105 protein-coding genes, 1 tRNA gene, 2 CRISPR repeat arrays and 2 other annotated features (2 of these 110 running past the window's edge) are annotated in these 115,343 nt (G+C 43.1%); of the genes, 34 read left to right on the top strand and 72 right to left on the bottom strand.

Annotation, left to right across the window (positions count from 1 at the left end; genetic code table 11):
* From DBT49_RS01305 to DBT49_RS01270, 8 genes are all read right to left on the bottom strand, one after another.
* Nucleotides 1-307, bottom strand: partial view of a sensor histidine kinase gene (locus DBT49_RS01305; protein WP_111872428.1) — the 5' portion only. 143 nt of this gene lie to the left of the window's left edge; only the first 307 of its 450 coding nucleotides appear in the window; the start codon lies at nt 305-307; its stop codon lies beyond the left edge, outside the window.
* Nucleotides 308-1,702 (bottom strand): sensor histidine kinase, encoded by a 1,395-nt coding sequence (locus tag DBT49_RS01300; RefSeq protein ID WP_111872429.1) that lies wholly within the window; start codon nt 1,700-1,702, stop codon nt 308-310.
* On the bottom strand, nt 1,699-2,442 hold the full coding sequence (locus tag DBT49_RS01295) for a response regulator transcription factor (RefSeq protein ID WP_070559530.1): 744 nt from the start codon (nt 2,440-2,442) through the stop codon (nt 1,699-1,701). Before DBT49_RS01295 ends, DBT49_RS01300 begins: the two co-directional genes overlap by 4 nt.
* A gap of 84 nt (nt 2,443-2,526) precedes the next feature.
* A protein-coding gene (gene prfB / locus DBT49_RS01290; RefSeq protein ID WP_101560485.1) for a peptide chain release factor 2 occupies nt 2,527-3,637 on the bottom strand; the annotation gives its coding sequence in 2 pieces (ribosomal slippage) (nt 2,527-3,564 and nt 3,566-3,637; 1,110 coding nt in all).
* Nucleotides 3,638-3,935: 298 nt separating this feature from the next.
* The gene (gene secA / locus DBT49_RS01285; RefSeq protein WP_070559532.1) at nt 3,936-6,308 is read right to left on the bottom strand and encodes a preprotein translocase subunit SecA; all 2,373 of its coding nucleotides are present in this window, start codon (nt 6,306-6,308) and stop codon (nt 3,936-3,938) included.
* A gap of 277 nt (nt 6,309-6,585) precedes the next feature.
* Complete coding sequence (gene hpf / locus DBT49_RS01280) at nt 6,586-7,155, bottom strand: ribosome hibernation-promoting factor, HPF/YfiA family (RefSeq protein ID WP_013668810.1); 570 nt, start codon at nt 7,153-7,155, stop codon at nt 6,586-6,588.
* A 118-nt stretch (nt 7,156-7,273) separates the two neighbouring features.
* Nucleotides 7,274-7,951, bottom strand: coding sequence for a ComF family protein (locus DBT49_RS01275; protein WP_070559533.1), 678 nt, complete (start codon nt 7,949-7,951; stop codon nt 7,274-7,276).
* A complete protein-coding gene (locus DBT49_RS01270; protein WP_101560486.1) occupies nt 7,944-9,290 on the bottom strand; it encodes a DEAD/DEAH box helicase in 1,347 nt (448 codons plus the stop codon). Before DBT49_RS01270 ends, DBT49_RS01275 begins: the two co-directional genes overlap by 8 nt.
* A gap of 157 nt (nt 9,291-9,447) precedes the next feature.
* Here DBT49_RS01270 and DBT49_RS01265 point away from each other — a divergent pair, with 157 nt between their 5' ends.
* Nucleotides 9,448-10,095 carry a YigZ family protein gene (locus tag DBT49_RS01265; protein ID WP_070559535.1) on the top strand — a complete coding sequence of 216 codons (648 nt, stop codon included), beginning with the start codon at nt 9,448-9,450 and terminating at the stop codon, nt 10,093-10,095.
* A 280-nt stretch (nt 10,096-10,375) separates the two neighbouring features.
* Here the strand turns inward: DBT49_RS01265 and DBT49_RS01260 are convergent.
* Together DBT49_RS01260 and DBT49_RS01255 are read right to left on the bottom strand one after the other, a co-directional pair.
* A protein-coding gene (locus DBT49_RS01260; RefSeq protein ID WP_101560582.1) for an IS3 family transposase occupies nt 10,376-11,802 on the bottom strand; the annotation gives its coding sequence in 2 pieces (ribosomal slippage) (nt 10,376-11,292 and nt 11,292-11,802; 1,428 coding nt in all).
* 83 nt (nt 11,803-11,885) lie between these two features.
* Nucleotides 11,886-12,512, bottom strand: a complete 627-nt coding sequence (locus DBT49_RS01255; protein ID WP_070559536.1) for a bifunctional 4-hydroxy-2-oxoglutarate aldolase/2-dehydro-3-deoxy-phosphogluconate aldolase — start codon at nt 12,510-12,512, stop codon at nt 11,886-11,888.
* Nucleotides 12,513-12,972: 460 nt separating this feature from the next.
* On the opposite strand from DBT49_RS01255, the gene DBT49_RS01250 reads away from it, so the two are divergent.
* Both DBT49_RS01250 and pnuC read left to right on the top strand, forming a co-directional pair.
* Complete coding sequence (locus DBT49_RS01250; RefSeq protein WP_070559537.1) at nt 12,973-13,602, top strand: deoxynucleoside kinase; 630 nt, start codon at nt 12,973-12,975, stop codon at nt 13,600-13,602.
* Nucleotides 13,603-13,619: 17 nt separating this feature from the next.
* Nucleotides 13,620-14,372, top strand: a complete 753-nt coding sequence (pnuC, locus tag DBT49_RS01245; protein ID WP_070559538.1) for a nicotinamide riboside transporter PnuC — start codon at nt 13,620-13,622, stop codon at nt 14,370-14,372.
* Between the two features lie 147 nt (nt 14,373-14,519).
* On the opposite strand, the gene DBT49_RS01240 is transcribed toward pnuC, so the two are convergent.
* Complete coding sequence (locus tag DBT49_RS01240; RefSeq protein ID WP_070559539.1) at nt 14,520-16,802, bottom strand: glycogen/starch/alpha-glucan phosphorylase; 2,283 nt, start codon at nt 16,800-16,802, stop codon at nt 14,520-14,522.
* A gap of 498 nt (nt 16,803-17,300) precedes the next feature.
* Nucleotides 17,301-18,755, bottom strand: coding sequence for a proline--tRNA ligase (gene proS / locus DBT49_RS01235; RefSeq protein ID WP_070559540.1), 1,455 nt, complete (start codon nt 18,753-18,755; stop codon nt 17,301-17,303).
* 593 nt (nt 18,756-19,348) lie between these two features.
* Between proS and DBT49_RS01230 the strand changes: the two genes are divergently transcribed.
* A complete protein-coding gene (locus DBT49_RS01230; RefSeq protein WP_070559541.1) occupies nt 19,349-20,344 on the top strand; it encodes a substrate-binding domain-containing protein in 996 nt (331 codons plus the stop codon).
* Nucleotides 20,345-20,377: 33 nt separating this feature from the next.
* The gene (locus DBT49_RS01225; protein WP_070559542.1) at nt 20,378-20,902 is read left to right on the top strand and encodes an acyl-CoA thioesterase; all 525 of its coding nucleotides are present in this window, start codon (nt 20,378-20,380) and stop codon (nt 20,900-20,902) included.
* A 91-nt stretch (nt 20,903-20,993) separates the two neighbouring features.
* Here the strand turns inward: DBT49_RS01225 and DBT49_RS01220 are convergent, their stop codons facing one another.
* The 4 genes from DBT49_RS01220 to DBT49_RS01205 form a co-directional block, all read right to left on the bottom strand.
* Nucleotides 20,994-22,139 (bottom strand): mannitol-1-phosphate 5-dehydrogenase, encoded by a 1,146-nt coding sequence (locus DBT49_RS01220; protein WP_070559543.1) that lies wholly within the window; start codon nt 22,137-22,139, stop codon nt 20,994-20,996.
* The gene (locus DBT49_RS01215; protein WP_013669286.1) at nt 22,139-22,582 is read right to left on the bottom strand and encodes a PTS sugar transporter subunit IIA; all 444 of its coding nucleotides are present in this window, start codon (nt 22,580-22,582) and stop codon (nt 22,139-22,141) included. Before DBT49_RS01215 ends, DBT49_RS01220 begins: the two co-directional genes overlap by 1 nt.
* A 50-nt stretch (nt 22,583-22,632) precedes the next feature.
* Entirely contained in the window at nt 22,633-24,759 is a 2,127-nt protein-coding gene (locus tag DBT49_RS01210) for a BglG family transcription antiterminator (protein WP_070559544.1), read from the bottom strand.
* A gap of 113 nt (nt 24,760-24,872) precedes the next feature.
* Nucleotides 24,873-26,681 carry a PTS mannitol transporter subunit IICBA gene (locus DBT49_RS01205; protein ID WP_070559545.1) on the bottom strand — a complete coding sequence of 603 codons (1,809 nt, stop codon included), beginning with the start codon at nt 26,679-26,681 and terminating at the stop codon, nt 24,873-24,875.
* A 298-nt stretch (nt 26,682-26,979) separates the two neighbouring features.
* Here DBT49_RS01205 and nagB point away from each other — a divergent pair, with 298 nt between their 5' ends.
* Together nagB and DBT49_RS01195 are read left to right on the top strand one after the other, a co-directional pair.
* Nucleotides 26,980-27,699 carry a glucosamine-6-phosphate deaminase gene (nagB, locus tag DBT49_RS01200; RefSeq protein WP_070559546.1) on the top strand — a complete coding sequence of 240 codons (720 nt, stop codon included), beginning with the start codon at nt 26,980-26,982 and terminating at the stop codon, nt 27,697-27,699.
* Entirely contained in the window at nt 27,692-28,648 is a 957-nt protein-coding gene (locus tag DBT49_RS01195) for an NAD(P)-dependent oxidoreductase (protein ID WP_070559547.1), read from the top strand. Before nagB ends, DBT49_RS01195 begins: the two co-directional genes overlap by 8 nt.
* Nucleotides 28,649-28,734: 86 nt before the next feature.
* On the opposite strand, the gene DBT49_RS01190 is transcribed toward DBT49_RS01195, so the two are convergent.
* The 4 genes from DBT49_RS01190 to DBT49_RS01175 all read right to left on the bottom strand — a co-directional run bounded on the left by DBT49_RS01190 (nt 28,735) and on the right by DBT49_RS01175 (nt 34,997).
* Complete coding sequence (locus DBT49_RS01190) at nt 28,735-30,252, bottom strand: ABC transporter substrate-binding protein/permease (protein WP_070559548.1); 1,518 nt, start codon at nt 30,250-30,252, stop codon at nt 28,735-28,737.
* A complete protein-coding gene (argH, locus tag DBT49_RS01185) occupies nt 30,243-31,661 on the bottom strand; it encodes an argininosuccinate lyase (RefSeq protein ID WP_070559549.1) in 1,419 nt (472 codons plus the stop codon). Before argH ends, DBT49_RS01190 begins: the two co-directional genes overlap by 10 nt.
* Before the next feature lie 51 nt (nt 31,662-31,712).
* Nucleotides 31,713-33,200 carry an ABC transporter substrate-binding protein/permease gene (locus tag DBT49_RS01180; RefSeq protein ID WP_070559550.1) on the bottom strand — a complete coding sequence of 496 codons (1,488 nt, stop codon included), beginning with the start codon at nt 33,198-33,200 and terminating at the stop codon, nt 31,713-31,715.
* Nucleotides 33,201-33,278: 78 nt separating this feature from the next.
* Nucleotides 33,279-33,496: a binding site (T-box leader), on the bottom strand.
* Between the two features lie 94 nt (nt 33,497-33,590).
* A complete protein-coding gene (locus DBT49_RS01175) occupies nt 33,591-34,997 on the bottom strand; it encodes an aldehyde dehydrogenase family protein (protein ID WP_070559551.1) in 1,407 nt (468 codons plus the stop codon).
* A gap of 161 nt (nt 34,998-35,158) precedes the next feature.
* On the opposite strand from DBT49_RS01175, the gene yfcC reads away from it, so the two are divergent.
* Both yfcC and iadA read left to right on the top strand, forming a co-directional pair.
* Nucleotides 35,159-36,886 (top strand): putative basic amino acid antiporter YfcC, encoded by a 1,728-nt coding sequence (gene yfcC / locus DBT49_RS01170; RefSeq protein WP_070559552.1) that lies wholly within the window; start codon nt 35,159-35,161, stop codon nt 36,884-36,886.
* A 14-nt stretch (nt 36,887-36,900) separates the two neighbouring features.
* On the top strand, nt 36,901-38,082 hold the full coding sequence (gene iadA, locus DBT49_RS01165; RefSeq protein WP_070559553.1) for a beta-aspartyl-peptidase: 1,182 nt from the start codon (nt 36,901-36,903) through the stop codon (nt 38,080-38,082).
* 53 nt (nt 38,083-38,135) lie between these two features.
* On the opposite strand, the gene DBT49_RS01160 is transcribed toward iadA, so the two are convergent.
* The gene (locus tag DBT49_RS01160) at nt 38,136-39,038 is read right to left on the bottom strand and encodes an acetamidase/formamidase family protein (protein ID WP_070559554.1); all 903 of its coding nucleotides are present in this window, start codon (nt 39,036-39,038) and stop codon (nt 38,136-38,138) included.
* A gap of 136 nt (nt 39,039-39,174) precedes the next feature.
* A complete protein-coding gene (gene purB / locus DBT49_RS01155) occupies nt 39,175-40,470 on the bottom strand; it encodes an adenylosuccinate lyase (protein WP_070559555.1) in 1,296 nt (431 codons plus the stop codon).
* A gap of 610 nt (nt 40,471-41,080) precedes the next feature.
* Between purB and DBT49_RS01150 the strand changes: the two genes are divergently transcribed.
* Nucleotides 41,081-42,367 (top strand): adenylosuccinate synthase, encoded by a 1,287-nt coding sequence (locus DBT49_RS01150; protein ID WP_070559556.1) that lies wholly within the window; start codon nt 41,081-41,083, stop codon nt 42,365-42,367.
* 129 nt (nt 42,368-42,496) lie between these two features.
* Here DBT49_RS01150 and groL read toward each other — a convergent pair whose 3' ends face one another.
* The 3 genes from groL to DBT49_RS01135 all read right to left on the bottom strand — a co-directional run bounded on the left by groL (nt 42,497) and on the right by DBT49_RS01135 (nt 45,741).
* Nucleotides 42,497-44,125, bottom strand: a complete 1,629-nt coding sequence (groL, locus tag DBT49_RS01145) for a chaperonin GroEL (RefSeq protein WP_013668604.1) — start codon at nt 44,123-44,125, stop codon at nt 42,497-42,499.
* 81 nt (nt 44,126-44,206) lie between these two features.
* Complete coding sequence (locus DBT49_RS01140) at nt 44,207-44,476, bottom strand: co-chaperone GroES (protein ID WP_013668958.1); 270 nt, start codon at nt 44,474-44,476, stop codon at nt 44,207-44,209.
* Nucleotides 44,477-45,096: 620 nt separating this feature from the next.
* Nucleotides 45,097-45,741, bottom strand: coding sequence for a redox-sensing transcriptional repressor Rex (locus DBT49_RS01135; protein WP_064293403.1), 645 nt, complete (start codon nt 45,739-45,741; stop codon nt 45,097-45,099).
* A gap of 234 nt (nt 45,742-45,975) precedes the next feature.
* On the opposite strand from DBT49_RS01135, the gene DBT49_RS01130 reads away from it, so the two are divergent.
* The gene (locus DBT49_RS01130; protein WP_070559557.1) at nt 45,976-47,925 is read left to right on the top strand and encodes an ABC-F family ATP-binding cassette domain-containing protein; all 1,950 of its coding nucleotides are present in this window, start codon (nt 45,976-45,978) and stop codon (nt 47,923-47,925) included.
* 65 nt (nt 47,926-47,990) lie between these two features.
* Here DBT49_RS01130 and DBT49_RS01125 read toward each other — a convergent pair whose 3' ends face one another.
* From DBT49_RS01125 to tsaB, 5 genes are read right to left on the bottom strand one after another with little or no spacing between them, the layout of a single operon-like run.
* Nucleotides 47,991-48,272 (bottom strand): DUF503 domain-containing protein, encoded by a 282-nt coding sequence (locus DBT49_RS01125; RefSeq protein ID WP_070559558.1) that lies wholly within the window; start codon nt 48,270-48,272, stop codon nt 47,991-47,993.
* 52 nt (nt 48,273-48,324) lie between these two features.
* Nucleotides 48,325-49,341 (bottom strand): tRNA (adenosine(37)-N6)-threonylcarbamoyltransferase complex transferase subunit TsaD, encoded by a 1,017-nt coding sequence (gene tsaD, locus DBT49_RS01120; protein WP_224786523.1) that lies wholly within the window; start codon nt 49,339-49,341, stop codon nt 48,325-48,327.
* Complete coding sequence (rimI, locus tag DBT49_RS01115; protein WP_168163197.1) at nt 49,307-49,813, bottom strand: ribosomal protein S18-alanine N-acetyltransferase; 507 nt, start codon at nt 49,811-49,813, stop codon at nt 49,307-49,309. Before rimI (DBT49_RS01115) ends, tsaD begins: the two co-directional genes overlap by 35 nt.
* Entirely contained in the window at nt 49,758-50,420 is a 663-nt protein-coding gene (gene rimI, locus DBT49_RS01110; RefSeq protein WP_070559561.1) for a ribosomal protein S18-alanine N-acetyltransferase, read from the bottom strand. The genes rimI (DBT49_RS01115) and rimI (DBT49_RS01110) overlap by 56 nt, the downstream gene beginning before the upstream one ends.
* Nucleotides 50,401-51,132, bottom strand: a complete 732-nt coding sequence (tsaB, locus tag DBT49_RS01105) for a tRNA (adenosine(37)-N6)-threonylcarbamoyltransferase complex dimerization subunit type 1 TsaB (RefSeq protein ID WP_070559562.1) — start codon at nt 51,130-51,132, stop codon at nt 50,401-50,403. The genes rimI (DBT49_RS01110) and tsaB overlap by 20 nt, the downstream gene beginning before the upstream one ends.
* 180 nt (nt 51,133-51,312) lie before the next feature.
* On the opposite strand from tsaB, the gene DBT49_RS01100 reads away from it, so the two are divergent.
* On the top strand, nt 51,313-51,552 hold the full coding sequence (locus DBT49_RS01100) for a DUF896 domain-containing protein (protein WP_064293396.1): 240 nt from the start codon (nt 51,313-51,315) through the stop codon (nt 51,550-51,552).
* 109 nt (nt 51,553-51,661) lie between these two features.
* On the opposite strand, the gene DBT49_RS01095 is transcribed toward DBT49_RS01100, so the two are convergent.
* The 13 genes from DBT49_RS01095 to DBT49_RS01035 all read right to left on the bottom strand — a co-directional run bounded on the left by DBT49_RS01095 (nt 51,662) and on the right by DBT49_RS01035 (nt 66,877).
* Nucleotides 51,662-52,039, bottom strand: a complete 378-nt coding sequence (locus tag DBT49_RS01095) for a type II toxin-antitoxin system HicB family antitoxin (RefSeq protein ID WP_070559563.1) — start codon at nt 52,037-52,039, stop codon at nt 51,662-51,664.
* Between the two features lie 94 nt (nt 52,040-52,133).
* A complete protein-coding gene (locus DBT49_RS01090) occupies nt 52,134-52,577 on the bottom strand; it encodes a type II toxin-antitoxin system HicB family antitoxin (protein WP_070559564.1) in 444 nt (147 codons plus the stop codon).
* Nucleotides 52,578-52,748: 171 nt separating this feature from the next.
* A CRISPR array of direct repeats spans nt 52,749-53,753; the repeat unit is 29 nt; unit sequence AGGATCACCCCCGCATGTGCGGGAAAAAG.
* A 14-nt stretch (nt 53,754-53,767) separates the two neighbouring features.
* Nucleotides 53,768-54,688 (bottom strand): type I-E CRISPR-associated endoribonuclease Cas2e, encoded by a 921-nt coding sequence (gene cas2e, locus DBT49_RS01085; RefSeq protein WP_070559565.1) that lies wholly within the window; start codon nt 54,686-54,688, stop codon nt 53,768-53,770.
* Nucleotides 54,689-55,639: a type I-E CRISPR-associated endonuclease Cas1e gene (cas1e, locus tag DBT49_RS01080; RefSeq protein ID WP_070559566.1), complete on the bottom strand. Its 951-nt coding sequence runs from the start codon at nt 55,637-55,639 to the stop codon at nt 54,689-54,691.
* Nucleotides 55,640-55,643: 4 nt separating this feature from the next.
* On the bottom strand, nt 55,644-56,279 hold the full coding sequence (cas6e, locus tag DBT49_RS01075; protein WP_070559567.1) for a type I-E CRISPR-associated protein Cas6/Cse3/CasE: 636 nt from the start codon (nt 56,277-56,279) through the stop codon (nt 55,644-55,646).
* Between the two features lie 2 nt (nt 56,280-56,281).
* A complete protein-coding gene (gene cas5e, locus DBT49_RS01070; RefSeq protein WP_070559568.1) occupies nt 56,282-56,992 on the bottom strand; it encodes a type I-E CRISPR-associated protein Cas5/CasD in 711 nt (236 codons plus the stop codon).
* On the bottom strand, nt 56,992-58,116 hold the full coding sequence (gene cas7e, locus DBT49_RS01065; protein ID WP_101560488.1) for a type I-E CRISPR-associated protein Cas7/Cse4/CasC: 1,125 nt from the start codon (nt 58,114-58,116) through the stop codon (nt 56,992-56,994). The genes cas5e and cas7e overlap by 1 nt, the downstream gene beginning before the upstream one ends.
* The gene (gene casB / locus DBT49_RS01060; RefSeq protein ID WP_070559570.1) at nt 58,106-58,717 is read right to left on the bottom strand and encodes a type I-E CRISPR-associated protein Cse2/CasB; all 612 of its coding nucleotides are present in this window, start codon (nt 58,715-58,717) and stop codon (nt 58,106-58,108) included. The genes cas7e and casB overlap by 11 nt, the downstream gene beginning before the upstream one ends.
* On the bottom strand, nt 58,710-60,440 hold the full coding sequence (locus DBT49_RS01055; protein ID WP_070559571.1) for a type I-E CRISPR-associated protein Cse1/CasA: 1,731 nt from the start codon (nt 60,438-60,440) through the stop codon (nt 58,710-58,712). The genes casB and DBT49_RS01055 overlap by 8 nt, the downstream gene beginning before the upstream one ends.
* A 4-nt stretch (nt 60,441-60,444) precedes the next feature.
* Nucleotides 60,445-63,195 carry a CRISPR-associated helicase/endonuclease Cas3 gene (locus DBT49_RS01050; RefSeq protein ID WP_070559572.1) on the bottom strand — a complete coding sequence of 917 codons (2,751 nt, stop codon included), beginning with the start codon at nt 63,193-63,195 and terminating at the stop codon, nt 60,445-60,447.
* A 278-nt stretch (nt 63,196-63,473) separates the two neighbouring features.
* Complete coding sequence (locus tag DBT49_RS01045) at nt 63,474-64,319, bottom strand: exodeoxyribonuclease III (RefSeq protein WP_070559573.1); 846 nt, start codon at nt 64,317-64,319, stop codon at nt 63,474-63,476.
* 113 nt (nt 64,320-64,432) lie between these two features.
* Nucleotides 64,433-65,740 carry an SWIM zinc finger family protein gene (locus tag DBT49_RS01040; protein ID WP_070559574.1) on the bottom strand — a complete coding sequence of 436 codons (1,308 nt, stop codon included), beginning with the start codon at nt 65,738-65,740 and terminating at the stop codon, nt 64,433-64,435.
* A 141-nt stretch (nt 65,741-65,881) separates the two neighbouring features.
* Nucleotides 65,882-66,877, bottom strand: a complete 996-nt coding sequence (locus DBT49_RS01035; RefSeq protein ID WP_070559575.1) for a D-2-hydroxyacid dehydrogenase — start codon at nt 66,875-66,877, stop codon at nt 65,882-65,884.
* A 250-nt stretch (nt 66,878-67,127) separates the two neighbouring features.
* On the opposite strand from DBT49_RS01035, the gene brnQ (DBT49_RS01030) reads away from it, so the two are divergent.
* Entirely contained in the window at nt 67,128-68,477 is a 1,350-nt protein-coding gene (brnQ, locus tag DBT49_RS01030; protein ID WP_070559576.1) for a branched-chain amino acid transport system II carrier protein, read from the top strand.
* Between the two features lie 65 nt (nt 68,478-68,542).
* Here brnQ (DBT49_RS01030) and DBT49_RS01025 read toward each other — a convergent pair whose 3' ends face one another.
* The 10 genes from DBT49_RS01025 to DBT49_RS00980 form a co-directional block, all read right to left on the bottom strand.
* Nucleotides 68,543-69,400, bottom strand: a complete 858-nt coding sequence (locus DBT49_RS01025) for a glutathione S-transferase C-terminal domain-containing protein (protein ID WP_070559577.1) — start codon at nt 69,398-69,400, stop codon at nt 68,543-68,545.
* Between the two features lie 109 nt (nt 69,401-69,509).
* Nucleotides 69,510-69,854 carry a hypothetical protein gene (locus DBT49_RS01020; RefSeq protein WP_070559578.1) on the bottom strand — a complete coding sequence of 115 codons (345 nt, stop codon included), beginning with the start codon at nt 69,852-69,854 and terminating at the stop codon, nt 69,510-69,512.
* 141 nt (nt 69,855-69,995) lie between these two features.
* Nucleotides 69,996-71,072, bottom strand: a complete 1,077-nt coding sequence (locus DBT49_RS01015; protein WP_070559579.1) for a hypothetical protein — start codon at nt 71,070-71,072, stop codon at nt 69,996-69,998.
* An 18-nt stretch (nt 71,073-71,090) separates the two neighbouring features.
* Entirely contained in the window at nt 71,091-71,804 is a 714-nt protein-coding gene (locus tag DBT49_RS01010; RefSeq protein ID WP_070559580.1) for a hypothetical protein, read from the bottom strand.
* Nucleotides 71,805-72,047: 243 nt separating this feature from the next.
* Complete coding sequence (locus DBT49_RS01005) at nt 72,048-72,230, bottom strand: plasmid mobilization protein (protein ID WP_070559581.1); 183 nt, start codon at nt 72,228-72,230, stop codon at nt 72,048-72,050.
* 59 nt (nt 72,231-72,289) lie between these two features.
* A CRISPR array of direct repeats spans nt 72,290-72,622; the repeat unit is 28 nt; unit sequence GGATCACCCCCGCGTGTGCGGGAAAAAG.
* A 95-nt stretch (nt 72,623-72,717) separates the two neighbouring features.
* Nucleotides 72,718-73,020 carry a hypothetical protein gene (locus tag DBT49_RS01000; RefSeq protein WP_070559582.1) on the bottom strand — a complete coding sequence of 101 codons (303 nt, stop codon included), beginning with the start codon at nt 73,018-73,020 and terminating at the stop codon, nt 72,718-72,720.
* A gap of 41 nt (nt 73,021-73,061) precedes the next feature.
* Complete coding sequence (locus tag DBT49_RS00995) at nt 73,062-73,679, bottom strand: NUDIX hydrolase N-terminal domain-containing protein (RefSeq protein ID WP_070559583.1); 618 nt, start codon at nt 73,677-73,679, stop codon at nt 73,062-73,064.
* Between the two features lie 98 nt (nt 73,680-73,777).
* Nucleotides 73,778-75,103: an HdeD family acid-resistance protein gene (locus DBT49_RS00990; RefSeq protein WP_070559584.1), complete on the bottom strand. Its 1,326-nt coding sequence runs from the start codon at nt 75,101-75,103 to the stop codon at nt 73,778-73,780.
* Between the two features lie 50 nt (nt 75,104-75,153).
* On the bottom strand, nt 75,154-76,284 hold the full coding sequence (locus DBT49_RS00985; protein ID WP_111846164.1) for a glycosyltransferase family 4 protein: 1,131 nt from the start codon (nt 76,282-76,284) through the stop codon (nt 75,154-75,156).
* A 4-nt stretch (nt 76,285-76,288) separates the two neighbouring features.
* Nucleotides 76,289-77,437 carry an NAD-dependent epimerase/dehydratase family protein gene (locus tag DBT49_RS00980; RefSeq protein ID WP_070559585.1) on the bottom strand — a complete coding sequence of 383 codons (1,149 nt, stop codon included), beginning with the start codon at nt 77,435-77,437 and terminating at the stop codon, nt 76,289-76,291.
* Nucleotides 77,438-77,738: 301 nt separating this feature from the next.
* Between DBT49_RS00980 and DBT49_RS00975 the strand changes: the two genes are divergently transcribed.
* Entirely contained in the window at nt 77,739-78,041 is a 303-nt protein-coding gene (locus DBT49_RS00975) for a rhodanese-like domain-containing protein (RefSeq protein ID WP_060777622.1), read from the top strand.
* A gap of 285 nt (nt 78,042-78,326) precedes the next feature.
* Nucleotides 78,327-79,535, top strand: a complete 1,209-nt coding sequence (locus DBT49_RS00970; RefSeq protein ID WP_070559586.1) for a dicarboxylate/amino acid:cation symporter — start codon at nt 78,327-78,329, stop codon at nt 79,533-79,535.
* A 70-nt stretch (nt 79,536-79,605) separates the two neighbouring features.
* Here the strand turns inward: DBT49_RS00970 and DBT49_RS00965 are convergent, their stop codons facing one another.
* Complete coding sequence (locus DBT49_RS00965; protein ID WP_070559587.1) at nt 79,606-80,310, bottom strand: DUF554 domain-containing protein; 705 nt, start codon at nt 80,308-80,310, stop codon at nt 79,606-79,608.
* A 331-nt stretch (nt 80,311-80,641) separates the two neighbouring features.
* Between DBT49_RS00965 and brnQ (DBT49_RS00960) the strand changes: the two genes are divergently transcribed.
* Complete coding sequence (brnQ, locus tag DBT49_RS00960) at nt 80,642-81,955, top strand: branched-chain amino acid transport system II carrier protein (RefSeq protein WP_070559588.1); 1,314 nt, start codon at nt 80,642-80,644, stop codon at nt 81,953-81,955.
* A gap of 143 nt (nt 81,956-82,098) precedes the next feature.
* The gene (locus DBT49_RS00955) at nt 82,099-82,539 is read left to right on the top strand and encodes a PH domain-containing protein (RefSeq protein ID WP_070559589.1); all 441 of its coding nucleotides are present in this window, start codon (nt 82,099-82,101) and stop codon (nt 82,537-82,539) included.
* Nucleotides 82,540-82,609: 70 nt separating this feature from the next.
* Here the strand turns inward: DBT49_RS00955 and DBT49_RS00950 are convergent, their stop codons facing one another.
* On the bottom strand, nt 82,610-83,923 hold the full coding sequence (locus DBT49_RS00950; protein ID WP_070559590.1) for a dicarboxylate/amino acid:cation symporter: 1,314 nt from the start codon (nt 83,921-83,923) through the stop codon (nt 82,610-82,612).
* 223 nt (nt 83,924-84,146) lie between these two features.
* Here DBT49_RS00950 and DBT49_RS00945 point away from each other — a divergent pair, with 223 nt between their 5' ends.
* The gene (locus DBT49_RS00945; protein WP_070559591.1) at nt 84,147-84,767 is read left to right on the top strand and encodes a lipoprotein; all 621 of its coding nucleotides are present in this window, start codon (nt 84,147-84,149) and stop codon (nt 84,765-84,767) included.
* Nucleotides 84,768-84,845: 78 nt separating this feature from the next.
* On the opposite strand, the gene DBT49_RS00940 is transcribed toward DBT49_RS00945, so the two are convergent.
* Nucleotides 84,846-85,817 carry a 2-keto-3-deoxygluconate permease gene (locus tag DBT49_RS00940; protein WP_070559592.1) on the bottom strand — a complete coding sequence of 324 codons (972 nt, stop codon included), beginning with the start codon at nt 85,815-85,817 and terminating at the stop codon, nt 84,846-84,848.
* A 283-nt stretch (nt 85,818-86,100) separates the two neighbouring features.
* Here DBT49_RS00940 and DBT49_RS00935 point away from each other — a divergent pair, with 283 nt between their 5' ends.
* Nucleotides 86,101-88,680, top strand: coding sequence for an N-acetylmuramoyl-L-alanine amidase (locus DBT49_RS00935; protein WP_070559593.1), 2,580 nt, complete (start codon nt 86,101-86,103; stop codon nt 88,678-88,680).
* Nucleotides 88,681-88,860: 180 nt separating this feature from the next.
* Nucleotides 88,861-89,832, top strand: a complete 972-nt coding sequence (gene trhO, locus DBT49_RS00930; protein ID WP_070559594.1) for an oxygen-dependent tRNA uridine(34) hydroxylase TrhO — start codon at nt 88,861-88,863, stop codon at nt 89,830-89,832.
* 88 nt (nt 89,833-89,920) lie between these two features.
* On the opposite strand, the gene DBT49_RS00925 is transcribed toward trhO, so the two are convergent.
* From DBT49_RS00925 to DBT49_RS00915, 3 genes are all read right to left on the bottom strand, one after another.
* On the bottom strand, nt 89,921-90,283 hold the full coding sequence (locus tag DBT49_RS00925) for a hypothetical protein (protein ID WP_070559595.1): 363 nt from the start codon (nt 90,281-90,283) through the stop codon (nt 89,921-89,923).
* A gap of 236 nt (nt 90,284-90,519) precedes the next feature.
* A complete protein-coding gene (locus tag DBT49_RS00920; RefSeq protein WP_070559596.1) occupies nt 90,520-91,728 on the bottom strand; it encodes a cobalamin-independent methionine synthase II family protein in 1,209 nt (402 codons plus the stop codon).
* A gap of 264 nt (nt 91,729-91,992) precedes the next feature.
* Nucleotides 91,993-92,066: transfer RNA gene (locus DBT49_RS00915), tRNA-Pro, on the bottom strand.
* Nucleotides 92,067-92,181: 115 nt separating this feature from the next.
* Between DBT49_RS00915 and DBT49_RS00910 the strand changes: the two genes are divergently transcribed.
* Entirely contained in the window at nt 92,182-92,910 is a 729-nt protein-coding gene (locus tag DBT49_RS00910; RefSeq protein WP_070559597.1) for a hypothetical protein, read from the top strand.
* A 66-nt stretch (nt 92,911-92,976) separates the two neighbouring features.
* Here the strand turns inward: DBT49_RS00910 and DBT49_RS00905 are convergent, their stop codons facing one another.
* From DBT49_RS00905 to DBT49_RS00865, 9 genes are all read right to left on the bottom strand, one after another.
* Nucleotides 92,977-93,573 carry a nitroreductase family protein gene (locus DBT49_RS00905; RefSeq protein ID WP_070559598.1) on the bottom strand — a complete coding sequence of 199 codons (597 nt, stop codon included), beginning with the start codon at nt 93,571-93,573 and terminating at the stop codon, nt 92,977-92,979.
* Between the two features lie 143 nt (nt 93,574-93,716).
* Nucleotides 93,717-94,625: a class II fructose-bisphosphate aldolase gene (locus DBT49_RS00900; protein WP_070559599.1), complete on the bottom strand. Its 909-nt coding sequence runs from the start codon at nt 94,623-94,625 to the stop codon at nt 93,717-93,719.
* Between the two features lie 277 nt (nt 94,626-94,902).
* The gene (locus DBT49_RS00895) at nt 94,903-95,736 is read right to left on the bottom strand and encodes an alpha-hydroxy-acid oxidizing protein (RefSeq protein ID WP_308805484.1); all 834 of its coding nucleotides are present in this window, start codon (nt 95,734-95,736) and stop codon (nt 94,903-94,905) included.
* A gap of 29 nt (nt 95,737-95,765) precedes the next feature.
* Nucleotides 95,766-96,044, bottom strand: coding sequence for an alpha-hydroxy-acid oxidizing protein (locus DBT49_RS00890; protein ID WP_308805483.1), 279 nt, complete (start codon nt 96,042-96,044; stop codon nt 95,766-95,768).
* 229 nt (nt 96,045-96,273) lie between these two features.
* Entirely contained in the window at nt 96,274-97,008 is a 735-nt protein-coding gene (locus DBT49_RS00885) for a CPBP family intramembrane glutamic endopeptidase (protein ID WP_070559601.1), read from the bottom strand.
* A gap of 51 nt (nt 97,009-97,059) precedes the next feature.
* Nucleotides 97,060-99,045, bottom strand: a complete 1,986-nt coding sequence (locus DBT49_RS00880; protein WP_070559602.1) for an ABC transporter permease — start codon at nt 99,043-99,045, stop codon at nt 97,060-97,062.
* 1 nt (nt 99,046) lies between these two features.
* Nucleotides 99,047-99,796, bottom strand: coding sequence for an ABC transporter ATP-binding protein (locus DBT49_RS00875; RefSeq protein WP_070559603.1), 750 nt, complete (start codon nt 99,794-99,796; stop codon nt 99,047-99,049).
* A 102-nt stretch (nt 99,797-99,898) separates the two neighbouring features.
* Complete coding sequence (locus DBT49_RS00870) at nt 99,899-100,804, bottom strand: sensor histidine kinase (RefSeq protein ID WP_083300484.1); 906 nt, start codon at nt 100,802-100,804, stop codon at nt 99,899-99,901.
* Entirely contained in the window at nt 100,801-101,493 is a 693-nt protein-coding gene (locus DBT49_RS00865) for a response regulator transcription factor (RefSeq protein ID WP_070559604.1), read from the bottom strand. The genes DBT49_RS00870 and DBT49_RS00865 overlap by 4 nt, the downstream gene beginning before the upstream one ends.
* A 306-nt stretch (nt 101,494-101,799) precedes the next feature.
* Nucleotides 101,800-102,037 (top strand) — a binding site (T-box leader).
* Between the two features lie 363 nt (nt 102,038-102,400).
* Between DBT49_RS00865 and trpD the strand changes: the two genes are divergently transcribed.
* The 5 genes from trpD to trpA are packed head-to-tail and all read left to right on the top strand — an operon-like array spanning nt 102,401 to nt 106,751.
* Entirely contained in the window at nt 102,401-103,444 is a 1,044-nt protein-coding gene (gene trpD, locus DBT49_RS00860) for an anthranilate phosphoribosyltransferase (protein WP_070559605.1), read from the top strand.
* On the top strand, nt 103,416-104,216 hold the full coding sequence (trpC, locus tag DBT49_RS00855) for an indole-3-glycerol phosphate synthase TrpC (RefSeq protein ID WP_070559606.1): 801 nt from the start codon (nt 103,416-103,418) through the stop codon (nt 104,214-104,216). Before trpD ends, trpC begins: the two co-directional genes overlap by 29 nt.
* A complete protein-coding gene (locus DBT49_RS00850; protein ID WP_101560489.1) occupies nt 104,203-104,808 on the top strand; it encodes a phosphoribosylanthranilate isomerase in 606 nt (201 codons plus the stop codon). The genes trpC and DBT49_RS00850 overlap by 14 nt, the downstream gene beginning before the upstream one ends.
* Nucleotides 104,801-105,985 (top strand): tryptophan synthase subunit beta, encoded by a 1,185-nt coding sequence (gene trpB, locus DBT49_RS00845; RefSeq protein ID WP_101560490.1) that lies wholly within the window; start codon nt 104,801-104,803, stop codon nt 105,983-105,985. Before DBT49_RS00850 ends, trpB begins: the two co-directional genes overlap by 8 nt.
* Nucleotides 105,978-106,751, top strand: a complete 774-nt coding sequence (gene trpA / locus DBT49_RS00840) for a tryptophan synthase subunit alpha (RefSeq protein ID WP_070559609.1) — start codon at nt 105,978-105,980, stop codon at nt 106,749-106,751. Before trpB ends, trpA begins: the two co-directional genes overlap by 8 nt.
* Before the next feature lie 76 nt (nt 106,752-106,827).
* Here the strand turns inward: trpA and DBT49_RS00835 are convergent, their stop codons facing one another.
* On the bottom strand, nt 106,828-107,058 hold the full coding sequence (locus DBT49_RS00835; protein ID WP_070559610.1) for a hypothetical protein: 231 nt from the start codon (nt 107,056-107,058) through the stop codon (nt 106,828-106,830).
* Nucleotides 107,059-107,467: 409 nt separating this feature from the next.
* Between DBT49_RS00835 and DBT49_RS00830 the strand changes: the two genes are divergently transcribed.
* Together DBT49_RS00830 and DBT49_RS00825 are read left to right on the top strand one after the other, a co-directional pair.
* Nucleotides 107,468-108,466, top strand: coding sequence for an SPFH domain-containing protein (locus DBT49_RS00830; protein ID WP_198434526.1), 999 nt, complete (start codon nt 107,468-107,470; stop codon nt 108,464-108,466).
* Nucleotides 108,466-108,660 (top strand): PTS ascorbate transporter subunit IIC, encoded by a 195-nt coding sequence (locus DBT49_RS00825; protein WP_060777595.1) that lies wholly within the window; start codon nt 108,466-108,468, stop codon nt 108,658-108,660. The genes DBT49_RS00830 and DBT49_RS00825 overlap by 1 nt, the downstream gene beginning before the upstream one ends.
* 70 nt (nt 108,661-108,730) lie before the next feature.
* Here DBT49_RS00825 and DBT49_RS00820 read toward each other — a convergent pair whose 3' ends face one another.
* Nucleotides 108,731-109,468 carry an alpha/beta fold hydrolase gene (locus tag DBT49_RS00820; protein WP_070559612.1) on the bottom strand — a complete coding sequence of 246 codons (738 nt, stop codon included), beginning with the start codon at nt 109,466-109,468 and terminating at the stop codon, nt 108,731-108,733.
* Between the two features lie 197 nt (nt 109,469-109,665).
* A complete protein-coding gene (locus tag DBT49_RS00815; protein WP_070559613.1) occupies nt 109,666-109,956 on the bottom strand; it encodes a hypothetical protein in 291 nt (96 codons plus the stop codon).
* Nucleotides 109,957-110,153: 197 nt separating this feature from the next.
* Between DBT49_RS00815 and DBT49_RS00810 the strand changes: the two genes are divergently transcribed.
* The gene (locus tag DBT49_RS00810) at nt 110,154-110,690 is read left to right on the top strand and encodes a methylated-DNA--[protein]-cysteine S-methyltransferase (RefSeq protein ID WP_070559614.1); all 537 of its coding nucleotides are present in this window, start codon (nt 110,154-110,156) and stop codon (nt 110,688-110,690) included.
* The gene (locus tag DBT49_RS00805) at nt 110,690-111,235 is read left to right on the top strand and encodes a DNA-3-methyladenine glycosylase I (protein WP_111872407.1); all 546 of its coding nucleotides are present in this window, start codon (nt 110,690-110,692) and stop codon (nt 111,233-111,235) included. Before DBT49_RS00810 ends, DBT49_RS00805 begins: the two co-directional genes overlap by 1 nt.
* Before the next feature lie 38 nt (nt 111,236-111,273).
* Here the strand turns inward: DBT49_RS00805 and DBT49_RS00800 are convergent, their stop codons facing one another.
* Nucleotides 111,274-111,546 (bottom strand): hypothetical protein, encoded by a 273-nt coding sequence (locus DBT49_RS00800; protein ID WP_101560491.1) that lies wholly within the window; start codon nt 111,544-111,546, stop codon nt 111,274-111,276.
* Nucleotides 111,547-111,826: 280 nt separating this feature from the next.
* Here DBT49_RS00800 and DBT49_RS00795 point away from each other — a divergent pair, with 280 nt between their 5' ends.
* From DBT49_RS00795 to DBT49_RS00780, 4 genes are all read left to right on the top strand, one after another.
* Nucleotides 111,827-112,861 (top strand): ABC transporter substrate-binding protein, encoded by a 1,035-nt coding sequence (locus tag DBT49_RS00795; RefSeq protein WP_070559616.1) that lies wholly within the window; start codon nt 111,827-111,829, stop codon nt 112,859-112,861.
* Nucleotide 112,862: 1 nt separating this feature from the next.
* Entirely contained in the window at nt 112,863-113,852 is a 990-nt protein-coding gene (locus DBT49_RS00790) for a FecCD family ABC transporter permease (protein ID WP_083300486.1), read from the top strand.
* 63 nt (nt 113,853-113,915) lie between these two features.
* Nucleotides 113,916-114,632: an ABC transporter ATP-binding protein gene (locus tag DBT49_RS00785; RefSeq protein ID WP_168163198.1), complete on the top strand. Its 717-nt coding sequence runs from the start codon at nt 113,916-113,918 to the stop codon at nt 114,630-114,632.
* 22 nt (nt 114,633-114,654) lie between these two features.
* Nucleotides 114,655-115,343 carry the 5' portion of a PAS domain-containing protein gene (locus DBT49_RS00780; protein WP_070559618.1) on the top strand. 529 nt of this gene lie beyond the right edge of the window, so only the first 689 of its 1,218 coding nucleotides appear in the window; the start codon lies at nt 114,655-114,657; the stop codon falls past the right edge of the window.

The raw sequence follows: 115,343 nt of genomic DNA, 5'->3' as shown, positions 1-115,343 counted from the left end.
TTCGGACAATCGATAGGCCAAGACCAGTTCCTCCAGAAGCAGTGGACCGGGTCTTGTCTACCCGATAGAAACGTTCAAAAATCTGAGGGATATCTTCGTCAGGAATGCCAAGTCCATTATCTCTTATAGCAATAACAACATATTTATCATCCTCAGTCACTGCAGAACTAATCCAAACTTGGCCTCCCTCAGCCTTGTTGTATTTGATAGCATTGTTGATTAAATTGGTCAAAATCTGCTTTAAGCGCATTTCTTCAGTAGTAAAACGAATGCCTGCTTCAAGATCATTATCATAGTGGACTTCCACTTAGTTTTCGCTGGCAGGAATCTCTAAAGAATGAACGACTTCAGCAATCACACGGTTCAGTTGCACTGTTTCACTACGGTGACCGAGTTGGTCTTGCTCAATCTTAGCCAAATCTAAAATATCATTAATGAGAAAACCCAGTCGGTTAGCTTCCCGGTTCATAATCTCGACAAATTCTCGAGCGGTATCCTCATCTTCTAAGGCCCCATCGAGTAAGGTTTCTGTAAAGCCTTTTAAGGCGGTGACAGGCGTCTTTAATTCGTGGGAAGCATTGGCAATGAAATCAGAGCGCACTTTTTCTAAACGGCGAATTTCAGTAATATCATAGGCTAATACCACTACCTGCTCACTGATCCCAGAGACATTGGCCTTCTTAGGAACATAGAGAATATTAACATCCAAAATCAATTCCTTAGGATAATAGAGGTAAACTTCATCGTTAACATTCTCTTTGGTGGAATAGCAAGTTTCTATCATTTGTAAGAGCCGATAGCCTGTCAGCACTTCTTCATATTTATGATTAATCACATTATCATCTAAATCAAAAATACTATAGGCTGCCTTATTAGCCACTTTAATGCGGTGTTTTTTATCAATCATTAAAACCCCTACCACCAGATAATCCATCAGGAGTTGCAAGCGTTCCTCCTGCATAGAAATTTGGATATCTTGCCGGGACAAATTGCTGGCTAAGTCATTGATATCGTCTCCCAACTCGTCAATTTCAGCCACTCCCAGCTGGTTGTAACGAATCGAGTAGTCACTCTTAGACAGCCGACCGACCACATCCGAAATGGAATAAATGGGTTGGGCAATTTTTTTAAAGTAATAGGAAAGAATCGCTAAAAGGATTAAGACCATGACCACCGACCCACCGACAGACACGATCAATAAGCGGTTTTGCGCCTCTGTAATATCGTTAACATTCCGCAGAACTCGGATGGAAGCGATGGGCTGGTGGTTCTTATTCTTGATCAAGCCAGTGTAGTCATAGGTGGTCATATCTTCTTCATTTTCAAATTCGGTAAAGGATAAATTCTTATCTAAGGCCTGCTTCCCCGCTTCGGTAAAGGGAATATTGGCTAAGAGTTTATTACCAAAGGAGAGAACTTCCTTATGGTTAGCGTCATAAATAGACACCCGTTCCATAGGATTAAGGGTGTTCATAATTTCCTGTTGGGCATCGAACCAAGCGGAACTATTGTTCACCACATCTTCTGCGGTCAAGTTCTTAGTGATGCGTTCGACAGAATGAACTGTGTCCCGCATGGATTCTTGGGTTTCCTGCTGGACAGTGACTTGAACAACTTCGTTAGCATTATAAGCAAAAAGAAAACTATATAAAATAAACAACAGTGAAAACACTGTTGTTATGATTAAAGTTAAACGCTTCATGCTTTGGGCACCTCAAATTTATAGCCAAAGCCTCTAACCGTAATGATGTATTCAGGATTTTTAGGATCCTTTTCAATCTTTTCCCGTAAGTGACTGATATGCACATCCACTAAGCGGGAACCTACCGAGTAATCAAAATCCCAAATCTTGGATAAGAGAATTTCCCGAGAAACTATCCGGTCTACCCGTTCAGCTAAATAAGTCAAGAGTTCAAATTCTTTCTTTGTCATATCTACCGCTTGCCCATGGGCAGTAACGGAAAAATCGCTCTTATTAATGGTGATATCGCCTACTTGGATCACTGATTCCTCTTCCCCGGCTGGGTCTTGGTCAGCTTCCTTCTTGTCTTCTTGATCACTAGACAATTTGCCATAATCACGTGACCGACGTAAGATGGCCTTCATTCGTGCGACCACTTCTCGCGGACTAAAGGGTTTTGTCATATAATCGTCCGCTCCCAGTTCAAGGCCAATAATTTTTTCTAACTCATCATCCTTGGCAGTTAGCATCAAGATCGGTGTATTTACCTTATCTTGACGCAATTGCTTACATACATCCATTCCATCCATGGAAGGAAGCATCAAATCTAATATAATAAAATCAAAGTTTTTCTCGCCTGCAAGATCATAAGCTGCCTTACCATCAGCCGATGAAGTGACCTCATAGCCTTCTTTAGATAGGTTATATTCTAACAACTTCCGAATTGATTCTTCGTCATCCACGACTAGAACTTTCTTCATGAATAAGCCTCCCCCTTGTTATCAATCATCAGTTCTTATTGTAGCAAAAAAATATCTGAAAAAGAACTCTATAACATTTTCTTCTTAATCCTGATTGATAGTCTCTTTAAGATAGGCATCGATAAAGCCATCGATATCGCCATCCATCACCTTACTGGTATCGCCTTCTTCATAATTCGTCCGATGGTCTTTGACCATTTGATAGGGGTGGAAAACATAAGAACGAATTTGAGAACCCCAGGCGATCTCAGACTTTTCGCCCCGGATTTCATCAAGTTCTTGGGCGTTCTTTTCTTCTAATAAACGGGCGAGTTTGGCTTGCAGCGTTTTCATAGCGGTTTCCCGGTTCTGTAGTTGAGAACGTTGACTTTGTGAAGAAACCACAATTCCAGTTGGAATATGGGTAATGCGAACGGCTGATGACGTTTTATTAATATGCTGACCTCCAGCACCAGAAGCACGGAAAACATCGATCCGTAAGTCATCATCATTGATTTCTATTTCCGTATTCTGATCAATCTCAGGCATGACTTCTACGGAAGCAAAGGAAGTATGCCGACGCTTGTTGGAGTCAAAGGGAGAAATGCGGACCAAGCGATGGATCCCGTGCTCCGATTTCAATAAGCCATAAGCATTATTGCCTTTAATTTCAAAGGTAGCCGACTTGATCCCCGCTTCATCGCCCGCCTGATAGTTAAAGAGGGTAAAAGTGAAATCATGACTATCCGCCCAGCGTTGATACATCCTTAGCAGCATGCTGGCCCAATCTTGAGACTCAGTTCCTCCCGCTCCAGGATGAATATCCAAGATAGCTGCCGCCTTATCGTGAGGGCCATTGAGTAGCATATGACGCTCATAATCCTCCATCTCTTCCTGGAAGGCGAGCACTTGGTCTTCAAAATCTTGGTAAAGCTCTTGGTCAGCCTCTTCTTCTGTAAGTAAGTCATCATAAGCCTGTAAGTCCTCATAAGTTGACAGCAATTTATGGTAAGTATCATAAACCGCCTTGACTTGATTATTTTCATTGATTACTTCCTGGGCCTGATTCGGGTCATCCCAGAAATCAGGGGCTAGCATGCGGTCTTGGTATTCAGCTAGTTGGGCTTCTAACTCCTCTAAGTCAAAGAGACCTCCCGAAGCTGGTCAATTGTTCTTGGTTTTCTGCTAATAGATGACGTAATTCACTAATTTCCATCGAACTGCTCCTTTATAAAAAATCCTTATTTTTAAATTGAGTAATAAGAAAACAAGGACTGTAAGCCCCACGAGCCCAGTCCTTCTTTCCTAATCGTTAAACGTGTTCCAGTCACACTCTGTTAAACGTGTCCCAAGTGCGAGACGAGCTCCATTTCGCTAAAGGTCTTGCCTGCTAAGGCGCCTGTCGCACTTTCTTCAGTTGAGCTCGGAAGGGTGAGGGGATGTCCTTTCAGAAAAGTTGAACGATCAGCTTTTCTTCCAAGGAGTCCCCTCCCTGATCCTTCCTCACATCCTTTTTAAACTTGTTGTCTTTGTAGGTTTTGACGGATTTCAGAATTCATAAAGATGCGGCTGGCATCGTATTCAATGCCAGAAATCATATCATTGAAGCGTTCATAACCTTCAGTTTGGTATTCCACTAATGGGTTATTTTGCGCATAGGCTCTCAGTCCTACCCCTTGGCGTAATTGATCCATGGCATCAATATGGTCGGTCCAGCGGGTGTCAACCGCCCGCAGAATAACTACCTTTTCAAATTCCAAGATCAGGTCAGGGTTAGCAATATTATCTAACTTTTCTTGGAAGCGTTGGCGGGCTTTATCGGTAATGAATTGCTTAAGCTCGTCTTGAGACTTACCTTGTAAATCACTGAGTTGAATAGCATCTGAGCGTAGGATTTCGGTAGACACTTGGTCATAGAGGGCTTCTAAGTTCCACTCTTTTTCAGTTCCAGCAGTGTACTGCTCTACCATACGCTCAACGGTACGTTCAATCATCGCCCACATGATTTTATCAAGGGATTCTTTTTCATCAATAATTTGTTGGCGTTGGCTATAGATGATTTCCCGTTGTTCACGCATGACTTCGTCGTATTCTAAGACGCTCTTACGGGTATCGTAGTTATTACCTTCTACCCGTTTTTGAGCGGACTCTACTTGGCGAGTCAGCATGGGGTTTTCAATCGAAACATCGTCATCCTCTAATTGGAGGTTTTCCCAGATGGCTTTCACCCGGTCAGAACCAAAGCGGCGCATCAAGTCGTCTTCTAAGGATAAGTAGAAACGGGAGAAGCCTGGGTCTCCTTGCCGACCAGAACGACCCCGTAATTGGTCATCAATCCGACGTGATTCGTGGCGTTCCGTTCCAATAACTGCCAAGCCGCCCAGCTCTTTGACGCCAGGTCCTAATTTAATGTCGGTCCCACGTCCAGCCATGTTGGTAGCAATGGTTACGGCGCCTTCTTGCCCTGCTTGCGCAATGATCTCAGCTTCGCGGGCATGGTTTTTAGCGTTTAGGACATTGTGGGGGATGTTTCGTTCACTGAGCATCCGTGACAGTAATTCTGAAGTTTCCACCGCAACTGTCCCTACCAATACCGGTTGACCTTTTTTGTGGCGACTTTCAATTTCATCAGCTACAGCACGGAATTTGGTCATCAAGTTAGGATAAATCTTATCCAAGGCGTCTTCACGTTGGACTGGACGGTTGGTAGGAATCTGGATAACATCCATGTCATAGATTTCACGAAATTCTTGTTCTTCCGTTTTGGCTGTCCCGGTCATCCCGGCTAATTTGTCATACATCCGGAAGTAATTTTGGAAGGTAATGGTGGCCATGGTTTTGGATTCATTTTGAATCGGCACATTTTCCTTGGCTTCAATCCCTTGGTGGAGGCCATCTGAATAGCGCCGTCCTTCCATAATCCGACCAGTAAAGCCATCCACAATCTTCACTTCATCTTCTTGAACCACGTAGTCAATATCACGTATCATGATGTAGTTAGCCCGTAAGGCCGTATCGATGTGGTGGATGAGGGGACCATTTTCCACATCGTAAAGATTATCTAAGTGAAAAACTGCCTCAGCCTTGTCAACCCCTTGTTCAGTCAGACTAATGGTTTTCGACTCAATATCAATGACATAGTCTTCTTCCTCTTTCAAGGACTTAACGAAATAATCGGCCCGTTGGTAAAGGGCTGTGGATTGTTCAGCTTGACCAGAAATGATCAAAGGCGTCCGGGCTTCATCGATCAAGATGGAGTCTACCTCGTCGACAATGGCGTAATGCAAAGGACGTTGGACCATTTGTTCTTTATAGACCACCATATTGTCACGTAGGTAGTCAAAACCTAATTCATTGTTGGTGGAATAAGTCACATCACAGTGGTAGGCAGCCCGTTTTTCTTCGGCGGTTAGGTCATTGGTATTTAAACCGACTGTTAAACCCAGGAAGCGATAGACTTCTCCCATATCAACCGAGTCACGGCGGGCTAGGTAGTCGTTGACTGTTACCACATGAACCCCTTTACCTTCTAGGGCATTGAGGTAAACTGGCATGGTCTCCGTCAAAGTCTTACCTTCCCCGGTCTTCATCTCAGCAATATTCCCATAATGCAGGGCTAAGCCCCCCACGATTTGGACATGGTAGGGATATAAACCTAAAACCCGTTTAGCTGCTTCCCGAACAGTAGCAAAGGCTTCGACTAAGATATCTTCTAGGGTCTCCCCATAAGCGAGGCGCTCACGGAAAGAGGTGGTTTTTGCCCGTAATTGTTCATCGGAATACTCACTGTATTTATCAGCAAGTGCTTCCACTTTTTTTGCTTGTTTATTAAAACGTTTTAATTCTCTTTTATCGTTATCAAACATTTTTCTTAAAATGTTGGCCATGGAATTCTCCTTAATCTACTCGTATTCCTTGCATAAATAAGGTATCTTTATTATTCTAGCATTTTTTTATAGCTATGAAAACAAGAAAAACTTTCCCCATTGATTGTAACAGAAGCAAGTCCCCTCGGCTAAATGAAATCATTTTTTATATTCTAGCGGCCCCGTTCTTTTCAGCTTCCGCCAGCTAGTCAGAAGAGCTTTCCCTGGTAAACTTAAGTCTTTCCACTCAAAAAAGCTGGATCGAGGTGATCCAGCTTGTCTACGAAAATAATTTCCCTTATTCGTTAACGATGTCTTTTTCGATTTCGATTAAACCATACTTACCGTTATGGCGTTTATAAACTAAGGACACGCTTTCACTTTCAGCATCTTCATAAATAAAGAATGAGTGTCCTAACATTTCCATTTGTAAGACCGCTTCTTCTGCGCTCATTGGTTTTACCGCAATACTCTTGGTACGGACAATTTCAATATTGCTGTCATTGTCATCTTTACTGTCTTCTTGATTGTTTTCAGTAAACATCACGTCAGAAATGCCTTTTTCACGTGATTTGCGGTTAATCCGAGTTTTATATTTCTTCACTTGGCGTTCGAGTTTATCAACCACTAAGTCAATGCTACCGTAAAGGTCTTGGGAGGTTTCTTCAGCCCGTAAGGTTAAACGTGGTAGGGGAACGGTAACTTCTGCTTTAGCCTCTCCGTTTTGGTAGACTTTGGCATTCACATAGACGGTTGTATCCGGAGCGTCTTTAAAGTATTTCTCGATTTTTGAAATCTTATTCTCTGCATAATCACGGATAGCAGGAGTGATTTCAATATTTTCTCCGCGAACATTGTAAGTAAACATAATTACTCATCCTTCCTAAGCCAAACTTCGTCTGGCAGAAGCCCTTAATAAGCTTCTTTCTTACTACTTATATTATATGTTAGATAGCGCTTTAATTCAAGTCATAAGGCAGTTTTCCCTAACGTCCCAGCGTGAGTGAAGTAATTTCTTCTACTCCAAAAGATTCTAAAAAACGGGCCACTTGGTGGATCGTCGCACCGGTTGTATAGACATCGTCAAAGAGAAGAATTTTTTGAGGAAGTGGTCCTTCTGTCAAGCGTTCAATCTGACGTTGGTTAGCTAAGCGCTCTTGGCGGTTCAACTGGGCCTGTTTCTTTTTGGATCCAGCTAGGTGGATTAAGCGTTGGTAGGCAATACCCGCCTGGTCCAAAATGAGCTCACTTTGATGAAAACCGCGCTTTTTAAACTTTGCACTTGAACCAGGAATGGCTAACCAGGTGTATCCGGGATAGTCGCCTTTAATCTTCCTGAGTTCTTTAGTAAATAAGCCGGCCACCCTGACATCGCCCTTACTTTTCAGGGTATGTAGCCAGTCTTTAAAGATAGCATTATAGGCGCAGAGCGAGTAATTACGAAAGTACCAGCCATCCTCCCTTTGCCAGGTCAAACAGTCAGGGCAGTAGTCCCCTTCTTCCCATTCCCGGCTACATTGCTGACAACGCGGCCCCTTTAAATAATGAAAGGCCTCTTGGCAAGTCGGACAGATAATAATAGGCTCCCAGCTCTTCCAGGTAAAGAGTTCTTTTAAGCTAAGCTTTTCTTGAAAGCTTTCTTGACACAATAAGCACTCACTCATCAATCAAGCCCCGCTTCCTAGCTTCTTGATTCAGCCACTGAATCTGCTTGACCGCTTGCAGGCTGTCCTTGGTTTTCCCCTCATGAAGGAAATACACCTGCCCGCTGGCTTGGTCAGGTTTTCGCCCTACCCGTCCAGCAATCTGAACTAAGGAAGAGGTGTTAAAGACCCGGTCCTCACTCCCTAAGACAATGACGTGAATTCCGGGAAAGGTCACGCCCCGCTCTAAAATAGTAGTGGTCAGTAAAAACTGATAATTCTTTTCACGCATGGCGGCTACCTTTTCAATCCGATCGGGGTCTTTAGAGGAAACACTGGTAAAGCTTAACCCCTTAAAATGCTTATGGAGAAGTTTTTCGAGTTCTTCCATCAAGGCGATATGGGGAAGGAAAAGTAAAAAAGATTCGCCCTTCTTCAAAAAAGACTTGATGGTTGCCCCTAATACGCCCGGCAAGCGCCCCTTAGCAATGGCTTGGCGCCAGTCGCCCACCCAGCGGTGCTTGGGAACTGGAAGAGGATGGCGGTGGTAGCGGGCTGGTAGGATAGAAGCGGCTACTTTTTCCTGCTTGATAGCCGCTTGCTGGTCTCTTGAAGGGGTGGCCGTGAGTTCCACCCGCACGCCGGTATCTTTGACGGCTCGCCGACTAGCTGCTTCTAATAAGGGGTCACCATGGTAGGGGAAGGCATCGACTTCATCAACAATTAAAAGATCAAAGGCCTGGTAAAAGCGCAGTAACTGGTGGGTCGAAGCAATAGTCAAGGGGCTGAGGCGGTAGGGATGGTCTACCTTGCCGTGGAGAAGGAGAATATCAATATCCGGAAAGGCAGCTTGAAAGCGGGGGAATAACTCATTACAGACATCGACCCGAGGCGTAGCCAAGGCGATGCGCTGACCCTGGCGGAGGGCATAGTCCACTAAGGGAAAAATCATCTCTGTTTTTCCTGCTCCAGTGACCGCCCAAACCAAATGATCCCGTCCCGCTTGATAGGAAGTCAGTAATTGTTTAGCACACTGCTCTTGCTGGAGCGATAGGGTCCCGGGCCATTCTAGGTAAGTTTGCTCCCGACATAAGTCTTTAAAGTAAAAGTGAGGGTCTAAGTCATAATAAAGCCGGTCACAGGTTCTTAATTTGGCAAAGGCCAGGCAATTTAAACAATAAAAGCACGGGCCGTCACAAATGCAAGGATTAGGCTGAAAGGCCAAATGGTTAAAACAACGTTGGCAAATTAATTGCTTTCCCTCAGCTTTAATTGCTGGAAGACTAGGAATACTGCTTAAATCAAGGTCATCTGGCAGTTCATTCGCTGCCAGCAGCCGTCCTAAAAGTAAGTCTTGCACGCTTATTCATCCTCTCTTCATCACCTGACTAAACTATTCATCCGTAATTAACGACCAAATTCACCCTCTCAATTGACGAATAAAAGGAGACTTTTGAAGTTTAGACCTGCTTTAGTTACAATAAGGAGAAAATAAACAGAAACGAGCTGAGCCATCAATGATTGAATACCGTACCATTAAATGTGCTGGTGAACATGAAATAGAAATCAAAAAATCACGCTTTATTTGTCGGATTCAGCGTGCCTACACGAAGGAAGAAGCCGACGCTTTTGTTGAAGAGGTGAGAAAAGAGCATTATAAGGCCACCCACAACTGTGTCGCCTACCAAATCGGTGAGCGTAATGAAATTCAAAGGGCCCTCGATGATGGTGAACCCAGCGGAACAGCTGGAGTGCCTATGCTGGAAGTCCTAAAAAATATGGATTTAAAAAACGTTGCCTGTGTGGTTACCCGGTATTTTGGGGGCACCAAATTGGGAGCTGGCGGTTTAGTCCGTGCCTATAGCGGTGCCGTTTCCGAAGCCGTCCACCAGATTGGTGTGGTTGAACGCCGCTTGCAAACCCAAGTCGATGTGACTATCGATTATTCCCTCAATGGTAGCATGGCTTACTGGGTGGAAAACTCCCCCTATTCTCTCTTAGATACCTCCTACTTAGAAAAAGTGACCTATCACTTAGGCGTCCCGAGTCAAGAAGTGGACAAGGTCCAAGAAGAACTCACCAACCTCACTGCTGCCCAAGCCAGTTTTCAGATTGGTGAAGAAGTCTATGTCGATGTGCCTGTCCCGGTCGATACTGATCAATAAAGAAATAAGCCTGATCTTACCCCAAGGGGTGAAATCAGGCTTATTTGTTGTCAGTTTTTAGCTAGCTAATAAAAATCTTCGTTCAAAAAACACCCAGCCGCTAAAATATGGTGACCCCAATAAGTTGGACTTTATATATAGTGAGTTGGCCTTTGGCCAGCTCTTTTTTGTTGCTTACAGTTCTTGCTTATTTCTTGCCGACACATTTACTCAGAAATTTAAACTTGTCAAGAGGAAGAGCGTAGCGGCTCTTGATAAGTTTAAAGTTTATGTGTAATCATTAAGCGGCGAAAGAAGCGTGATGAAGACGAAATTCTATAGGACTCCTAAAATCTAATTTTTCTTTGATTCTTTCACCATTGTAATAGATTATAAAATCTTCAATCGCTTGTGCTAATTCTTCAAAGGAATGATAAGTCCGACCATAGTAGACTTCTTGTTTTAGTAGACTAAAGAAATTCTCCATTGGCGAATTATCTAAGCAATTTCCTTTACGAGACATACTTTGAAAAATTCGGTGATCCTTCAAGAGCCGGGTGTAACTTTTCATTTGATAGGCCCAGCCCTGATCAGAATGAAAGGTTCTTCTGTATGGACATAATTTACTTGCTTCAATGGCAGCTTGTAGCCCCTCCAACATGCTTTGTCCATTAGGCTGATGTGTTATCTTAAAAGAAATAATTTCTCGATTAAATAGATCCATGTAAGGATCTAAATAGAGTTTTCCAGTTTGATAATTCCCAGAATCATCGGCATAGTAGTATTTAAATTCTGTTGTGTCTGTTGTTATTTTTTGATAAGGAATGGTCGAATCAAACCGCCGGTTGATACGATTTGGCGCTATCTCTCCAATCGTTCCTTTGTAGGAATTATATTTTCTTGTCTTTCTAGTATAGCTAGTGACCTGTATCCCCATAATTTTCATTAGGCGTTGAACTTTGTTTTTACTGACCTTATAACCACGGGAAAGCAGTTCAGCTCGCATTCTTCGATAACCATAATCCTTATGGGTTTCTCTGATGTCTTTCATTTCCTCTTTTAAATCGGCATCCTTATCAATTTCCTCATCTTTATTTTTCCAATAAAAGTAGGTCGATTTAGGAAACTTTAAAACGCTAAGAATATCTTTTAAAGCATATTTTTCATCATGGAGACGTGTGATTTCGGTCACTATTTCTTCTTTTCTCGCTTGACTCTTTGAGCCACACGTCTCCTCAATCCTTTTAAAAATTTGTTCTCAATTTCTAAATCCGTAATCCGTTGTTCAAGTTCCTTTATTTTTGCTTCACTTAACTGATTGGTTTCGCTGCTATCCTTTATTTGATTGATTTGTGATTTCTTTTTAGACACTTTAGGTGGCCTTCCTTTCCTCGCGGAAAGGCCATCAAGTCCTCTTTCATGATAAGCTCTTCGCCAATTAGCGATTAGACTTGGATTATTCATGTTTAATGAATTGGCCAATTCGCGATAACTCATTTCCGTACTTTCATACAATTCTATCGCATTTAATTTGAATTCAACAGTATAAACCTGTTGAGTCCGCCTTTTCTTTAAACCATCTACACCAAATTCATAATAGTTATTAACCCACCTTCGTAAAATAGAAGGATCTATTCCTGCTTTATTAGCTAAGGTTCGATAACTTCCTTTTTTCGCAATATAGTCTCCTACTAAATTCAGTTTAAATTCTAATGAATATTTAGACATAAAAATAACCCCCAAAAGTTGAATTCTTAGTCCAACTTTTGGGGGTCACTACAAAAAGCTGGGTGTTTATCTTCCAATAAGTTTTAGTGGAGCTGCTTGGTTAAGGCAGCTAATTTTTCTGAGGCTGTCTTTCCTTCATCTTTTAAGACCTCTTTTTCAGACAAGATAAAGGAGCCCCCCACTGCCAATACGGCGTCATTGGCTAAATAGTCGGTGAAGTTGTCACTATTGACCCCGCCAGTGGGTATGAATTGGATATCAAAGAAAGGTCCTGCTAAAGACTTAATCGCTGACATCCCCCCATAGACATTGGCTGGGAAGAATTTCACCACGTCAAGGCCTAAGTCCATGGCTTGCATGATTTCACTTGGAGTAACTGCTCCGGGGAAAACAGGAATATCTTCTTTCAAACAATAGTTGACCACTTCAGTCGATAAACCTGGACTGACAATAAATTGCGCGCCATGGTCAATGGCGTCCTTGGCGGTATCCAAGTCACGGACTGTGCCTGCTCCCACAACTAATTTGCCTCTATCCGCCAATTGCTGAATGGCTTGAGAAGCCAGGTCACTGCGGTAGGTCACTTCGATAAAGGATAAGTTATTTTCGCTTAGAACCGCCTCAGCTAAGGCTACCGACCCTAAGTCATTGACCGTGTATAAGGGTAAGAGTTGCTCTTTGCCCAATCGTTCTTTAAAAGTTTCTGCCATACCTAATGTCCTCCACTCATTGAAATTACGCTGCTTATTATTATTCAGTCTAACACGATTACTAGGATTTGCTAGAAAAAAGCCCCGGGCTGCTTTATATTTCCTTGAAAACAAAAAAGCCCTTACAGGTTTTGGGTAAGCATTGTAAGGGACTCACAAGGTTATTATAGCAGCTTGTTAACGCTTTCGCAAGCGATTTCATCACCTTATCAGTCATTTTAGAACTTTTATAAAGAAGACCACTATATACAAAAGCTTAATTAAATTTTAAAAATAATTAGGCTGAGCCATCCAGGCAGTCTCAAGCTTAGTCAAATAGGTCAAAGATCCCAGGCAAATTTCTTCCTTGGCCTTCTCAATATCCTATGATAGAATACTTTTCGGACACAAGATATAGTGTTTACACTTATTTTTATAAGAAAACAGCACAATATATAGTTAGAGAGTAGGGATTACAATAGTGATAGTTTTTGCTGGAACCATCGGCGCAGGAAAATCGACCTATGCCGGAAAATTAGCTGAATATTTAGGCACAAAAGTATTTTACGAACCTGTCGAGGAAAACCCCATCCTTGATAAATATTACCAAGACCCCAAGAAATATGCCTTTTCCTTACAGATTTACTTTTTAAACCAACGCTTTAAAAATATTAAGGCAGCCTTTTTCGATAATAATAACGTTTTGGACCGTAGTATTTACGAAGACGAACTTTTCACCTATTTGAATGTCTTAAACGGGAATATCTCTGAAGAAGAGTTTGACATCTACCGTGACTTACTAGCCAATATGATGGAAGAATTAGACAGCTTACCTAAAAAGGCTCCTGACCTCCTAGTCTTTTTAGATAGTTCCCTAGACAACGCTGTCAAAAACATCAAAAAACGGGGCCGGGTTTATGAACAACCAAGTTCTGATAACGGCCTTTACGACTATTACCGTCAACTCCACAGCCACTATGGTCAATGGTATGCAGACTATGACCAATCACCTAAAATGCGGCTAAATGTGGATAATTATGACATTCATCGCCCCCAAGATGCCCAAATCATTTTCGATAGCATTGACACTTACTTAGAAAAAATTCAATAGAAAAACGAGGAAAATATATGCAAGAACAAAACAAAGCCACTAAGACCCTGTCCTTAAAAGAATGTATTCACCGCGCCTTAAAACCACTCAACAAGGTAGAATTAGCTATCATCGCTTTTGGTTTTATCGTCTCCTTGGGATTTAATTTATATGGAATTATTACCAGTTTAACCAGCCAAGAATTTGACCTTAACATCCTTATGTCTCTAGGGATGAGTATCTTTGGATTTTTAGGCACTTGGACCTTAGCCATTCAATGGCAACCTACTTTTATTGTCAACGGGATTCAAAACATCTTCGGGATTGCCGCTGCCGCTATCCTAGGAATTTACGGAGATATGTTTTCATCTATTTACTATCTCATCACCGAATTTGTTGGCCACTTCAGTTGGGCTAAACGTCGTGACGAAAATGGTGACCTCCATGTGGACCAATACTTTAATTTAAAAATAATTTGCCAAGCGGTCTTCTTCTGGACCATTGGTTTGGGGGCTTTCTCCTATGTATTAGGTGGCCAACAAATTGTCTTAGACGCCATCACTAATGGGATTTCCTTTACTGCCCAACAACGCCAAGTGACTGGTCACAAGGACGGTTACTATCTCTGGTTAATTAACGATGTCCTTTCAGTAATTCTTTGGTTACAAGCAGGTAACCTGATCGTTGGTTTCTCCTACCTAGGCATGTTAGCTCAAGGGATTGCTGGTTTAATTATCTGGTCTAAAGGTAAGAGCTCTGCCTTAGAATACGAAAACGAATGCACCGACTAAAGACTTGTCGCTTCCATCTTCAACAACATAATAAATAAAAAGTGCAGCAAGCACAGAAGGATCACTGAGAAGTTCTAATCGCTCCTACTTCTCAAGCAAAGTCCTTAGGCTTGCTGCATTTTTTGTTTCAATCATGTCACTAACTGCTTATTCAGAATCAGCCACTTCTAAGTGCCAAATATCCTCATTATATTCCAAAATCGTACGGTCACTGGAGAAGTAGCCCGCTTCTGAAATATTAACTAAGACCTTATCCAACCAAGCCTCTTGGTCCTCATAGTCTTGGTACATCTTATCTTTAAGCGTGATATATTCTTCTAAGTCAATCATCGCCATGAAGTAGTCCTTGTTCTTGATATCTTCATAGAGACGCCGTAATTGACTTTCGTGGCCTAGGCGAATCATCTCCGCACTCACAATGAAGTCAACCAAGGGTTTAATGGCGGGACGATTATAGTAATCTTGCGGATTATAGCCATTATTCGCATAGAGGTCAATGATCTCATCACTAGACTTACCAAAGGTGTAGATGTTGTCTTCCCCTACCCGCTCAGCAATTTCCACATTCGCCCCATCCAAGGTACAAATGGTTAAGGCACCATTGAGCATAAATTTCATATTACCAGTTCCACTCGCCTCTTTTGAGGCTAAGGAAATTTGTTCAGAAATATCAGCCGCCGGAATGAGGTATTCTGCTTCGGTGACATTATAGTTGGAGACAAACTCAACCTGTAAATAAGGGGCCACTTCAGGATCTTCCTTAATCAGCGCCGACAAGGTAAGAATTAAGTGGATAATATCTTGGGCAATGGTATAGGCTGGAGCGGCCTTGCCGCCAAAAAGAATGGTGATTGGGGTTTGCGGGTAGTTGCCGTTCTTGATATCAAAATATTTGTAGATAATATAAAGGGCCAACATTTGTTGACGTTTATACTCATGGATCCGTTTAATTTGAACATCAATAATTGAATCTGGCTTAATCTCGATCCGTTTACTTGCCTTTAAATGTTCCGCTAAACGGTCTTTATTAGCCTGCTTAATTTGAGCTAGTTGATCCATGAAATCCTTATTGTCCTTTTCTTTGCTTAAATCGTTAAGATCTGAAATCCCTTGATGCCATTGGTCACCAATGCTTTGGTCAATTAAATGAGCCAAACGCGGATTGGCAGCCATTATCCATCGTCTAAAAGTAATCCCATTAGTCTTATTGGAGAATTTTTCTGGGTAAATATCAGCAAAGGCCTTGAGCTCACTATTCACCAAGATATCCGAATGCAAGCGGGCTACGCCGTTAGTTGAAAAGCCGAAATGGATGGCAATGCTGGCCATATGGACCGTGTTGGAACCATCGATAATCTCAACCGCATGATTATCTGGAAACTCTTCCTTAATCTGACGGTCTAAGCGGCAAATAATATTAGCAATTTCCGGTTGAACGGCTTCAATATCTCCCAATGGCCATTTTTCCAAGGCCTCACTTAAAATAGTATGGTTAGTAAAGGCTACCACCTGACGGACAACTGCCACCGCCTCTTCAAAAGTAAAGTCGTGGTCTTCAGTTAAAAGTCGGATCAATTCAGGAATGATGAAGGTAGGGTGGGTATCATTAATCTGGATGACCGCATAGTCAGCTAAATCATGGAGGTTGGACCCACGATCCAAGGCTTCACGAATAATCAATTGGGCAGCATTAGAGACCATAAAGTATTGTTGATAGATTCTTAGCATCCGCCCAGCATGGTCAGAGTCATCAGGATAGAGGAAAAGGGTCAGGTTTTCAGGAATATTTTTCTTATCAAACTGGATAGTCCCCCATTGGATTAAATCAGAATTCACCGTGTCCAGGTCAAATAAGCGGAGACGGTTACGTTTCCCTTTTTTAAAGCCGATAATATCAATCTCATATAAGGTGGAAGCGACTGGCCCATTTTTAAAGGGAACAGTAAAAGTAGTCTCGGTGCGGTTTAACCAAGTTCTCCCCCCTAACCAATCATCAGGCTTGGCCGTTTGTTGGTTATTATCAAAAAACTGACGGAAGAGACCAAAATGGTAATTTAAACCGATTCCGTCCCCGTTCATGCCTAAGCTGGCAATAGAATCTAAGAAGCAAGAAGCCAAGCGTCCCAACCCTCCATTACCGAGTGAAGGTTCTTTTTCTGCTTGTTCCACTTCCGTTAGGGATCGGCCGTGAGCCTGTAATTCTTCTTCAACTTGGTCATAAATTCCTAAGTTTAAGAGATTATTGACCAGTAATTTACCCATTAAGAATTCTGCTGATATATAATAAAGTTTTTTCTTACTGTGATTAGTGGCTAAACCTTTGCTTTTATCTTTGATTAAATCGAGTAATAAATAATAAAGTTCCTGGTCACTAATATCTTCTATGGACTTATGAAATTGATTTTTTGCCATAGCTGCCATTGTATTCATAGGTGGATCCTTTCTCGTACTTGGATAATAACAACTAAAAAGTTGTATCCACTTTAAAAAAATTAAGTAATATACTATTAAAATAGCTGATTTCATCTCATTGAGCAAGCGTTTTCTATTTTCCCCTGAGATAAAAACAAGAGTTAACCACTTAAAATATAAAACGACTGGTCTTTAGTTAGTAGAAGAAGCTTGTTTGAGTTAATAAAAAAGAGGGCCTCTGCCCTCTTAGATAATAATCCATAAGTATGTTTTATCTATGATTTTTTAAAAGATTTTAATAAACAGTTTTAAGCAGTAGTGGCGCTTTGAAATTAGGTCGTTAGCCATGACCAAGCAAGCAATGTGAATTACGGCTAGTTGGCGCTAGCCTTACTAGCCGTTTGAAGCTCGCTAGGTGAGGGACCTTGGCCCGAACCGATGCCATGGCTCTATAACGACTAAATTTCAAAAGCAGAACGAATGCTCATTACACTAATTATATATTAAGGAATCCTATTAGTATGCGCGGGCAAACCAAACGGTGTGTTTTGCGGGTTTTCCGCTAACCAGGTCGACGGTTTTTTCTACTGCTGGCTCAAATGGAATATTCCGGGTAGTAAAGCCGGTTTCTTCTTTGACCTTGGCTTCTGTTTCTTCCGTGCCATCCCAGCCAGCAAGGACCCAGCCTGGGTATTCTCCCTTTTCTTCACAAGACTTGATATGTGCCTTTAATTGGTCCAGGGTGTCGATGTCGAAATGTTCATGGTCATGACGGAATTGATCTGCCTTGTCATAGAGACGTTTTTGCATGGTTTCCATTTCACTGGCAACCTTGTCGAGTAAGTCATCTAAGTTAACCGCTTCTTTGTCCTCTAAGTCACGCATCTTAATCATGCATTGGCCATTTTCCATATCCCGTGGACCAAATTCAATCCGTAGGGGGACCCCTTTCACTTCAGCTTCATTGTACTTGTAACCAGCCGAATTATTAGAATCATCTAAATAAGTTGAATAGCCGGCTGCTTGTAGGTCCTTTTCAATGGCTTCTAGGCGAGTAAGGACTTCAGGGTTCTTCTTCACATTGCCAACTGGAATCAAAGCAATTTGAATGGGTGCCATTTTTGGTGGGAAGACAACTCCCTTTTCGTCACCATGGACCATAATCATGGTCCCGATCAAGCGGGTCGAGGCGCCCCAAGAACTGGTATGGGCATAAACGTGTTGGTTTTCGGTATTAAGATACTTAATATCAAAGGCTTCTGCAAAATTGGTCCCTAAGTAGTGTGAGGTCCCTGCTTGAACAGATTTGGTGTCTTTCACCATGGCCTCGATCGAATAGGTATCCACCCCGCCAGCAAATTTTTCCGAAGGGGTTTTTTGACCAGCATAAACGGGTAAGGCTAATAAGTCTTCGACGGTTTCTTGATATACCTTTAGGAAGTGCATGGTCCGTTTCCGGGCTTCTTCTTCAGTAGCGTAAGCACAGTGGCCTTCTTGCCAGAGAAATTCAGAGGTTCTTAAAAATGGTAGAGTCCGTTTCTCCCAACGGAAAACATTGGCCCATTGGTTAAGTTCCATAGGTAAATCACGGTAAGAGTTAATCCAGTCAGACATGGCATTACCAAAGAGGGTTTCTGAGGTAGGACGAAGGGCAACTGGTTCCTCTAATTCTTCGTCACCCGCCCGAGTTACCCAGGGTAATTCAGGGGCAAAGCCCTCAACATGGTCAGCTTCTTTCTTGAAGAAGGACTCGGGAATTAACATGGGGAAGTAGCAATTCTTTACTCCTGATGCTTTAAATTTCTTATCAAATTCGGTCTTAATTTTTTCCCATAAGGCATAGCCATTAGGTTTAAAGACCATGGTTCCACGAACAGGACCATAGGCAAATAAATCAGCCTTTTGAATACTTTGTAAATACCACTTAGAAAAATCATTTTCTTGTAAATGACTTGTTGTTTCTTTTGCCATTGTAATCTCCTTTTCCACTTTATCCGATAAAAAAGCGAGTCCACCATCCCCTAAAAGGACGATATGACTCGCGGTACCACCTTTATTAAGCTTTTGCTTATCTCATTGGACGATAAGGGTGTCTCCCCTGCAAATGCTTGCACTTGCTAAGTTTTACTTAGTATTTTAGTAGGTTCAATTGTGAGCGGGGTAGTTTTTTCAGCAGCCAAACTCTCTCTTAACCCTTCAACAATTTACTAGTCTAAACTATCTTTCATTGTGGCCGACTTAGGGCCTTTTGTCAATAGGAAAAAGCTCAACGCTTAGAGAAATACTGTCAAGAATGTTTTTGTTACAAAAACTTTTTCTATTTATCATTTTATGATAAACTTTTTAAATTAATATTTTATATATAATGAAAGAGACAGGTGTTTTCTTAGCCAGCAAGCAGGCTTAAGCGCTTTTCAGCGTAATAAGCGACGATAACTTTTAAGGAAAGATTTTATTTTTTATGAAAGTTAATGAAAACGTGATATAATAAATGAGTAAACGGTTGCAAAAGAAAAACACCTTTGCTATATTAAGTCAGTAAATTTTTTCGAAGGAGTTTTATTATGGAGAAACAAAACGTGACAATCTATGATGTCGCCCACCAAGCAGGGGTATCCATGGCCACAGTTTCACGTGTCGTTAACGGAAATCCTAATGTGCGCCCTAAGACTAGAGAAAAAGTCATGAAAGTGATTAAAGAATTAAATTACCATCCTAACGTCATTGCCCGCGGTTTAGCCAGCAAGCGGACCCGCTATATCGGGGTACACTTACCAGACATTACTAACCCTTATTACAGTTCGCTGGCTTTGGGGATCGATGATATTGCTAATATGTACGAATACAATATTATTTTAGCTAACGCCGACCCTGAACATGACGCTGCTGGGGTGGAAAGTTTAATTATGAAGCAAGTCGACGGCATTATCTTTATCGGGAATAGCATTTCTCAAGAAGCCCGGCAAAAAATTTCCGCCGCTGGTCGTCCTTGCGTCTTCACTGATTTAATCGATCCTGAAGCAACCATGCCTACGATTAATATAGACGTGGAAGATGCCTACTACCAAGTCACTAAAGATTTCTTAGCTAAGGGTAAGAAACGAATCGCCCTCGTTGGTAGTGACCAAGGCTTCAAGGTGAGCCAAAGCCGGCAATTACAAGGTTATGAAAAGGCCTTAACAGAAGCAGGACATGCCGTCAATGAAGACTTATTAATTGCGGCGAAGTCACCTTCTTATGACTCAGGCTATGCCCTTTACGAGACTTTCTCTGAAATAGAAGCTGATGCTGCTATTGCTACCGATGATACCATCGCCATTGGCTTACTCAATGCCTTATTAGATAATGGCGTTAAGGTCCCTGAAGAGGTCGAAATCATGGCTTCAGATAATTCTTCAATTGTCAACATGTCACGTCCAGAACTCTCCTCAATCGCCCCACCAATCTATGATATTGGTGCTGTTGCCATGCGGGCCTTGACCAAGTTAATGGAAAATGAAACGCTTGACACTGACCTGAAGCTTCCTTACCAAATCATAAAGGGAGGAACCACCAGTTAATCAAGCGGCTTAATTAGAAAGTAGGATGTCACTATGGAAAACGAAACAAAGGATTTAGTCCTTAATTGTAAAGACACACTAGTTGTCCATGAAATGCTAATTTTACCTGCCCATACTAACCCAGCTGGGAACCTCTATGGTGGGGAGTTACTCTATTTAATCGACAATGTGGCTAGTCTCGCTGCTCATAAGGCCACCCGCTGTTCTGGGGTAACAGCCTCCTTGGACAATATGAACTTCATTAGTCCCTTTAAATTAGGAGAAATTGTCCGCATTGAGTGTTATGTCACTGGGACTGGTCATCGCAGCTTGGAAGTCTTTGTCAAAGTGATTGGTGAAAATTATCAGGAAAACCGTAAATTCATTGGAGCAACCTCTTTCTTAACCTTTGTCGCTACTCCAAAAGAAGATGAAGATTTCACCATGCCCAAAATTCAACCGGAAACCGATGAAGAACGTTACATTTGTTCTGGTTATGACTCCCGTCGCAAGATCCGCCAAGAACAAAGAAAAGAAGATCAAATCATCCAAGAAAAAATGAAACATCATTTTCATTAAGCAAGAGTAGCTTAATCTTTTAAAATTGTTCAGATAAAAAGAGGTCAGAATTTTTCTTCTGACCTCTTTTTTACTGAAGTTTTTGTAGAAATTATTTAGCGGCTTCCACTGCGGCTTTAATTTCATGAACTAAGTCCGCATCATTCAAGCCGGTGACATCTTGGATGACTTCTTCTAAGCTTTGCTTTTGTAATTTTTCTTGTAAGGCTACACTTTGGTCGTCTTGGGGATTATCAAAGTTAAAGGCTAGGCCAACCACTGCTAGCAGATTGCTATAGTCTAAGCCCCGTTCCTTTAATTCACGGATTGGGCGGATAAAGCGTTCATTATAACCTAACTTACGGATTGGTGTTCGGCCTACCCGGTTGACTTGGTCAACAATCATTGGATTTTGGAAACGTTCAACAATTTTTTCCCGGTAAGCGGCCATATCCGCTTCCTTAAAGTTCCACTTGGCAATTAACAAGCTGCTGGTTTCTTGAAGGACTGCTTTCAAACGTTCTAAGATGGTGTCATCTTCTAAGGCTTGGCCAATGGTTTGATAGCCCTTAGCTGCTCCAGAATAAGCCACAGAAGCATGGCCGGTATTGACCGAGAATAATTTCCGTTCAATGTAAGGTTCGAGGTCATCCACATAAAGAACCCCATCTAAGCGAATGTCCTTAGCCTTGGAGTGGGTTTGGTCAACCACCCATTCTTTGAAGGGTTCTACACTAACAAAGAGGACATCCTCATGGTGTTGCTCAGGGACGATCCGGTCGACAGCTGCATTAGGAAAACCAACATAACGGTCAATATAGTCTTGATCTTGGTCGGTCAGGTATTTATCGACTTCTTGGTGTAAGAAATCGGTCCCTCCAATCATGTTTTCACAAGCGATGACATCAATAGGTTCACTCACCCCAGCTTGGCGACGTGCTTGTAAGCCTTGGGCAATTAATTCAGCAATATAGGGAAGGATATTAGGACCAATCGCAGTGGTAATGATATTTGCTTCCTGAATGGCTTGAACCACGGCTTCAGGATTTTTTCCATTATTAATGGCTTTCACACCAGAAATATCAATTTTTTCTTCTCCTGGTGCCGCGTAACCAATTTGGTAGGATCTTCGTTCATTCAAGGCATCCACGATCGTTTCATTCACATCCACAAAATCAACGGTAAAACCATTGGCGACTAATACTTCACCAATAAAACCACGTCCGATATTCCCCGCACCAAAATGTACAGCTTTCATTAAACTTCTGCCTCCTCAAAAATAGCAATAATTTCTTGGGCACTTGTTGCATTGACTAAGCGTACAACACTGTCCATATCTGAACATACAACTGCAATCTTGGATAAAAGATCCAAGTGTTCATTACCAATCCCCGCAATACCAAAAACCATCATAGCCATTTTTTCTTCTGGCTCATCGGGGGCAAAATCAACCCCGAATGGTACTTGGATCACCGAAATACCAGTTGCTTTTACCTTATCTTTACCTTCATCGGTGCCATGGGGAATGGCAATAAAATTCCCCATATGGGTTGAAACCACTTCTTCACGGGCTAACATGGAATCAATATATTCTTCTTCCACATCGCCGTCATCAACGAGCAATTGCCCCGCTGCACGAATGGCATCTTCTTTATTAATAAAGGATTGATTCAAACGAATCATCGATTCTTTTAATTCCATTTCCTCACTCCTTTTATCTCCAGGAAAACTCCTACATCATTTTTGCTTTTTTATAGACTGTCCATATTTTTTATGATAGCCAGTAATATGTTATTCAATAACTGTTTCAAGCGCCCTTCATCGCCTCGATCATAGAGGGAGAGATTAGCATCATTTTCAATCACGGAACTCGATATTGCTCCCATCACTTCCTGTATCCAGGGGCTTAAGGGATTGGGAGCTAAGAGTAGTAGCAAACGTCTCAGGGTCATCATTTGGTGGTCCATGCCCAAAATAGGGTAACCCTCCGCCAAGTCATAAATGACAAAGTATGGCTCTAGGACCTCAACATGACTCGTATGGAAGAGTCCAATACTTGAATGCGGGATGCCGATAGCCGATTCTTTAAATCGACGCATGACCGCCTCGCTGACCTGCTGGCTATCACCAACTTGCTGGCCCCTAAGTTGCCCTATTTGTTGGTCAAGTAAGGCTTTGAGATCAAGCTTAGCCTTCCCAGTATTATTGACTTTAATCACTTGAAAGCTTTGGTAGACTTGATAAGCCTCTTTGATCTTATGATAATAATTTTCTAAACTGAGCTCCTGATTATTTCTCGCTAAGCTTCCTACTTCCCCAGTCCGATTGTGAGCTCCTACCCGATCCTTATTTTGAGCGATTTGCTCAATTTCTATTTCTAAGGCCTTTAATTCATCGTCTAAGAGCAAGGGGGAGACCAAGTGATAGTGACGACTGAGCCCTGGTAAGAACAGGGTGGATAAGACGATGTCATAGGAAGTTAGCGCAACTTGATTTAAGGCTGATAATTTCACCACATCAATCAATAGATTTTGTTTAATGTACTTTTTCAAACGGTTTTCCAGAATTTTTGTCGTTCCCATCCCACTCGCGCAAACCAAGAGCAAGGAAATTTGCTGGCGGCCTTGGGGGTGACGTTCCAAGGAGGTCGCAAAGTGAATAACAATATAGGCCAATTCATCACGGCCAATCTTCTGACCAGGGAAGGCTTGGGAAAAGCTCGTCCCCACTGCCTGGTAAAGGTCAAAATATTGGTCAGTTATCCGGTCCAATAAGGTATGGGGAGATTCTTGAAATTCACTCACTTCCGGTCGGTTAAAGGTTGCCTGGATATGGGTGACTAAATTATAGTAAAGGGCTGAATCAGTGCGGAAATCGTTGGCTGTTTTTTCACTAACAGCTTGGATAAGCTCGGAAACCTGATAGAGAAAGGTTCCATCGTAATTTTCAATCAGCAAGTGTTCAAGTGGCTTGTAATTGACCCCTTCTAACTGCTGGGCCAAGAAATTCCGTTCATTAATACCAATCGGTAAGGCTAAAGCATCCGATAACCAAGCCATAATTTGCTGGGCTAAATGTTGTTCGGTTTTCCCTGGCCGGGAGAGGGCTAAGTGTTTGCTTTTTTCTTGCCCTCCGTCTTCTAAATGCTGGCCCGACTTTAAACGAAGAATAGTGACCGTAACTTGGAGCATAATCAGCTTCAACTGGTTATCCGTCACCTTAGCAAAGGTTGTCGGATTCAAGCGATTAAAGATTTGCTGGACTAATTCCAAGTCTTCCCCCTCTAGTAAAGCCATAAAGGCTTGACTGTTTTGTCCACCTTGGCGGTTGGGATGGAAGAAGGTATATTCGTCAATATTTTGACTTAAAAGTGAACTCAACATTTGCCGGCGTTCAGCTTCCCAGCCCCTAACCAAATAATTCTTCTTATCATCACGGAGGAGGTGGAGGTCATAATTCAATAGGGCCTCACCAACCGCCTTGAGGTCAGTTTGAATGGTGGCTGGGCTGACGCCATAATCCGCTGCCAGGCCTTGCCTGGTCAATTCTGGGTTTTCTAGTAATAATTGGCAGGCCAGGTGTTGCTGGCGTATCTCCCGGTCAAAGAAAGGCCAGGATGCCTGCCTTTGCTTTGGTCCGAGAATATCCTTTAAATCATAAGCCGTAAAGTCCTTGGGATAGCGTAAGAAGTAACCCTGCTTGCGGTCACGACCGATTTCGATCCCAAACTTGTTCAAGGAAGCTGCTAAATTATTCAATTCCCGATAAACTGTGCGCTGGCTGACTTGTAAGGTCATCTTTAAACTTTCCAAGCTCACGCCATCGCCTTGCTCCATAAAGCACTGTAATATGACCCGTTCTCGTTCTGAAAAGTACATGGCCTAATCCTCTCTGTAAAAGCTACTTTGCCTTAATAGTACACCATGAGACGAGCTAATGGAAAACTTTATCTGACTTCAGTCGCTTATTTATCAAAGGATGGCTAAAGGCCTTATTCCCCTAAAGATTGAATCAATGAATAGTAATTTCCTTCATCAATCAAACGGTCAAAATGAATGACTCTAGCCTTTTGGAAATGATCCTTGGCTGTTTGATAGTCATCACTCTGTACGATCACCAAGATATTGTCTTGGTCATTAATCTCATCCAGTGCTTGAGCAGAGGCATGGATATTTTTATCAGGGGCTTTTTTGACGAGTAGATTTCTAAAGATGGAAGCGGCAATCGTCGTGCCACCAACACCAGGTCCTTGGAAGGCAAAGACAACCTTGTTAATGCCAGCATAATCAGATGCTTGCGCTTGACTAGCGTCTTTATCAGCGGACTCACTAGAGCCATCAGATACTTCAGCTTCAACCGTTTCTACATCTTCATCTAACATATCCGCTAAAATTTCATCATAGCGGTCAGAATCCATAAAGTTATTCACCGAAATATGGGTGGAAGATGGCGCTTTCTTACGGGCTTGAGGAGTTAATTCTTGTTGGGTGATGACTAAGGTCTTCGCATCGTCACTCAGGTTATTAATGGCTGAGTTGGTCACGGGTTGAGTCAAGCCTAATTGTTTGGCTTTCTTCCTTAATAGGGAAGCCCCCATGGCACTTGACCCCATCCCCGCATCACAGGCAAAGATAATCCGGTCGATTTGATTGACGTCTGGAACTTCATCTGAAGTCGCTTCAACATCAGCACTTTGACCTTTCGATTCAGCCTTGGCTTGAGAAACAGCTGCTTGTTGCTTAGCAAAGTTGTCTTCTTGGGAACGGTCGGTTTTTAGGATTAAAGCAGCAACCGCAAAGGATACCGCAGCAGCGGCAGCAACAGCTAGGAGCATGGGTAGATGGTCGCCACGAGCAGTTACCCCGAAAATAGCAAAAATGGAGCCTGGAGAAGCAGGTCCAGTTAAACCAACATTGAGGAGGACGTTAACAAAGGTCCCCGTTACCCCACCAGCAATAACCGCTAAGATTAAGAGGGGCTTGGTCATCACATAAGGGAAGTAAATCTCATGAATCCCACCAAGGAAGTGGATGATCATAGCTCCCCAACTGGAAGATTTGGCGCTACCCTTACCGAAAATAGCAAAGGCTAGTAAAACGCCCAGACCAGGACCAGGGTTTGCTTCTAAGAGATAGAGTACCGATTTACCCACTTCAGCAACTTGGGCTGAACCTAGTGGTGTTAAGATCCCGTGGTTGATAGCATTGTTTAGGAATAGGATCTTAGCGGGCTCGATCAAGACATTGGCCAATGGTAAGAAACCAAGTTCCATGATCTTATTGACCCCAATTTCCATCCATTCAGTTCCCCAACTCACCAGTGGACCAACTGCAAAGAAACCAAGTAAGGCTAAGAAGAAGCCCAGAATCCCGCTGGAAAAGTTATTGACTAACATTTCAAAACCAGAAGGGATTTTTTCTTGGAAGGCTTGGTCAAATTTCTTAATGACCCAACCGGCAAAGGGCCCCATGGCCATGGCACCAATAAACATTGGTGTTTCGGGTGGGGCACCACCGATAACACCCATGGTAGCAATGGTCGCAACAACAGCACCCCGTTGTTGGTAGACCAGGGCACCACCAGAATAAGCAATTAATAATGGCAAGAGATAACGTTGCATGGCTCCACCAACAGCATTTAAGCTTTCATTAGGTAGGTAACCCGTTGGAATGAAGAGCGCAGCAAAAATCCCCCAGGCTATAAAGGCACCGATATTAGGCATGACCATGCTAGAGAGATGGCGTCCCAATTTTTGGATACCTGCCTTCAAGCCGGAAGACTTGGCTTGTGACTGTTCCATAATATTTCCTCCTTCATTGAATCATTGTAATAAGTATTTACACCATTATTGTACAGAATATCTGTATACGCTTTCAATGGATTTGCCGGCTAGTTTTGGCAAAGTGTCCTCTGCCAAAATTTATGCCAGAATGCTTTAATCATTTTTCCTTCTTTTTTACCTATTCAACTTTGTGATTTTTTTGCTAAAGTACCGGTTCTACTTTCAAAATCTACTTTTGCCACAGATTTATTTTCCTATCCGTGTTAAACTAGGGATAAGATTTTTATCAACTTATATCTTTTATGGAGGTACAAAAATGAAAGTTTATATTTATGATGACATCGAAACAGCCAGCCAAGCCGCTTTAAATTACTACAAAGAAGCCTTAGCTGACGGGCCTAAAGTCTTTGGCTTAGCTACCGGTTCGACACCAGAAAAACTCTACCAAGAAATCGTTGCTTCTGACTTAGACTTTACCGACAGTCTTTCCTTTAACTTGGATGAATATGTTGGTTTGGAAGCCAGCCACCCACAAAGCTATAATTACTTTATGCACAAACATCTCTTCAATGAAAAGCCCTTCAAACATAACTATCTCTTAAATGGGGCCAATCCTAACGAAGAAGAGGAATGTTCACAATTTGAAAACTTGCTCCAAGAACATCCTATTGACCTACAATTACTCGGCATTGGCCGCAACGGGCATATTGGTTTTAACGAACCTGGTTCTTCCTTCACCAGTAAGACCCGTAAAATTGAACTAACGGAATCAACGATCGAGGCTAACAGCCGTCTCTTTGACTCCCCTAGCGATGTCCCAACCGCGGCTTATAGTATGGGGATCGGTTCCATTTTAAACAGCAAAAACATCCTGCTCTTAGCCTTTGGTGAAGAAAAAGCGGCCGCTGTGAAAGCCATGGTGGAAGGCCCAGTGACTGAAGAAGTTCCAGCCAGCGCCCTCCAAAAACACCCTAATGTCGTTGTCATTTTGGACCAAGCAGCCGCTAGCCAACTAAGCGGTGAGGCGGATGCCTAAACCCATCCTCTACCTAGGTGTCCAATATAAGGACCAAGCCCGGGGGCAACTAGCAGAGCTGAGTGACCGCTATCAAATTAAAGACAAAAACCAACTTGAAGCGAGTGACTACGCCCAAATCGAAATCTTTTTTGGTAGCGACTTAGATACCCTAAGGGCCATCTACCAAGGAGAAGACCGCCGTTTAGCCTGGCTTCAATTAGATACTGCTGGAGCTGACTACTTGCCCCAAGAAGTTATGGCTGATCCCAAAGTAACGGTGACGACCGTCTCAGGAATCCATGCCCCTTCCATTGCTGAGAGTATTTATGGTTATCTCTTAGGGGTTTTCCACCAACTCTTTATCTACCATGACCAGCAAGAAGAAAGCAACTGGCACCGCTATGAGCATGTGAAGAACCTGGCAGGTAAAAAGGCACTCCTTTACGGGACTGGCCATTTAGCCAGTGAAATTGCCCGAATTGGCCAAGCTTTTGGCTTAAGCTGCTACGGAGTCAATACCTCAGGGAGACCGGTAGAATATTTCCAAAATACCTACACCCAAACGAGTGTGACCGAACAGCTTAGCGAAATGGATATCATTATTAATACCCTTCCGGCAACAGCAGAGACTGAAAATATCTTTAACCAACACTTCTTTAAGCAGATGAAAACCAATAGCTATTTCATCAACGTGGGCCGTGGTAATGCTGTCGTAGAGGCTGACCTCCAAGCCGCCCTGGAAGAGGAAAAGATTGCCGGAGCCTATCTGGATGTCTTTCAAGAGGAACCCTTAGTTGAAGACAGCCCCCTATGGCAGACTAAAAACCTCTTTATCACACCCCATTCTTCTGGACGGGTAGAACACTTCCGTGATGATATTTTTAAGATCTTCTATCAAAATTACCAAGCTTACCTAAGCGGTAACTTTCCAAGTATTAACCGCCTAGATAAAAAGAAAGGCTACTAAAACATTAGCATCATAAAAGCCACTTACCCTCTTTCCTTCAAGGAAGCAGTAAGTGGCTTTTTTTACATAGATATTATTCAGCCAATCTAAGCATATTTGGCATTCATTTGTTTTTCCCAACGGTTCAAGAACTTGGTTAAGGTAAAGGTCAAGATAAAGTAAATTACCATGGAAATCAACAATGGAATAATCCCTTGGTAGGTAATGCTGGTAACCGCCCGGGTTTGGAAAGTTAATTCAGCAATACCGATAGTCGATACAATGGATGATTCTTTAATTAAGGTCACAAATTCATTCCCCAAGGCTGGCCAAATTGACCGTAAGGATTGCGGGAAGATAACCTTCTTCAGGGTAGTCAAACGGTCTAAACCAAGGGAACGTGCAGCTTCAGTTTGCCCCTTATCAACCGCTTGGATTCCCCCACGGATAATCTCACTAATATAAGCCCCCGAGTTTAGGGAAACCGCAATCAAAGCTGAAAGTAGAGCAGGAACATTAAATAATCCACCAATTCCCAAGAACATGAAGAGGACTTGAATCATTAAAGGTGTCCCCCGAATGAATTCAACATAGGCCATAGCAATACCGGATAAAATTTTGTTCTCAGTCAGGCGCATAACGGCTAAGATAGCCCCTAGGGTTAAACCAAAGACCACACTGACCGCTGAAATCAGTAGGGTCGTTTTAATGCCGTTCCAGTAATAAGGCCAATAGGATAACCAGTCAACCCCTTGTTCAGCTTGTTCTTGGCCTTCACTAATAATCAAATCATAAGATTCATCTAGCCATTGGTCCATCAAGCCTTGGTCTTTGACTTCTTGAACACTTTGGTTGATAGCGGCTTGGAGGTCGGGTTGGTTTTTGGGCATAACTACCCGTTTAGAGTTATCGTCTTCTAATTTAAAGTGGCCATTGATCATTTCTAAGGCATCTTCATGGGCACGAACGTGGGCACCACCCACACCAGAGTCGATAATAACCCCATCAATCTGCCCGGTCAGTAAGGCAGAGATTAAATCAGGGAGTTGTTGCATAGCGTGCTTACCCACATGAGCCATTTGTTCATTGGCTAGCCCTTCTTGAATCGATCCTTGTTGGTAACCTACCGTCATATCTGGGGTGAAGGAATCTTTATCATGGATCTTTTCGGCATCGTCTTTACGGATAATAATGGCTTGTTCATCATTTTGGTAACCATCAGAGAAGTCAACCGACTTGGCTCTTTCTTCAGTATAACCCATCCCAGAAATGATAATATCGATATTCCCCGCTTCCATGGAAGAGAGGAGGCTAGAGAATTCCATAGTCACAACATTTAATTTAACCCCGAGATCATCGGCAATTTTTTGCCCTAATTCAATATCCGCTCCGGCCACGGTTTGTTGGCCGTCTTTCATGGTAATAAATTCAAAAGGTGGATAGTCAGGGCTAACCCCCATTCGAAGTTCACCACGGTCTTTTATGCTTTGGAGGAGTGAATTTTCGCTAGGGGCCTGACCTTGGCCTTCCTCACCATAGACTTGTGGGGCTAAGAGACCGGATAGGGTCGTTAGCATCAGTAAAACAGCTAAAAAGCAATGACTCAATTTCTTCATCAATGACATTTTTCATTCTTCCCTTCTTTTCTCTTATTTTGATCGTTTTTCAGACGTTCTTTCACTTGAGCAATATGTTCTTTGACCTGGTCTGGAGCTGGTCCACCAGCCACCTGACGGGCATAGACCCCATGTTTCAAATCAATGGCCTGGTAGATATCGGATTCAAATAAATCATTAAAGGATTGGTATTCCTCTAAGGAGAGTTCCTCTAAAGTTTTATCCGTTTCATGACAATACTTTAAAATATCCCCAACTTGGCGATAAGCATCACGGAAGGGTAAGCCCTTAGCGCTCAGGTAGTCGGCACAGTCAGTGGCGTTTAAATAACCCTTACCCGCGGCTTGGTACATGTTTTCCACCTGAGGATGGGTGGCATCCAAGATGGCTGGCAGTAAGTTAAGTAAGGCTTGGACTGTATCAATGGCATCGAAGAGCCTTTCCTTTTCTTCTTGTAAATCCTTATCATAGGCGAGCGGGATGCCCTTCATGATGGTTAAGACCGCCATCAAGTCGCCATAGACCCGGCCAGCCTTGCCCCGCATTAATTCATGGATGTCCAAGTTCTTCTTCTGAGGCATAATCGAAGACCCCGTCGAAAAGCGATCATCCACTACAATCAATTGGAACTCTTGGCTAGCCCATAAGATCATTTCTTCACTATACCGGCTCAGGTGCATACTAATCAAGGCCAAGGCACTCAGTAATTCAATACTATAGTCCCGGTCGGAAACCGCATCGATACTATTACCGGCATAAGCATCAAAAGCTAATAACTCAGTGGTTAATTGCCGGTCCAAGGGAAAAGTGGTTGTAGCTAAGGCGCCTGCCCCTAAAGGCATGGAATGATTAATCCGTTTTTGAGCATCCATCAAACGCTCGTAGTCACGCATAAACATTTCCACATAGGCCATCAAGTAATGACCATAAGTAACCGCTTGGGCTCTTTGCAAGTGGGTGTAGCCAGGCATGATAGTTTCTAGGTGTTGGCCTGCTTCCTGGCAAAAGGCCTCTACCACTTGGTCCAATTGATCTAATAATTCATCAACCGCTGTGCGCGCATAAATTTTCATGGCTGTGGCGACTTGGTCATTACGGCTCCGTCCAGTATGGACTTTCTTACCAATATCACCTAAGCGTTTGGTGAGTTCACTTTCAATAAAACTATGAATATCTTCTGAAGCGGGATCAATAGTGAGTTTACCTTGGGCATATTCCTTTTGCATATCCCCTAGACTTTCTACTAAAGCTTCCGCTTCTTCTTTAGCAATAATCCCTTGCTGACCTAACATTTTAGCATGGGCTTGGCTAGCCTCAAGATCTGCAGGAAGTAACCGCAAGTCAATAGCCAAGGATTGATTTAACTGGTAGGCTGACTCAGCCATGGCTTGATGATAAGTATTCGACCAAAGTGCCATTTTAACACAACCTTTTCTAGATTTTTTGTTTTCAAGTGTTCCTCGCCGACTTTATACTTTCGCTTGCATCCTATTCTCATATAAACGTAAAGCCATCGAAGTCACAAAAGTAAGGACAAAGTAACAACACATCGAGATAAATAGAGGAATCGTCCCCTGATAGGTTAAGCTGGTAACCGCCCGGGTTTGGAAGGTTAATTCCGCTACCCCAATCGTGGAAACAATGGAGGAATCCTTAATCAAGGTGGCCGCTTCATTCACTAAGGAGGGCCAAACGGGACGTAAGGATTGCGGGAAGATGACCTTCTTCATGGTGGTCCAGTAATTGAGCCCCAAGGAACGAGCAGCTTCTACTTGTCCCCGGTCGACGGAAAGAATCCCGCCCCTAAATATTTCTGAAATATAGGCCGCAGCGTTTAGGGAAACTGCGATAATCCCTGATAGCAGGGAAGATAAGGAGAACAAGGCTCCGATACTCAGGAAAACGAAGAGAACTTGAACCATTAAAGGAGTTCCCCGAACAAACTCAACATAAGCGCTGGCCAATTGAGGTAGGACAGGTAAGTTTGAAATTCTCATCAAGACGATGATCAAGCCCAAAATAATCCCAGCTAAAATGGCCACTACTGAAATCAACAGGGTGACTTTGATCCCATCATAGAAGTAAGGCCAGTAGCTCAACCAGTTCGACTTTTGACTTTGCCGGATCAAGTCATAGGATTCTTCCATCCATTGATCCATTTGTCCCGATTCCACACAGGCGTTTACCGTTTTATTAATTTCTGCTAAGAAGGTGGGTTGGTTATTAGGGATAGCGACCGACTTACCATCAGAGCTTACATCTAAGCCAGAAGGAATAGCTAAAAGTTCCCCATGTTCAGCAGCAAAGGCTTTGGCCACGGATTCATCCAAGAGCACGGCATCCACCTGGTTAGCCATTAAGGCAGCGACCGCATCAGCCGACTTCCGCATGGCTACCTTTTCAGCACTGGTAACCCGTTCGGTCACCAAGGTATCTTGGAGGGTGTTATCGGAAACCCCAATCTTGCCACCTTGGTCAAAGTAAGAAACATCTTTAATTTTATCTTGGTCTTGCTTTCTAATCACAAAATATTGCTGGTCAGACTGGTAGACATCAGAGAAATCGACTTTTTTATCCCGCTCTTCGGTATAGGACATCCCGGAAATAATCATATCAACAGACCCGGTTTCCATAGCTGGAATAAGAGAGCCAAATTCCATATCGACAATTTCTAATTTCACCCCTAAATCATCAGCGATTTGTTGGGCGAGGAAAACGTCCGTCCCTACTAGGCGGTTTTGGCCATTTTCTAAGACAGTAAACTCAAAGGGAGCATAGCCACTCGCTGTACCAAAGCGAAGTACGCCGCGGTCCTTAATTTCCTGAAGTAGTTGATCGTCTTGGGCAACTTGCTTACCCTCGTTTTCCTCTGCGTAAACACTGCTTGGACTAAGTAAGATTAAAAGTGTCAAAGCAAACAAACACAGCGCACTAAACATTTTCTTGCATTGATACATATAAATACCTCCCTTTATAATAACTAAACATTATTTCAATCAATGAATGGCTCATAAACAACAAAAAAAGCCCACCTCCTAAGAGGCGGACTTCTTCCACGGTACCACTCTAATTTGCGAATAGCTTACTAACTATTGACAACTCTGTTTGGTAACGCAGACATCTGCGAGTTAATCTCAAAACTTCGACTAACTATCTCAGCAAGACGTTTCATTAGTCATCCTGGGAACCTTGCACCAAACGTTCCTCGCTTTGCAGGAGTGAGTTAATTACTTATTTGCTTCATCGATTTCATAAATTAATGTTATTATAAAGGACATTTATTTATTGTCAATCTTTATTTTTATTTTTCTTTAAGTTTAATCCTAAAATGAATAAGAATCAAGTCTTTAAACGAAGAGCGTCTTAATTTCTAAGTAGTCAGCAATTCCGTAAGGACCTTTTTCCCGACCGAGACCGGATTCTTTATAACCACCAAATGGCGCCCTAGAAGACCCAGAAGCATGGTTAACGAAGACATTCCCTGTCCGCAATTGTTCAGCCATGGCTACCGCTTTCTCCTGAGGGCCAACTACATAACCGGATAGACCATAAGCCGAGTCATTAGCGATAGCAAGAGCTTCGTCTTCATCCTTATAGGTCAATACACATAGGACAGGACCAAAAATTTCTTCTTGGGCAATGGTCATTTGATTATCAACCTGGGTAAAGACCGTGGGTTGGACATAGAAACCACTGTGGTCGATATCTTGGCCACCTAAGAAGAGCTCAGCGCCTTCATCAATCCCCTTTTGAATATAGTCAAGGACGGTTTCTTTTTGTTGCGCCGATACCATCGGCCCTACCATAGTCTCTGTTTCACCAGGCATGCCAATATGGACATGGTCTTGGTAATAAGATTCAATCAATGCCTTAAATTCTTCCAGTTCAGCTTCAGGCACTAATAAGCGGGTAAAGGCGGAACAGGTTTGACCCTGGTTGTTTAAAATCGAATCCATGGACTTTTTAACCGCTAAGTCCTTATCCCCACCAGCTAAGTAGAGCATGACCGACTTGCCACCTAATTCAAGAATTAATTTCTTAATGTTTGGCGCAGCCTTTTCATAGAGGCCGCGGCCGACTTCAGTAGACCCCGTAAAGGAAATCACTGCCACATCAGGGTGGCCCGCCAGGTAGTCACCGACTTCGCTCCCGGAACCAGTGACTAAGTTAAAGACGCCATGAGGAAGATCAGCTTCCTCAAAAACTTTGGCATAGACCAAGGCGGTCAAAGGCGTATTGGAAGCCGGTTTAACCACTACTGTATTTCCGGCAATGAGGGCTGGGGTGACCTTACGCTGGATTTGATTGAGTGGGTAATTCCAAGGGGTGATGCAAGCCACCACGCCGAAACCTTCCTTAATAACCCGCGCTCCATCGATTTCTTCTTCAAAGTCAAAGTCTTTTGCCGAATCCATATATTCACGCATCTCTTTAATGGCCATGGGAATATGATTATCCTTAGCAAAATTAACCGAAGCCCCTAGTTCTAAAACTGTGGTCTTAACTAAAAGGTCGGCATATTTCTTCAAGCCGTCATAAACTTTCTCTAAATAGGTTAAACGTTGGTCCACACTTAAGGCATTCCAATCAGGAAAAGCTGCCTTAGCCGCGGCCACTGCTTGATCAACATCCTCCTGATTACTTTTTTGTACATGATTGATGACTTCTTCTGTCGCCGGATTAATGACTGGCATTAATTCTTGGCTTGACGATGCTATCCATTCTCCATTGATAAAATTCCGATAGTTCTCCATAATCATCACCTCGTTCTTATTATCTAAAAAAATCCCAAGAGACTCAAGCAAGAAGAAATGACCGTAATGGACTTATTTATTAATTAAAAGGAATTTCATTTTAAGACATATCACCTAAAGCGCTATCATGGTACAATAACCTTATAAATATAAAATAAGGAGTGAGAAAAATGAATGAAACCGCTGAGAAAAAACAGCGTTTCCAGACGCCACACACCTACGTCATTATTTTTGGTATTGTTCTCGTGGCCTGGTTACTAACATTCATCGTTCCGGCTGGTAAATATACCACCGAGGTTTTGGAATATGAAGGAGCCAATGGGGAAACCCAAACCCGAACCGTTCTCCAACAAGATTCCTTCCGTTACATGCATCCCTTAAAGGAGGATGTTTTAAGGGACAACTTGGAAGACCTGGTCCAAGAACCCGCTAAATTGCAAGAACTGGAAGTTGACCAGGAAAATTTAGCCAAGGTCCTGGAAAAACCAGAGCCCCTAACCTTGGGAGAACTAGAAGAGATCGACTTAGAAGAATCCGAACTTTATGAGATGTACGGAGATAGTATCTACGACACCAGTAAAAACTTAAATAAAACTGCTGGCCTATGGGGAACCCAGGACCACTACGGCTTTGGGGTGTTAAACTATATCTTTGAAGGAATTGTCACCGGGGACCGCTATGGATCTGCCATTGGGATTGTGGCCCTCCTCTTAGTCGTTGGGGGTTCTTTTGGAATTATTATGCGGACGGGAGCTATTGATGCCGGAATTTATGCCTTTGTCAATAGCGCCAAAGGGATGGAACATTTGGCTATTCCCCTACTCTTCTTCCTCTTTTCCTTTGCCGGAGCAACCTTTGGGGCTTCTGAACAGGTTATTCCTTTTGTGATGATTATTGCTCCCTTTATGATTGCCCTGGGCTATGACTCCATTACAGCCGTGACCGTTACCTTTGCTGCTTCACAGATTGGTAACGCTTGTTCCTGGATGAGTCCCTTCTCTATTGCCATTGCTCAAGGGATCGCTGGGCTTCCGGCCCTGTCAGGGGCTGGCTTTAGGATTGTGATGTGGGTGATTATTACCACCCTCTCCTGCGGCTTTACCATGGTCTACGCGAAACGGATTCGTAAGGCTCCACAATTATCAGCCTCTTATGAATCAGACGCCTACTTCCGGACCGATTTAGCCAAGCAAGAGGATGTCAGCCATGAATTTACCCTGGGCCACAAACTGATCCTATTAGAAATGTTACTCGGCCTGGTATGGATTGTTTGGGGCGTGATGAGCCAAGGCTTTTCCATTCCTGAATTAGCTTCCCAATTCTTTGTTATGGGCTTAGTATCAGGAATTACCGCCCTCATCTTTAGAATTAATGACATGACCGTTAACGATATTGCCTTTGCCTTTAAAGATGGGGTCTCTGACCTGGCGCCTACTGCTGTAGTTGTGGGGATGGCCAAGGGGATCCTACTGGTCTTAGGAGGATCAGATGCGGGGACCTTCTCCGCCTTAAATACCATTCTCTATGGCGTCGGTAACCTCTTATCTGGTATTCCTAACGTTCTAGGCGCTTGGTTCATGTACATCTTCCAATCCTGTTTCAACTTAGTGGTGACCTCCAACTCTGGTCAAGCCGCCCTCACCATGCCGATTATGGCTCCATTGGCGGATATTATCGGAGTCAGTCGTCAAGTTGCCGTCTTGGCCTTCCAATTAGGGTCCGGTTTTGTGGACGCCTTCACCCCAGTTTCTGCCAGCCTGGTAGGTTGCTTGGCAGTCGCTCGGATCGATTGGGCAGATTGGGCTAAGTTCCAAATTAAAATGCAGGGTTTCCTCTTTGTTTTAGGGAGCATTGCCATTATTATTGCCATTAGTATCGGTTACAGTTAGAAAGTTGGGAAAGTATGAAATTAATCAAACAAGTCACTGTTTACGCCCCTGAAAAATTAGGGGTTAAAGATATCTTAATGGACAGTTCCAAAATTATTGCCATTGAGGACCACATCACTATTGATAGTAATGCGATCGGCATTGAAGTGATCGACGGTCAAGGTAAAATCGCTACCCCTGGTTTCATTGATAGCCACTTCCACCTCCTTGGTGGCGGTGGTGAGAATGGTTTTCAAAACCGGACACCAGAAGTCCAATTGAGTCAACTAACCACGGCTGGAGTAACTACTGCCTGTGGCTTATTGGGGACTGATGGGGTCGCTCGCGACGAAATGGCCCTATTAGCCAAGGCCCGTGGTTTAGAATCAGAGGGTATTTCCACCTATATCTATGTTGGAAACTACCGTCTCCCGGCAACCACCCTTACCGGATCAATCATTAAAGACATTATGGCCATTGACAAGGTGATTGGGATTGGTGAAATTGCTATTTCCGACCACCGCAATGGGGCTCCAACCTTTGAACAATTTGCCCATGCCGCAGCCGATACTCGGACTGGTGGTTTATTAGCAGGTAAGGCCGGCGTGGTCAACTGCCATGTAGGCCCCAACAAAGGCCGACTAAAATTCCTCTTTAAGGCCTTAGATGAAACCGATATTCCGGTCACCACCTTCCTGCCGACCCACTGTGGCCGGAGCCAGGAACTGGTTGATGAAGCCATTGCCTTTGCCAAACGCGGCGGAACTTTCGACATTACCGGTAGTGAAGACCCCGACATGACCTATGAAAAAGACGGGGAAATTCCTTTTAGAACCGTTCTCAAACAAGTCCTTGACCAAGGCTTAGATGAATCCTGCATTACCATGAGTTCTGATGGACAAGGAAGTCTGCCTCGCTTCGATGAAGAGGGCAACTTCCTCCGTATTGGTGTAGGCAGTGCTAAGTCACTCTTGGTCGGTATTCAAGAGGCGGTTCAAAGAGAAAATATTGCCCTTGAAAAAGCCCTCCCAGCAGTCACCTCTAACGTTGCCCGTATCCTAAAACTTAACCATAAGGGACGTTTAGAAGTGGGAAGGGATGCGGATATCCTGCTCTTAGATGAAGACAGTCTAGCCATCGATACCGTGATTGCCATGTCAGAAATAATGATTAAAAACAAAGAAATCATCAAGTACGGTACTTTTGAAAATGCCTAAAAAAGCCCAAATTAAAAAGGAGTTGCTCACTGCAACTCCTTTTTTACTTAGGCTTACTCTTTAACATCTTTTAACTTTTCATAACTGGCCTTGTTCACTCGAACCCGCATGGAGATATTAGGGTTAACGATCTGACAAGATTCTAAATAAGCGGCAATGGTCATGAACATACCAACCTTATTATAGGATAAGCCGGTTTGAGCCATGAGAAATTCTGCCATCCGGTCATTGGCTTGGACAACTGCGGTTTCAAAGTCTTCGCCGACGCCATAAGAATAATAAGCTTGGTCAGTTTCCACAAAAGGCGTTGGACAAGGGAAGGACTCAAGAACTTCAACGGTTAAGTCAACCGACCCACCGATCTCAACGCCACTGCCCCAAATCTCACCATCGCCCATGGCTGCATGCATGTCACCTAAAGCCAGGAGCGCTCCTTCGACTTCAACGGGCAGGTAAACCACAGAGCCTTCGGTAATTTGATTATTATCCATATTGCCACCATGTAAGTCAGGCAATCCAGTAGCCACCGCTTCGCCCTTGGGTGCTGTCCCGATCACACCAATCATCTTATGAACCGGGAAAGTTGCTCCGTAATAGTCAAAGCTTTTTTGGTCTTCGCTGACCTTACAGATGGCAGTCTCCTCTTCAGTAATTTCCTTGGAGAAATATTTGTTGAGCCCTGGAGAAGTCATAATAGCTCCTTGGGGATCTAAGTCAATGCTGTGAATAGTCACTTTCAGCACATTGCCTGGTTGAGCGCCTTCCACATAAATCGGACCAGTTGCTGGGTTAATTTCATTAAAGTCAATCCCAGAAATTAAGTCCTTTTCATCCTGGACACTGCCCTTGAAGCAATCCCAGACATCAACCTGCAAACGCTGGCCACTAGCTACCTTAGCAATGGGTTCATGGTTTTTGTCCATAGAGAACACATAGTGATCTTTTGTAATATGCATAAGCCTACCTCCAATATGTCTATTTAAGATTTGATATAGTCCTATCATCTCATATTGCTTATAAATAGTAAACGTTTTCAATAGCATATTAGAGGATAAGTGGAGAAGGAAAAAGCGATCATTTAAGAATAACCAACTAAGCTAATCCCAAACGTGCATAAATTTCATCCACTCGGCGCAAGTGATAAGCCGGATCAAAGGCATCATCAATGGCTGCTTGGTCAAGAGACTGGCGAATTTCCGCATTATTTTCGACTAAGCCTTTAAAATCAAGGCCTTGGTCCCAAGACTTAGCGGTTAGGGGTTGGACTAAATCATAAGCCGCCTCCCTAGAAAGACCTGCATCAATTAATTTTAACAGCACCCTTTGGGAGAAAATCAAATTATGGGTAGCCTGCATATTGCGCTTCATATTTTCTGGAAATACGGTTAGATTGGCTAGGATATTACCGAAACGATGGAGGATATAGTCCACTAAGATGGTGGTATCGGGTAAAATAATCCGCTCAGCTGAGGAATGAGAAATATCTCGTTCATGCCAGAGACTGACATCTTCCATAGCAGTCACTACATGACCGCGAATGACCCGGGCCAGCCCAGTAACATTCTCACTACCGATCGGGTTACGCTTATGGGGCATGGCGCTAGAGCCCTTTTGACCCGCAGCAAAGTATTCTTCCACTTCCCTTACCTCGGACTTTTGTAAGTGGCGGATTTCGGTCGCCATATTTTCCACTCCGGTAGCAATTAGGGCTAAGACTGAAATATATTCTGCATGTAAATCACGCGGGAGGACTTGGGTCGAAATCTCTTGGGCACGAATTCCTAAATGTTCACAAACATAGGCCTCCACCTGGGTGGGAACATTAGCAAAAGTCCCCACTGCACCAGAAATTTTTCCCGCTTCGACTCCCTTAGCTGCATGTTCAAAACGTTCACGATGACGCTTAAATTCACTATACCAACGGGCCACTTTTAAGCCAAAAGTTGTCGGCTCCGCATGAACCCCGTGCGTCCGCCCCATGCAGAGGGTGTTTTTATATTTGAGGGCTTGCTTTTTAAGAATCGCTAAGAAATCGTCTAAGTCTTGGCGGAGGAGGTCATTCACTTGCTTTAATTGGTAGCCATAAGCCGTATCCACCACATCGGTAGAAGTCAGACCATAATGGACCCATTTCTTCTCATCACCCAATGACTCTGAAACACAGCGGGTAAAAGCCACCACATCATGCTTGGTTTCAGCTTCAATCGCTAAAATACGGTTGACATCGAACTTGGCACGCTGACGAATCGCTTGGGCATCCTCTTGGGGGATTTCTCCTAATTCGGCCCAAGCTTCAACAGCTAAAATTTCCACTTCCAACCACGATTGGTACTTGTTCTCATCCGACCACAATTGTCCCATTTCTGGACGGGTATAGCGATTAATCATCTAATTTGACTCCTTTTCTGGCAGTTCTCTCTGCCTTGTGCTTCTTGCCTTCTGATGCGCTTGTCGCACTCTGTTTAGTTGAGTTCGGACGCCAGACTTGAAGTTGCTTCAGAAAATCCAACGCACAGTTTCCTGTGCTTATGGTATTTTCCTCCAGCAATTCATGTCTCTGACGGCGTTCTCACATCCTTACCAAACCTGCTCCAGTCACAGGACGAACGTCCATTTCAAAAACTGCCAACGCTCAGGCTAGCTGAGTTCGTACGCCAGCCTTGAAGTCACTTCAGAAAACTCCAACGCACAGGCGTGCTGTGCTTATGGTATTTTCCTCCAGTGATTCAAGTCTCTAACGGCGTCCTCACATCCTTTTAGCTGAGCTTATGACAGTTTTCTCCAATGATTTCGTCCTTCGTTGTGACTGTCGCACTCTTACTTTATAAATGTATGCTATTTTTTTAGGGCAAGCAAGGACTTTTTTTATTATTAAAAAGGTCAGAGCCTAAAAAAAGGTTTTCTTCAAAAAAAATTGCGGTATAATATTTTGGGTGTTATGCCACAAGCTAACATGATGAAGACATTATTAAGATCGAATAGATAAAGGAGAACGCATATGCCATCAGTTGTTGTTGTAGGTACTCAATGGGGCGACGAAGGAAAAGGGAAAATCACCGATTACCTCAGTAGCCAAGCCGATATTATTGCCCGTTACCAAGGCGGAGATAATGCTGGCCACACGATCCAATTCAACCAGCAAACTTTTAAGCTCCACCTCGTTCCCTCAGGAATTTTTTCAGAAGATAAACTGAGTGTGATCGGAAATGGCGTGGTTGTTAACCCTAAATCTTTACTTGAAGAATTGGCCTATTTGCGCCAAGCAGGAATCTCTTGTGAAAACCTCCGCATTTCTGAACGGGCTCAAGTGATCTTGCCCTACCATCAACTGATCGACCGCTTGGATGAAGAACGTAAAGGCGACAATAAGATCGGTACTACCCAAAAAGGGATAGGTCCCGCCTATATGGATAAAATTGCCCGTAATGGTATCCGGATGGCTGACCTCATTGACCCCGAAACTTTCGCGGAAAAGTTATCTGTACAAATTCAAATCAAAAACGAACTCTTAACCAAGGTATATGACGAAGAACCATTAGACTACGACACCATCTACCAGGAATATCTAGCATATGGCCAAAATCTGAAAAAATATGTCACGGATACTTCCTTATTGATGAATGATGCCTATGACCAAGGGGAAAACATTCTTTTTGAGGGGGCCCAAGGGGTCTTACTGGATATTGATCATGGGACCTATCCCTTCGTGACTTCCTCTAACCCCATTGCCGGTGGTGCTACAGTCGGTTGTGGGATTGGACCAAGCAAAATCAATACGGTTATCGGAGTGATGAAGGCCTATACCTCTCGAGTAGGTGACGGTCCCTTCCCAACCGAATTGCATGATGCTATTGGGGACCGCATCCGTGAAGTTGGCCATGAATATGGTACCACTACAGGTCGTCCGCGCCGGGTAGGTTGGTTCGACGGGGTGGTGACGGCCCATGCTCGCCGGGTTTCTGGTTTAACCAAACTTTCCTTGAACTGTTTAGACGTCTTAACTGGCCTGGATGAAATCAAGGTCTGTGTAGGCTATCAAACCCCTAATGGCCAAGTATCCAAATCTTACCCCGCTAACTTGCGCTACCTAGCTCAATGTCAACCCATCTATGAAAGTTTACCTGGCTGGGAAGAAGACATAACTAGCTGTCAAGACTTTGACCAACTTCCTGAAAATGCTAAAGCTTATGTCCGTCGCATCAGTGAAATCGTAGGGGCCCCCATTGCCACAGTGTCAGTAGGACCTGACCGGACCCAAACCTTAATCTTAGATAATATTTGGTAAAAACGATAAAGAGAAAAAGTAAGCTCTGACTGAGGAAAATTTCCTTAATCTGAGCTTACTTTTTTTTGTGAAAAAGCGCTTGGGAAATTCCCAAGCGCTTTTCAATCTTTATCCTATTCAGTTTTCGGATTAATACATCCCTGGTGCGCCTGCTCCTGCAGCTGCATCATTTCCTGCATTTTCTTCTGGATGGTCAGCAACAACTGCTTCAGTAGTTAAAATCAAACCAGCTACTGAGCCTGCATTTTGTAAAGCAGAACGTGACACCTTGGTTGGGTCAACCACACCATCAGAAATCATGTCTACCCATTCACCGCTAGCAGCGTTGTAACCAACACCTTGGTCTTTATCGTGAATGTGTTCTACAATGACAGAACCTTCTAGACCAGCATTTTCAGCGATTTGACGTAGTGGGGTTTCGAGGGCACGAACCACGATGTCTGCACCAGTTTGTTCGTCACCTTCTAAGGAGTCAACGACTTCTTTCACCTTGTCTTGGATATTCATGAAAGCAGTACCACCACCAGCTACGATACCTTCTTCAACCGCAGCACGAGTAGCGTTTAAAGCGTCTTCGATACGTAATTTACGTTCTTTTTGTTCAGATTCGGTGGCTGCACCTACGCGAACAACGGCAACCCCACCAGCTAATTTAGCAAGACGTTCTTGTAATTTTTCACGGTCATAGTCAGAAGTAGTTTCTTCAATTTGTTTTCTGATATGAGCCACACGTTGTTCCAATTGTTCCTTGTTACCCTTACCTTCAACAATGGTGGTATCGTCTTTAGTAATGGTTACACGGGCAGCTTGACCTAATTGATCAATGCTGGTGTCTTTCAATTCAAGACCTAAGTCTTCAGTAATGACTGTACCACCGGTAAGAACAGCTAAGTCTTCTAATTGTTCTTTACGACGGTCACCAAAGCCAGGCGCTTTCACAGCAACAACATTGAAGGTTCCACGAATTTTGTTCAAGACTAAAGTAGGAAGTGCTTCACCTTCAACATCGTCAGCCACTAATAATAAGGATTTACCTTGTTGTACGATTTGTTCTAATAATGGAAGGATATCTTGGATATTAGAAATCTTCTTATCAGTGAGCAGGATGTAAGGATCATCGAGAACAGCTTCCATCTTATCGTTGTCGGTTACAAAGTATTGGGATAAGTAACCGCGGTCAAATTGCATCCCTTCAACAACGTCTAAGGCAGTGTCCATGGATTGTGATTCTTCAATGGTAATGACACCATCTTGGCCTACTTTTTCCATAGCGTCAGCAATTAATTGGCCTACTTCTTGGTCGCCGGAAGAAATTGCCGCAACGTTAGCAATGGATTCTTTAGCATTCACTGGAACAGAAATTTCTTTCAAAGCTTCTACTGCCTTGCGGATAGCTTGATCCATCCCACGACGAATGCCCACAGGATTTGCCCCTGCTGTCACATTTTTGAAACCTTCATGGACGAGGGCTTGGGTTAGGATAGTAGCGGTAGTTGTCCCGTCACCAGCAACATCATTAGTCTTAGAAGCGACTTCAGAAACTAATTTAGCTCCCATGTTTTCAAAGTGATCTTCTAATTCAACGTCTTTAGCAATGGTCACCCCGTCATTGGTGATTAATGGGGACCCATAGCTACGTTCTAGGACAACGTTACGTCCCTTAGGCCCTAAGGTCACTTTCACGGTATTGGCTAATTTATCAATACCTTCTACTAAAGATTGTCTTGCATCACTTGAATATTTAATATCTTTGGCCATTCTATCTATCTCCTATTCTAAATCTAAGCATGATCGAGAATTCAATGTTTTTTATGTTGATTGTCGAAGTTCAGTCAATGATTATTCAACTACAGCAGTTAAATCTTTTTCTTTAATGATGAGGTAATCTTCCCCTTCATAGCGGATTTCGCTTACTGCGTATTTTTCAAAAATAACTTGGTCGCCCACTTTAACTTGAGGGGTGTAATCATCAGTAGCATCAGCAACAGCTACCACTTGACCTACTTGAGGTTTTTCTTTAGCAGCAGATGGTAAAACGATACCAGAAGCAGTTTTTTCTTCCTCTTCTTGGACTTGAATAATCACACGTTCATTTAACGGCTTTAACATTTAAAATATCCCTCCAAATTTCACATACTAATTAATAACACTTTTAATGATTTGTTAGCACTCATCATCTCCGACTGCTAACTTACAATATTTATAGTAAAACATTTCCAGATATAAATCAAGTAATTCGTTGACTTTTTTTGACCTTTTTTCTTGTTATCACTTTAAAAATATAAAATATCATTTAAAAAGTATATATATCTTTGAAATTAGGAAATTGAGATAGATTAAACTCTTTGCACTTTCATTTTTACTATTGATGAGTAATGTTTTGATAGCATTTATTTGATAAATAGCGTTGAGCAGTAGTGGCGCTTTGAATGAGGTAGTTAGCCATGAATAAGCAAGCGATGTGAATTACGTTTAGTAGGCATTAGCCGTACTAAACGTTTGAAGTTCGCTAAGCGAGAGACCTCGGCTCGAGCCGATGCCATGGCTTTTCAACGACCAAAATTCAAAAGCAGAACGAATGCTCATCAATAGCATTTAAAAGAGAAGCAAAATTTTCTATAAAAACTGATGACAAGAAAAAGCCCTCCATTAAGAGGGCTTTACTAAGCGACTGACATAAGTTAGACCTGATCGTCTGACCAGTTTCTAGCTAACTTTTGCTAGTTCTACTAATTTTTCTTTTTATTGTTGCCATTTCGATTACCGATATAGTAAATCAGGGTTTGCAACTCATTGGCTAAATCGACGTTTTGGACATGAATATCTTCAGGAACATCTAAAACCACCGGCGTAAAGTTCAAGATGCCTTGAATACCGGCTTCACCTAATTCACTCACGGTATCTTGAGCGACTTTTTCCGGAACGGTCATAATAGCAATCAGAATTTCCATTTCTTGAATCCGTTCCTTTAATTCACTCATAGGGTAAACCGGTACCCCACTATGGACGGTTCCTACAATCTCAGGATTAATATCAAAGGCCGCCCCAATCCGGATATTATTGGTCCGTTTAAAGTTATAATTTAATAAGGCGTTCCCTAAATTACCGACCCCGATTAAAGCCACTGTGGTGAGGCGGTCTTGGTAGAGTTGGCGACTAAAGAAGTCCAATAGAGCTTCAACATCATAGCCATAACCACGCTTCCCTAGGGCACCAAAATGTGAGAAATCCCGGCGAATAGTGGCGCTGTCCACTTTGATCGCCTCACTGAGTTCGCTGGAAGAAATCCGTGTCTTACCCATATTCTTAAAATTATGCAAGTAACGGTAATAAAGCGGTAACCGCCTAGCCGTTGCACGTGGAATTTCCTTCATGTTTCCACTCCTTTTCACAAGATATCAAATACATTTTATCACCTAAATCATAAAATGGAAAGAACTTTGTGAAAAATCACATAAATCTTTTCTGCTAATTTTCATTAATTTTAAAACTTTGTGAATAATCCCGCCCCTTTCTAAGGGAAAGTTCACAAAGTCAAAAAATATCTGTCGATAAAATATGATACACTAGTGAAGACAATAATAAACGATTTAGGAGGAAAGGATCCAATGATTGTATTACAAGGATCAAAACTCATGCGACGTTTTGGCTCCGATATTCTTTTCCAAGATGTCCAAATGACCATCCAAGATAATAGTCGTACTGCCTTAGTCGGGCGAAACGGCACCGGCAAATCCACCCTACTCAAAATCTTAGCAGGCATTGAAGAACCTGACCAAGGGCAAGTCACCCGGGCTAAGGGTAAGACCATTGCCTACATGGACCAACATGCCGCCATTGAAAACAGTCAACGGACGATTTATGAAGAAATGCGGTCGGTTTTTAAAGAATCTATTGCCCTCATCCACCATGCCGAGCAAGCCGCTCAAGACTTGGCCGATGCCCAGGATGAAGCAAGCTACCAAGAGGCCCTCAAACGCTATGACCAATTACAAGAAGAAGTCAACCAAAGCAATGCTTACGGTTATGATTCCGAAATTCGCATGGTCCTCCACGGCTTTCAATTTCCCGAATCAGATTACGACAAACCCATCAATCAATTATCTGGTGGTCAACGGACCCGGCTAGCCCTGGCCAAGGTCCTCCTCGAAAAGCGCGATATTCTCATCCTCGACGAACCCACCAACCACTTAGACATTGAAACCCTGACCTGGCTAGAAGACTACCTGCCTTCTTATCCAGGAGCCTTATTAATTGTCAGCCACGACCGTTATTTCTTAGACCATGTCACCAATGAAACCTATGAAATGACCAACCACAGTATGGAATATTATAAGGGCAATTATTCCTTCTACCTCAAAGAAAAAGCCGTCCGCCTCGAAAGCTGGCAAAAGGCCTATGATAAACAACAAAAGAAAATCGCTAAGTTAGAAGACTATGTGGCCCGTAACCTTGTTAGAGCCTCGACCACTAAGATGGCCCAGAGTCGACGTAAGCAACTCGAAAAGATGCCCAAAATCGAAAAGCCTAAGCAAGACGAAAAAAGTCCCCATATTCAATTCCTCACGGACAAGTCTAGTGGCAATGTGGTCCTTACCGCCGACCAGCTAGGCATTGGTTACGATGATCACTTACTCTCCTACCCGATTGAGCTGGATATTAGAAAGCAACAAGCTATCGCAGTGGTGGGGCCCAACGGCGTGGGTAAATCTACCCTCTTAAAAACCATTATCCAAGAAATCCCTGCCATCAAGGGGGAAATCCACTATGGGGCTAATGTGACTATTGGCTACTATGACCAAGAATTAGCCAAGCTCCACAGCAATAAGGATGTCCTCCATGAACTTTGGGATGACCATCCGACCATTAACGAGGAAAACATTCGTACCATCCTGGGTTCCTTCCTCTTCTCCGGCCAAGACGTGGAAAAATCTGTCGCCATGCTGAGTGGGGGCGAGAAGGCCCGGCTTGCCCTCGCCAAACTTTCCTTTAATCATGATAATTTCTTAGTACTGGACGAACCGACCAACCACTTGGATATCGATTCTAAGGAGATTTTAGAGAATGCCCTGATTGCCTATGATGGAACCTTGCTATTCGTCAGCCACGACCGCTACTTTATTAATCGGATTGCCACCCAAGTGCTTGAAATCAGTCCGGAGGGTTCCACCCTCTACCTAGGCGATTACGATTATTACCTCAATAAAAAAGCCGAGCAGGAAGCACGGCTAGCTGAAGAAAATAAAGCAGACCAGTCTAGTCTTTCTGAAGAAAAACCAGCACCCAGCCAATCCGCCCAAGCCTATCAAAATCGTAAGGAACGCCAAAAAGAAGAAAGAAAACTCCAACGACAAAGCGAAAAAATCGAAGCAAATATTGAAAGCTTAGATGAAGAAATAGCAGAGATCCAGGAAAAAATGACTGATCCTGACATTTTACAAAATTACTATGAATTAAACCAACTCGACCAATCTCTTAAAGACAAACAAGCCCAACAAGAAGCGCTCTTTAAGGAATGGGAAACCGTTCAAAGTCAGTTGGAAGACTTTGACCAATAAAGATAAAAAGGCATGCCTACACCAGGACTCAAGAAGCAGTCCTCCTGTAAGCATACCTTTTCTTTTTAAGCTTCAAGCCATTCGGTATGAATGACCTCAATGGGATACCAGTCTTCAATTTTATCGAGATAGTTCAGCAAGCGTTGCCGGCTCTTGCTGTATGAATTAGAGACTAGGCCAAAAGCTACCACCGCTTGGTTGACTAAGTCTAAGTCAGCAATTTCAGCAGCAGTCATCTTTTCTCGTTGTTGGGCCCGTTCCACCATACTTTTGACGATCCGGCGCTTATCCTTCAAAGTATAAGCTTGGTCAATGATAAAAGTAACTTCTAAACCAATTAAGACCATCTTTCCTCCTCAAGCTTTCCCTGACAATCAATTGGCCGTTGCTTAAAGGCGACTAATTTTCATCACCTAAGTCTAAACCAGGGTTAGCATCCAAGTCCAAGCCGACAAAGTCGCCCTTTTGGTATTGCGGGTAGGCAGCTGCTGCAATCATGGCGCCATTATCCCCACATAAACTTAATGGTGGGTAGGAGAGGCGCACTTCAGGATGTTCTTTGGCTAGATGACTTTCTAGTTCCTGTCTAAGTGAAGAATTCGCGGCCACGCCTCCGGCAACCACTAATTGTTTGACCGGGTAAGCAGCGATGGCCCGCATGGTTTTAGTTACTAGGACCTCAACAGCCGCTGCTTGGAAGCTGGCTGCCACATCATTAGGATTTAATTTTTCCCCTTTTTGTTCCGCATTATGGGCATGGTTAATGACCGCTGATTTCAGTCCACTATATGAAAAGTCAAAATTATCCTCATTGATCATGGGACGTGGATAGTCATAAATGGCCTGCCCTTCTTGGGCCATTTCATCCATGCGTTTACCCCCAGGATAAGGAACCCCTAAAATACGGCCGACCTTATCATAGGCTTCCCCCACAGCGTCATCACGGGTATCACCGATTTTTTGATAGTGGCCGTCTTCTTTCATATAGACCAATTCAGTATGTCCCCCACTAACCACTAAGGCTAATAAAGGGAAAACCATTTGATCAGATATATTATTGGCGTAGATATGCCCTGCCATATGGTTGACGCCGATTAAGGGTTTGTCATGGGCAAAGGCCAGGGTTTTGGCGGCAGTGATCCCAATAAGTAAAGAGCCTACTAAGCCAGGCCCCTTGGTAACCGCCACAGCATCAATCTCTGGCCAGGTCACGTCTGCTTCCTTCATGGCGTAATCAATCACCTGAGTAATTTGCTCAACATGGTGGCGGCTAGCGATCTCTGGGACTACCCCACCAAACCGCATATGACTTTTTATTTGTGTGGCAACGACATTACACTTCATCTCTTTGCCATCAATAACGATTGCTGCACCGGTTTCGTCACAGCTTGATTCGATTCCCAATATTGTTGTCACTGGTCGATCTCTCCCATAAATAAACTTTTGCATCTTCATGATTATCTTGATAATAGTTTTTGCGTTGGTCAATACACTTAAAGCGCTGGCTCTCATACAAGGCCTGAGCAGGGATATTGTGAGCGCGGACTTCTAAGAAACAACGGGTTAAGCCTTGTTCTTCCAAGTGGACCAGGGCCTGAGCCAAAAGAAAGGCCCCCAAACCCTGGCGCCGTCTTTGGGGGCTGACTGCAAAATGCAGTAATTCCCCTTCATCAGCCAACAATTGAAAAGTGGCTGCCGCTAAAACAACTTGCTTTTCATCTAGCAAGAAGAATAAATAGAGTCGCGGACTGGCTAAGCCCCGCTCCAACCAATCCCTGGCGATATGGGGCATATGGTCAAAAGCCTCCTGGTAAAAAGCCAGCACCTGCTGACTAATCCCGGGAATCTGTTTGGCCTCCGGTCGGTGGTAGACTATGATTTGCTTCATCTTCTTGGGCAACCTGGTGGGCTTCATTTTGCCAAGTCAAAGTAAGCGCATCTTCATGATTATCACGATAATAACGCACCATCTTTCCTGTTGCCTTAAACCCCTCTCGTAGATAGAATTTCTTGGCACCTTCATTGGATAAACGCACTTCTAGGGTTATCGAGTCACGTTCCAGCTCAGGAGCTAAGTGTTTGACCAAGTCTAAGAGCTTGGACCCAATCCCTAAGGACTGGTAGCTTGGTAGTACCGCTAAATTCGAAATGTGAATCGATTCTTTGTCCCGCCGACAACCCACAAAGGCCAGCAGTTCTTTTTCCTTAAAGGCTTGTAGGTAAAATGTTGACGGATTGTAAAGCATATCATTATAGATATCCTTCTTGGACCACATCTGATGCCCATCATAAGCCGCCCGCTCCAAAGCCACCATTTGGTCAATCCACTCCGAATCGGAGATAGCTAAATCAAGCTCCTGGTCTAGGCCAAAAGTCAAAGTAGCCTTATCCAAATCGATCTGCTGACTCAAAGCCTGGCCGGGTTCATCAGCAAATAACTGGGTAATTTTATTGCCCAGCTGAAATAGCCAACGATCAAAGCATTCTTTCCACATAATGGCCTCGGTTTGCTTCCGCTTCTTCGGGGTGTTTCTCCTCCCAACGCTCTTCGGCTTCTGCTAATTTAGCATAGTCTGGTAAGAAAGTGGCGACATCCTCTTCCTCTAGTTCTAGCTTAGCCAGTAAGGGAGCGTGGATAACCCCTTTTTCTGCCGGCAATAATTTGGCTTGCTCGCCTAAATGTTCTTGAATCAGCTCCTCAAACTGGTCAATGTCCGAACTGATGAAATACAAGTTTTGGTCTGGATAAGCTGTCTTTAACTGGTCCAGCCAGTCTGCTAGACGGTAATGCCCCATAGTTAGTCCTTCTACTTCCTGCCCATCACTATCATAAGCCATAGCAAAAACGGTTTGGCGTCTAGCATTAATCAGAGGACAAATGATGCCTTCCTCCCCAACGACATTGGCAGCAATGGCTTCTAAACTGGTCACTGAATAAAGTGGAATATTTAAGGTCCAAGCCAAGGTTTTGGCAGTGGTCACCCCGATTCGAAGTCCAGTATAAGAACCCGGTCCCCGGGTAACAATCACTCGGTCCAGGTCACTTACTTCCCAAGCAACCGTAGTAAACAACTGTTTAATCAAGGGTAAAAGGGCTTTAGAATGTTTAATTTTAGTATTTGTGGTGATTTCCATTTTAGTGGTCTGATCTTCAATCAGCGCAATACTCATAGAAACCGTTGATGTATCGATAGCTAATGTTCGCATGATAATCCCCTTTGTGCTTCAAACTCATGTAGGTCTATTCTAACATTATTATAGGAATGGGGCTAGGTGCTAGCTTGACCCTTAAAAGCAAGAAAGTTGCAGGCTAATCAGATACTTGGTATATTGTACTAGCTACAAAAAGCTTAAGGTCAACTGACCAAGATTAAAGGAGGTCTTAATATGGACGAATTACTCAAACGCATCAATGAATTAGCTAAAAAACAAAAAGAAGACGGCTTAACTGCCGAAGAAAAGGAAGAACAAGCTCAACTTCGTCAAGAATACTTGAAGATCTTCCGCGGTAACTTCAAAAACATCATGATGAATACCAAAGTCATCGACCCTGAAGGCACCGATATCACCCCAGAAAAACTCAAACAAGCCCAAGCGGAACACCACGGAAAAGGACAAACAAAATAATCCTTTTTCTTAAAACCGCTAAATGAATAATAGATAAACAGCTGCCAATAGTGGTCCGGTATGATGCATACTGGTGACCACTATTGGCAGCTGTTTTTGTATCTAGGCATTAGACGCCTAATTTTTCTTTGAGCGCCTCAGTTAAAGTTTGAGAGAAATTAATTTGCTTGGCGATTGCTAAATCATTCAGCCATTCAGGTATGGTAACAGTCTTGCGCACTGTTTTAGAATGATATTTACGCCGATAAGCGATTAAGTCAACACCAATAAGGGCAATAACATTATCCGGAAACGCTTCACTTATCTTTTCGATAGGGCTTGGTTCAGGATAATCATCATAATCCTCAAGTGCAGCTCCTAAGACTTCAACAGCCTTTTCATAGGCCTGTGACAAATCCTCGCCTTGCGTCATTGCCGCAGGAATATCAGGAAATTTGACAATAATATATTGATCTTCTCTTTTAAAGACAGCTGGATAAACTAACACGCCTTTCAACCCTTTCTAAACGAATAACCACTCTACTTTAAATAAAGGCACCTAATCCAAATAGATTAAGCACCTAAACAAAATGCTTTAGAAATTATATATTGGAATGTTTATCACTTATCGCTTCAGTAAGTAACTTCGATAAATCAAATCCATCCCCCTCTGCTAAACTTTCAGCCCATCGAGGGATACTTAGGCTGATATCAACTAAATCATCAAGATTTAAATACTCAGAAACATCCGTCATCACCATCGATATAAATGATCTTTCCATATCATAGTCGTCCGTCCAATTACTATCCTCTTTATAGGGATAATTTTCAATCAAAGATAAATCATTAATATTGGACGGCTGAGGGATCTCTTCGTTACTTTCGAGCGCATCCGCTAAAACAAGGCCTAAATATTCAGAGGCCATATATAAAGCATCAGAAATATTTTCTCCTTGAGTAGCGCCGTTGTCCAGATCAGGAAATGCTATGTAATAGCCGTCAAATTCTTTATCAAAATAGAAAAGGGCCGGATAAGATCTCTTCATAGTTTGCTCCTTTCTTACACTGTAAGTTTCAAGCTGATTATACATCAAAAAGGACGATAGCATTTGTATCGATGATTCAAATAATAAATTGCACAGTAACTCAATCACATTAATTTTCACCCGCATGTGCGGGAAAAAGAGAAATCAATAGTGATCCTGTACTGCCGGCCCAGGATCACCCCCGCATGTGCGGGAAAAAGTTATTAGTTATAACAAGGTGATTTTTCCTTTTAGGATCACCCCCGCATGTGCGGGAAAAAGGATCATTGGAGGGGCTAACTGGATCGCTAAAAAGGATCACCCCCGCATGTGCGGGAAAAAGTGTAGGCTTGTGGGCTATCCTTAGTGAGGGTAGGGATCACCCCCGCATGTGCGGGAAAAAGTAAAAATGTTATTAACGCCGGAGTCCTTTTTCAGGATCACCCCCGCATGTGCGGGAAAAAGTTTCTTTCAAGCCAGTCGTGCATAGAGTCAGTAGGATCACCCCCGCATGTGCGGGAAAAAGTGCCTAAGCCCAATTTTGTTGAGGTTAACAAAAGGATCACCCCCGCATGTGCGGGAAAAAGAAAATTTAAAAGTCAGAGAGAGTTTTTGATGAAGGATCACCCCCGCATGTGCGGGAAAAAGGTATTTTGTGAAGCTTTGGCAGCGATCCTGTCAGGATCACCCCCGCATGTGCGGGAAAAAGGTATTTTGTGAAGCTTTGGCAGCGATCCTGTCAGGATCACCCCCGCATGTGCGGGAAAAAGTAGATGATTGGGAGAAATTTATTGCCGCTTTTGGGATCACCCCCGCATGTGCGGGAAAAAGTTGGACTACCTATACGATCATGCAAGAGATTGAGGATCACCCCCGCATGTGCGGGAAAAAGGGCAAAGGGTAGGAATTGCCCTAGTGGTCTTTAGGATCACCCCCGCATGTGCGGGAAAAAGCTAACTGATTCTTCTCTTGTCCACAAGGCCTTAGGATCACCCCCGCATGTGCGGGAAAAAGTCAGATCGTTCTTTAATTGTTTTCAAAGTCGCTGGATCACCCCCGCATGTGCGGGAAAAAGAGAAAGGCTTTGACAAGCTCTCAGAGGGGCTTAGGATCACCCCCGCATGTGCGGGAAAAAGCCCTTTTCAGGACGCTGGTTGTGAACAAATATAGGATCACCCCCGCATGTGCGGGAAAAAGACTAAAGGATCCCTTTAATTATGCGTTTTTCGATTCATAAATTTTATAAATTTATTTACTTTCAACGATAACCGATAGATCAAATGCACATCACCTAAAGCTCTATGAGGAACTTCTTCGTCAATATCATAAGCTGACAAGGCTGATTCTAATTTATAATTAGGTAAAAACAATTTTTCTTTTTTTACGAAATTCATTAAATCAACACTTTTATTATTTAATTTTGGCAGATTTAGCTTCTTTAAATAATAATTAATAAATTTTATATCAAAGGAGATATTATAGCCAACAAGATCTTCCTCACCAATAAAGGTTTTAAAATCTTGCAGAACCTTTTCTAAGTCCTGGCCTTCTTTTTTCAATAGTTGATCATCAATGCCTGTTAACGAAATGATTTCATTAGATAAAATCCCCTCATAATTTATAAGACATTCAAATTCTTTAACAATTTCTCCATTTTTTATAGCAAGTGCTCCAACTTCGATAATCGAATCTTTCATTGGATCTAGCCCAGATGTTTCAATATCAACAATTATGTATGACGACTGTTCTTTTTCATTTCGTCTATTTTTTGAAGAAGCCGAATACTTCCTAGCCTGCCGTTGCTTAGCAGCCTTACTAAAGCCATGTTTCTTATTCGTTTTATTATCTACCAAAGTATTAGGAAGCAAGACTAGAGGAATTCCTTCATAATCCACTACTTGGCGTTTAGCATTAATTGTTTCAAATTGGTATCCTATTTCATTGCGGTAAGCATAGGACATAGTAGCTTCTCCTACCCCCACATTTTGACTCACGCGTTCCCAGAGGGCTTCACGAACACGGCTATTAAAATTACCAACATAAACACCAGTGGCAATTTCTTGCATCCATTTACTAAGGTCCCCACGCAAAGACGGTGGGCAGTTCTTCATAGTAATTACTGTTAATGGCATCTAATCCGCTCCATCATACTCTTGGTAATTGATTCCGTATTTAACTAGTCCTTGCTTATCATCCCAAAGATTAATAACATCTATATCTATCTCTTCATCTGGATTAACATCTAATAAGTATTGAACATCCTTAACAATGCGCTTCATAAGTTTTCCATCTACCATAGCATCTCGGACACTTAATCGAGCAATTCTCCCTATTTCATCATCCCCATTAAACTCTGCTGCAATTTGAAAAGCAATAGGAATAGTGATTTCCGACTTATATAAATCTGCAATATCATACACAAAAGACTTATCGTGACCTGTATGAACAAATCCTAGTCCAGGAGATAGGCCTAAAGCAGTTATAACGCTGTGAACCACGCCATAAAGGGCAACATTTGCAGCAGACAAAGCTTGATTTACTGGGGTCCCCTCTTCATAATGATCTGGATCATAATCCCGTCTAGTCCATTCGACTTGCCATTTTTTTGCTTCTTGTCGATAAATTTTTCGAACACGTGCACCTTCTCTTCCTCGCAATTGCTGCATAGTAAGCGAAGAAACATCTTCGTTAGGAAAGCGCATTTGGTACATCTTACGAGCAACCGTTAAGCGAGAGCGGCGATTCGAAACCAATTTTGCCTGCTTTTCTAAAAAGCGGGTAGAATGAGCCAAGGATCTTCCATGTGCATAATAACGCACACCATATTCTCCTACCCATACCAAGCTGGTCCCCGTATCGCCGATCAGTTCTACCGCCCTATGACTAATGTCCGTTCCTGGACCTAATAAGAGAACTCCTATCATAGCCGCTGGGATCCGTACTGTCCCTCTGTTATCCACTACTGTAATTGCACTATCTATGCGATTAATTTTTGCATGTTCAATATAAATAAAAGAAACCCTATCACCAATACGAGGTAATTCCGTAAGATTAGCTTTCTTGGCGCCACTCTGTTTAGTCATTCACTCACCTCATAGGAATAATTGTCATTAAACCAAAACCATAAGCCTTCTTCCGACCAAAACCTTCCTTCAAAGTTTGCTTAAATTGATTAAGATCTGTAATTTTTAATACACCTTCATAGGTGGCAGAACTAAGCTTTATAGTAGCTTCATTTCGCTTTTTTACTGGTTCAAAACCTTTTTCTACAATACATAGTGTCACTGGATTAATTTGAAAACCATTCTTTTTGTCTCTATCTAGCAGAAAGTTCAATTGTTTCTCATCTCCATATAGAGGGACAACACGACCTCTCTTTTTTCCTGGTTGGGACTCAGAAACTACAGGGTTTAACCGTACTCGAAATTGCGCTTCCATCCCCTCTTCCAAGTTATTTAGAAAAGAAGAATAATCAGCCACTTGGGCACTGCCAGTAATACCATATTTCTCCAATGCTTCTCGATTCGGTTTACTAGGACTCACTATTAGTAAATATTCTTGACCATCTACTTTATCAATCCGCCACAATTTTCGTGTACGGATATTAGCATCAAATTCCTCAGGAAAACTACTTTCCACCCAGTTATGATAAGCTCCAAGATGATTTAAAGATCTCATTTTCATTGGATTTTTAGTATCAATAGCGACGCGAGACATATACACAATTAATCAACCTCCTTCAAAACAGAAAAGGCATCATGATCCCCAACCCCACTAGAATCTTTAACTATGGTGTCGATACGACATTCACTTCGATAGGAAAATTTACGTTCTTTTTGCGAAAAGGAATTAACTCTATCTCTACGCTGATGTGTTGGACTATCAGCTTGTAAATACGCGTCAGCATAGATAGATAGTCGTTTACTATGGTTCTTTTTATACCAAGAAGCCGCTTGCCAAGTAATTTCCTTTAGAATCGTCAACACGTCCTTGTCTGTCGATTGAAAAATAAAATCAACGTTCAAAGGTAGGGCACGACGTCCCATAAAGGGTTGATAATAGGGAGATTTTAGCCCTGCCTCAATTTTTTTCATCAATTCTTCATCTTCTGAACCAATTGCCACTAAAAAAATAGCATCTTCTAAATAATATCTATTCGTCACATAAGTTCGCTCTAATTTTCCACTATTCTTGTACTTCTTTGCCGTATGGTAATCGCGAAGTAAATTACCTTGTTGATCAATTCGAACAGCAAAATTTAAGGCATTTAAAGCTTGGATATGTTTATCATCGTCACGTTGATAGCCTAAACAAGCACTAATTAATCCAATGACGGCACTTTTCGATGGATAGAGATCAGTATGTCTAGTTTCAAAATGAGAGTTCGTACCCCAAGCTTGGAGGGGACCAGCAAACTTCAAAACTAAGGTTCTCACTATGCATCACCTTGATCCTGTACTTTCTCAATAAGTGGTCCAACAAATTCATCAAAATCATTCAATAATTGGGAGAGACTATCTTCTTGCTTTCCTTCATCACAATCAATGTTCTGATCATTTAAAACAAGATAGAAGGTTTTTAACGGTTGATCCATTATTTTTTGAACTTTATGATATTCGCTGAATAAGTTTTCAACAGATTTTTCAACATAACCATCCTGTGTTTTAACCGGTTTTTCAAATGCTGAAACAAGGTTCACTGGGCGATCATCTCGAACCGTTACTAAGAGTGCCTGAGGTAAGGTTTGATTCGCAAAAGTATTGATTTTCCCAGTCGGCATCGATTTAGTAAAAGATTCGATAAATAGTTTTAAAGTATTCAAGGTAGCTTGAGGATTATTGAGTTGTCGGCTCAACTCATGAACAGCTACATTAGCATAGCGATAGAGTGTTGACGAGTTATATTCAACTGTACCTAGCATTCCGGCTCCAGCATTATCTTCTGGTGCTAAATCATCGACAGCAGTATAGAAATCAAATTCTGGCCGAACCGCATGAGTAGAAATAGCATGAGCTACTTGGGAAGAAGCATCCTCATTAAGAGACGGATCATCGGCTACCATGCGCCCAAAAAGAGCAATATCAATTGCTGGATTATCTCGCAAGATATTTTGAAGCGCCTTTTTATCAGTCACTCCATCAACAGCCGCTTGAGCCAATTCGTTTGCCTGAGTATCTCCCAAGAAGAATAGCGCTTTAGCTTGTTTATGATTCTTATCTTTAGATCCTTTAGGCGCTGCAGTTTTAATTCCAGCCTTATTGATCGTTTCATCAGCTAATTTCATTGCTGATTCATCATCCAGAGTATCATCCAAAATTTGAATTTTATCTGCTAAATAACGAACAATTTGTAACGTCCGTACCCCTACATTACTTTGGACACTCTTTTCATAAAAATATTCTCTCATCGCCCGTTTCCAAGACTGAGAGCTAACGCGTGCCCGTCTAACCCCACCGTATTGGGCTGTCTTTGGGGATCCCGTATCGTCCCTGTTGATATTAGAAGGCGGAACGGTTTGAATGGCATGGATATCAACAAAAATTCTCTCATTATTCTTCATCACTATTTACTCCTTCTTCTCTGTTCATATAGTAACTCTGTGCCCAACGAATACGCACGTTTTCTTCGTATCCTCTCAAATACCAATATAGATCTTCAGCCAAACGTGGATAGTTAATAAGAACTTGCCCCTGCGATTTTCCTTTTAATAATTTAACCATTTGGCGTAAATAATAGATTAATTCTGTAAAATCTGTTGCCGTAATTAAAGTGTTAAAACGGCGATCGCTAGCAACTCGTTGATCCTTTTCTCTTCGCAAGTAAGCGAGTGAAGCACCAATATTGGGTGTGTTTTCTTGTTTGTTAAGTTTAACCTCTGCATTTTGACTTCCTTGCTGGTATAAAGCATAAAGTTGCAATGTCGTTAATATCGCTTTTTGCTCTAAAGTTGTTTTCCCACTCTTGCTTAGAAATTCTTCTGGTAGATATTGAAATAGTAATGGCCAAATATCAACCGTCTGACTTAAAGGTTTACCAATTGACTGGCGTAATCTAGCTAGGTGAGCTTTACTTATAGTTGTCCCATCATTTCGGGCCAAATCATTAATCATTCTAGCTGTTACCTGGTAAACAGATACTTGCTTTTTGTTTGTCTCAGTCATGTCTATCCTCCCTTACACTTAATTTTTTATTAATAAAATAGGTTACAGTATTATAGGCCGTAGCGATGTTTTTTAAATAAGTCTGGCCGTCTTTAGCTTCATAAACCTTTCCTTTATAATCCCGTGGGCCAGCCTCTTGAACCATGTGATTAATTTTATTCATTACAATCTTTCGCAAAACTTGACGCCACTGAATGATCTTCTGATCTTTAGCATCTTCTGGTTTTATCTCAATTAACCAGTCTCTAAAGGGTAAATCGATTAAGAAATACAACTCCTCAATTTTTTGGTCAACAAAATCATTACTTCCTAAGTTTCGTATATCTTTTATTTCCATCAAAAAATAGCGAAAAGTGCGTTCAATAGCTTCTTTAGTTTCTGTTACAGTATCATTGATCCGCGGAATCCAACCTGCCGAACTGACATCAGCAGCTACTTGGTCATCAATCTTTAGTTCATCGTAAATTTCATCGGTAGGCACCCAGGAAGTAGCATTCCCATCATCTTGCATACTTATAGCATGTATAGTTAGAGGATAATCATCCAACAAAGAATCGGTAATATCATCTAGATAATCAAGCCAAGTTATTATTTCTGGACGATGACTTTCCCCCTCATTCTCTTCCTTTTTAGAATTCGATGGAAGGACTAAACCAAAAGACCGCCATAACGATTGTCCGGCAACATGCTTCCTGGGAGTATACCTTCCTTTATTTTCACCACTAGCATTTTTACGCCAGACTGTCATAGGTTCTAAGAAATTATCTACGTGATTAATTTCCGGTAGCTTAACCACTTCAAAAGAGAAAGGTTTATTTAAATCGCTTTCCGGATCAATATAAATCGCTCGACTCCAAGCGCAATAGAGCTCAGCCAGATTATCACAATTATCACCTGAAAAATAATGATCAATGATTTCTGACCCAGTAAATTCCCAACAAGGTTTTTGTCTATTTAAGCGATACTCTTCACGTGGATGTACTAGGACAGTGTTCAACCACAAAGTTTCAAATAAATTTCTCCCCCCTAAATAAAGTCCTCCAATGTCAAATAACCAGCCCTTAGAAGCTTTATATTTTTCTTTTCCAAATATAACTTTATCTGACAAACCTGAATAGCCCTGAAAAGTTAACAACCAACGAGCTACTTGATCAGCCCACAACAGTTCCTTATTTTCTCCATAGCTAGGAGAGAATAAAGCTATTTTATTTCCACTCTCTGATATAGTGCGGTTAATATTTTTAGCTTGTATGCTACTTGCTTTAGACTTACTAATCTTATCTTCTGCAATATCAGCTTGAGTCACCTGAAAAAATGGATATTGATCATCAAAAAGATAAAATCGATCGTACCATGCCTCTAAATAATCATTAACCGCTTCAGAGAATTCTCCCTCTTCCCAGATTAACTGCCAAGTTTCTTCTAAACTCTGAACATAATCATCTTCATCGAACTCATCAACATCTTTTATTTGTTGATAGCGTTCCGTTAAATCAACTTGGTCATAGGCTTGTCCACTAGCATCCATTCGTGAATATACTGTTTGTAAAATAGCAAGTAATAAGCGTAAAACCGCAAAATCCTGAGTTTTGCTATCTCCAGCTAACTGGCTTAACGTTGGTGCTTTTTCGAAGACATCGCGTAAAGAAAGAAGTAAATTATCTCCGCTTTCTTTATTAATGACTGCTATCCAAGGCTCGTCAATTAAATTAAATTTAGCCACTATGTCACATCCTTTCACAAATCAAACCATATTTACGATCATAAATTAATTTATAATCGTTAATTACAAATTCATTATTTTCATCAAATATAATACCTAGGCTGCCTTTTAGCCAACTTTGTTCTTGCCAGTCTGGTAAATACTTAAGATTATAGCTTTCTAGGAAATTAATACTTTGATCAATTATATTGTTATATAAAACACTTAATTGATACGGTAAACGCAGTGTTTCTTTAGCAATTTCTTTGGCTACAAGCGGATCATCGATTCTTTCAGAAAGATCCACCTGTTCAGCAAAAGTACCATAACCACTTCCAACTTTCTTAAGTGCAATCACCTCAATAGTCTCTTGGCTATCGCGGACTTGTGCATAAGCTTTTTCTTCTCCCTCTTCAGTAGAAGGACTTTTTAACCACCCAACTAAAGATTTTCTTCCACTATGATCAGGTGACGCTAGTAAATAACCTTTTGCCTTGGCTTTTTTACTTTTAAGATAGCGCTCATGTTTTAAAACCATTTCATCATATTTTACTTGTATGTCATGATTTAAATCTATGGTTTGATTACTATAAACAGCTTGCACCAATGAGGAAATATCGCTTGGTATATATAATTTATTCGGCAAGAAATATTGCGTCCTAGCTAAAAGGTAGCCACCATACACCGCTTCTGATCCTTTTTCAAAATCTAAAGATTCACTTATTCCTAAAACATAGAAAATGGGCTCATGATGTTTACTAGGCCGGTCAATATCATGACGGTGCATGCGGCCAACCCTTTGAATTAGTAAATCCATAGGGGCTAAATCACTAATTAATACATCAAAATCGATATCTAAAGATTGCTCGATCACTTGAGTACCAATAATTACTTTTCTTTCTGGCCGTTTTTTGTCTTTACCAATTTGCTGAAGAAGCTGATTTTCTTTATCAGCGCGGTCAGTCGCAATAAAATTAGAATGGAGCAATTCAACGAACTCTTCCCCTATTCTTTCAGAAAGAGCGTTTGCTAGAGCTTGAGCCCGTTTGACAGTATTCACGATAATACCAATGACTCCTCCTGATTGTAACAAACCTTCCACTAATTCTATAAGAGCGTCCATTTGTTCCATAACAGGTAATTTATGAATCTTTACAGTCTTATGCTCAATCTTATTTTTATCAAAATGCGTCTCTTGATGGATAGCATCTCCATCAGTATAAGTGATTAAAGGATAATCAATCGTTTCTAATTGGTCAGATAAATCAATTTTCTTTACTTGTTTATTTCTTCCTTTTAAGTAGGACTGTATCATTTTTAGTCGTCTATCCGCTGGTAAAGTAGCTGATAAAATAATAACAGGTACCTGGTAAGCCCCCATCCATTCAAGAGCTCGATATAAATAAGTACTCATGTAAGCGTCGTACGAGTGAACTTCGTCGATAATAACGACTTTCTTACTAAACCCCAAGTGACGAAGCATTAAATGTTTTTGTTTAAGTGCCAATAAAAGAAACTGATCGACAGTTCCGACGACAAAATCATCTAAAGCAGTTGTTTTTCTACCAGCAAACCATTCATTGGCAATAATCGTACTCTCTTCTTCGCCATCAGGGTCAACTTGATGAGCTAATTTGGCAAAATCATCATTAAGGGCTGCCTTTCCGTGAGCTAAGCGCAGGGACGCTTTGTCGCCATTTAGTTCTTCGATTCTTTCTAACCAGTCTTTTATACGAGGGAAAATACCATTTGAAGTCGCTTGAGTAGGCAAGCCAAAGTACACACCAGAACGCCCAGTTTTAAAGGCTAATTGCTCTGCCCCTGCAAGGGCAGCTTCTGTCTTGCCTAACCCCATAGGTGCTTCTAAAATGAAGATTCCTGGTTGATCAGTCGCTTCAATGGTTTCTGAAAATACTCGCTGCATATCTCGCGGTAGAAACTTAAAACGATCATAATAAAAATTGTTAATATCAATAGCTCCATGAGGTTGCCAGAGATCAGTCTTCTTCCACTGTGTAAATCCATTTTCAAGTCGACTTTGCGAGTCTAAAATGGATGCTTGATCAATTGGAATTAAAGGAAAATAATGTTCATTACTAGCAATCCAGTCAGCCATAATTAAGGCTCCTGCTAACAAAACTTGCCCTGCTTGACTAATCTCAGGAAGTTCCTCCACCTGGGTATAACCTGATAAATTTAAAGCCCAGTTAAAAATAGCTTCTTGTGTTGTTTGCCAAGTTTGGTAAATAGGCTCATCTGGATTGTCACTTTGAAAATAATTATTACCATAGGATTTTAACTGATGTTTGTAGTCTCGATTAGAATCCAACGGCTTGCCGTGATGGGCTCCAACAATAGAAGCGATATCCTTATTGATTTGATCATCTATCAGAAGCGCTTGCCCTGCTAAGCTATGGTGGCTTTTTTGACGATCGGATAACTGTACCTTACTTATACCAACAAAACCAGCTCTCTCTAACTTTTCTAACAGTGTCTTTTCAAGATCTTCTGAATGATGGGAAAAGTTAGGCATAGCCTGAAAAGCGGGACTAGCCTTGCCCCCATCATGGATTGCAGCAAGGTATTGATAGAGTTTTTTAGCACCGTCACTATCAGTATGGGAAGCTATTTGGATAAATTCTTTTTGTCCTGGGCTCATCCAATGTTCCCAAAGTGCTCCAGCAACGCCATAAGTATCCTTTAAATGTTGTATTAAAGGAAGCCAATAGAACTGTCCAAATTTTTCGCTTTTTTTGCCCCATAAAGCAGAAATCATCTGATCGATACGATCACCCCCTTTCTCACTTTTTATTTTTAAAACATTGTTATTTTTATAATAAATGATCAAAAGATTAATTACAACCGTTTTCCATATAATTTTAATTTATACAAAAAACTTCTTGATAAAAAATCAAGAAGTTTCCCCCGCAAATGCGGGAAATAATATATGCGCTCCATCTTATCAAAATGACAATAGGATCACCCCCGCAAGTGCGGGAATATATAATCTAGGACATAGCTAACTATGCTGTTAGCTTACTAAAAAGCCACAAGCTAATCCCCTGCTTTGATTTCATCAGAAAGCTCTAGATAAATTGGGGTATGGTCTTGGCGGGTGCCGGAATCAATCATTTCCGACTTTTTAACGGCATCAGCGATACGGTCACTGACCAAGAAATAGTCAATTCTCCAGCCGGAGTTATTGATTTTGCTGGTCTTGACCCGTTGTGCCCACCAGCTATAGACGCCTTCTACATCCCCATGAATATGACGGAAGGTATCAGTAAAACCACAATCCAAGAGCTTGGTAAAACCGGACCGTTCTTCATCCGTAAAGCCGGCTGACTTATGGTTGTTTTCTGGGTGAGCCAGGTCAATTTCCTTATGGGCCACATTAAAGTCTCCCGTCGCAATAAGAGGCTTCTCTTGGTCCAGTTGACTGAGGTATTGGGCATATTTTTCATCCCAAACTTGACGTTCTTCTAAACGTTTCAAGCCATTCCCGGCATTAGGCGTATAAACTTGGGTAAAGTAAAAGCTCCCAAAATCAAGGGTAATAATCCGGCCTTCGCTATCCATGGGTTCTGGCGCCCCGATCTTAGGATAGGAAATAGTCGGTTCAAGATCGTTTTTATAGAGAACCATGTTTCCAGCATAGGATTTGCGGGCTGGTTCGACTGAACTGACCCAGGCGTTATTATAGTCAGGGAACCATTCGGCCAAGGCCTCTTGGTGCTTTTTGCTAGGCCCTTTGGCGGATAGCTTGGTTTCTTGAATGGCGATAATATCAGGATCGTATTGGTCAATTGTCCGTAAGACTTCCCGTGACAATTGAGCCCGGTTGGAATCACTGGTTAAGGCAGCATTTAAAGAATCAATATTCCATGAGATAAATTTCATTAATTTTTCGGCTCCTTTAGTTTTTCTATCAGTTTATCATAAAGCCTTCCCAAGCCCTATTCTTAAGGATCGCTGTAGTGGGATCCTCATTAAACTCATCATTTAAAAGCTCGTCACCAGGACCGACTAAATTCTTCTAATAAGGCTTGACGGTGAGGATAGTCTTCTTTCAATTGGTTAATAAAGCAGTGGCGTACAAATCGGCCCCCGCTGATGGTATCCATATTCTTAAGAAAAGTTGCAATTTTTTGGTATTGGGCTCGACTATTGGAAGACTCAATTTCTAGCACCGCTTGTTTCAAGTAACCGGTTAAAATTTGTACAGGATATTTCTCCGTTTTATCAGGAACTTGTCCACTATCCTCACTATCGTTAAGGGCAAAACGGCGCAAATAATCGACACTGGCCAGATAATCTAGGTGTTGGCTAGCAAAGTCGACCACTTTCTCACTAGGCTCTAAGTCTTGGTAGAGTTTAAACAGGGCCTCAAAATACCATTCTAAATCCTGGTCGGGAAACTTTTCTTGCAAGGTCTCCATACGATACAAACACGTTCTCAGTAAGCCTTGGCGCTCATGGAAACGATCAAAATGACGGCCAATTACTTGGGGGAGGAGGAGGTCAATCCAGAAGCTATGATGGTTGTTTAATAGAGCCAGCAGCATGGCTAGCCCCTCTTCGCGTTCTTCCTGGCTGAGGTAATCCACGATTGACCCATAAGCCTGGTCGCAGAGGTTGATCACAATCGCGGCTTGGCCAAATTCCTCTTCAAATTCGACCTGGTCGACCATTTCAATGACATGATTTAATAACATCAGAGCAATAAGGGTCTGACCATGGTGGAGAATGTCATTCAGGTTGTTGTTTAAATACTTGGTCAAGTCCTCAATTAAAGCAAAACCCTTAAAAATAGGAATTTTTCCAGACTGGCTATGTTTATAGTAAATGTCGTCGATTTCATCAAACAAATCAAGAATAACATTTATCTCGTCATCGGCGACTTCATCTTCTCTTTCTAGGAGGCTATCATAAACATCATGAACAAGTTGAGGATGGTCAAGAAGGACTTGCTTAAAATAATGAAGCAAACTTAACCGCGGCAATTGGGAAAGCAAGCGGTCTAATTCAGGAAAGTGATGGCTCATGGCATATTCACTATAGGGCCCGAATTGATAATACAAAGCGGCTGCCGCCATGTGTTTACAGGCTTTTCCACTATCCGCATAGGGGCAGTCACAGGTCATCTTGGAGACTTCTTCTTTTGGGTCCAGGTTTAATTGCACCTGATACTTTTCGCTACCCCTAACCCAGAAATGGTAGGTCTGATTCTTGACATAGCTATCTTCTACCCGATCATCAGCATAATAGCGATAGCCGCGTTCATAGATTTTTTTAGGAAATTCTTGACCGAGTATGCGCATGACGATTGCCCTCCTTTCCTTCATCTTCTTATCATCATTATACTAAAATGAATGCGACTAGTAAGTAAAGAAAAACCCCTGCAAGTCAGTCTTCACCTGCAGAGGTTATTGTCGCTCAATTTTGTGAGTGATTAACTCGGATTAATTGACCCGATTCTTGGCGTCCCCAGTTTCAATGACTTCAAGGGCACTATCTAAACCGCCATCCACTAGGGCCTTAATGGCGTCATCGGTGTAGTAAGCCAAGTGAGGGGTGTAGAGAATCTTAGGATGGTTAATCAGCGTTTTTAGCCGTTCATCTTCAACAGTTTTATCGCTCCAATCCTTGAAGACGTAAGGTCCTTCAGACTCATAGGTATCCAAAGCTGCTGAAGCAATATGGCCGGAATCAATAGCTGCTAACAAGGCATCAGTATCGACTAAAGCGCCCCGACCATTGTTAACCAGAATGGTGCCTTCCTTACATTGAGCCAATAGGTCAGCATCAAACATATGATGATTATCCTTGGTTAATGGCATATGCAAGCTGACAATATCTGCTTGAGCTACCGCTTCTTCGACCGAATCAACAAAGCTTAAATATTTTTCAGCCGCTGGGTCAGGGGCAATATCATAGGCCACAACCTTACCACCTAGACCGGAATAAATACGGGCTAATTCTTTCCCAATATGTCCAGCCCCAATGACCGCGAGGGTTAAGTCTTTTAAGACCCGACCGCGTACCTCAGGAGACCGCGAGAAATTGTGGGCTTTGGTCCGCGGCAGAATATTATTCAAACGGCGGTTTAAATAAATAATTGTCCCCAAGGTGTATTCTGCAATAGAAACCGGGGAATAGGTAGGGACATTAGTAATAATAATACCATTTTCCTTGGCTTGGTCTAAGTCATACATATCCACACCTGCTGAACGTTGGGCGATTTGTTTGATACCTAAGTCATGTAAACGCGAAAAAATCGGTTCTTCAATCCGAGGCACTTGAGAAGTCGATACTCCGTCAAAACCTGCCGCTAAGTCCACCGTATCCACTGTCAACTCTTCTGTTACCAGTTTCACCTCAACTTGATGACGACTAGCCCAGGCTTCTACCAAAGGTTTCTCTTCAGCAGTCACAGCATAAACAATAATTTTAGTCATAAAATCGCCTCTTTCACTTTTTAATAATAGTACTATGAAAATTAGGCTTTGGCTATAATAACTTCTTCCAAAACCAATTCCACATTGAGCTCTTTCAAACAAAAACAGAAATGATCCAATATACTCAAACTCCACTAGCACTAATCTTCAAGCGCAATATAGCAATTATCTCAGGATTTTGTACTTTCTTACTGTTCAGCCAAGTGGCTTTAATGCTATAATCCTCAATGTTAGAAACGAGGAATTATCTATGTCTAAAATTGCTTTAAATTGGAAAGAGCGGCTGATCATCGCTCTCATGCTCTTTGGCCTTTTTTTTGGAGCCGGTAATATTATCTTTCCCGTCTCCTTAGGTCAACAAGCCGCTGGCAATGTGGGACTGGCCGTGACCGGTTTTAATATTACGGCGGTCGGCTTACCCTTACTCGCCATTGCGGCCATGGGCTTTTCGGAAACGGAATCTGTCTTCCAAATCGCCAATAAGGTCAACCGCCCCTTTGCCTATTTCTTTACCATTGCCCTCTACCTTACCATTGGGCCACTCTTTGCCACACCGCGTTTAGCCACCGTGTCCTACGAGGTCGGCATCACTGATTTTGTCCCTGACCACTTAGAAACTCCCGCCCTGTTCCTATATTCGGCGCTCTTCTTCCTTTTGGTCCTTTTCTTTAGTTTACGCTCTTCCAAGATCATTGAATGGGTGGGAAAATACTTAACCCCAGCCTTTCTCATCTTGTTGGCAGTAATCTTAATTAGAGCCCTATTTGACACGGGTAGCTTTCGCCAGGTGCTCTATCCTACCCCAGCCTACCAGATGGCCCCTTTAGCCATGGGTTTATTAGAAGGTTATAACACCATGGATAGCTTAGCCGGGCTAGCCTTTGGGATTATTATTATTCAATCGATTCGTGAATTTGGCATTCAACAACCTCGGCAAATCTCCCGAGAAGTGATGACGTCGGGCAGCCTAAGTATTCTCTTAATGGCTTTCATCTATATTGCCCTAGCCTTACTTGGCACCCACAGCTTACAATTTATCCCCCTATCCGTAAACGGTGGCCAGGCTTTGTCGCTGATTACCCGTCACTATTTTGGTTTAGCGGGGCAGGTCCTCTTGGCAGTGATGATCACCGTCGCTTGTTTAAAGACCGCCATTGGCTTAGTGGTAGCTCTAGCAGAAACCTTTGCTAAATTTCACTTTTTTAATCTCAAGCAACATCACTGGACCATTATCGCCTGCCTATTAGCCTTTCTGGTGGCCAATATCGGTTTTGAAGCGATTCTATCCCTATCCCTGCCAGTATTGATGTTACTTTATCCTTTGGCTTGTGTGTTAATCTTACTCAGTCTGCTGCCCAATCGCTGGCAAAGTCCCGCTCTCTACCAAATTTCTATGGCGGTGACCTTCATCCCAGCCTGCTTAGACTTTATCAAGGCTTCGCCTGATTTTATTAGCCAAAGCGCCCTGGGAAGTAGTCTAACTCAATGGGCCAGTCATTACCTGCCCTTCTTCGACCTCGGCTTCGCCTGGCTCCTCCCAGCTACGTTAACCATTGTTCTTTGTTTAATAGGGCAAAAGATAAGTAAAAGCAAACAGTAAAAAAATAGCGCATCTGACCTTTACGTAGAGGCGAGATGCGCTATTTTCTTATGGTCATGAATGCCTTATTTCACTTCCCACATATCCAAAACTGGCCCTTGGGGGAGAATTTCTTTACCAAAGGAATCGCGCCCATTCTTACCCAGGTAGGTACCTTCCTTGATGGCTTGAAAGTTAGTCGATTGCTGGAAGGCAGGAATTTGGTGTAATTTCTGTAAATGACTCCATAAATTGGGGAAGTCACTTAAGCGGTACTTATTGACCTGAAAGGCCGTGTAATAAGTGGTATCAAAACGAACTAAGGGGGTGTAGAGAACCACATCCGCTAGGGTCAAGTGGTCGCCCACTAAATAATCCTGGTCAGCTAAGACCTGGTCGATTTCTGTTAGTCGGTCAAAGAATTGGTCGGCATATTGTTCGTATTCTGCCTGATTATTGGCTTGGTGGGCCTTCGCTGGAGCTCCAATGAGATCAGCGCCAATCCAGTCAAAGCTTTGGTCAATTGCTTGGGCTTGGTCTTGGGGATATAAGTCCTCCACTTGACCCGTCCCTAGGGCCTTAAAACGACAAGCAAAATCTTTGATAATATCTAAAGATTCTTGGTTGACCACCTTTTTAGTGGTCAAGTCAACTAAGGCCGGCACTGAATAAGGCCCATCATAATCGGGATCAGTATTATGATAAAGCTCACTTAAATATTCCACTCCTAAGACAGCATCTTTATTACCTGCTTGGTTGGAAAAGTCCCAAATTTTATCTGTCTTAATCGGTGAGGTGACTGATTTTCCGATCACTTGCTCCAATCCTAACAAAGAGCGCACAATATCGGTTCTTTGGGCAAAGGGACAAGACTGGGAAATCACTAACTGATAGCGACCACTCTCAGCAGGATAATCATAATCTTTGGCATAAACGGTTGTCATAAAAGCCCTCCTCTTGGTTAAATTCACGTCTTCTTACTCTCTTATTATATAAGAGGGACAAAACTGATAATAGTTTCCCGCTCAAGACGATATTTTTTACTAAGTTTACTTAACTAGCCATCGTTAAAATCATAATCGCTCCTGCAGCCACTAAGCCCACCAAAAGGGCTTCAATGGATTTTTCTATCAAGATGTTGCCCACCCGGTGCCAATAGTGCCCTTTAGGCGCATTCCGCACTAGTAAGGAACCATTGACAAAAGCAGTTAAAAGCAGCCAAATTAAAAATAGAAAAACTAGGGTAATCGACCAGGAAGGATTGACTGTAAATTCTACCATAATCACTACAAAGACAATTTCTAAGATGATTGCCGCCAGACAGAAATATCGGTCTCTCTGCCACAGCGAGCGGATAAAGTGCCTGCGCTTTTGAAAATGATTAGAATCCTCTTCCATGAGCTCCACCGCCTTCGTTTACTTATTCAGTTTAATTATACTAAATCCGGTACTTTTATAGTAATAAAAGCCTAATTGACAGAGCCCTAAAGCAATAAAAAAGAGCTCACTATCAACGAACTAGCGAACTCTTGTCCTTTACTAAAAAGGTAGGTCAAAGTCAAAATAGGGATCCGGGTCAGGAACAGGGGAAGGATCAAAGTTAGGGGCAGGATTAAAATCAACGTGTGGGGCAAGGTCAAGGGGTTGATTGCTTGGCTCTTGGGGACTATCTAAGAGGCCAAAAAAGTCGATATAGCCACCCTTTCCTTCCTTAATCTTGATATTAAAGGTCGGGTCAACTGGGAAAGAGATATTATTATAGGGATTTGTATTATGTTTTACCAGCTGTTCTTTAAAGATGTCATAACCCGCATTATCAGAAAATACACGGACTATCTTGCCCTGAAATTCGCCAGGAGAAACAACTTTTAATTTAATAAATTGACTGTCATTTTTTGCGGTAAACTCTTGGAAAGAAGAGATTTTCACTTGAACCTTCTTCCCTAGGCCATGGTATTTATTCTTAGTACAGGATAAAAATTTAAATTGCATTCCCGGGTTCTTCGCCTTTAACAACCCCAGCGAAATCTTAGCCGTGTCCCCTCTTTCAAAGAGATCATCAATCACTAAGCCAATCGGTTGCGCTGAACCAGTTCTTGAATGGCTGGAAAAATTTTTAGGGAGTCGAATACTGCTTGCTGCGAAATTTTCACTGCTGACGATGCTATCTTTTGCCGTCACATTATCTTTTTTAAAGAGACAGCGTTTGTGGTAGGGAAGTCCTAATTTTGCAGAGAGAACATTGACTAAATCATAGATAAATTTCACTTGCCCATGAGGATTAAATTCTGTCCTCGGATTGAAAGAAGGAGCCGGAATAATGAAATCAAAGGCAAGGTCAATTTCTTTAAGCCCTTGGACGACAAAATCCGCTAATTTGATTAACTCTTCCATATAAGCTTCCTCCAGCCAGTTGGGTAAATCACTATAGGGCTGACACATTTGCGGCGTATATACATATTTTAATTGATAAACGCACTTGCCAATGTCGGTATGCTCTGGACCTCTATCCTCAATGATTTTGTCCTTATACCAATCCAGATAATAAGCCTCAAAATCGGTAATTTCTTCAATGGGATGAATATGCTTTAGTTTTTCTGCTTGATTCACTGTCATAATGGTAGCCTTTCTAGACTAAAAAAGCGTCGTTTGTTGAAAATCAGAATCTTCACTATCCGTCAATTGAAGTTCGCTTTGTAATAAATTAGTAAATTTGCTAAAAATTTTATTGCGCTTGATTGTAGCGGGATGGTCGTTTGTATTTACACCGCGAGAGGAGAGAATTAAGTCTGTTTCTTCTCCAGTCAATTTCTCCTCTTGGTAGCTATTAATCAATGTTTCTAATTGCATGAGCCCGTCCTGGCCCTTTAAATTGTGATAGCGCATAGCATTCTCAAAGACATAAAAAAACTTCACCGACTTGCCTTGCAAGAGCATCTGAATCGTGTTCCTTAGGGTGCCGGAAGAAACCTGCAGGGCGCCAAAACGGTTCTTCTTGATAGGGTCAAAAATCGCTAAGCCCCAATGGGAGTCATTGACCATTTGCCGGTCTTTCATCATTTGTTGCTCTTGGCCATTAAGTTTGTCATCAGGATGAACATAGCGGACCTTCCAGTCCTTTTCAATGGCAATCCGTGGCTTTTGATTAATGGTGAAGATTTCAACCGCCTGATAATTTTCGAGTCGAAGTAAGTCAGCCACCTCCTTATCGACCCCCTTGTTGGAATCCCCTAGGTTAATCTTTATGCCTTGGTCAATAATTGTGTCAATAGAATCTAGTACTTCTTGGGATAATTGGTTTTGCGTTCTCGACCCAGATATGAAAACACTCCGAGTAGATTCAGCCATAAGCTACTACCTCCTAAAGTTTACAATGATGCCTATTTGCTTTAAATCTCCTCCCTAGCACAGGAAAGGATGATAAACTTATTTTACTTTTATATTATAGCATGTTCATTACTAAGCTTGGATAATTGGAGCTGAAGATTTCAAAAGAAAAAATGATCAAGCCTAATAAAAAAGAGACTTCTTTAAAGCCTCTATTGAATCAAATTTTATCAATTTCCAAATAAGCGCGGAAAAATCTAACAGCTAATGCTTCTTTTCATATTCCTTGGCTATTGTTAGAAAATAGTCAGATAAGGTAAGATCATGTATTTTTGCTTGATTTTTTAAGTACATTCTTTCTTCTTCCGTGAATTTCATATTCAAAGTTTTATAGCGCTTCCGCCCTGTTGCTGGGCGGCCACGAGGTCTTTTCTTATCTTCTGTCATTAATTCTTACCTACTTTCTATCATCATATAATACGCTTGTAAGTAAAGCACCATTTCGATTACCACCCCCGCGTGTGCGGGAAAAAGTAAGGTATTGCAAAATGGGGATCTTAGCGGTCCGGATCACCCCCGCGTGTGCGGGAAAAAGCGTATTGGTTTTCAAGAGTTAATAGGTAATTCAGGATCACCCCCGCGTGTGCGGGAAAAAGTAAATCCACATCATAACGTTCCATGTTTCATAGGGATCACCCCCGCGTGTGCGGGAAAAAGCTTTACTGAAAACTAATACATCGTCACCATATAGGATCACCCCCGCGTGTGCGGGAAAAAGCTCCTGGTGTCATTCCTTAATTCCTTTCTAATAGGATCACCCCCGCGTGTGCGGGAAAAAGACTAAAAGATCCCTATAACTTCAAGCTTTGTAATTCCTAACCTACCCAATTTCATTTACTTTTATTTTATCATAACAAAAAGACAACAGTTTTGGCTAGCATTTATAACGCTGCAAACGTTTGGTCTGTACTCGCCCCCGATGCAAGAAATAACACGGCCGGCCCTTATGTTCACTCAAGGAGCCCAGCTGTTCCTGACAGTACGGACATAATAAGGCATTGTCACGCCGGCCAAAGTCATACGCTGACTCAATAATCCGGTAAATTTGTAATTTGATCAGATTACCACGGCCAACCTTCCAGTAAACACAGAGATCATGTTTACACTGCATACAAGTCACTAAGAGTGGGTGGGCGTTTTTAATCTTACCTGGACTAGGATTTTTATAAGGCATCATTCCCCTCACTCCCTTCTTACTTCAACTATATTCTCTCTGAATTAATCAAACTGGGTCTGCCAGTTCTCACTTTGGTAAGCTTGAAAACACATAGCAATTTGTTCTGCGGTAGTTCGTTCTGGGTCCAGTTCCGGCAATTGGTCGGCTTTAAAATACTGACTGGCACTGGTTTCAATATTCTCTTGGTAATGACCACCCAAGTCCTCACACAGATAAAATATTTTTACAATGCTATAAGCATAAGGCGGTTGGTTATGTTTGTCGCGGTCTTGGACAGCGATGACCGACTTCACCCTCACCTTACGCCCAGCTTCTTCCTGGGCCTCCTTGATGGTATTTTCCATGGGAGACATATTCATCTCACACCAGCCGCCAGGTAAGGACCATAGACCATTGCGTTCCTTCACTAATAAAATCTCATCATCTTGGATAATAGCTGCCCGAGTATCCACTTTCGGGGTTTGATAACCCTCATCCCCACAAAAGAGGTCTTGGACTTCTTGCCAATTGAGCTGAGCTTTCTCAGCCATAATCTCTGCCGCAATATCGCGAATCCTTTGATAACGTTCCCGGTCGAAATCATCCCGCCCGTAATGCAAGCCGGCCTGGGCAATACTTTGTAATTCGATAGCAATCTCAACTAATTTATCTTCTTCCATACATGCCACCCTTTCTCTACTCCCTTAAGCTTAGCGATTCAAGCATTAAAAAACAAGCCGGGCCCTAAGGCTTAGCTTGTTTGTCTCTCTAGACTGATTTATCGATCTTTCAATTTATCTAGCTGGGTAAATTGCAATAAGTCAGTGGAATAAATTCTCCGATTAATGACCGGTGTGGAGCCTTTCTCATATTGCTTATTAAAATAGTCAAAATAGGTCCCCGGAGTCATCACTCCCACCATCAGAAATTGGTCCAAGCCAATAGAACCAATAATTTCATCACAGAAGAGGACACAATTACTCCCAAAGACAAAATAAGTCTTATACTGGCCGGCTTTAAACTTAAACATGTCGCAATCGGTGGCGCGTTTTAAGCGTCCGCCAAAGGAATCCCACTGACTCTCAGTTTTCGGTGACCAGGGAATGAGTAAGTCATCGATTTGAGCTAATTTGGCTTCCAAAGCTTCCTTTTGACGCTGGTTTAATTGAATATCATATTCAAAAATCGTAATCCCATTGGCCAATTCAAACTCAATGCTTTTTTGGTGGTCGATCTTACATAAGACGCCGTCCCCAATTGAACGAAACAAGTGCCCCGAATCGACGTCGTGATTACCATAAGAATAAACCGTTCCATGGTAGGCAATATTTAAATGACCGATCAAGTCTAGATGGGCATTGGAGGTTTGGACCAAGACTTGCAGGCTATCAACCGCACCAGTCTCATTTTCTTCCATATAATCCTGATAAGCCGTACCAAAGGCCAGCTCATCTTCTACCTCTTGACGGATAAAATGATTTAACTTATTGGCCAAACGATTAGGCTCTAATAGGTTAAACACAATAGACACTGGAAAACGAAAGCGCCGCTTAATCTTCTGATCTTGACTTCGACTCGGCAAGCTGGTCCTAGCATCAGAGATATAAGTCAGTCCAATGAAGACCAGGTAAAGGCCTAACCAGAAGAGGACATTATGGTCTTGGATAGGCAAAAACAAACTCGCCAAAGCAAAAATCAAATGGACCAAGGCAAATAAGAGCCGCTTAAGTCGGCCAGGCACATGGTCGAGCCGCATTAAGCAGTAACTTACAAAGGACACCAAGCCCATTAATAGTTGGTAAATCCCAATCACCCGCATCAAAAAGTAGGTCGATGAAATAGGGAAAGACAGCATAATAAAAGCGACGACAACCTGTCCTAAAGCAACAAAGAGCTGAAAAATACGGTTCTTGGCCCCACCAGCATTCTTGTCAAAAAACACTTGGGCTAATATACGAAAAATCCCTTGTAAGCCAATGACCCAAGCCACCAAACTATTCAAGCCTAATAAAGCCTGTCCCTGCCACAAGATAAAGGCGGTCCCGGCTAATATCCAAAGAATTCCCGAGATCAGCTGAGAAAACTCCCATTTATTTTCTTTCACACTGCCACCGCCTTCTCCTTACAATTATTTCGACCTTAATTAGAGTGTCCTTACTCTACTTTTTTCTGTTTTTCTAAGGCAGACTCATAGACAGCCACCATGGCCCGGGAAGCATTTTCCCAGGAAAACTGCTGGGCGTAGTCTTGCCCCTTAGCTACAATATTTTTTACGACCTCTTCTTGGTCTAAGAGCGCCAAGCATTGGTCTAAGGATTCCTTATCCCCTTGTTGATAAATGAGTCCATTTTCTAAGTGCTTAATTTGTTCCTTAGTTGGAGCTGATTCAGCAGCAATCACTGGCAGTCCCGAAGCCATGGCTTCAGTAATCACTAGGCCCAAGGTTTCACTAACCGAGGGAAAGATAAAGGCATCCGCACTGGCATAGGCTGCTGACAGTTCTTCGCCATGCAAGAAACCGGTAAAAGTCACCGGTAGATGGGCAAATTTTTCCTCCAAGGCTTCTTTTTCTGGGCCATCACCTACAATAGCTAAGTTAACATCATCACGTTGCTCTAACCAAGGGAGTAAGCTATCGATCTCCTTTTCCGCAGCAACCCGGCCCACAAAGAGCAATAATTTGTCCCGCTTGGGGTCAGCCGTCAAACGCTCCCGCATGTGCTCTGAATAAAATTTAGGATCACGTTGGTCAAGGTCCACTCCCTTAGGCAAAATGACCAAGTTCTCAATAGCATTGTCAGCCAGTAAATCATACATGGCCTGACTGGTCACCATATTCGCCGCGGCTAAATTATGCCAGTGGCGCAAATAAGACCAGATGACTGGAGACAACACATCCAAATGATAATAAGAGAGATATTGGGGAACGTTGGTATGGAAACTCGCCACCAAAGGGATGTCCATCTTGACCGCGTAGTGGATTCCGGCAGCAGCGAAGCCTACTGGATTAACCGAATGCACAATATCCGGCTCATCAATAGCTAACTGCTTTTGAATATCAGTGGTTGGAATGGCCCAGGGCCGGTAACGATAGAAGGGAAACCAGACCGCTTTAAAAGGAATAATCAAAGCCTCCTTGTATTGTATGGGCATATCCTCCATCTCTGGAGCATAAATTACCACCTCATGACCACAATCCAACATATAATCAATGGCATGGGTTAAACGGGTCACCACCCCATCCGTTGCCGGCAAAAAGGTTTCCGTGATTATAACGATCTTCATGGCATTATTTCCAGGAAGGTGAATTCATGATCACTTCTTGGTGAGCACGGTCCTTATTCTCCATGGCCAGTTCCAGCAGGTTCTTGGTCACTTCATCGGTTAAGTAGTGTGGATCCAAGCCTAGGTCTTTCAACTCAGTCATTACCGCATTGAAATAATGTTCTTCTTCTTCCACTCGAGGGTTATCGACATGGTTAATGACAGGATTTAAGCCCATTTCTTGGGCCACTTTTTCTACCTTATGAGCCATATCCATGACTGAGAATTGTTCAGTCATTTGGTTAAAGACGCGGAATTCTCCCCGTTCAGCAGGATTAAGAGCGGCAATTTCAATACAGCGAACAGTATCTTCAATATTGATGAAGCCCCGAGTTTGACCACCCTTACCATAAACCGACATTGGTAAGCCATTGGCCGTTTGGACCACAAAACGGTTAAAGACTGTCCCGAAGATACCATCATAGTCAAAGCGGTTGTAAAGAACGGGATCCATAGCGGTTTCTTGGGTATTGACCCCATAAACCACTCCTTGGTTTAAGTCAGTTGCCCGAATCCCCCATGACCGGCAGGCAAATTCAATATTATGAGAATCATGCACCTTGGTTAAATGATAGAAAGAGCCTGGCTTCTTAGGATAAAGCATGCGGTCAGTGCGGCCCTTATGTTCAACTTCTAACCAGCCTTCTTCGATGTCGATATTTGGCGTCCCGTACTCTCCCATAGTACCTAATTTAATCAGGTGGCAATCTGGGGCATAGTCATGGATAGCAAAGAGGACATTGAGGTTTCCTAAGACATTATTAGCTTGGGTATAGCGGGCGTGTTCCCGGTCAATCATGGAATAAGGGGCAGAGCGTTGTTCTGCATAGTGAACAAAAGCTTGAGGTTTAAATTCTTTAAAGACAATGGAAAGAAAGTCATAGTGATTTAAGTCGCCTTGGTAAACAGTAATAGCTTTACCGGTTAATTCTTTCCATTTGTCAACACGTTCGTTGAGGGAGGCAATGGGCGTGATGGAATTGGAGTTGAGCTCCTTATCGTATTGCCGACGCACTAAATTATCGACAATCGCCACATCATGACCCTGTTTGGATAGATATAAGGCGGTAGGCCAACCACAAAATCCGTCTCCGCCTGCTACGATGATTCTCATAAAAACATTCCTCCATCATGAATAATTTTTTTAAATAATATAAATCCTTTACGCTAAATATAACATGACGATTTTACTTTTCAAAAAAATATGATAAGGATTTTTATAGGCTATCCAGCTAGCTCTTAGAAATTCCTCTTTACACAGGCTAAATGCTGCCCTTTCTTCCATATAAGTCACCAAATTTTTATGAAGACTTAGTGAAAGGCAGCTAACAGAGGCTAAATAGTTTATATGTATAGCTAAGTTTGGTATTCTATACTTAGTTAGTGTGTTATATAGTTAAGAGGAGGTACAGAATATGAAAGAAGTTACTATTGAAGAATTTCATAAAATTGTCGAGAATGAAGATGATCTTAACATTTTAGACGTTCGTCCACGCGAACTCTATGAAGAAGGTCACGTGCCTGGAGCCAAACATTTTCCTCTTTCACAAATCGAAGACCATCTTGATGAATTAGACAAAGACAAGCATTACTATGCGATTTGCCATGATGGCAAAGGCTCCAAAAAGGCCAGCGAAATTTTAGATGAGAACGGTTTTGATGTCACCAACGTTGAAAAAGGCGTTCCAGACTACCCAGGAGAACTGGAAAAAGCTTAAATCAATAAAGTCATAATATAAGCGAAAAAAGCCATGTTAGCCTTCCAGCTATCATGGCTTTTTTCTATGGGAAGTTTAGGAAACAGGGACTCATCAGGCGACGTTTTTTTACGATACTTTAAGAAATAAAAGATTGCATTATTCTAAACTAAAAAGTATTTATAAAAATTTAACTTATCCTATAAAATCGCAAAAAAGCCTATACCAAATTTGAATGAAGTTTGGTAGGATAGTTATTATATCAGGCGATCAAGCTTAATAAATTTTTTAGAATGGAGCATGATTATGACCAAGCGTCTTGAAAAACGGAAAATTGGTTTGGTTCCTCGTATTATTTTAGCGATTATTTTAGGAATTATTGTGGGCCGTCTACCAATTGTTCCCGAATTTGTACTGCAGATTTTTGCAACTTTCACTACGATTTTTTCTGACTTCCTCAGCTTTGTGATTCCCTTTATGATCATCGGTTTTGTGGTCCAAGGGATTGCTGACTTGAGCCACGGGGCAGGGAAATTACTGGGGATAACGGTCTTAACCTCTTATATTTCGACTGTCATTGGTGGGTTACTAGCCTATCTGGTTGCCAGCAACCTCTTCCCTCTCTTCATTACTTCCGACCTGGTTGACCAACTCAGTCAAGCCGGTGAGGGGATCAAGCCCTTATTTACCATTCCCTTAGAACCTTTCTTTGATGTGACGGGAGCGATTATTTTTGCCTTTATGATGGGGCTGGGAATTTCCTGGTTACGCCAACACGGTCGCGGGAAAGTCCTCTATGAAGCCTTCAGTGACTTCGGTGGAATCATCAGTCAAGTGCTCGCTACCATTATTGTCCCCCTCCTACCGGTTTACATCTTTGGTAATATTGCCAACTTGGCCTACACGGGGACGGTCTTCGCGATTTTAAATGTCTTTTGGAAGGTCTTTATCTGCGTGTTGATTATGCATTTACTGTACATTACTTTCCTCTTCTTTGTCTTTGGCAGCTATGCCGGCAAGAATCCGATCGAACTCATCAAAAACCAAATTCCTGGCTACATGACTGCCCTAGGAACTCAATCCTCAGCCGCCACCATTCCAGTCAATGTTAAATGCGCTTTAAAGAATGGCGTTTCTGAAGGGATCGCTAACTTTGTAGTGCCACTCTGTGCGACTATTCATTTAGCAGGATCGATTATCACCATCACTTCCTGCGCAACGACCCTGTTATTAATTTATGATATGCCTCATGGCTTCTTGATGATGCTCGGCTTTATCTTAATGTTAGGGGTTGCTATGGTAGCTGCTCCAGGAACTCCTGGGGGGGCGATTATGTCTGCTCTACCTTTCCTACCCATGATTGGGATTGCCAGCCAGGCCATGCAACAAATTATGATATCCCTATATATTACCCAAGATAGCTTTGGAACTGCCGCTAATGTGTCTGGAGACAATGCCATCGCCGTCTTTATCGATAAAATCTACCAGGAAAAAATTAAGTCCAGTGACCAATAATTTGTCATAAGACATTTGAAATATAAAAAAATGCTTCCGCTTAGCACTCCAGCTGCGGAAGCATTTTTATTTAATATAAGCCCAAATATTGAAAGAGCGGAACCAGGATCAGGGGGATGAAGGTAGCTGGCAACATGTTCGAGACTTTGAAATCTTTGACCTCAAAAAGACTAAGGCCAATCACCCCGATCAGAAGAGACCCAACTGCTGATAACTCATTGAGGGAGGCTTCCGGCAAGTAAGGGGCTAGCCACTGAGCTAAGAGAGCAATGCCCCCTTCATAACAGAGAATCGGTAGACTGGCAAAGGCTGGACTCATCCCATAGGTTGCCCCAAGAATAAGGACAATAATAAAGTCCAAAATCGATTTCGCAAATAAGGTGGCATGGTCATGGTATAGGCCAGATTGGATGGCTCCTACAATCCCCATGGCACCGACACAAGTAATCAAAATCGCTGTGACTAAGCCTTCCGCAAATTGCGACTCAGGGTCTGGACCTGCAAGTCGACTTTGAATCCGATTGCCCCAGCGGTTAAGCCGGCCATCAATATCCATCAGCTGGCCTATAATGACCCCCACCACCATGGATAAAATTACGACGATAATACTCTTTGTGGTCAAGGCGCCTTGAATAGCAATCAAAACCACCGACAGACCCAAGACCTGATTAATGGCCTTAGCCAAATCATCCTGGATAAAATGCCCAAAGAACCTTCCCAAGACACCAGCTAGTAAAATTAAGCCAGCATTCACCAATGCGCCCGTTATTGCCATAAACTTTCTTCCTTTCTCCCTATCATTGTCCCAACAATCTGCCTGGACTAAAAACCCCTTTCTATTCAGACACGATTAATCATTACTAGCCAATATAAACAAATCGCCTCCAGTTGACAAGTCCTTTAGGCAAATATTTGGGTCAGTTTTTTGTCTGACTTATAAAAACAAAGCCCGACTAAGTAAACTTTTGAATCTACTGATTTCTTATAAAAACTTGCCCAGCTTACTGATTCCCTTGTCGCAAGGGAACAATTTTATGCTATTATATGTCCTATTGATTTGATTATAGAGAAAAATAAGCACGAAATAGATAGAAAGAGAAATGATCATGACAATAAAAACCAAAGACATTTTAATTATCGGCTTTGCCCTCTTTGCGATCTTTTTTGGCGCTGGGAATTTAATCTTTCCCCCTTACTTAGGGATCGTCAGTGGGGAAAGTTGGCTGAGTGCTGCCCTAGGCTTTCTCACCTCAGACCCTTTCTTTCCGATTTTAGGGGTCTTAGTTACCATCTACCTGGGAGGCCGGGCTAACGACCTGGGTAAGCGGATCCACCCTCAATTCGGGACTGTCCTAGCCGGAATCGCTATTATCTTAATCGGCCCCCTCTTTTCAGTACCGCGGACTGGAGCAACCACCCATGAGGTCTTTATCCAGTCGCTCTGGCCCAATATTCCGATTTGGCTAAGCAGCCTGGTTTTCTTTGCTTTGACCGCTTATCTAGCCTTAAATCCAAGTAAAGTAATTAATAATATCGGTAAATACCTTACCCCCGGGATCTTAATTATTCTCTTTTTCTTGGTCCTGGTTACCCTATTCAATCCGCCAGCAGCTGCAGCTCCCAGTCAAATTAGCCAACCTTTCGCCTATGGCTTTAAAGAAGGCTATCAAACCATGGATGCTCTAGGAGCCTCTTTAATGGCAAGCATCGTCATGTCAGAATTAAGGGCACGCGGCTACAGTGACAAGAAGACCCAGATCAAGGCCGGCGCCTTAGTCGGACTGGTTGCCTTTGTTCTCTTAGCTGTGGTTTACCTCTCCCTGACTTACGCTGGTTCAACGGTTTCCAGCTTGATGGGCGCGAATATCGACCGCACGGCCAGTTTCAATGGCACGGTAACCGCGATCCTAGGACAATGGGGGCACTTAATTATGGGAATTTGTGTCGCCCTCGCTTGTTTAACCACCGCAATTGGGCTCACCTCAGCCTTTAGTAACTTCTTTGTGGAAGTCTCCAAGGGACGTTGGTCCTACCAAGCCATCACCCTGGTAGCTGTCGCCATTGAATTTTTGATTTCTCTCTTAGGAACTAACCAGATCATTTACCTGGCTTCCTTTGTCTTAACCACCATCTATCCTATTTTCATGGTGCTGATTCTCTTCTCCGTCTTTGACCGAAAAATCAGCTACGACTTAACCTATACGGGAGCCGTTATTGGCGCTGGGGCCGTGGGACTGGTTCAAGCCTTGGCTGGCACTGGGCTAGGTGTGCTCGAAAGCCTCTTTGGCCCACTCGCCCAATTCACTTACCAGCTTCCTCTTAGTCAGCTGGGATTAGAATGGCTTCTGCCAGCATTATTAGTTGCTGGCGCCTTCAGTCTCTACGCTGCCATGAAAAATAAAGAGTCAGCAAGCAATTAATACTTCATTAATCAAGACCGCTAAAGTTTAGCTGCAATCTGCTAAGCCTTAGCGGTCTTTTTATCCAGCAAAGGGCAATTTCTTCCTCTGGCGAACGGACTGTGTTAGGATGGGATAAATAATCTATGAAGGAGTATGATTGGATGGCTTTTAATTTGAATAACTTAATGCAAGGGGCCCTGGGAAACTTTTCCCAGAAAGACCAGCAAGAACTCAACGAAGAATATGGCGACTTCCTCTTTAAAGATGAAGAAATTTATTCCGGCTACCAATTGGTCCGGGACGCCATCATTTTTACTAATATTCGAATCATCTTAGTCGATAAACAAGGCGCTAGCGGGAAGAAAACTGCCTTCCGCTCCCTTTACCTCAGCCATATCGTTGATGTAGAAATGGAGAGTGCCGGCTTGGCCTTTGATGATAGTGAAATCACCATCACTTATCTCAATAACATTTACCGCCGTCCCCGTGAGGAAGATACCCAAAGCTTGACCTTTGAATTTCCTAAGCAAACTGACATCTTGCCACTCTACCGCTTCTTAGGTAACCTAGTCGTAGAAAATCGACGCGAGATTAACCAATAATCAAAGAAAAGAGTGTGGCTAGTCCATTCCAAGTGGACTAATCACACTCTTTTTACTTTCGACTTATTCCTTATGAATTTGCGTAAGCCTTACCTTCTTGTCCATCATTGTCATAGTATTGGTCAAGGTTTAAGACCTTTTCAAAGCGGGCAACCAAAAGTCCGGTCGACCCCGAAGCAGTGACGTTGGTTGCGGTTCTAGCCATATCGGCAATGGCTGAAATTGGGGTTAATACAATAATCATTTCTACCGGTAGGCCAATAGCGGTAAACATAGCCGTTGCGGTTATGGTCGCCGTGCCGGGAACGCCGACTGTCCCCGCTGATACTAAGAGGGCAACAACCACCATATAAAGATAATCAAGTAGACCAAAGTCCAACCCTAAAGCATTAATAGTAAAGATAGCTAAGAGGACCGGCCAAGCGGCGGCACAGCCTGGCATGCCAAAGGTAGTCCCAATGGAAGAAGTAAAGGAAGCGATATGTTCTGGAACCCCCATCTCCTTTTGGGCACTAACATTAGCAGGAACCGAGCCTACTGAACTTTGGGTCGAAAAAGCAATCATCCACACTGAGAAGAAACGTTTTAAATAGATCCAGGGATTCAGCCGACCCAAGAGGCCAATAATTGCCCCAGTGGTCACTGATGAATGGAAGAGAGTGACTAGGTAGAGAGTCGCTAAAGCTAATAATAAAGACCCTAAAGAGGCTAAGTTCAAACCACCGACCTTGTCCGTTAAGAGCGCTAAAACGGCATAGGGAGTAAATCGGGTAATCAAAGCCGCTACCTTAAAGATCACTTGGTGGCCAGCATCGATAAAATCAGTAAAGGCCTTAATTTCTGCCTTATTTTGATAAGTCAGAATAGCAATCCCAACAAATAAGGAAAAGACAATAATGGGAATCACCCGGTTATTGGCTGCATCCTCAATAATATTTTGCGGGAAGAAATTAATCACCGCTTGTGTGAGAGTCGGAACTTCCTTGACTTCCACATTGCTGGGGAGGTCAATATGCGCGTTACGCCCTACCCCTAAGGTCAAAGCCACAACAATGGTGGTCACTGAGGCTAAAACATTGTGCAAGGAAAGCACGCCAATAGTCTTAGCCCCAATTGTGGTTAAGGTTTTTAGGTTCCCTAATGAAGAAACCGTTGAGATAATGGAGAAGAAAAGGACCGGTACCACAATCGCCTTCAATAAATGAGCATAGATGGTCCCAATCGCCCCCACATAGGCCGTATGACCAGCAAAGACCAAGCCAGCGCCGATTCCTAAAAAGGTCGCGGTCAATACCCGCACCGTAAAGGATTTGCCCTGACTCGCCTGCCAGCGTAAGACAAAGAATAATAATAGAATCGTAATTAATGCCAATAAATCAAACATCAATGTCACCCTTTCACTTACTTATAATAAGTAATTTTCAATAGGTCTATTATATATTTTTTTATGCCAGATACAAGCCCTTAATTTTTATGGTCTATGATCATAAATTTTGACTAACCTTTCATACCTACGCAAAATATATAACTTTTTATTGGTAATTTATAGCTTTTATATAACCATTAATGATACTATGAAAATAATTATTAAGAAATGGGGTATTTATATGAAGAAAGCACTGTTATTCCTAACAAGTCTAGCATTACTTGCAGGGTGTCAATCCAATGACCAAAACGCCGAAGCTGATCAATCTAATTCAGCAACCACTTCCGTTCAAGAGAAACAAAATGATACGGATCTAAAGGACGTAGGTAATGCTCCTCTTGAAAATGTAGGAGAATTTACCACGAGAAATGGAGCTAAGGCAACTCTTTTAGCAATCCATAAACCAGAAGGTCAGCAAGATATTGCTGAAAATATTTCTGTTTCAGTTAATGCTGTAAAAATAGTAGAACTATCTGATATCGAAAAGGACTCTCTCTATGATGTGACAGGCTACCAAAATGGCGATAAAATTATTCAAGTAAACTATACTTTTGATAATCAGACTGATTCACAAATTGATAATATTGGTATGCCTAAAATCGTAACGTCTTCTGGAGAACAAATTTCACCTACAAACCTTATTGGAGACCACACTGCTCTACCGAAAGCTAAGGTCGATACAGGGTTCTTCGAAAAAATTAAAGACACTGACATTTCAGGAATTACTTTAAATTGGGAACTCTTTATTAACGAACCCGAATTCCAAAAACTCCCATCAAATCCTCTAGAAATTAATTTCTAAAGCCAATAAAAAAGCACTTAAACAGCCGCTCCTAAGCAGCTCGGTTTAAGTGCTTTTTACTTATTATTCCAATAATTTTTAAGACAGTTCCCTCTCTAAGCGTTCGGCTTCGCTTTCCTTGGACATCTTTTGAGCCAAGGCTGGTGAAGCAAGAGAAGTAATAATACATACCATCATCACGATAGCGGTCGCCGAGGTCACTTGATTGGCAAAAGCAGCAGGTAAGGCGGCTCCAATAATGGCCGGGTTAGCCACTGACATCCCTGCTACATTCCAAATAGCCACACCATCTACGCCATCATTGACCTTAGTCACATACTTATCAAATAGAATTAAAGGCAACATCAAGACCATAAAGAGCCCTGCCATTACTAAACCAGACAATCCAGAAGAAACAGCATCCATCAAGTTCATCCCCACCCCTAAATTCCAACCTAAGAAGGGGAGCAACTTAGCAATTAGGGGCGAGAAGAAATCCGCAAAATCGGGATCAATATTCCCCAGTAGGGCTCCAATAATCAGCGGGATAAAGATCGATATAATTGGGTTCCAGTCAATACCGGCGCTGCCTCCCCCACTCGCGGTAAGGACACTGAGTAAGATTAATGGGGTAAAAGACATTCCCAAGATCCCATAAATGCCATAAACAGCACCAAATTGCTGGTCACCGTATTCACTATGGATAGCTAAAGCCACAGCTGGATTTAAAGAATAGATCACACAGGCAAAAGTTAAGAGGTTAATCCTCCAAATCCCTTCAAGACCAAAGAACCAGTAGAAAGCCAAAATATACAGGGTCGATAAAATCAATTTGAAAATAACCATAGGCAAGTGGCGCTTAAGCAGGGGGCCAATTTTCTTAAAGTCTAAGGTCGTTCCTGCTGCAAAAACCAGGAAGCCAATCACCACACTGGTTCCATTCTGGAAAGCCGCCTGCGTCGTTCCACCAAAAACATCGTACATTCCGGGGAAGAAAGAAATCAATAACATGGAAATAATCATTGGTACTAAGAAAGTCCCCGCTGGAATTTTCGCAATTCGTTTTAACATAAATACCTCTTTTCTTTTTAACTAATACAATCAAGGTTATGATAGCATATTTCCCCATAATCACGCGAAATAAACCCCTGGCAGATACTCCTTCATCAAGCAGGTCTTTTTATAAAAGCTAAGCGATTTTATTAGGTGATAAAAAAACGAAATCAGTGAATTTCTTCGTATTTTAATGAACATTTTTAAAATTCCTGTTACAATATTATTTGTCTAACCAATTTTAAAAAGATTTAAACTTTAAAAAACAAGATAATAAACAATTCATAAAAGGAGTATCAGCATGAAAGACAATTTTTTCCAAGAGAAAAAATCTAAAAAAACAATGCACAAATCAAAAGGTAAATGGGTGGTCGCTAGTTTACTCCTAGCCGGCTCACTAGGTGCCATTTCATTAGGTAATGAAGAAGTTAGAGCCAATGTCAACACCCTGGCCAGTCAAGGAATTAAAAATTTCTCCAGTTCTGACTTTGCGGGTAAAGACCAACTGAGCGAAAATGGACAAATCAAACAAGCTAGTCAGGATGCGCTCAAACGTATTAAAGGAACTTGGACCAAGAATAGTGTCGACCAAGTCAAAGCGGAGATCGCCCGCCAACAAGCAGCCGGCTACCAAGCTTACGTTGTTCAATGGGGAGATACTCTCAGTGTACTCGCTGAAGCGACTGGTCAAGATCTCAACAGCTTGGCTCAAGCTAACCATTTAGGCAATATCCACCTAATCTTTACTGGTGACTTATTAACTGGGGTTCTCTCTCCACTTAGCCAAAATAATGGTGGGACTCAATCAGCTAAAACAGTTAGCCCAGCAACCACCAGTGAAACTAACGCACCAAAGGCCCCAGCCAGCGGTCAAGGTCAAGACCAAGCCAGTGCTGACTTAAGCCCAGCAGAAACTGAGGCAGCTATTGAAAAAGACCTAGCTGAAAATGTGAAGATTACAGTCCTAACCCCTCAAAGCCAAGCACAAGCAGGCGTAAACAACGCACAGAGCCTTCCGCAAACGGAAAGCCCTGAAAGCGGTCTTAGCGGACACATCGTAGAAAATCCTGCATCCGTTGACACTGCCCTGCCAGAAGAAAAGGCTGGTAAGGAAAATCAAGAGGCTACTGAAGCCAAGGCTGAACCAGAACAAAACAAGGCAGAAAGTGAAGAAAATCCAACTGTTATTGATGAAAAATTAGAAGACGTCGATACAAATAAGGATTCAGAGGCTCAGGAAACTAAGAACAAAGACCAAGCACCAACTGAAAAGTTAGTGAAGGAAAAAGAAGTTCAAGCAGAGGCCAAACCCAAAGCCGACAATAAGGAAAAGGACAAATCTGAAAGCAGTCAACCGGCTCCAGAAGAAACAGCTAAGGACAAGTCCGAAACTAGTCAACCCGCTCCAGAAAAGGCACCAGAAGATAAGACCAATAAGGATCAAGAAAAGCCCGCTGAAGAAATCGCTTCAGTAAGCGTCCAAAAGACCTTTGTTATCCAACCGGGCGTGAGATACGTTGCCGATGACCAATTAGACCTAGGCCAAGAAAAGGTTGTTCAAGAAGGTAAGGCCGGCAAACGCGTGGTCGAAATCACCGTCCAAAGCCAAGCAGGTAAAGAAATTAACCGTTCTGAAAAGGCGATTGAATATGTTCCGGCTGAAGATAAAGTGGTCCATGTGGGCACTAAGGCATTATCCACGAAAAAAATCCTTACCCAAAAAGTAAGCATTCCTTTCCAAACCAAGTATACCGACAATAATGACTACAAGGCTGGTAGCCAAAAAGTCTTACAAAAAGGTGAAAACGGCGAAAAGACTGTCACTTATGAAGTCACTTACCAAGACGGTAAGGAAGTCAGCCGTCAACAAATTGATGAAAAAGTGACTAAGCAACCCGTCGACCAAATCGTCCAACGCGGCACCAAGACGCCTGGCCCTAACCAACACGTGGTTAGCCACGGCGAGTCACTCTGGTCCATCGCCCAAAGATACGGCGTAACGGTCGAAGGCATCCGCCAAGCCAGTGGTTTAAGTAGTAATGTGCTCTACACCAACCAAGTCCTAACCATTCCTAAGGACCAAGTAAGCACTGTTACCACCAGTTTAGTTTACACAGTGGGGCCTAATGAAAGTGTCGATAGTATTGCTAACGCCTTTGGTATCAGCCCTCAATCCCTCCGGAGTGCGAATGGCCTCAGCGGTAACTATCTAGCTCATGGTCAAGTCTTACAAATTCCAAACGCACCGGTCAAACCGATGAACATCAGTCAAACTTATGATGGGGTGCGGACAGTCTTATTAGACCCAGGCCATGGTAATTGGTCAGGTGCTGCATACGCCGGCGTCAACGAAGGAACCTTGAATAAGAACCTAGCTGATAAATTAACCCGAGTCCTACAAAATCGGGGCTACCAAGTGATCACTACCCGTCCTGGCACCAGCGATACTGATTTAACCCAACGGAGTCGAATCGCTAACGGATCCAATGCCGATATCTTTGTTTCCATGCACCATAACTCCATGGGAGCAGCTAACCGCGGCACAGCCCAAGGGATTGAAACTTACTACTACCAATACTTTACCAATTATCCATCTCAAATTAACCCTTACCACAACAATGCCCAACGACTGACCAATAGTGCCTACTTAGCTAAACAAATTCAAAATCAATTGATTGGCTCTACCGGCGCTGTAAACCGTGGTGTTCAATCCAATACCTTTGCAGTCTTACGTGAAACCGATATTCCTGCAGTATTGATTGAATATGGTTTTGGTGACAACTCCCAAGAATTAAGTCGTTTGAGAAACGCTAATTACCAAGACAAATTAGTCCAAGCAACCGCTAATGCCATCGATGCTTACTTTAATAACGTTTATTAATTAAACAAAAAATCAGGCTGTGACAAGTGTCGCAGCCTTTTTTGAGTTCGTTCTCCAAACGATGCCTGACTCTATCCATAGTAGCCAACTCAGCCAGCAAATTGGTAATTCCCGCTCCTGGGTAGTATAGTGAATATAAGAGAGATTTGTAGCCTGCAACTACAAAGGAGGAGATTTTACGTGAGTAAAGACTATCGCGTATTACTATATTACAAGTATCAAAATATTGAGGATCCCGACCAATTCGCCAAGAAACACCTGGTCTTCTGTAAACGGATTGGCTTAAGGGGCCGCATTCTGGTCAGTGAAGAAGGCATCAATGGGACGGTATCAGGAACAGTAGAACAAACTGACCAATATATGGACCACCTACACTCCCTTCCCGGTTTTGAAGATGTTTGGTTCAAGATTGATGAAACCGATGACTACGCCCATAAGAAGATGTTTGTACGGTCTCGTAACGAAATCGTGTCTTTGAGTTTGGATGACGATTTGAGTCCACTGGATATCACTGGTGACTATTTGAAACCAGAAGAATTTCACGAAGCCCTCTTAGATGAGGATACGGTGGTCTTAGATACCCGGAACGATTACGAATATGACCTGGGCCACTTCAAAGGTGCCATCCGCCCTGATATCCGTAGTTTCCGTGAACTCCCCCAGTGGGTCAGAGATAACAAGGAAAAATTTATGGATAAAAAAGTCGCCGTCTACTGTACCGGTGGCGTTCGCTGCGAAAAATTCTCCGGCTGGATGCTACGAGAAGGTATCGGCGATAAGGTCGGCCAACTCGAAGGTGGTATCGATACCTATGGCAAAGACCCTAACGTCCAAGGCGACTTGTGGGAAGGCAAGATGTATGTCTTCGACGAACGGATCTCAGTTCCGATTAACCATGTCGACCCAACCATCATCTCCAACGACCACTATGACGGTCAACCCTGTGACCGCTATGTTAACTGTGCTAACCCCGAATGCAATAAGCAGTTCTTCTCTTCAAAGGAAAATGAAGATAAATACTTACGGGGCTGTTCTGCAGAATGCCGCCGCCACCCACGTAATCTCTACGTCAAAGAGCACGAATTAAGTGAAGCGGAATGGGAAGACCGGCTCAATGCCATCGGCGAATCCCTCTACGCCAAGCAAAATTAGCATCTTTACAAGCAAGGAAATCAATAAAAGCCATGTTGAAAAATCCAACATGGCTTTTTACTTCGCTTAATCATGTCATTCGACTAAGCTAGGAGGCGTCTTGGTAGGATAAGTCTTTAAGGGCTTGAGTAAGTAAATCCACCATTTCAAATAAGCTATCTACAGTGGACTGGACTAAAAAAGCCGTTCGCGCCTTATAGGTAACCTTATTGCCTTCAACCTGGACATTTTTTAAATTTTTATGCTTAGGCATATTGGAGAGAAGTTCTTGCCGGTCAGGCACCTGGCCCTCCTTGCTTAGATGAAAAACGATATCGTATTCTTGACCTAAATGCATCATATCGACTAATAAAGTATAACCATTGACCTTGCCGTGAACTAAACCGCTATCTTTCTCCACCACATAGCGTTCATCACGGTCAATTCGCTTTAAGACCTTGCCTATCCGCATGGTTAACCATCCTTTCAATGCTTCAAGAGCACACAAACGACCCGAGACTAGCCTGATCCCAAAAACACTTTCCTCACTCTTTACGCTTATTTTATCATTAAAAAATTGCTTCTCATAATTTTATCTATCCATAAAAACAATTTAAAAGACTATCACTGAAAAGATTGGTAAACAAAAAAGCTGCGAACAAAGTCACAGCTTTTGGAAAAGTCTTATTCCTAATTAAAGCTCTTTGCTTAGCCAAAGAGACGCTTAGAAGCAATGGCCGCCCCTTCAACTAAGGATTCCAGTTTAGCCCAGGCAATTTGCTCATGTAAGCGACCACCCAAACCACAGTCAGTTGAGGCAATGACATTTTCTGGCCCCACTAATTTGGCAAAAAGTTCAATCCGGTCTGCAATTAATTGTGGGTGTTCAACCGCATTGGTGGAGTGGGAAACAAAGCCTGGGACAATCTTTTGCCCGGCTTTCAAGCGGTCTGTTTTTTCCCAGACGCGCCATTCATGACCATGACGGGGACTTGAGGCCTCAAAGGAGAAGGAGCCCGCCTTGATTTGTAAGCATTGGTCAACGATATCTTCAAATGGAATATCGGTGGTATGTGGACCATGCCAAGACCCCCAGCAGATATGTAAGCGGACCAAGCTAGGGTCAATACCTTCCAAGGCCCGGTTAGCTGCATCGACACGTTTTTGCAGCCAAGCTTGGAAGTCCTTCAGACTTGGTTCCGGGTTAATTTGGTCCCAAGCTTCGGCTAGGTCTGGAGCATCTAATTGGACAATTAAGCCCGCATCCGTGATGGCTTTGTATTCTTCATGTAAGGCATCAGCGACATCATTTAAGAGCGCTTGTTCATCGTGATAATAACGGTCCTCCAAACGTGCTGCTGCCCCTGGAGAAATAGCCGCCATAAAACCTTGCTTGATATCATATTTGTCTAAGGCTTCAGTCAAGAGTTTGACGTCACGGTTGACTTGGTCTTGGCCGATATAGGTCACCTTGCCGGCAAAGACTGGGTTAGCCACCTTATTACGTCTGCCTAATACGCCAGAATCAGGATCTTCATAGGCTGCTCTAAATTTTTGTCGGTCACGACGGTCAGGGAAGTTGGTCAATTTAATGTTTCCAGGAGTGGAACGAATGGCTTCGCTCTTGGCCCAGCGGTCTTCATCCGTCATCTCTAGTCCACCTAAGCGGTAGAAGGAATAGTTCCACCAGGCCCCATAGTCAACCGCACCTGAAGTCACGTGACCGTATTCCCCATCATTCACTTGGTCAATCCCAATTTCTTTTTGCTTTTTCACAACTTGGTCAACCGACTCAGCAATAATTTGGTTAAATTCGTCTTCAGCAATCGTGCCCGCAGTACGGCGTTTATTAGCCTCCAACAAGGCCTCTGTCCGTGGTAAGGAACCTACATGTGTGGTCAAAATTTTATTAGTCATAGTTATTCTCCCCCTCTATCAAACTCAATCTATTCTAGCATGACTTCTTTATTAAAACCATCTTGTTTTGCTTATCCTATCAACGGAAAGCTTGATATGATAGGATTTCTCCATATAACTATATTTATTCTATTAGTTGTGATCGTTAAAAATGATCATAGAATTAACCACATAAATGAAAAAATCGCCTAAGCAGACATCTATGGTCTCCTCAAGCGATTTTATGCGTTAACTTTCCTTTCATTTAGAAAGAAAAATATACAATCGGGATGACAGGATTTGAACCTGCGACCCCTAGCACCCCATGCTAGTGCGCTACCGAACTGTGCTACATCCCGAGATCAAAATGGATCAATACGATCAGTATAGCATACCTTGTCAATAAATTGTAGACTTAAAGGCAAAAATAAGCCATAATTCATTATTACTAAGAATCAACTAGAGGTAAATATCATGAAAATAACCATAGCCGGCCAAGTAGTCAGTCAGGAAAGACTAGATAACTGGGAATACCGACACAGCCGACAGGCCCTTAAAAATCTCGGTAGGCGGCCTAAGCCTGCAGACAATTTAGTGACACTGAGAAATTCACTCAATCAATTGAAGCAATCATTAACCTATGAGGAAATTCTCCGCCATTTGGGCTGGAAGTTAAAGCTTATGGCTACCCTCATGCGAGCTATTGCTTGGCTTTCATTGGGTCGGGTAAAGTATGCCACTTGTACCCTTGAAGTGGATGGGCTAACTATCGAAGAATTCGCTCCCCTAGTCAAAGATTTTGTGACTAAGGATAGTCCTGGTATTCGTCAAATTAACCTAGCAGCCAATCCCGAGCACTATGTCCTCGAACCTAGAGGACAGCTATTTGAGGTAATTGAAACCGCCGGGGCCAGTCCCTTACCTATCCAGTTTTTGATTGATTTTTCAAGTGACCAGGGACTGGTCAGTCAAGAGGATCCTGCTTATCCCTTACAGATGGTCGGACTGGCTTACTTGGCTAAGGGAAGCCAAGTAGGTGGCATCCGTCACCAATTTAGAAATACCGAGACCGGCATGGAAGCCAGAACCCTGGTCGAATTTCCCGCTGCTTGCCCCAGCTATATTGTTAAAGACCACTGCCTCCACCTGGCCTTAGAATGGAAAAATTGGATCAGCGCCGCCCAAGAATTAAGTAAAGGCTAATAAAAACAACCGGCAGAAATTTCTCTCTCCCGGTTGTTTTTACACTTTTAATTCATTAAACACGATTTATTCGTAAACACGCACTTTTTCATCTTGGTCGATATAGTCTTTGTCACCTGCTGGAGTTTCAACCGAACCAAATGGCATTTGCGCTAACATGGCGTATGAGTCTGGCAAGTCAAACATTTGACGGATAGACTTATCGAAGCCTTGTTCATAACCAATATTAAAGTGTTGCAAGGTGGCCCCTAAGCCTAATTCAGCCAAGGTTAACCAGGCAGCGTATTGATGGTTGGCACTGTTATTTTCCTTGTAAGCAGTTGACCGTTCGGGGTTAGCCGGCATATTTTCAACTTCATTTAGATCTTCAAAGAAAAGAATGGTTCCTAAACCTTCTTTAGCGCCTTGAATCACGCCAGACATTTGTTCCCACATGTCGCCTTCTAAAACACCTTCTTGGACTTGGTAAATTTCATCCCATAAAGCTTGGTGCTTGTCACCAAAGGCAATCACAATGCGTGAAGTTTGGCTGTTAAAGGCAGTTGGCACATCTTTTAAGGCTGCTTTTAAAGCGTCAACGATTTCTTGGGAAGTGTGGTCGGTATTCTTTCCAATATGGTAAATCGAACGACGCTTAGCAGCAAGATCTTTAAATTGTGTCATAAATTAAATCCTCCATTTTTTGGCTTTTTACATTAACGATAAACAGAGTATAGCAAGCCAGCAGACCAATTAAAAATATTTTGCTTATAGAAAAAGGACTGCGACTAAGTCACAATCCTTTCTTTTCATATATATAGACTTGATTATTCTTCGTTTAAGGAAGCTTCATCGAAGACAAATTTAGAGTCTCTGTCGTCAATTGGACGAGTACCCATCCAAGAAATCATTTCTTTCATGGATTCAGTAATTGCGTCAGTACCAGGTCTTAACAATTTACGTGGGTCGAACCCTTTGTTTGAACGGTCTTGGTCATGACCCGCTTCGATGTATTCACGGGTAGCTTTTTGGAAGGCTAATTGGAATTCAGTATTGATGTTGATCTTAGCAATACCTAAAGAAATAGCTTTCTTCACTTGGTCTTGAGGAATACCAGAACCGCCGTGTAATACAAGTGGAACATCAACAGCGTCAGAAATTTCTTTCAAGCGGTCGAAGTTTAAGCCTTCCCAACCTTCTGGGTAAACACCGTGGATATTACCAATCCCACAAGCAAGACGGTCAACACCAGCTTCAGCAAAACGAATCGCATCTTCAACAGAAGCTAATTCACCGCCACCTTGGTTTTCACCAATCTTACCGATTTCAGCTTCAACTGCGATACCACGTTCATGAGCTAAACGAACGATTTCTTTAGTTTTAGCAAGGTTTTCTTCAACTGGTAATTTATGACCATCGAACATAACAGAAGAATAACCTAACTCGATACATTCTTTGGCTGATTCGAAATCACCATGGTCTAAGTTCAAGATAACTGGAACATCAACATCCATGCTATCCATCACGTTAAGCACTAAGTCACGAACTAATTTGTAACCACCCATATATTTAGCAGCACCAGTAGATACTTGAATCAATAATGGGGTTCTGGTTTCTTTAGCGCCGCTCACTAAGGCACGGGTCCATTCGAGATTGTTTGTATTGTAGGCTCCCACCGCATATTGGTTGCGACGTGCGTCCTTCAAAATTTCATTACCATTTACTAAAAAAGCCATTAAATATACCTCCTAAAATCTATAACGACTTGTACGAACCCCATTATACCTTACTAAACTAAAGATTGGTAATTAAAATGACAAATAATTACAAAAAAATCCCAGTTTTTATTGGCTTTCACATGCTGTTATAGCGGACTTTGCTGTCGTCACTAGCAAAGTTTTCTAGGTTTGTGAAAATAAATTCAAAGCAAAAAAGACCCTAACGGTCCCAAAAGCTCTGTAAAAACAGCTTGGTGAAGTCCGTTAGCGTCTCTTCTTAGTTATTTATTTGATTTTAGTAACCGTGGTGTCTTAATTCCGCTTCATTATATGCAGGTAGGTCGGTTAGACGTGCATTCTTAATGTCTTCAATGGTTTGACAACCGGTTAATTGCATAATCCGGGTTAAGTCGTCTTTCAAGTAGTTCAATACAGAAAGAACACCCTTATGTCCACCTAGAGCGAGGCCGTATAGGGCTGGACGTCCAATACCTACGACATCTGCACCTGCTGCCAAGGCTTTAAAGACATGCTCACCACGACGGATACCGGAGTCAAAGACAATTGGCACTTCACCTTGAACGGCTTGAGCAATGGCTTCAAGGGTTTCAAAGGATCCAGGAGCCCCGTCTAATTGACGTCCCCCATGGTTAGACACGTAAATAACATCCGCACCAGCACCAATACCCTTCAAGGCGTCTTCAGGTGTTTGTACCCCTTTGAGCATCACTGGTAGGTCACAAATGGATTTAATGTATTCAATATCTTTTGGTGAAATCTTTTGTTTAGAGGAAGCATAGACATCTTTTAGCGCCATCCCTTCGCCAGAACCTGCTAAATAGCGTTCAACGATTGGCATACCAAATGGATAAGTAAAATGGTTTCGTTTATTTAATTCACGGTTCCCTTCAACGGTAGAGTCCGCAGTTAAAATAATCGCTTGGCAACCAAAGTCTTTGGCTTCATTTAACATGGCTTCGTTAAAGCCGTGGTTCTTACTCATATATAATTGGAAGTAACGTGGGCGGTCTTCATAGCCTTCATAGGAAGGAGCCATTTCATCCCAGCTAGATCCTGCATAAGAGGAAATTGAAAAGGCGGTGCCGAATTCGTTAAAGGCTTTAGCCATACCAATTTCTTTTTCTTCATGAGCAATACCTAAAGCAGCAATTGGTGCATAGAAGAATGTGCTGAGTAATCTTTTCCGAGGAAAGTGGTTGATGTATCTGGATGTTCAACATCACCAATCACCCGTGGTAGGATCCCCTTGCTGTTAAAACAGGTAATATTTCTTCTTAGAGTGAATTCATCCCCTGCACCAGAACGAATGTAACCATATCCTGCTTCAGGGATAATTTCTCTAGCTTCATCTTCTACATCATATAAGTTAACGATTTTTAAGTCCTTAACTTCAGTACCTGCAACATAATCTGCCATATGATTTTTCCTCCTTTTGAATAAGTAAAATAGCCTTCCTGTATAATTTAATATAAAGCGCTTTCATTTTCAAGTAAAAACCATTCCGCTAGATGAAAAATCTTACCCGCAAATATTTTTATATGGTAAAAAGACAGTCTTTTCAATCATTTGAAGATAGACCCTCTAACAGGCTAGTCAACCGAATGCAGTAAAAAACTCCCAGCCCAAAGAGACTGAGAGTAGTGACTTAGCCGAAAACTTGGTAGAGATAGGAGCCTAACAGCATAGTCGCCGCGACACCATTGTTCATCATATGGAGTAGGATGGCGTCCTTAATATTCCTGCGCCGTCGGTAGGCTAGATAGAGGGTGGCACCCAGGAGAATATACATGAGCGCCTCAACGGGGTTATTAGACATGTGGTTGAGGCCAAAAATTAGCGAACTCAAGACTAGCGGCCACCAGAAACTTTCGGCCTTGAAGAAAAGGTTCTGAAAGATGCCGCGAAAGACCAATTCTTCTAGGAAAGGCACCACAAAGCCCATCATTAGGAAAAAGGCAATATTGGATATCGGCGATACCAGGTTGGGGTCCCCCGAGAATAGCAGCTGGTCATTGGCCGATAGCTCACTGCCGTAGAGAGCTTGGTTGGCCATGGTCAAGCCCACCGCCACCACTCGGAAACCAAGATAATAGAGGAAGCTAATGCCAATATCTTTCCATCCCAAGCGATCAAAGTTATCCTTGCCTTGGGCACGCTTGTAATAAAACTTATAAAGAAAGCGATAGGTCAGATAGGCAAAAACCAGAACTATTAGGGTCAGCTCAGCCACTACGGGCCAGGAGAACATGTGGGAACGGCTGTTAACCACAAACATTAATCCAAAAGGCAGGGTTCCCCAAACCATCAATAACAACCATTTCAAAATATTCAAGAAACGCTGGCCCCAACCCTTCTCTTCCTTTCGATATTCTTCAGTCATAACTGTCACCTCCTTTGGCATCACTTTAACAGTCTAAAATGACCAACTCAATTACTGATCAGCAGTGACCATGCGATAATAGGCCTTAGAAGTCAAGACGTACATGAGATAATAAACCAGGCTAAAGCAGACAATGACCGCAAAGAAGCTGCTTAAAATAAGCATTCGGTCCTTAATGGCGATCAGCCCTAAGCCCTGGCGCAGAATCGGATAGGCAAAGCCCATATGAATGACCGCGGTCAAGAGTGGTAAAACAAAGACCCAGAAAATCTGCTGGCGAATGGTTGACTTGATCAGCGACTTGGGTAGGCCAATTTGGCGCATAATCCGATAGTTCTTCATATCTTCCTGCCCTTCAGAGAGCTGCTTGTAGTAAAGCATCAAGAAGCAACCAATCAATAGAACCAGGGAAACAATGGCACCGATACTAATAAAACCGCCATTGAGCTGATAGAATAATTCCCGAAAGACTGTTTTAGAAGAGATTTCAATCCCTTTTCCTTCATAATCATCCAGGTGCTGGTCAATCACATCCTTATTTTCCCTAGCATCAAAAGTCGCATTATAACTTAGCGGACTCTTGAGATAACCAATATCTTGGCTAGTATTGGCCGCTTGGTAGGCTTGGGTTAAGGCCTCTTGGCTAGGAAACACCAGCATCAAAGCATCCAGGCCTGCAACCACAGGCAGACGGTCCTTAGGCATGTGCTTGACTTGGTAAGTTTTATCCCCCACTGTAACTTGGTCTACCTTTTCCATTTGGTCCTGGCTAGTGGCCATTAAGACCTGGTCTTCTGCCAAACTTTCCTGACTGGCATAGTTTTGGTTATATCCCTCCAAACTTTCCCCAAAGAAAACGACCCCCTGGGTGACTTGGTCCCTGGGTGTAAAGGCTTGTAAGACTAAGCTATTATCCTTCACCTCACTCACAGCTAACTGGCCAAAGCTCAACTGGTAGTTAACCTCTTCCAAAGGGGCGAACTGACTAAGCTCATCAACTGCTGTCTCTAAACGCTCGAGTTGCTGGTCTAAGGATTCCTCAACCACTGGCCCCCGCAATTCAATTTTATAGTCTCTGGCTTGATAACGGTCAATCAAACTTTCAATGCCCCGTTGAGTTGAAACGGTTAAACCAAGGACCAGCATAACCCCGGTCGAAAGAACGGCAATGGAAGCTAAACTCCAGGCATTGGCCTTCATCCGATAAAGCATCCCAGAAACCGTTAGAAAATGTTTGGGTTGATAGTAATAAGACTTCCGTTGTTTCTGCCAGTTTAAAAACATGATCGAGAGAGAATTATAAAGGCAATAAGTCCCCAAGACCACTAAGACGATGGCTAGGAGCAATTGATAAATGACCTGCATAATATTGGTTGTAGTCAGTGAAATGTAATAGCCTGTTCCCACCAAGGCCAGACCGACTAAGGCGACAAAAATATTCCCCTTAGGGACTTTTTCACCTGCCTGACCGCTCTGCATGAGTTCAAGGGGATTGTTTTTCTGAATGCGGTGCCGGTTCAGAAGATAAACTAAAGCGTGTACCAAGATAATTTCCAGGACGGTGATCAAAGCGACCTCCCACTTCAAGGGATAGTCCATTAAGGTCATCCCGGATTGGCGCATGACTTTGTTGACAGCCATAAAGGCAAAAGTCCCAATCAGATGCCCTCCAATTAGGGATAAGGGGAGGATAAATCCCAGTTGCAAGAGACTCTCCCTAGCGAGTAGGGACTTGATATGCCGCTTCTCCATACCCAAAACACTATAGAGGGCAAACTCCTTGCTACGCCGCTTCTGGATAAAGTTATTGGCATAGAGGATAAAGGCTAGGGCTAAGAAGAAGCTAATGACGGCGGCAAAGGCCATCACAGTGGGAAAATAAGGATTTCGCTCTAAGACAAATTGGTTACCAATTAAAGAGATCATCACATACTGGAGGGCAAACAAAAGTGCATTCACCAAGAGAAAAGGCAGGATAATCATCTTACTGACCTTTAAATTACGTTTGGCTAATTGCCAGAGTAAACGTTGACTCATACTAGACCTCCTCCCGGTTTAAAAAGGAGAGGCTATTGGCGATTTTCTCCTGGAAGTCAGCCAAAGAGTCCTCACCCCGGTAAATTTCATGGTAGACCACCCCGTCCTTAATAAAGAGGACGCGCTTAGCATAAGCCGCACAACGTAAGGAATGGGTTACCATGAAGATGGTCATACCCTGTTGGTTTAACTGGGTAAAGAGCTTCATGATTGCTTCACTGTTCTTAGAATCCAAGGCCCCAGTCGGTTCATCAGCGAGAATCAGGCTAGGTTGGGTAATTATCGCCCGGCCAATGGCTACCCGCTGCTGCTGCCCACCAGAAATTTGATAGGGATACTTGTCCAAAAGGTCTTCGATCCCGAGTAAGGGAGCAATTTTAGCTAAGCGCCGCTCCATTTCCGGATAATCCATATTGGAAAGCACCAGGGGCAGGAGTATATTGTCCCGGTTGGTGAAAGTGTCCAGCATATTGAAGTCTTGGAAGACAAAGCCCAACTCCTGGCGGCGAAAGGCAGCGAGGTCACTTTCTCCTAAGGCAGCCAAGGATTGATCATTTAAGAAGACTTGGCCACCCGTCGCCTTATCCAAGGTGGCAATAATATTTAACAGGGTAGACTTCCCGGAGCCGGACTCTCCCATAATAGCCACGAACTCACCAGCTTCTGCTTGAAAAGTCACGTCCCGTAAGGCCGTCGTGGCATTGCCGCCCTGGCCATATATTTTTTCTAAATGAATGACGTTTAATAGCATTTCTTCTCTCCTCCATTCTTTGCCTTTATTATAGAAAAAAAAAAAGCGCCCTGCTTTTATCTAAACTAACAAAAGCAGGGCCCAATCTTACAAAATTGTAAGCTAAGACGCGCTGAAGGCATCTTGGTGGAAGTAAATCCTAACTGTGGTCCCCTCACCCCAAGTAGATTCTAATTCTACCGGTTGATCCAAGCGGTCAGCCAATTGCTTGACTAGAAAGAGACCAATACCCGTTGACCGTCGCAAAGACTTGCCTAAGAAGGCCGAATACCCTTGGTCAAAGACCTTGGGCAGGTCACTGGCCTTGATTCCCCGGCCATTGTCCCTAATAGTAAGGCAAGCCTGATCCGCTTGGTAAGTAATCCAAATCTCTCTCCCAGCAGCATACTTCAGGGCATTATTGAGTACCTGTTCAATCATGATTTCAGAAGCTGTAGGATCAGTCATCACTTGATCAGGAATGGCTTGGTAGTGGAGACGGGTATGACTATTAATAAAGATCCGCCGATACTTTTTAAGTAAGGGGGCAATGAGAGCATCCAGACTGACGGCCTTAATCTGCAGGTTCTTCTGCTCATTACTTACCTTCAAATAGGTGAGAACCATGGTGATATAATTTTCGATCGCCAATAGCTGGGCTTCCAAATCATCCTTTCTTTGCGGCTCCAAGTCCTGGATAAGGAGCTTGGCGGCTGCGATTGGCGTCTTAATCTGATGGAGCCAAGTCAAAAAATAGCCCTGCTGCTCCTGCTTAACTAGGTCAGCTTGGACCCGGTCAGCTTCAGCCTTGGCCTGACTATCCAGATAGAGCTGGTGGTAGTCCACCTGCCGCCCGGTCAGCCAGTAAGCCAACAGCAAGGTCAATCCATAAAAGAAAGCCAAGAAAAGCAAGAGAAAACGGGCGACCAGGGCATCTAAATCAAAGAGTAGGACCGCTAATACTAAGACCAGAAAGGTAAAAGTCATAGTAAAAAGAGTCAAGCCTTGACGCTTCAAAAAGTCTTTCACTGACTAGCAACCTCCTCATTTAAGGCATAGCCTACTCGCTTCTTGGTCTTGATAAAGTCTGCCAGCCCCAGTTGGGCCAATTTCTTACGCAAGCGGGAAATATTGACCGCTAAGGTATTGTCATCAATATAACTCTCCCCCAACCAACATTCCTCCATCAAGCTTTCCCGGCTGACATAGTCCCCTTGGGCTTGAAAGAGTTGCTTGAGGATCAGCAATTCCGTAGCAGTTAAGTCGCTAGCCTGACCTTGGTAAAGCAGCCTCGCCTTAGTGGGATCCAGTTGAACCCCAGCAAAGGACAAGAGCTCACTGGCTGAACTATAACGATAGGCCCGGCGTAAGAGGGCTTGGACCTTGGCCAGCAAGAGGGGCAGGTCGATGGGTTTGGTGACATAGTCGTCGCCCCCTACCTGCATGGCCATGACCTGGTCCATACTGGTATCGCGGGCCGATAGAAAAAGGATGGGAACCGCACTGTCTTTACGGATCATCTGACACCAGTAATAACCATCATAGGACGGCAAGTTCAAATCTAAGAGGACTAAATGGGGGTCAAAATTTCGACATTCCTGATCAATAGCTTCAAAGTTTTCTGCCCTTTTGACCTGATAGTGCCACTTGGTCAGTTCCCGCTCCAATCCGGCCGCAATCACCGGATCGTCCTCAACCACAAATATTCTCTCAGCCATCTCTACCGCTCCTTTCCTGACATCTCGGTTTATTAAGTATAACATTCTCTTCCTAATCATAAAAAGTCTGATTAACTCACAAAAGCTTATTCTTAGAACTTCCCCCAAAACATCGACAACTTTGCAGGAGAAGGTACGACAAAATTTGTCCAAGAAGCCATTAGCTATTATTTAGCTATTATTGTCAGGATCATATGAATTATCCTGGATCGATTCAAGCGATCAATTTAGATCATATAATCAAAATTCATAAAAATTAAATTTATCTTGCTTTTATCAATAGACTTGGCTATGATGGATGAAATCGAGAAACCGTTAAAGAGGAAGTAACATTAAACCACTAATCATTAGCGAGGACGAAGGGTGAGAGCGTCTGATTAGTTTAATGGATGGGCCTTGGAGGGTATGGTGAACTGGAGAGTAGCCATAACGGATTGACCCCCGTTAGCTGGGTTGAGGGATAAGCTGCTTGGCTTATCTCGAGAGGATCGTCCAAACGATCAATTAAGGTGGCACCGCAGGTTGAAAAGCGCTTGTCCTTAGAACATTAACTTTTTAATGTTTTATGGATAAACGCTTTTTTATTTGCAAATCAAACTTATGACGAAGGAATAGCTAAGTAGCTAACTTAAAGCAAGAACGTGGTGATGGGAGACGTTTAGTTGGCCTTAGCGATGGACCTTTGGAAGGCTTGCCAAGGGCTTTAACTAAAGCCAGAAGCAAGACGCAAGGCTGGCGTTATCAGCAGCCGGGTGGTCAGAGTGACCGCTCCTAAGTGGGCATCGAGGGATGCCAATCAAGGTGGTACCGCAGGTTAAACAACTTGTCCTTATAACTAATCAGCAATGAAGTTAGTTATAAGGGCAAGTTTTTTTGTCTATTAAGAGCTAAAAAGGAGAGAACACCAATGAAAGCAGCAATCGAACAATTAATTAATCATCAAGACTTATCTTACCAAGAATCCTACCAAGCGGTTAAGGCCATGATGTCTGGCCAAGTCAGCCAAGCGCAAATGGCTGCCTACCTAACCGCCCTAGCCATTAAAGGCGCCAGTGACCAAGAAATTGCAGGAGCTGCAGCAGCTATGCGTGACCAAGCCAAAAGTATCGACACGCAAAAAGACACTCTAGAAATTGTCGGAACCGGTGGCGACCAATCCTATTCCTTCAACATTTCAACGACCGCTTCCCTAATTATTGCCGCAGCTGGCGTTCCCGTTACTAAACACGGTAACCGATCAGCCTCTTCTAAATCAGGTGCGGCGGACTGTATTGAAGCGCTAGGCATCAACCTCTACCAAGATCCTGACCTAGCCAATCAATTACTAGACCAAGTCGGGATCTGCTTCCTCTTTGCCCAAAACTACCACCTCTCTATGAAAAATGTTAGCGGAGTCCGGCAAGACTTGGGGATTAAGACGATTTTCAATATCCTAGGTCCCATCACTAACCCGGCCAAACCCAAATACCAAGTGCTGGGGGTCTACCAGGAAGATTTAATTCAGCCCATGGCCAAGGTCATTAAGAACTTAGGGGTTGAACGCGGACTAGTAATTTACGGCCAGGACGGGATGGATGAAATCTCTATCTCCGCACCGACTTCCGCCCTCTTCTTCGATGGTGACTATGAAGAAAGCTTCACCATCAAACCGGAAGACTACGGTTTCCCTAACTACCAAAAAGCTGACATTGTCGGCGGAACGCCAGCAGACAACGCCCAAATTACTATCGACATCTTAACCGGCAAAGAGCACGGCGCCAAACGGGACATCACCCTCCTCAATGCCGCAGCTGGTCTCTACGCCGCTAGAAAAGTCGATAGCCTAGAAGCAGGAATTGACCTGGCTCGCCAAATCATTGATTCTGGCGCTGCCTACCAGCTTTTACAGGACTATATTTCCGCTAGTCAGGAAGGAGTCACCCATGATCTTGAAGCAGTTAGCCTTACATAGTAAGGAACGGGTCCAAGCCAGTCAGGCCAAGTTCCCCCTAGAAGCCCTTAAAGAGCGCGCACTCAGTCTTGCTAAGGGAGAATTTATCTTTGAACAGGCCTTGGCCAAGGACGGACTGAGCCTGATTGCTGAAATCAAGAAGGCTTCCCCCTCTAAAGGAGTGATTTCTCCAGACTTTCCCTACTTAAACATTGCCAAGCACTACCAAGACAATCAGGTGGACGCCATCTCGGTATTGACTGAACCCAAATGGTTTATGGGGTCTAAGGAAATCTTTGAAGAAATCCGCCAATCCGTTGCCCTGCCCATGCTTAGAAAAGACTTTACCGTCGACCCCTATCAGATCTATGAAGCTAAAATCATGGGCGCCAATGCGGTCTTGATTATCTGCTCCCTTTTAGACCAAGACGCCAAGAAGTTATCAAACTATCTCAGTATTTGTGATGACCTGGGCCTCAGTGCCCTAGTAGAAACCCATAATCTGGAAGAAATCGACCTGGCCTTAGCCTGTGGCGCTAAGATTATCGGGATCAATAACCGTAACTTAAAGGACTTCTCAGTCGACTTCAACCATGCAGCCGAGCTAAGGAGTCGGGTTCCTGATTCGGTCCTCTTTGTCGCAGAAAGCGGGGTACGAGGTCCAGAAGATATTCAGTCCCTGAATGAAATTGGCGCCGATGCCGTCTTGGTGGGCGAAGCTTTGATGCGTCAAAACGACCCCAGCGCCCTTATCCAAGCCTTTCGAAAGGTCAGTCACCATGCCCAAGCTTAAGATATGCGGCCTCAAGCGGCTAGTCGATATCAGCTACTGTAACCCCCTACCCATTGACTATGTCGGTTTCATTGTCGATTATCCCAAAAGTCAGCGCTCAGTTAATCTCTCAACCCTCAAAGACTTGAGTCAAGCCGTCGACCCCAAGATTCAAAAGGTGGGTGTCTTCGTCAACTATCCATTAGAAATTATTGCTGACTTATTAAATGAAGGTGTCATCGATATCGCCCAACTGCATGGCCGAGAAAGCCCAGCTGATATTATCAATTTACAAAATCTCACTAACAAGTCCATTTGGAAGGCCTTTGCCATTAGTGAGGCTAGCGACTTAGCAAGGGCTAAAACCAGTCCCGCTGACCAGATTCTTCTCGACTATAAGGAAGCCGGCAGCGGCAAGTCTTTTAACTGGAAGCTCTTAGAGGATTTCGACCGCCCCTTTATCCTCGCCGGAGGCCTCAATGTCACCAATATAAAAGCCGCTATGAACCAAGTCCACCCCGCAGGCTTGGACCTCTCGACCGGAGTAGAAAGTCAAGGAGACAAGGACCCAGATAAAATCAAAGAAATAGTAAGGATGGTAAAAAATGTCTAAAGGAAGATTTGGAGAATACGGTGGACAATTCGTAGCAGAAACGCTGATGCCCTCTGTCATTGAATTAGAAGCTGCCTACAATAAATATAAGAATGATCCTGAATTCCAAAGCGAATTAACCGATTTATTAAATAATTACGCTGGCCGCCCTAGCCTACTCTATTATGCCAAGAATATGACGGAAGACTTGGGGGGACCAAAGATCTATCTCAAACGTGAAGACCTCAACCACACTGGGGCCCATAAGATTAACAATGTTCTCGGCCAAGTTTTCCTAGCTAAAAAGATGGGTAAAACCCGGATCATTGCTGAAACCGGGGCTGGCCAGCACGGTGTTGCTACTGCAACAGCCTGTGCTTTGTTGAACCTAGACTGTGTGGTTTATATGGGTAAGCACGACACCGAACGCCAGGCCTTAAATGTTTACCGGATGAAGCTACTCGGCGCCCAGGTGGTGGCCGTTGATTCAGGGACTGGGACCTTAAAGGATGCCGTCAATGAAACCATGAAAGAATGGAGCCGGCGCATGGAAGACACCCACTATTGCATTGGTTCGGCCATGGGCCCTCACCCCTTCCCAACCATGGTACGTGACTTCCAAAGTGTCATTTCGAGAGAAATGCGCCAAGAAATTCTCCAACGCGAAGGCCGCTTGCCGGATGCTGTCCTCGCCTGTGTGGGAGGCGGGTCCAACGCGATTGGGTCTTTTGCCGCCTTTATCGATGACCCTGAAGTGCAATTATTCGGTTGCGAGGGCGCGGGTCATGGGGTTGATAGTCCAGATACCGCTGCCACCATGCAAGTGGGCCGTCCAGGGGTCTACCACGGCATGAAGACCATCATCGCCCAAGATGCGGATGGCCAGGTCAACCCTGTCTATTCCATCTCCGCTGGTCTTGACTACCCAGGCATTGGCCCTGAACACGCCAATTTAGCTGCCAGAAAGCGGGCCCAATATGTTCCCATCACGGATGAAGAAGCGGTCCAAGCTTTTGAATACCTTAGCCGGGTAGAAGGGATTATTCCCGCCATCGAATCCGCTCACGCCGTCGCCTATGCCATCAAATTAGCTAAAACCATGCGCCCCGACCAGATTATCTGTATTACCTTGTCTGGTCGTGGTGATAAGGATTGTGCCGCCATTGCACGTTACCGGGGGGAAGAAATTTATGACTAGTATTCAATCCGTTTTCCAAAATAAAAAAGCCTTTATCCCTTACATTACCGCCGGCTACCCTGACCTAGCCAGCACGGAAAGATATATCCAAGCCATGGCTGAGGAGGGTGCCAGTTTAATTGAGATCGGCATTCCCTTCTCCGATCCTACCGCGGAAGGCCCTGTCATCCAACACGCCATTGAAACCGCCTTAAAGACTGGCCTGCGTACCGATGACGTCTTCGCTATGGTCGAACGCCTCCAAGAGAAGATCGATATTCCCCTCGTCTTTATGACTTACGCCAATATCGTTTTTGGTTACGGCCCTGAGAAATTTATGCGCCGCTGCCAAGAGGTGGGCATCCAAGGCTTAATCCTGCCTGATGTACCTTACGAAGAAAAAGGCGAACTCCTCCCCTACAGTCAAAAATATGATGTCGCCTTGATTTCTCTGGTCGCCCCCACTTCCCATGACCGCATCCATAAAATTGCCAAAGAAGCAGAAGGCTTTCTTTATGTGGTGTCTTCACTGGGAGTGACCGGGACCAGACAAAACATTCAAACGGACCTCGACGCCATGGTCCAAGCTATTCGCCAAGCCAACCCTGATATTCCAGCTGCCATCGGTTTTGGGGTGTCAAATCCTAGCCAGGCTAAGGAAATGGCTGACCTCTCTGATGGGGTAATTATCGGGTCTGCTATCATTAAACTAATCGACCAATATCAAGATCAAGCTGAACAACCAATCCGTGACTTTACTCGATCCATTGTCCAAGCCATAAAATAAAAATAACGGTATAGCTAGCTATATAAGCCGGCTATACCGTTTTCTTATATATTACTCCCTGTATTTTACCGAACGCCTAGGCCCTATCAAAATAATCAATAACTAAGAGCAGTAGACCTAGACCTAAGTAGAGGGGTAATTTATGAAAAATAACCCCCATACAGGCCAGTAAGCAGAGCGACCAGCTAAGCGAGCTCATAAAAGGCTGCTTGGAGTCACTCTTGGAATCAGAAGCGTTTTGACTTCTCTGCTTTTTCCAGCCCACCAGATAATAAACCACGATTCCTACACCAATTACTTCCAGCATGCTTCATCCTCCTCGATTCACTTGACCTGCTACTTAGCGCTTGTAAAAATACGCTGATCTTGCAATTACTAGTAAAGCTAAATTTTTACCATCATATACTAATTTATCCCTAAAAACTAGCCCTAAAACAACTTTTAAATTAACTCACAAATCTTTTTGACGGTATTTTTTGGATTTAATCGTTCTTTTCTTGCCTGTCCCGTTTCAAAGTGATATCATAAAGATATCAAATAGATAGACACTTAGAAGCTGAGTTGAAAGATAAAAAGTTTTTTAGCCCTAGGATAGCAATGGCCATTCTTTCTCAGCCGGTCAACCTGGTCATTTACCTATCAGGGGCTAATCGTCACTGGTCTTATTAGAAAGGAAGACTCCCATGGCTAATACAGATAAGAAACTAGACACTGGAATTACGGAAACTGTTTTAACCGGTAAGAAAAACGGGATGACCGTACTGATCACTTATATTATCGGTCTTGTCCTCGCTGCCATCCTCCTGATCCTCCAAGTACATCCCCTAGTTAACCTACTAGCGATCGCCTACCTGGCCTTAGCCTGGTTAATTCTCTTTGGACTTAAAGTGTTAAGCCCACAGGAATCATTAGTTTTGACCCTTTTTGGTAGATATATTGGTACCCTTAAGGGCGAAGGTTTTTACTTTGTTAACCCCTTCTGCCAAGCCATCAATCCCGCGGCCGGCACCTATCTCGGTCAAAGTGGAGACGTCCGAAAAGCCGAAAAGAAGTCGGCCAAAGATCAAAATGGAATGGAAATTTCGCTTGGCCCTAGCAAGAAAATCTCCCTCAAAGCCATGACCTTAAATAACAGTAAGCAAAAAATTAATGACTACTTGGGGAACCCGGTTGAAATTGGCATTGCTGTCATTTGGCGGGTGAGTGACACCGCTAAGGCCGTTTTCAATGTTGACAATTATAAAGAATACCTGTCCTTACAAACCGATTCTGCCCTCCGTAACATTATTCGCCAATATCCATATGATGTGAATCCACAATTTGAAATTGATACCACCGGGGATGGTGAACCCGATGACGGGTCCCTGCGTGGGTCGAGTGAAATTGTTGCCCTTAGAATTAAGGAAGAAATCCAAAATCGGGTGGACTTTGCCGGGTTGGAAATTGTCGAAGCCCGCATCACCCATCTCTCCTATGCGCCTGAAATCGCCGCAGCCATGCTACAACGACAACAAGCTTCTGCCCTCATTGATGCCCGGGCTATGATCGTTGATGGCGCGGTTGGCATGGTAGAGATGGCTCTGGACAAGCTTGAAGACAAGCAAGTCGTCGACTTAGATGAGGAACGCAAGGCAGCCATGGTTTCCAACCTCTTAGTCGTGCTCTGTGGCAATAGCGAAGTCTCCCCCATCGTGAACTCAGGAAGTCTTTACTAATGGCTAAGAAACAAGTCCCGCTCCGCATTTCGCAAAAGCTCTATGAGCAATTAGCTGCCTGGGCCGAGGATGACTTTCGCTCCCTTAACGGGCAAATCGAATACCTGCTTACCGAATGTGTCAAGCAGCGTAAGAAAGACGGCAAATATGTTAGCGAAACCATGAACGACCGCATCGATTTGGATATTGAATAAAAGCAAAAGAAGCACAGCTCTCCTTTAATCAAGGAACTGTGCTTCTTTTTTTGAATTTGAGTCATCTCATTTAGAAACTAGACTGAAAGAATGCTGCCGTTTGCCTGCTGATTTGACTCGGTACCCGGTGGCCGACTTCATCTAAAACCGTCCATTCCAAGCGGGCTTGGGGAAAATCAGCCTTTAACTCTTGAATATCGCGCTGGTTGAATGCCAAGATTTCAGCATCATCAGAACCGCCATTAAAGATATAGACCGGCCGGCTTAAAAATTGGTCCGGATGAGCGGTCGGACTGTTTGCTAGGATAATTTCCAAAGCTTCTGAATCCAACTCCTCAGGATAGCGGTCACCGTAAATTCTTTTCATCTGGTCCTCTAAATTAATCCCAGCAATGTGAATAGCTAACCCACTTAATCGCTCCGCGTATGCCGTCCCGATCATGGCAGCCATAATGCCACCCATAGAGGCCCCATAGACAAAGACCCGGTCAACCGCCTGACGCTCTTGAATCGCAGCCAGTAAACGGGGAAACTCGGTAAAACTCTGCACGATAATTCCGGGCATAATCTTAATAGAAGTCTCGGGGAAGGGATCAATTTGGCGGTCACCGTGGAGGGGCGCATCGGGCAGGAAGACATGGAAACCGCTGGCAGCGTAGATCAATCCTTGTTTAATCAAAGCTTCCTTATTCAATTTATACCCGTGATAGCCAATCACAATATCTTTAGATTCTTGTTCTTGTGAATAGATCTCCACCAGAGGAATCCTTTCAATCCGGGTAAAATTCACAGTAAAGGCGCCTTCCATGTACTCCCATCCCTTTCCATTTTTTCTGAAGGACTCTCTCCAAAGTATTCTACCATGTCTGTTGGACAAAGTAGTCTTCCCCGGCTCAGCCCCTTTTGATTATTGAAATGAATTTGAAAAAATCCGCCCAGTGGTAAGAACTAGGCGAATTTTATTGTCTTTATTAGTGAATGGAGCATACCTTTTTTCCAACACCCTTAAAGCACCCGTTTAAAGTGCCAATATAAGAATAAAATTGGACTAATTAAGAAATAGATTGGATAGAGAATCTTACTGGTAACCATATAACCCGCCTCGGAATCGTATGGGAGGGTTAGTACGACTTTCGGAAAGAGGAACCAAGCCAGGGCTAAGTAGAGCCCAAATAAAATACCAGGAAATTGAGTGAGTTCAATCCCAAAATAATCCGTCAATAAGAAATAAACGACAAAGGTAAAAAAGCTACTAATAAAATAAGCGACTAAGCGAATAAATAAACCGTTTTTCATAAGATTCACTCCTGCTTTTTCTAGTTAAACTTTACTTATCTTTCTACTTCTATTATAACAAAAAACGAATATAAATAGATCTTGTCAAGGATAAAAGAGCAATCATTATTTGACAGGACACGGCTCCCCAAAAGCAACATGTTACAATAAGACTGATCGATTGATAACCGTTTTTCCACAAAAAGGAGGGGCACACTTTGCTTTTTACCTGGACTTATTCCACCCCCAAAGTCTTCGATGATATTATCCTAAGAAGTGATGGTCAAGCCTTGACGGGGCTTTATTTTGCGGGGTCAAAGGATGCTAGCAGACTTAATCAAGAAAACGCTAAAAAAACCAGCCGACCTTTCCAAGAAAGTATCGTCTGGTTAGATGCTTATTTTTCTGGAGAAAATCCTCAATTTATCCCTAAATTTCGGCTCCAAGACCCTACGCCTTTCCGCCAAGAGGTAGCGGAGATCATGCTAAGAATTCCCTACGGCCAAGTCATGACCTACCAGGAAATTGCGGATAAGATTGCTAGAAAGCGTCACATCGCAAGCATGTCGGCCCAAGCGGTGGGTGGGGCGGTCGGTTGGAACCCAATTTGCCTGATCATTCCCTGTCACCGGGTAGTGGGCAAGGATAAGAAACTCACCGGCTATGCTGGTGGCTTAGAGAATAAATACCAACTGCTCAAGTTAGAAGGCCAGGATATGCGTCAATTTACCTGGCCCAAAGGAGGTCATAAGTGATGCAACGCTGCCATTGGTGCAATTTAGCTAATCCCTTATACATCAATTACCATGACCAGGAATGGGGTGTGGCTAACTTCCAGGATGATTATCTTTTTGAAATGTTGATTTTAGAATCCTTTCAAGCCGGACTTTCCTGGGAAACCATTTTAAACAAGAGATCAGCCTTCCGCCAGGCCTATGACCACTTCGATGTCAGTAAGTTGGCCCAATATGGTGAGGACAAAGTGCAAGAATTACTAGCTAATGAGAAAATCATCCGCCACCAAGCCAAAATTAGGGCCAGTATTCAAAATGCCCGAGTCTTTCGAAGGATTCAGGAAGAATACGGCTCCTTTTATGCCTATTTATGCTGTTTTACCCAAGACCAACGACGCGTGGAGTTAGGAAGAACTACTAGTCCTTTATCAGATGCTATTGCTAAAGACCTCAAAAAGAGGGGGATGGCCTTTGTCGGTCCCACCATTATCTACTCTTATCTCCAAGCCTGCGGAATCATTTATTCCCACGAGAAGGATTGCTTTCTCTATCGAGCTGAAATCTAAGTAGTGGAGGAGCTCATACCAAGCTAAAAACTGAAAGCTTAATAATTCACCCCAATAGCGGTACCAATACATAAGCCAATGCCAATCCCTAGAGGCATATTATCGAAAAGCGCCCCAAAGCAAGCCCCTACGCCTAATCCCAGGGCGATACCCACGCCAATATGGTCATCGACTTCTTTCTCCTTGCGGTTAGCCTTATGATCATGGGATGAAGTAGGCTTTTTAGCTTTACGGATCACGTAAACCGTAAGGGCAGCTAATAATACTAGGATGACAATAATTGTAATAAGTTTCGTAGTGGTAATTTCCATTTTTGATAATCTCCCTATTCAATCAGTCATATTTCATCTTTCACTATCAGTATAGTCACAAATAATTGACTTGTCAAATATAAGCGACACATCTTTTTCCCAATTTAACCTCTTTTTTCAAAAAGAATCATAGTATGCAACTCAAAGCAAGCAAGTTTGTTAAATAGCGAACAATATGGGGCTTTTATATCGCTCAACTTTTGATAGGGCTTACATTGTATGTATACTTCATGATAAAATTCTATATAAATGATAAATTTTTGAGATAGGAGATTGTCATATGAGAAAGAAATTACAGATAACGTTAACTGCTCTTACATCCTTGGCGCTTTTAGCCGCTTGTTCAAACGGCGGCAATGGTAATGACGACCAAGCCACTTCCTCTGAGCAAAGCGAAGAAGTCGCTAGCCAAGACTCCCAAGCAGAGGCTCCTAAAGAAAATGAAGAGTCAGCCGAAAAAGCTGACTGGAGCGAAGAACAACCTGCCCTAGTAGCTGGGACCCTCTCCTTAGCGGAAATGACCAATGCCTTAGATATTCCCCTGGTTGGGGTCACCTCCCACGCCCCTGAACAATTACCTGAAGCCTACCGTGACCTTCCTAAAGTCGGTAGCGGGCCTAAAATTGACTTAGAAACCTTGGCTGCAACCGAGGCGGACTATTACTTGAATAACAAGAAACTGGAAGGCATGACCCGCCAACAAGTGGAGGGGACTGGGGTTGAACCGGTTTACTTTGACTATACCCGCTATGATGACGTCAAACAGACCCTCTTAGACATTGGTAAATTAGCCGGCCGCCAAGACAAGGCCCAAAGTATTGTAGATGACATCAATGCTAAAGAAGAAGAAGTCTTAAAAGGCACCGAAGACTTGAACGGAAAAACCTTCGTCATTATCTTTAACTCCGAAGAAGGCAGTTCGGTAGCCTCTGACGACAGCTACCTAGCTTCTATTTTAGAAAAATTCGGCCTCAAGAATATTGCTGACGGATCCCTGGAAGCTGGAAGCGACGTGATTACTGATGGTAGTCTGGTAAACTTCTCCTCTGAAGCCATCATCGACGCTGACCCTGACTACATTATTAGCTATTCTCTCTCCAATATCTTTAACTTAAAGAATAAGGGTACCGCTGACGAAAACACTTCCCAAGAACAAATTGAAGCAGAATTACAAAAACCTATCTGGCAAGAAACCAAAGCAGGTAAAAACAACCATATCATTTCTCTAACCTCTAACGACATTAGCATCAATGGGGGTTTAGGCTTAGCTGATGACCTCGCAACCGTTAAGAAAGCCCTCTTAGGAGAAGATTAGAGTGATTAAACGAAGCAGAAGTCGCTGGCTTCTCTTTCTGTTTTTATTGCTGGTACTAGCTATCTTTGCCCTGATTGGTATGCGGCTAGGGAGTATCCCCGTCAATCTGGAAGACATCTTATCCAGTTTCACCGGCCAAGCCACTAAGCGGGGACAGATTCTCTGGAGTATCCGTTATCCCCGAATCGCCATTACCCTCCTAGCAGGATTAAACCTGGGACTTTCCGGTCTACTGATCCAGAGCGTCCTCAAAAATCCGATCACCGATAGCAATATCCTAGGGATTAACGCCGGCGCCAGCTTGCTGGCAGTGGTGATTTTGATCCTATTCCCGGAGCAGACCGCCATGGTGCCCCTCTTCGCCTTTGTCGGCGGGGTGGGAGCCTTTCTTCTGGTGGGTCTCTTGGCTTTTCAGTCATCCTACTCTTCGATACGGATTGTCCTGACGGGTCTAGCCATCCGCTCAGTTTTAGGCGGCTTGCAAAGCGTTATCGTTACCATGAATAGTGACCGCCTCCATGGGGCCATCCTCTGGTTAAACGGTAATCTCAGTGGCCATAGTTGGCAAGACATTCTCCTGCTCTTCCTCTATGCCCTCCCCGCTTATCTCTGTCTTTTCTTCATCCATCCCAAGATGGACTTACTCCAATTAGAAGATGGACTGATTCATTCCCTAGGTTACCCCCCCAAGGTCATCGCCTTAATGGTGGCGCTGGTGGGCGTTTATCTGGCTGCCATTACGGTTTCCTTTGTGGGGATGATCGGCTTTGTGGGTTTAATTATCCCCCATGTGGCCCGTTTACTGGTTGGTGGCAAGCATAGTCGCCTGATCCCCTTTACCGGGATCCTGGGGGCGATTTTACTTATTCTGGCCGATACCCTATCGCGGACGATCATCGCTCCATTGGAAATTCCTATTGGGACCACCATGTCCTTAATTGGAGGACCTTTCTTCCTCTACCTGCTTTACCGCCAATCGACTCGGAGGTGATCGACCATCTTATTAACAGCCCAAGATATCAGCTTTTCATATGTAAGACAGTCGGACTTTCACTTGAGTCATATTTCACTGACTGTTAAAGCGGGAAGTGTTACCGGATTAATCGGTCCTAACGGGTCAGGCAAGACCACCCTCTTTGACTGCTTGAATGGGCGCAAGACTCTAGCAAGCGGCCAGGTCATTTTTGAGGGAGAAGACTTGCAAGATATCCCCTTAAAAGAACGGGCCAAAAAGATTGCCGTAGTCCAACAAAGCCACCGCAACCAGCTCTTGCTTTCGGTTAGGGATATTGTTAGCCTGGGAAGGAGCCCCTACCAGTCTTGGTTGACCTCATCCTCAAAGGCCGACCAAGATATTGTCGACCGCGTGCTTGACATGGTCGGTTTAAGTGATTATCGCGATAAACAGCTCCAGGAACTCTCGGGCGGTCAGCGGCAGTTAGTCTGGCTGGCCCTCGCCCTGGCCCAAGAGCCTGACCTCCTCTTTCTCGATGAACCAACGACCTACCTGGACATCCGCAATCAAATTCACTTCCTGAATCTGATTAGTCAACTCAATAAGGAAGAAGGTCTCACAGTGGTTATGATCCTCCACGACCTCAACCAGGTCCTCCGCTACTGCGATTATGCCTATCTGCTCTCAGCAGGTGAATTAGTCGCCGGCGGAAAGCCTGCTGATGTCCTCAGCCAAACCACCATTAAAGAGACCTACCAAGTCCAATCTGACCGTCTCTATCACCCCAAAGGTCACTTTGTTTTAGACTTTTATTAAGCCATGAAAGGAAGGCCAAGCATTGAAATATACAGAAATTGAAGACCTGAAAGTAGAACACCCAGTGGAAAGCCCCATCACTGACATCGACCGTTCCCTGGATAACTGGGTAGAAGTCGTCGCCGAGAAAACCCAGGCAGCTCGCGACAGTGATGCAGTCAAGCTCGACTGTGGGATATTAAGCGTTAACCAAATTAACCAGCTCTTAGCCAATATTGACCATGAGGTAACCACTTGCGACGCTAATAACCAATACCTCTTCTACAACCGTCATAAGCCCAAAGAAGACATGGTCGCCAAACGCAATCCCGAAGCGGTGGGTGAGGCCCTCTTCAACATCCACCCCGAAAGAGTGGCTGAAAGTGTTGCTAAACTCATCTACGAAATGCGGACTCACCAAGTTCCCCGGGTAGTTTTGCGGTCGAATTGGAGTGAGACCGAGCGTTTCGTTACCCATAACCATCGGGCCTTCTATAATCCTGATGGGAGCTATGAAGGCACCATGGAATGGGTACAGGATAACCTGCCGATTTTAGAATACTACTGCCAGATGACCGGCCAAGAGATGGTCGATGACCAAGCGGCCGATCCCAAGTCGAAGCCACAGGTAATCTTAGACAGTCGCTCATCCCGCTTTGTCGATAAGAAGTATGACGACTGGACCCAGGGCTCCCAAGCCCCCCACCGGCTAGAAAGTCAAGTCTATCCGGA

This window comes from Aerococcus mictus (assembly GCF_003286595.3).
Taxonomy (GTDB): Bacteria; Bacillota; Bacilli; order Lactobacillales; family Aerococcaceae; genus Aerococcus; species Aerococcus mictus.
The sequence above is the reverse complement of the archived record's forward strand: the minus strand, read 5'-3'. Positions and strand labels throughout refer to the sequence as shown.

Coding starts and splice junctions, on each gene's coding strand:
- DBT49_RS00920 (WP_070559596.1), bottom strand. CDS start 91,728: ATGACTAATAAAATTTTGACCACACATGTAGGTTCCTTACCACGGACA.
- DBT49_RS00965 (WP_070559587.1), bottom strand. CDS start 80,310: ATGGCAATAACGGGCGCATTGGTGAATGCTGGCTTAATTTTACTAGCT.
- DBT49_RS00940 (WP_070559592.1), bottom strand. CDS start 85,817: ATGTTAAAACGAATTGCGAAAATTCCAGCGGGGACTTTCTTAGTACCA.
- DBT49_RS00865 (WP_070559604.1), bottom strand. CDS start 101,493: ATGGCTGAGAGAATATTTGTGGTTGAGGACGATCCGGTGATTGCGGCC.
- DBT49_RS00945 (WP_070559591.1), top strand. CDS start 84,147: ATGAAGAAAGCACTGTTATTCCTAACAAGTCTAGCATTACTTGCAGGG.
- DBT49_RS00795 (WP_070559616.1), top strand. CDS start 111,827: ATGAGAAAGAAATTACAGATAACGTTAACTGCTCTTACATCCTTGGCG.
- brnQ (WP_070559576.1), top strand. CDS start 67,128: ATGTCTAAAATTGCTTTAAATTGGAAAGAGCGGCTGATCATCGCTCTC.
- DBT49_RS01205 (WP_070559545.1), bottom strand. CDS start 26,681: ATGGAACAGTCACAAGCCAAGTCTTCCGGCTTGAAGGCAGGTATCCAA.
- cas7e (WP_101560488.1), bottom strand. CDS start 58,116: ATGAAGAATAATGAGAGAATTTTTGTTGATATCCATGCCATTCAAACC.
- iadA (WP_070559553.1), top strand. CDS start 36,901: ATGAAATTAATCAAACAAGTCACTGTTTACGCCCCTGAAAAATTAGGG.
- DBT49_RS01255 (WP_070559536.1), bottom strand. CDS start 12,512: ATGGCAGAAACTTTTAAAGAACGATTGGGCAAAGAGCAACTCTTACCC.
- DBT49_RS01025 (WP_070559577.1), bottom strand. CDS start 69,400: ATGACAACCGTTTATGCCAAAGATTATGATTATCCTGCTGAGAGTGGT.
- DBT49_RS01195 (WP_070559547.1), top strand. CDS start 27,692: ATGCCTAAACCCATCCTCTACCTAGGTGTCCAATATAAGGACCAAGCC.
- DBT49_RS01010 (WP_070559580.1), bottom strand. CDS start 71,804: ATGGCTGAATCTACTCGGAGTGTTTTCATATCTGGGTCGAGAACGCAA.
- DBT49_RS01275 (WP_070559533.1), bottom strand. CDS start 7,951: ATGAGTGAGTGCTTATTGTGTCAAGAAAGCTTTCAAGAAAAGCTTAGC.
- DBT49_RS01225 (WP_070559542.1), top strand. CDS start 20,378: ATGGAAAACGAAACAAAGGATTTAGTCCTTAATTGTAAAGACACACTA.
- DBT49_RS01150 (WP_070559556.1), top strand. CDS start 41,081: ATGCCATCAGTTGTTGTTGTAGGTACTCAATGGGGCGACGAAGGAAAA.
- DBT49_RS00835 (WP_070559610.1), bottom strand. CDS start 107,058: ATGCTGGAAGTAATTGGTGTAGGAATCGTGGTTTATTATCTGGTGGGC.
- tsaB (WP_070559562.1), bottom strand. CDS start 51,132: ATGCGAACATTAGCTATCGATACATCAACGGTTTCTATGAGTATTGCG.
- casB (WP_070559570.1), bottom strand. CDS start 58,717: ATGACTGAGACAAACAAAAAGCAAGTATCTGTTTACCAGGTAACAGCT.
- argH (WP_070559549.1), bottom strand. CDS start 31,661: ATGGCACTTTGGTCGAATACTTATCATCAAGCCATGGCTGAGTCAGCC.
- groL (WP_013668604.1), bottom strand. CDS start 44,125: ATGGCCAAAGATATTAAATATTCAAGTGATGCAAGACAATCTTTAGTA.
- DBT49_RS01040 (WP_070559574.1), bottom strand. CDS start 65,740: ATGCGCATACTCGGTCAAGAATTTCCTAAAAAAATCTATGAACGCGGC.
- DBT49_RS00925 (WP_070559595.1), bottom strand. CDS start 90,283: ATGCGGATAGGCAAGGTCTTAAAGCGAATTGACCGTGATGAACGCTAT.
- DBT49_RS01300 (WP_111872429.1), bottom strand. CDS start 1,702: ATGAAGCGTTTAACTTTAATCATAACAACAGTGTTTTCACTGTTGTTT.
- DBT49_RS01190 (WP_070559548.1), bottom strand. CDS start 30,252: ATGTCATTGATGAAGAAATTGAGTCATTGCTTTTTAGCTGTTTTACTG.
- secA (WP_070559532.1), bottom strand. CDS start 6,308: ATGGCCAACATTTTAAGAAAAATGTTTGATAACGATAAAAGAGAATTA.
- trpB (WP_101560490.1), top strand. CDS start 104,801: ATGTCTAAAGGAAGATTTGGAGAATACGGTGGACAATTCGTAGCAGAA.
- DBT49_RS01220 (WP_070559543.1), bottom strand. CDS start 22,139: ATGAAAGCTGTACATTTTGGTGCGGGGAATATCGGACGTGGTTTTATT.
- DBT49_RS01140 (WP_013668958.1), bottom strand. CDS start 44,476: ATGTTAAAGCCGTTAAATGAACGTGTGATTATTCAAGTCCAAGAAGAG.
- DBT49_RS00995 (WP_070559583.1), bottom strand. CDS start 73,679: ATGGAAGAAGATAAATTAGTTGAGATTGCTATCGAATTACAAAGTATT.
- DBT49_RS01210 (WP_070559544.1), bottom strand. CDS start 24,759: ATGTACTTTTCAGAACGAGAACGGGTCATATTACAGTGCTTTATGGAG.
- DBT49_RS01180 (WP_070559550.1), bottom strand. CDS start 33,200: ATGTATCAATGCAAGAAAATGTTTAGTGCGCTGTGTTTGTTTGCTTTG.
- DBT49_RS01295 (WP_070559530.1), bottom strand. CDS start 2,442: ATGAAGAAAGTTCTAGTCGTGGATGACGAAGAATCAATTCGGAAGTTG.
- DBT49_RS01160 (WP_070559554.1), bottom strand. CDS start 39,038: ATGCATATTACAAAAGATCACTATGTGTTCTCTATGGACAAAAACCAT.
- DBT49_RS00850 (WP_101560489.1), top strand. CDS start 104,203: ATGCCCAAGCTTAAGATATGCGGCCTCAAGCGGCTAGTCGATATCAGC.
- DBT49_RS00815 (WP_070559613.1), bottom strand. CDS start 109,956: ATGAAAAACGGTTTATTTATTCGCTTAGTCGCTTATTTTATTAGTAGC.
- cas1e (WP_070559566.1), bottom strand. CDS start 55,639: ATGACTAAACAGAGTGGCGCCAAGAAAGCTAATCTTACGGAATTACCT.
- DBT49_RS01035 (WP_070559575.1), bottom strand. CDS start 66,877: ATGACTAAAATTATTGTTTATGCTGTGACTGCTGAAGAGAAACCTTTG.
- DBT49_RS00985 (WP_111846164.1), bottom strand. CDS start 76,284: ATGAAGATCGTTATAATCACGGAAACCTTTTTGCCGGCAACGGATGGG.
- DBT49_RS01240 (WP_070559539.1), bottom strand. CDS start 16,802: ATGAATACAATGGCAGCTATGGCAAAAAATCAATTTCATAAGTCCATA.
- DBT49_RS00980 (WP_070559585.1), bottom strand. CDS start 77,437: ATGAGAATCATCGTAGCAGGCGGAGACGGATTTTGTGGTTGGCCTACC.
- DBT49_RS01230 (WP_070559541.1), top strand. CDS start 19,349: ATGGAGAAACAAAACGTGACAATCTATGATGTCGCCCACCAAGCAGGG.
- DBT49_RS00950 (WP_070559590.1), bottom strand. CDS start 83,923: ATGTTTGATTTATTGGCATTAATTACGATTCTATTATTATTCTTTGTC.
- DBT49_RS01135 (WP_064293403.1), bottom strand. CDS start 45,741: ATGAAGGAAATTCCACGTGCAACGGCTAGGCGGTTACCGCTTTATTAC.
- purB (WP_070559555.1), bottom strand. CDS start 40,470: ATGATTAATCGCTATACCCGTCCAGAAATGGGACAATTGTGGTCGGAT.
- DBT49_RS01265 (WP_070559535.1), top strand. CDS start 9,448: ATGATTGAATACCGTACCATTAAATGTGCTGGTGAACATGAAATAGAA.
- trpC (WP_070559606.1), top strand. CDS start 103,416: ATGATCTTGAAGCAGTTAGCCTTACATAGTAAGGAACGGGTCCAAGCC.
- DBT49_RS00935 (WP_070559593.1), top strand. CDS start 86,101: ATGAAAGACAATTTTTTCCAAGAGAAAAAATCTAAAAAAACAATGCAC.
- DBT49_RS00805 (WP_111872407.1), top strand. CDS start 110,690: ATGCAACGCTGCCATTGGTGCAATTTAGCTAATCCCTTATACATCAAT.
- DBT49_RS00890 (WP_308805483.1), bottom strand. CDS start 96,044: ATGGCAGATTATGTTGCAGGTACTGAAGTTAAGGACTTAAAAATCGTT.
- pnuC (WP_070559538.1), top strand. CDS start 13,620: ATGCAAGAACAAAACAAAGCCACTAAGACCCTGTCCTTAAAAGAATGT.
- DBT49_RS01005 (WP_070559581.1), bottom strand. CDS start 72,230: ATGACAGAAGATAAGAAAAGACCTCGTGGCCGCCCAGCAACAGGGCGG.
- rimI (WP_070559561.1), bottom strand. CDS start 50,420: ATGTGGAAAGAATGCTTTGATCGTTGGCTATTTCAGCTGGGCAATAAA.
- trpA (WP_070559609.1), top strand. CDS start 105,978: ATGACTAGTATTCAATCCGTTTTCCAAAATAAAAAAGCCTTTATCCCT.
- rimI (WP_168163197.1), bottom strand. CDS start 49,813: ATGAAGCAAATCATAGTCTACCACCGACCGGAGGCCAAACAGATTCCC.
- DBT49_RS01215 (WP_013669286.1), bottom strand. CDS start 22,582: ATGGAATTAAAAGAATCGATGATTCGTTTGAATCAATCCTTTATTAAT.
- DBT49_RS01050 (WP_070559572.1), bottom strand. CDS start 63,195: ATGATTTCTGCTTTATGGGGCAAAAAAAGCGAAAAATTTGGACAGTTC.
- DBT49_RS00800 (WP_101560491.1), bottom strand. CDS start 111,546: ATGGAAATTACCACTACGAAACTTATTACAATTATTGTCATCCTAGTA.
- DBT49_RS00900 (WP_070559599.1), bottom strand. CDS start 94,625: ATGGCTTTTTTAGTAAATGGTAATGAAATTTTGAAGGACGCACGTCGC.
- DBT49_RS00905 (WP_070559598.1), bottom strand. CDS start 93,573: ATGACACAATTTAAAGATCTTGCTGCTAAGCGTCGTTCGATTTACCAT.
- DBT49_RS01175 (WP_070559551.1), bottom strand. CDS start 34,997: ATGGAGAACTATCGGAATTTTATCAATGGAGAATGGATAGCATCGTCA.
- DBT49_RS01125 (WP_070559558.1), bottom strand. CDS start 48,272: ATGGTCTTAATTGGTTTAGAAGTTACTTTTATCATTGACCAAGCTTAT.
- DBT49_RS00895 (WP_308805484.1), bottom strand. CDS start 95,736: ATGGCTAAAGCCTTTAACGAATTCGGCACCGCCTTTTCAATTTCCTCT.
- DBT49_RS01130 (WP_070559557.1), top strand. CDS start 45,976: ATGATTGTATTACAAGGATCAAAACTCATGCGACGTTTTGGCTCCGAT.
- cas2e (WP_070559565.1), bottom strand. CDS start 54,688: ATGCCATTAACAGTAATTACTATGAAGAACTGCCCACCGTCTTTGCGT.
- DBT49_RS01015 (WP_070559579.1), bottom strand. CDS start 71,072: ATGACAGTGAATCAAGCAGAAAAACTAAAGCATATTCATCCCATTGAA.
- proS (WP_070559540.1), bottom strand. CDS start 18,755: ATGGCAAAAGAAACAACAAGTCATTTACAAGAAAATGATTTTTCTAAG.
- DBT49_RS00820 (WP_070559612.1), bottom strand. CDS start 109,468: ATGGAAGGCGCCTTTACTGTGAATTTTACCCGGATTGAAAGGATTCCT.
- DBT49_RS00910 (WP_070559597.1), top strand. CDS start 92,182: ATGAAAATAACCATAGCCGGCCAAGTAGTCAGTCAGGAAAGACTAGAT.
- DBT49_RS00970 (WP_070559586.1), top strand. CDS start 78,327: ATGACCAAGCGTCTTGAAAAACGGAAAATTGGTTTGGTTCCTCGTATT.
- brnQ (WP_070559588.1), top strand. CDS start 80,642: ATGACAATAAAAACCAAAGACATTTTAATTATCGGCTTTGCCCTCTTT.
- DBT49_RS00885 (WP_070559601.1), bottom strand. CDS start 97,008: ATGACTGAAGAATATCGAAAGGAAGAGAAGGGTTGGGGCCAGCGTTTC.
- DBT49_RS00975 (WP_060777622.1), top strand. CDS start 77,739: ATGAAAGAAGTTACTATTGAAGAATTTCATAAAATTGTCGAGAATGAA.
- trpD (WP_070559605.1), top strand. CDS start 102,401: ATGAAAGCAGCAATCGAACAATTAATTAATCATCAAGACTTATCTTAC.
- DBT49_RS01020 (WP_070559578.1), bottom strand. CDS start 69,854: ATGGAAGAGGATTCTAATCATTTTCAAAAGCGCAGGCACTTTATCCGC.
- DBT49_RS01045 (WP_070559573.1), bottom strand. CDS start 64,319: ATGAAATTTATCTCATGGAATATTGATTCTTTAAATGCTGCCTTAACC.
- DBT49_RS01000 (WP_070559582.1), bottom strand. CDS start 73,020: ATGATGCCTTATAAAAATCCTAGTCCAGGTAAGATTAAAAACGCCCAC.
- hpf (WP_013668810.1), bottom strand. CDS start 7,155: ATGTTTACTTACAATGTTCGCGGAGAAAATATTGAAATCACTCCTGCT.
- DBT49_RS00955 (WP_070559589.1), top strand. CDS start 82,099: ATGGCTTTTAATTTGAATAACTTAATGCAAGGGGCCCTGGGAAACTTT.
- DBT49_RS00875 (WP_070559603.1), bottom strand. CDS start 99,796: ATGCTATTAAACGTCATTCATTTAGAAAAAATATATGGCCAGGGCGGC.
- DBT49_RS00880 (WP_070559602.1), bottom strand. CDS start 99,045: ATGAGTCAACGTTTACTCTGGCAATTAGCCAAACGTAATTTAAAGGTC.
- nagB (WP_070559546.1), top strand. CDS start 26,980: ATGAAAGTTTATATTTATGATGACATCGAAACAGCCAGCCAAGCCGCT.
- DBT49_RS01090 (WP_070559564.1), bottom strand. CDS start 52,577: ATGAAGAGATCTTATCCGGCCCTTTTCTATTTTGATAAAGAATTTGAC.
- DBT49_RS01100 (WP_064293396.1), top strand. CDS start 51,313: ATGGACGAATTACTCAAACGCATCAATGAATTAGCTAAAAAACAAAAA.
- DBT49_RS00825 (WP_060777595.1), top strand. CDS start 108,466: ATGGCTAAGAAACAAGTCCCGCTCCGCATTTCGCAAAAGCTCTATGAG.